Source organism: Streptomyces sp. NPDC048825, from assembly GCF_043198355.1.
Lineage (GTDB): Bacteria > Actinomycetota > Actinomycetes > Streptomycetales > Streptomycetaceae > Streptomyces > Streptomyces xiangluensis.
Genome location: NZ_JBICUR010000021.1, coordinates 57,672 through 170,614 on the forward strand (window position 1 = coordinate 57,672; position 112,943 = coordinate 170,614).

General features: G+C 69.6%; 97 protein-coding genes, 12 pseudogenes and 1 riboswitch (2 of these 110 cut by a window edge). Of the genes and pseudogenes, 55 read left to right on the top strand and 54 right to left on the bottom strand.

What is annotated here, in order from left to right:
* Together ACGFNK_RS37685 and hflX are read left to right on the top strand one after the other, a co-directional pair.
* Positions 1-593, top strand: the 3' end of a protein-coding gene (locus tag ACGFNK_RS37685) for a M1 family metallopeptidase (RefSeq protein ID WP_393423391.1). Its footprint begins 946 nt before the window's first position; only the last 593 of its 1,539 coding nucleotides appear in the window; its start codon lies off the left edge, out of view; the stop codon is at positions 591-593.
* A gap of 186 nt (positions 594-779) precedes the next feature.
* Positions 780-2,273, top strand: a complete 1,494-nt coding sequence (hflX, locus tag ACGFNK_RS37690) for a GTPase HflX (protein ID WP_393423393.1) — start codon at positions 780-782, stop codon at positions 2,271-2,273.
* A gap of 90 nt (positions 2,274-2,363) precedes the next feature.
* Here hflX and ACGFNK_RS37695 read toward each other — a convergent pair whose 3' ends face one another.
* Entirely contained in the window at positions 2,364-3,596 is a 1,233-nt protein-coding gene (locus ACGFNK_RS37695) for a trypsin-like serine peptidase (protein WP_393423395.1), read from the bottom strand.
* Between the two features lie 349 nt (positions 3,597-3,945).
* Here ACGFNK_RS37695 and ACGFNK_RS37700 point away from each other — a divergent pair, with 349 nt between their 5' ends.
* From ACGFNK_RS37700 to ACGFNK_RS37715, 4 genes are all read left to right on the top strand, one after another.
* Positions 3,946-5,475 (top strand): diaminobutyrate--2-oxoglutarate transaminase family protein, encoded by a 1,530-nt coding sequence (locus tag ACGFNK_RS37700; RefSeq protein ID WP_393423592.1) that lies wholly within the window; start codon positions 3,946-3,948, stop codon positions 5,473-5,475.
* A gap of 109 nt (positions 5,476-5,584) precedes the next feature.
* Positions 5,585-7,504, top strand: a complete 1,920-nt coding sequence (locus ACGFNK_RS37705; RefSeq protein ID WP_393423397.1) for an IucA/IucC family protein — start codon at positions 5,585-5,587, stop codon at positions 7,502-7,504.
* 39 nt (positions 7,505-7,543) lie between these two features.
* On the top strand, positions 7,544-8,356 hold the full coding sequence (locus ACGFNK_RS37710) for a GNAT family N-acetyltransferase (RefSeq protein WP_393423399.1): 813 nt from the start codon (positions 7,544-7,546) through the stop codon (positions 8,354-8,356).
* A gap of 138 nt (positions 8,357-8,494) precedes the next feature.
* Complete coding sequence (locus ACGFNK_RS37715; protein WP_393423401.1) at positions 8,495-10,510, top strand: ATP-dependent DNA helicase; 2,016 nt, start codon at positions 8,495-8,497, stop codon at positions 10,508-10,510.
* 110 nt (positions 10,511-10,620) lie between these two features.
* On the opposite strand, the gene lexA is transcribed toward ACGFNK_RS37715, so the two are convergent.
* Complete coding sequence (gene lexA / locus ACGFNK_RS37720; protein WP_033318887.1) at positions 10,621-11,403, bottom strand: transcriptional repressor LexA; 783 nt, start codon at positions 11,401-11,403, stop codon at positions 10,621-10,623.
* Between the two features lie 531 nt (positions 11,404-11,934).
* Here lexA and nrdR point away from each other — a divergent pair.
* Entirely contained in the window at positions 11,935-12,486 is a 552-nt protein-coding gene (gene nrdR / locus ACGFNK_RS37725; RefSeq protein ID WP_393423403.1) for a transcriptional regulator NrdR, read from the top strand.
* Positions 12,487-12,636: 150 nt separating this feature from the next.
* Complete coding sequence (locus tag ACGFNK_RS37730; protein WP_393423405.1) at positions 12,637-15,540, top strand: vitamin B12-dependent ribonucleotide reductase; 2,904 nt, start codon at positions 12,637-12,639, stop codon at positions 15,538-15,540.
* Between the two features lie 57 nt (positions 15,541-15,597).
* Here ACGFNK_RS37730 and ACGFNK_RS37735 read toward each other — a convergent pair whose 3' ends face one another.
* The gene (locus ACGFNK_RS37735) at positions 15,598-16,131 is read right to left on the bottom strand and encodes a TerD family protein (protein ID WP_386344825.1); all 534 of its coding nucleotides are present in this window, start codon (positions 16,129-16,131) and stop codon (positions 15,598-15,600) included.
* A gap of 152 nt (positions 16,132-16,283) precedes the next feature.
* Here ACGFNK_RS37735 and ACGFNK_RS37740 point away from each other — a divergent pair, with 152 nt between their 5' ends.
* From ACGFNK_RS37740 to ACGFNK_RS37755, 4 genes are all read left to right on the top strand, one after another.
* Positions 16,284-16,889, top strand: a complete 606-nt coding sequence (locus ACGFNK_RS37740; RefSeq protein ID WP_388686312.1) for a YdbC family protein — start codon at positions 16,284-16,286, stop codon at positions 16,887-16,889.
* A gap of 101 nt (positions 16,890-16,990) precedes the next feature.
* Complete coding sequence (locus tag ACGFNK_RS37745; RefSeq protein WP_344393338.1) at positions 16,991-17,674, top strand: histidine phosphatase family protein; 684 nt, start codon at positions 16,991-16,993, stop codon at positions 17,672-17,674.
* Positions 17,664-18,569, top strand: coding sequence for an ADP-ribosylglycohydrolase family protein (locus ACGFNK_RS37750; RefSeq protein WP_393423408.1), 906 nt, complete (start codon positions 17,664-17,666; stop codon positions 18,567-18,569). The genes ACGFNK_RS37745 and ACGFNK_RS37750 overlap by 11 nt, the downstream gene beginning before the upstream one ends.
* A gap of 178 nt (positions 18,570-18,747) precedes the next feature.
* Positions 18,748-20,517, top strand: coding sequence for a DUF4153 domain-containing protein (locus ACGFNK_RS37755; protein ID WP_393423410.1), 1,770 nt, complete (start codon positions 18,748-18,750; stop codon positions 20,515-20,517).
* Positions 20,518-20,589: 72 nt separating this feature from the next.
* Here the strand turns inward: ACGFNK_RS37755 and ACGFNK_RS37760 are convergent, their stop codons facing one another.
* Positions 20,590-22,137, bottom strand: coding sequence for an MFS transporter (locus tag ACGFNK_RS37760; protein ID WP_393423412.1), 1,548 nt, complete (start codon positions 22,135-22,137; stop codon positions 20,590-20,592).
* A 168-nt stretch (positions 22,138-22,305) separates the two neighbouring features.
* Between ACGFNK_RS37760 and ACGFNK_RS37765 the strand changes: the two genes are divergently transcribed.
* From ACGFNK_RS37765 to ACGFNK_RS37775, 3 genes are all read left to right on the top strand, one after another.
* Positions 22,306-22,929: a TetR/AcrR family transcriptional regulator gene (locus ACGFNK_RS37765; protein WP_393423414.1), complete on the top strand. Its 624-nt coding sequence runs from the start codon at positions 22,306-22,308 to the stop codon at positions 22,927-22,929.
* Positions 22,930-23,034: 105 nt separating this feature from the next.
* Entirely contained in the window at positions 23,035-23,736 is a 702-nt protein-coding gene (locus ACGFNK_RS37770; RefSeq protein WP_393423416.1) for a ribonuclease HII, read from the top strand.
* Between the two features lie 68 nt (positions 23,737-23,804).
* Positions 23,805-24,434, top strand: a complete 630-nt coding sequence (locus ACGFNK_RS37775; protein ID WP_393423418.1) for a hypothetical protein — start codon at positions 23,805-23,807, stop codon at positions 24,432-24,434.
* Positions 24,435-24,672: 238 nt separating this feature from the next.
* On the opposite strand, the gene ACGFNK_RS37780 is transcribed toward ACGFNK_RS37775, so the two are convergent.
* The 3 genes and pseudogenes from ACGFNK_RS37780 to ACGFNK_RS37790 all read right to left on the bottom strand — a co-directional run bounded on the left by ACGFNK_RS37780 (position 24,673) and on the right by ACGFNK_RS37790 (position 28,888).
* On the bottom strand, positions 24,673-25,299 hold the full coding sequence (locus ACGFNK_RS37780) for a hypothetical protein (RefSeq protein WP_393423420.1): 627 nt from the start codon (positions 25,297-25,299) through the stop codon (positions 24,673-24,675).
* Between the two features lie 223 nt (positions 25,300-25,522).
* A pseudogene (locus ACGFNK_RS37785) lies at positions 25,523-26,639 on the bottom strand (recombinase RecQ); the annotation flags it as partial.
* A 74-nt stretch (positions 26,640-26,713) separates the two neighbouring features.
* Positions 26,714-28,888, bottom strand: coding sequence for a RecQ family ATP-dependent DNA helicase (locus ACGFNK_RS37790; protein WP_393423422.1), 2,175 nt, complete (start codon positions 28,886-28,888; stop codon positions 26,714-26,716).
* A 143-nt stretch (positions 28,889-29,031) separates the two neighbouring features.
* Between ACGFNK_RS37790 and ACGFNK_RS37795 the strand changes: the two genes are divergently transcribed.
* Positions 29,032-29,271 carry an NAD-binding protein gene (locus ACGFNK_RS37795; RefSeq protein WP_393423424.1) on the top strand — a complete coding sequence of 80 codons (240 nt, stop codon included), beginning with the start codon at positions 29,032-29,034 and terminating at the stop codon, positions 29,269-29,271.
* A 234-nt stretch (positions 29,272-29,505) separates the two neighbouring features.
* Here the strand turns inward: ACGFNK_RS37795 and kstD are convergent, their stop codons facing one another.
* Positions 29,506-31,305, bottom strand: coding sequence for a 3-oxosteroid 1-dehydrogenase (gene kstD / locus ACGFNK_RS37800; protein ID WP_393423426.1), 1,800 nt, complete (start codon positions 31,303-31,305; stop codon positions 29,506-29,508).
* A 360-nt stretch (positions 31,306-31,665) separates the two neighbouring features.
* Positions 31,666-31,889, bottom strand: a pseudogene (locus ACGFNK_RS37805) (recombinase RecQ); the annotation flags it as partial.
* 133 nt (positions 31,890-32,022) lie between these two features.
* On the opposite strand from ACGFNK_RS37805, the pseudogene ACGFNK_RS37810 reads away from it, so the two are divergent.
* The 6 genes and pseudogenes from ACGFNK_RS37810 to ACGFNK_RS37835 all read left to right on the top strand — a co-directional run bounded on the left by ACGFNK_RS37810 (position 32,023) and on the right by ACGFNK_RS37835 (position 40,441).
* Positions 32,023-33,512, top strand: a pseudogene (locus ACGFNK_RS37810) (DUF4192 domain-containing protein).
* Between the two features lie 371 nt (positions 33,513-33,883).
* The gene (locus tag ACGFNK_RS37815; RefSeq protein WP_165339202.1) at positions 33,884-34,642 is read left to right on the top strand and encodes an NUDIX domain-containing protein; all 759 of its coding nucleotides are present in this window, start codon (positions 33,884-33,886) and stop codon (positions 34,640-34,642) included.
* A 90-nt stretch (positions 34,643-34,732) separates the two neighbouring features.
* Positions 34,733-36,505, top strand: a complete 1,773-nt coding sequence (locus ACGFNK_RS37820; protein ID WP_393423429.1) for an ATP-binding cassette domain-containing protein — start codon at positions 34,733-34,735, stop codon at positions 36,503-36,505.
* 153 nt (positions 36,506-36,658) lie between these two features.
* A complete protein-coding gene (locus ACGFNK_RS37825) occupies positions 36,659-37,546 on the top strand; it encodes a FadR/GntR family transcriptional regulator (protein ID WP_393423431.1) in 888 nt (295 codons plus the stop codon).
* Between the two features lie 405 nt (positions 37,547-37,951).
* Positions 37,952-39,493, top strand: coding sequence for an RNA polymerase sigma factor (locus ACGFNK_RS37830; protein WP_393423433.1), 1,542 nt, complete (start codon positions 37,952-37,954; stop codon positions 39,491-39,493).
* 129 nt (positions 39,494-39,622) lie between these two features.
* Entirely contained in the window at positions 39,623-40,441 is an 819-nt protein-coding gene (locus ACGFNK_RS37835; RefSeq protein ID WP_393423435.1) for a S1 family serine peptidase, read from the top strand.
* Positions 40,442-40,658: 217 nt separating this feature from the next.
* Here ACGFNK_RS37835 and ACGFNK_RS37840 read toward each other — a convergent pair whose 3' ends face one another.
* Complete coding sequence (locus ACGFNK_RS37840; RefSeq protein WP_165255467.1) at positions 40,659-40,889, bottom strand: hypothetical protein; 231 nt, start codon at positions 40,887-40,889, stop codon at positions 40,659-40,661.
* A gap of 444 nt (positions 40,890-41,333) precedes the next feature.
* On the opposite strand from ACGFNK_RS37840, the gene ACGFNK_RS37845 reads away from it, so the two are divergent.
* Positions 41,334-43,457, top strand: a complete 2,124-nt coding sequence (locus ACGFNK_RS37845) for a type IIA DNA topoisomerase subunit B (RefSeq protein WP_393423437.1) — start codon at positions 41,334-41,336, stop codon at positions 43,455-43,457.
* A gap of 95 nt (positions 43,458-43,552) precedes the next feature.
* Here ACGFNK_RS37845 and ACGFNK_RS37850 read toward each other — a convergent pair whose 3' ends face one another.
* From ACGFNK_RS37850 to ACGFNK_RS37870, 5 genes are all read right to left on the bottom strand, one after another.
* On the bottom strand, positions 43,553-44,245 hold the full coding sequence (locus ACGFNK_RS37850) for a response regulator (RefSeq protein WP_393423439.1): 693 nt from the start codon (positions 44,243-44,245) through the stop codon (positions 43,553-43,555).
* 284 nt (positions 44,246-44,529) lie between these two features.
* Positions 44,530-45,210 carry a response regulator gene (locus ACGFNK_RS37855; RefSeq protein WP_393423441.1) on the bottom strand — a complete coding sequence of 227 codons (681 nt, stop codon included), beginning with the start codon at positions 45,208-45,210 and terminating at the stop codon, positions 44,530-44,532.
* A complete protein-coding gene (locus ACGFNK_RS37860; RefSeq protein WP_393423443.1) occupies positions 45,207-46,913 on the bottom strand; it encodes an ATP-binding protein in 1,707 nt (568 codons plus the stop codon). Before ACGFNK_RS37860 ends, ACGFNK_RS37855 begins: the two co-directional genes overlap by 4 nt.
* A gap of 71 nt (positions 46,914-46,984) precedes the next feature.
* A complete protein-coding gene (locus ACGFNK_RS37865; protein ID WP_393423445.1) occupies positions 46,985-47,935 on the bottom strand; it encodes a sucrase ferredoxin in 951 nt (316 codons plus the stop codon).
* 51 nt (positions 47,936-47,986) lie between these two features.
* Complete coding sequence (locus ACGFNK_RS37870; RefSeq protein WP_393423447.1) at positions 47,987-49,246, bottom strand: citrate/2-methylcitrate synthase; 1,260 nt, start codon at positions 49,244-49,246, stop codon at positions 47,987-47,989.
* A gap of 106 nt (positions 49,247-49,352) precedes the next feature.
* Here ACGFNK_RS37870 and ACGFNK_RS37875 point away from each other — a divergent pair, with 106 nt between their 5' ends.
* Entirely contained in the window at positions 49,353-50,519 is a 1,167-nt protein-coding gene (locus ACGFNK_RS37875) for a citrate synthase/methylcitrate synthase (protein WP_393423449.1), read from the top strand.
* 89 nt (positions 50,520-50,608) lie between these two features.
* Here ACGFNK_RS37875 and ACGFNK_RS37880 read toward each other — a convergent pair whose 3' ends face one another.
* Both ACGFNK_RS37880 and ACGFNK_RS37885 read right to left on the bottom strand, forming a co-directional pair.
* Positions 50,609-50,848 (bottom strand): hypothetical protein, encoded by a 240-nt coding sequence (locus ACGFNK_RS37880; RefSeq protein WP_393423451.1) that lies wholly within the window; start codon positions 50,846-50,848, stop codon positions 50,609-50,611.
* 340 nt (positions 50,849-51,188) lie between these two features.
* On the bottom strand, positions 51,189-51,986 hold the full coding sequence (locus ACGFNK_RS37885; protein WP_393423453.1) for a DUF6082 family protein: 798 nt from the start codon (positions 51,984-51,986) through the stop codon (positions 51,189-51,191).
* A gap of 88 nt (positions 51,987-52,074) precedes the next feature.
* On the opposite strand from ACGFNK_RS37885, the gene ACGFNK_RS37890 reads away from it, so the two are divergent.
* Positions 52,075-53,211: a CobW family GTP-binding protein gene (locus tag ACGFNK_RS37890; RefSeq protein ID WP_393423455.1), complete on the top strand. Its 1,137-nt coding sequence runs from the start codon at positions 52,075-52,077 to the stop codon at positions 53,209-53,211.
* Between the two features lie 7 nt (positions 53,212-53,218).
* On the opposite strand, the gene ACGFNK_RS37895 is transcribed toward ACGFNK_RS37890, so the two are convergent.
* The gene (locus tag ACGFNK_RS37895) at positions 53,219-55,669 is read right to left on the bottom strand and encodes a DNA topoisomerase (ATP-hydrolyzing) subunit A (protein WP_393423457.1); all 2,451 of its coding nucleotides are present in this window, start codon (positions 55,667-55,669) and stop codon (positions 53,219-53,221) included.
* 236 nt (positions 55,670-55,905) lie between these two features.
* Between ACGFNK_RS37895 and ACGFNK_RS37900 the strand changes: the two genes are divergently transcribed.
* The 4 genes from ACGFNK_RS37900 (at position 55,906) to ACGFNK_RS37915 (ending at position 60,729) form a co-directional block, all read left to right on the top strand.
* Positions 55,906-57,249, top strand: coding sequence for a M16 family metallopeptidase (locus ACGFNK_RS37900; protein ID WP_393423459.1), 1,344 nt, complete (start codon positions 55,906-55,908; stop codon positions 57,247-57,249).
* A complete protein-coding gene (locus ACGFNK_RS37905) occupies positions 57,246-58,637 on the top strand; it encodes a M16 family metallopeptidase (RefSeq protein WP_393423461.1) in 1,392 nt (463 codons plus the stop codon). Before ACGFNK_RS37900 ends, ACGFNK_RS37905 begins: the two co-directional genes overlap by 4 nt.
* Before the next feature lie 214 nt (positions 58,638-58,851).
* A riboswitch (cyclic di-AMP (ydaO/yuaA leader) is annotated at positions 58,852-59,009 on the top strand.
* A 13-nt stretch (positions 59,010-59,022) separates the two neighbouring features.
* Positions 59,023-59,811, top strand: coding sequence for a M23 family metallopeptidase (locus ACGFNK_RS37910; protein ID WP_393423463.1), 789 nt, complete (start codon positions 59,023-59,025; stop codon positions 59,809-59,811).
* A 222-nt stretch (positions 59,812-60,033) separates the two neighbouring features.
* Positions 60,034-60,729 carry a GntR family transcriptional regulator gene (locus ACGFNK_RS37915; protein ID WP_386344761.1) on the top strand — a complete coding sequence of 232 codons (696 nt, stop codon included), beginning with the start codon at positions 60,034-60,036 and terminating at the stop codon, positions 60,727-60,729.
* Positions 60,730-60,951: 222 nt separating this feature from the next.
* On the opposite strand, the gene ACGFNK_RS37920 is transcribed toward ACGFNK_RS37915, so the two are convergent.
* The gene (locus ACGFNK_RS37920) at positions 60,952-61,233 is read right to left on the bottom strand and encodes an HPr family phosphocarrier protein (protein ID WP_189324765.1); all 282 of its coding nucleotides are present in this window, start codon (positions 61,231-61,233) and stop codon (positions 60,952-60,954) included.
* 171 nt (positions 61,234-61,404) lie between these two features.
* Between ACGFNK_RS37920 and ACGFNK_RS37925 the strand changes: the two genes are divergently transcribed.
* The 5 genes from ACGFNK_RS37925 to ACGFNK_RS37945 all read left to right on the top strand — a co-directional run bounded on the left by ACGFNK_RS37925 (position 61,405) and on the right by ACGFNK_RS37945 (position 68,153).
* Positions 61,405-64,209, top strand: a complete 2,805-nt coding sequence (locus ACGFNK_RS37925; RefSeq protein ID WP_393423466.1) for a GNAT family N-acetyltransferase — start codon at positions 61,405-61,407, stop codon at positions 64,207-64,209.
* 41 nt (positions 64,210-64,250) lie between these two features.
* Positions 64,251-64,838: a DUF5998 family protein gene (locus ACGFNK_RS37930; RefSeq protein WP_165339181.1), complete on the top strand. Its 588-nt coding sequence runs from the start codon at positions 64,251-64,253 to the stop codon at positions 64,836-64,838.
* Positions 64,838-66,031, top strand: a complete 1,194-nt coding sequence (locus ACGFNK_RS37935) for an alkaline phosphatase family protein (protein ID WP_393423468.1) — start codon at positions 64,838-64,840, stop codon at positions 66,029-66,031. The genes ACGFNK_RS37930 and ACGFNK_RS37935 overlap by 1 nt, the downstream gene beginning before the upstream one ends.
* Before the next feature lie 207 nt (positions 66,032-66,238).
* Positions 66,239-66,889, top strand: coding sequence for a thymidine kinase (locus tag ACGFNK_RS37940; protein WP_393423469.1), 651 nt, complete (start codon positions 66,239-66,241; stop codon positions 66,887-66,889).
* Between the two features lie 817 nt (positions 66,890-67,706).
* Positions 67,707-68,153, top strand: a complete 447-nt coding sequence (locus tag ACGFNK_RS37945) for an SRPBCC family protein (RefSeq protein WP_393423471.1) — start codon at positions 67,707-67,709, stop codon at positions 68,151-68,153.
* A gap of 1,312 nt (positions 68,154-69,465) precedes the next feature.
* On the opposite strand, the gene ACGFNK_RS37950 is transcribed toward ACGFNK_RS37945, so the two are convergent.
* From ACGFNK_RS37950 to ACGFNK_RS37960, 3 genes and pseudogenes are all read right to left on the bottom strand, one after another.
* The gene (locus ACGFNK_RS37950) at positions 69,466-69,861 is read right to left on the bottom strand and encodes a DUF302 domain-containing protein (protein ID WP_393423473.1); all 396 of its coding nucleotides are present in this window, start codon (positions 69,859-69,861) and stop codon (positions 69,466-69,468) included.
* Between the two features lie 91 nt (positions 69,862-69,952).
* A pseudogene (locus ACGFNK_RS37955) lies at positions 69,953-70,168 on the bottom strand (thioredoxin family protein); the annotation flags it as partial.
* A 153-nt stretch (positions 70,169-70,321) separates the two neighbouring features.
* Positions 70,322-70,774, bottom strand: coding sequence for an OsmC family protein (locus ACGFNK_RS37960; RefSeq protein WP_393423475.1), 453 nt, complete (start codon positions 70,772-70,774; stop codon positions 70,322-70,324).
* A 173-nt stretch (positions 70,775-70,947) separates the two neighbouring features.
* On the opposite strand from ACGFNK_RS37960, the gene ACGFNK_RS37965 reads away from it, so the two are divergent.
* The 5 genes from ACGFNK_RS37965 to ACGFNK_RS37985 all read left to right on the top strand — a co-directional run bounded on the left by ACGFNK_RS37965 (position 70,948) and on the right by ACGFNK_RS37985 (position 74,827).
* Entirely contained in the window at positions 70,948-71,619 is a 672-nt protein-coding gene (locus tag ACGFNK_RS37965) for a peroxiredoxin (protein WP_393423477.1), read from the top strand.
* A 90-nt stretch (positions 71,620-71,709) separates the two neighbouring features.
* A complete protein-coding gene (locus tag ACGFNK_RS37970; protein ID WP_393423479.1) occupies positions 71,710-72,951 on the top strand; it encodes an NAD(P)/FAD-dependent oxidoreductase in 1,242 nt (413 codons plus the stop codon).
* Between the two features lie 16 nt (positions 72,952-72,967).
* Positions 72,968-73,285, top strand: a complete 318-nt coding sequence (locus ACGFNK_RS37975) for a TusE/DsrC/DsvC family sulfur relay protein (protein ID WP_165344262.1) — start codon at positions 72,968-72,970, stop codon at positions 73,283-73,285.
* A 37-nt stretch (positions 73,286-73,322) separates the two neighbouring features.
* Complete coding sequence (locus ACGFNK_RS37980; RefSeq protein ID WP_393423482.1) at positions 73,323-73,796, top strand: DsrE/DsrF/DrsH-like family protein; 474 nt, start codon at positions 73,323-73,325, stop codon at positions 73,794-73,796.
* Entirely contained in the window at positions 73,793-74,827 is a 1,035-nt protein-coding gene (locus ACGFNK_RS37985; protein ID WP_393423484.1) for a PIG-L family deacetylase, read from the top strand. The genes ACGFNK_RS37980 and ACGFNK_RS37985 overlap by 4 nt, the downstream gene beginning before the upstream one ends.
* A 149-nt stretch (positions 74,828-74,976) precedes the next feature.
* On the opposite strand, the gene ACGFNK_RS37990 is transcribed toward ACGFNK_RS37985, so the two are convergent.
* The 3 genes from ACGFNK_RS37990 to ACGFNK_RS38000 all read right to left on the bottom strand — a co-directional run bounded on the left by ACGFNK_RS37990 (position 74,977) and on the right by ACGFNK_RS38000 (position 76,374).
* A complete protein-coding gene (locus tag ACGFNK_RS37990) occupies positions 74,977-75,225 on the bottom strand; it encodes a metal-sensitive transcriptional regulator (RefSeq protein WP_206342659.1) in 249 nt (82 codons plus the stop codon).
* A 94-nt stretch (positions 75,226-75,319) separates the two neighbouring features.
* Complete coding sequence (locus ACGFNK_RS37995) at positions 75,320-75,919, bottom strand: class I SAM-dependent methyltransferase (protein ID WP_393423486.1); 600 nt, start codon at positions 75,917-75,919, stop codon at positions 75,320-75,322.
* A 269-nt stretch (positions 75,920-76,188) separates the two neighbouring features.
* The gene (locus ACGFNK_RS38000) at positions 76,189-76,374 is read right to left on the bottom strand and encodes a three-helix bundle dimerization domain-containing protein (RefSeq protein WP_393423488.1); all 186 of its coding nucleotides are present in this window, start codon (positions 76,372-76,374) and stop codon (positions 76,189-76,191) included.
* Here ACGFNK_RS38000 and ACGFNK_RS38005 point away from each other — a divergent pair.
* Positions 76,362-76,508, top strand: a pseudogene (locus ACGFNK_RS38005) (sulfite exporter TauE/SafE family protein); the annotation flags it as partial. The gene ACGFNK_RS38000 and the pseudogene ACGFNK_RS38005 overlap by 13 nt on opposite strands.
* Positions 76,509-76,591: 83 nt before the next feature.
* On the opposite strand, the gene ACGFNK_RS38010 reads toward ACGFNK_RS38005, so the two are convergent.
* The 10 genes from ACGFNK_RS38010 to ACGFNK_RS38055 form a co-directional block, all read right to left on the bottom strand.
* Complete coding sequence (locus ACGFNK_RS38010; protein ID WP_393423490.1) at positions 76,592-77,278, bottom strand: hypothetical protein; 687 nt, start codon at positions 77,276-77,278, stop codon at positions 76,592-76,594.
* Positions 77,275-78,522, bottom strand: coding sequence for an Acg family FMN-binding oxidoreductase (locus ACGFNK_RS38015; RefSeq protein ID WP_393423492.1), 1,248 nt, complete (start codon positions 78,520-78,522; stop codon positions 77,275-77,277). The genes ACGFNK_RS38010 and ACGFNK_RS38015 overlap by 4 nt, the downstream gene beginning before the upstream one ends.
* Positions 78,523-78,727: 205 nt before the next feature.
* Complete coding sequence (locus tag ACGFNK_RS38020; RefSeq protein ID WP_393423494.1) at positions 78,728-78,997, bottom strand: metal-sensitive transcriptional regulator; 270 nt, start codon at positions 78,995-78,997, stop codon at positions 78,728-78,730.
* Between the two features lie 56 nt (positions 78,998-79,053).
* Positions 79,054-79,938, bottom strand: a complete 885-nt coding sequence (locus tag ACGFNK_RS38025) for a sulfite exporter TauE/SafE family protein (protein ID WP_393423496.1) — start codon at positions 79,936-79,938, stop codon at positions 79,054-79,056.
* Complete coding sequence (locus tag ACGFNK_RS38030; RefSeq protein ID WP_393423498.1) at positions 79,935-80,528, bottom strand: rhodanese-like domain-containing protein; 594 nt, start codon at positions 80,526-80,528, stop codon at positions 79,935-79,937. The genes ACGFNK_RS38025 and ACGFNK_RS38030 overlap by 4 nt, the downstream gene beginning before the upstream one ends.
* Before the next feature lie 120 nt (positions 80,529-80,648).
* Complete coding sequence (locus ACGFNK_RS38035) at positions 80,649-82,034, bottom strand: rhodanese-like domain-containing protein (protein WP_393423500.1); 1,386 nt, start codon at positions 82,032-82,034, stop codon at positions 80,649-80,651.
* A gap of 122 nt (positions 82,035-82,156) precedes the next feature.
* Complete coding sequence (locus ACGFNK_RS38040) at positions 82,157-83,371, bottom strand: FAD-dependent oxidoreductase (protein ID WP_393423502.1); 1,215 nt, start codon at positions 83,369-83,371, stop codon at positions 82,157-82,159.
* 86 nt (positions 83,372-83,457) lie between these two features.
* Complete coding sequence (locus ACGFNK_RS38045) at positions 83,458-83,784, bottom strand: rhodanese-like domain-containing protein (protein WP_393423504.1); 327 nt, start codon at positions 83,782-83,784, stop codon at positions 83,458-83,460.
* 12 nt (positions 83,785-83,796) lie between these two features.
* On the bottom strand, positions 83,797-84,780 hold the full coding sequence (locus ACGFNK_RS38050) for a TAXI family TRAP transporter solute-binding subunit (RefSeq protein ID WP_393423594.1): 984 nt from the start codon (positions 84,778-84,780) through the stop codon (positions 83,797-83,799).
* Complete coding sequence (locus ACGFNK_RS38055) at positions 84,702-85,370, bottom strand: transposase (RefSeq protein ID WP_393423506.1); 669 nt, start codon at positions 85,368-85,370, stop codon at positions 84,702-84,704. The genes ACGFNK_RS38050 and ACGFNK_RS38055 overlap by 79 nt, the downstream gene beginning before the upstream one ends.
* 334 nt (positions 85,371-85,704) lie before the next feature.
* Between ACGFNK_RS38055 and ACGFNK_RS38060 the strand changes: the two genes are divergently transcribed.
* Positions 85,705-86,601, top strand: a complete 897-nt coding sequence (locus ACGFNK_RS38060; RefSeq protein ID WP_393423596.1) for an oxygenase MpaB family protein — start codon at positions 85,705-85,707, stop codon at positions 86,599-86,601.
* A 4-nt stretch (positions 86,602-86,605) separates the two neighbouring features.
* On the opposite strand, the pseudogene ACGFNK_RS38065 reads toward ACGFNK_RS38060, so the two are convergent.
* Positions 86,606-86,737: pseudogene (locus tag ACGFNK_RS38065) on the bottom strand (SAM-dependent methyltransferase); the annotation flags it as partial.
* On the opposite strand from ACGFNK_RS38065, the gene ACGFNK_RS38070 reads away from it, so the two are divergent.
* Complete coding sequence (locus ACGFNK_RS38070) at positions 86,727-87,170, top strand: hypothetical protein (RefSeq protein WP_393423602.1); 444 nt, start codon at positions 86,727-86,729, stop codon at positions 87,168-87,170. The pseudogene ACGFNK_RS38065 and the gene ACGFNK_RS38070 sit on opposite strands and share 11 nt — an antisense overlap.
* A gap of 350 nt (positions 87,171-87,520) precedes the next feature.
* Here ACGFNK_RS38070 and ACGFNK_RS38075 read toward each other — a convergent pair whose 3' ends face one another.
* Positions 87,521-88,000 carry a CBS domain-containing protein gene (locus ACGFNK_RS38075; RefSeq protein ID WP_393423509.1) on the bottom strand — a complete coding sequence of 160 codons (480 nt, stop codon included), beginning with the start codon at positions 87,998-88,000 and terminating at the stop codon, positions 87,521-87,523.
* Positions 88,001-88,508: 508 nt separating this feature from the next.
* On the opposite strand from ACGFNK_RS38075, the gene ACGFNK_RS38080 reads away from it, so the two are divergent.
* Positions 88,509-88,811, top strand: coding sequence for a hypothetical protein (locus tag ACGFNK_RS38080; protein ID WP_393423511.1), 303 nt, complete (start codon positions 88,509-88,511; stop codon positions 88,809-88,811).
* Positions 88,812-88,900: 89 nt separating this feature from the next.
* Here ACGFNK_RS38080 and ACGFNK_RS38085 read toward each other — a convergent pair whose 3' ends face one another.
* The gene (locus ACGFNK_RS38085; RefSeq protein WP_393423513.1) at positions 88,901-91,165 is read right to left on the bottom strand and encodes a WD40/YVTN/BNR-like repeat-containing protein; all 2,265 of its coding nucleotides are present in this window, start codon (positions 91,163-91,165) and stop codon (positions 88,901-88,903) included.
* Positions 91,166-91,468: 303 nt separating this feature from the next.
* On the opposite strand from ACGFNK_RS38085, the pseudogene ACGFNK_RS38090 reads away from it, so the two are divergent.
* Positions 91,469-91,933 (top strand): annotated as a pseudogene (locus tag ACGFNK_RS38090) (ferric reductase); the annotation flags it as partial.
* A gap of 240 nt (positions 91,934-92,173) precedes the next feature.
* Here the strand turns inward: ACGFNK_RS38090 and ACGFNK_RS38095 are convergent.
* A complete protein-coding gene (locus ACGFNK_RS38095; RefSeq protein ID WP_393423604.1) occupies positions 92,174-92,500 on the bottom strand; it encodes a hypothetical protein in 327 nt (108 codons plus the stop codon).
* On the opposite strand from ACGFNK_RS38095, the gene ACGFNK_RS38100 reads away from it, so the two are divergent.
* The 6 genes from ACGFNK_RS38100 (at position 92,430) to ACGFNK_RS38125 (ending at position 97,001) form a co-directional block, all read left to right on the top strand.
* Positions 92,430-92,627, top strand: a complete 198-nt coding sequence (locus ACGFNK_RS38100; protein ID WP_393423598.1) for an FMN-binding protein — start codon at positions 92,430-92,432, stop codon at positions 92,625-92,627. The two genes, ACGFNK_RS38095 and ACGFNK_RS38100, sit on opposite strands and share 71 nt — an antisense overlap.
* On the top strand, positions 92,620-92,793 hold the full coding sequence (locus tag ACGFNK_RS38105; protein WP_393423515.1) for a DUF6185 family protein: 174 nt from the start codon (positions 92,620-92,622) through the stop codon (positions 92,791-92,793). The genes ACGFNK_RS38100 and ACGFNK_RS38105 overlap by 8 nt, the downstream gene beginning before the upstream one ends.
* Positions 92,794-93,442: 649 nt before the next feature.
* The gene (locus tag ACGFNK_RS38110; protein WP_393423517.1) at positions 93,443-94,168 is read left to right on the top strand and encodes an FAD-dependent monooxygenase; all 726 of its coding nucleotides are present in this window, start codon (positions 93,443-93,445) and stop codon (positions 94,166-94,168) included.
* A complete protein-coding gene (locus ACGFNK_RS38115; RefSeq protein ID WP_393423600.1) occupies positions 94,078-94,299 on the top strand; it encodes a luciferase family protein in 222 nt (73 codons plus the stop codon). Before ACGFNK_RS38110 ends, ACGFNK_RS38115 begins: the two co-directional genes overlap by 91 nt.
* Before the next feature lie 70 nt (positions 94,300-94,369).
* On the top strand, positions 94,370-95,137 hold the full coding sequence (locus ACGFNK_RS38120) for an SDR family oxidoreductase (RefSeq protein ID WP_393423519.1): 768 nt from the start codon (positions 94,370-94,372) through the stop codon (positions 95,135-95,137).
* A 367-nt stretch (positions 95,138-95,504) separates the two neighbouring features.
* The gene (locus tag ACGFNK_RS38125) at positions 95,505-97,001 is read left to right on the top strand and encodes a vanadium-dependent haloperoxidase (protein ID WP_393423521.1); all 1,497 of its coding nucleotides are present in this window, start codon (positions 95,505-95,507) and stop codon (positions 96,999-97,001) included.
* Positions 97,002-97,015: 14 nt separating this feature from the next.
* Here ACGFNK_RS38125 and ACGFNK_RS38130 read toward each other — a convergent pair whose 3' ends face one another.
* The 3 genes and pseudogenes from ACGFNK_RS38130 to ACGFNK_RS38140 all read right to left on the bottom strand — a co-directional run.
* On the bottom strand, positions 97,016-97,918 hold the full coding sequence (locus ACGFNK_RS38130) for a cytochrome c biogenesis CcdA family protein (RefSeq protein ID WP_393423523.1): 903 nt from the start codon (positions 97,916-97,918) through the stop codon (positions 97,016-97,018).
* Between the two features lie 7 nt (positions 97,919-97,925).
* On the bottom strand, positions 97,926-98,495 hold the full coding sequence (locus tag ACGFNK_RS38135; protein ID WP_393423525.1) for a redoxin domain-containing protein: 570 nt from the start codon (positions 98,493-98,495) through the stop codon (positions 97,926-97,928).
* 196 nt (positions 98,496-98,691) lie between these two features.
* Positions 98,692-98,799, bottom strand: a pseudogene (locus tag ACGFNK_RS38140) (hypothetical protein); the annotation flags it as partial.
* Between the two features lie 204 nt (positions 98,800-99,003).
* On the opposite strand from ACGFNK_RS38140, the gene ACGFNK_RS38145 reads away from it, so the two are divergent.
* The 3 genes and pseudogenes from ACGFNK_RS38145 to ACGFNK_RS38155 all read left to right on the top strand — a co-directional run bounded on the left by ACGFNK_RS38145 (position 99,004) and on the right by ACGFNK_RS38155 (position 100,759).
* Positions 99,004-99,195: a hypothetical protein gene (locus ACGFNK_RS38145; protein ID WP_393423527.1), complete on the top strand. Its 192-nt coding sequence runs from the start codon at positions 99,004-99,006 to the stop codon at positions 99,193-99,195.
* Between the two features lie 791 nt (positions 99,196-99,986).
* A pseudogene (locus ACGFNK_RS38150) lies at positions 99,987-100,274 on the top strand (IS5/IS1182 family transposase); the annotation flags it as partial.
* 104 nt (positions 100,275-100,378) lie between these two features.
* Positions 100,379-100,759 (top strand): hypothetical protein, encoded by a 381-nt coding sequence (locus ACGFNK_RS38155; protein WP_393423529.1) that lies wholly within the window; start codon positions 100,379-100,381, stop codon positions 100,757-100,759.
* Between the two features lie 137 nt (positions 100,760-100,896).
* Here the strand turns inward: ACGFNK_RS38155 and ACGFNK_RS38160 are convergent, their stop codons facing one another.
* Complete coding sequence (locus tag ACGFNK_RS38160) at positions 100,897-101,031, bottom strand: hypothetical protein (protein WP_393423531.1); 135 nt, start codon at positions 101,029-101,031, stop codon at positions 100,897-100,899.
* A gap of 17 nt (positions 101,032-101,048) precedes the next feature.
* Here ACGFNK_RS38160 and ACGFNK_RS38165 point away from each other — a divergent pair.
* A pseudogene (locus ACGFNK_RS38165) lies at positions 101,049-101,738 on the top strand (ABC transporter ATP-binding protein).
* Positions 101,739-102,030: 292 nt separating this feature from the next.
* Here the strand turns inward: ACGFNK_RS38165 and ACGFNK_RS38170 are convergent.
* Positions 102,031-103,572 (bottom strand): alanine/glycine:cation symporter family protein, encoded by a 1,542-nt coding sequence (locus ACGFNK_RS38170; protein ID WP_393423533.1) that lies wholly within the window; start codon positions 103,570-103,572, stop codon positions 102,031-102,033.
* A gap of 303 nt (positions 103,573-103,875) precedes the next feature.
* Positions 103,876-103,983, bottom strand: a pseudogene (locus ACGFNK_RS38175) (DUF2017 domain-containing protein); the annotation flags it as partial.
* 150 nt (positions 103,984-104,133) lie between these two features.
* Here ACGFNK_RS38175 and ACGFNK_RS38180 point away from each other — a divergent pair.
* Positions 104,134-104,744: pseudogene (locus tag ACGFNK_RS38180) on the top strand (thymidine kinase).
* 81 nt (positions 104,745-104,825) lie between these two features.
* On the opposite strand, the gene ACGFNK_RS38185 reads toward ACGFNK_RS38180, so the two are convergent.
* The 9 genes from ACGFNK_RS38185 to ACGFNK_RS38225 form a co-directional block, all read right to left on the bottom strand.
* Entirely contained in the window at positions 104,826-105,779 is a 954-nt protein-coding gene (locus ACGFNK_RS38185) for an oxidoreductase (protein ID WP_393423535.1), read from the bottom strand.
* On the bottom strand, positions 105,779-106,459 hold the full coding sequence (locus ACGFNK_RS38190; RefSeq protein WP_393423537.1) for a 2-hydroxychromene-2-carboxylate isomerase: 681 nt from the start codon (positions 106,457-106,459) through the stop codon (positions 105,779-105,781). Before ACGFNK_RS38190 ends, ACGFNK_RS38185 begins: the two co-directional genes overlap by 1 nt.
* Positions 106,460-106,533: 74 nt before the next feature.
* Complete coding sequence (locus ACGFNK_RS38195; RefSeq protein ID WP_393423539.1) at positions 106,534-107,664, bottom strand: beta-ketoacyl synthase N-terminal-like domain-containing protein; 1,131 nt, start codon at positions 107,662-107,664, stop codon at positions 106,534-106,536.
* 5 nt (positions 107,665-107,669) lie between these two features.
* Positions 107,670-108,515 carry an alpha/beta fold hydrolase gene (locus ACGFNK_RS38200; protein ID WP_393423541.1) on the bottom strand — a complete coding sequence of 282 codons (846 nt, stop codon included), beginning with the start codon at positions 108,513-108,515 and terminating at the stop codon, positions 107,670-107,672.
* The gene (locus ACGFNK_RS38205) at positions 108,515-109,501 is read right to left on the bottom strand and encodes a beta-ketoacyl synthase N-terminal-like domain-containing protein (RefSeq protein ID WP_393423543.1); all 987 of its coding nucleotides are present in this window, start codon (positions 109,499-109,501) and stop codon (positions 108,515-108,517) included. Before ACGFNK_RS38205 ends, ACGFNK_RS38200 begins: the two co-directional genes overlap by 1 nt.
* A complete protein-coding gene (locus ACGFNK_RS38210) occupies positions 109,498-110,646 on the bottom strand; it encodes a beta-ketoacyl-[acyl-carrier-protein] synthase family protein (RefSeq protein ID WP_386344747.1) in 1,149 nt (382 codons plus the stop codon). The genes ACGFNK_RS38205 and ACGFNK_RS38210 overlap by 4 nt, the downstream gene beginning before the upstream one ends.
* Positions 110,640-111,956 (bottom strand): beta-ketoacyl-[acyl-carrier-protein] synthase family protein, encoded by a 1,317-nt coding sequence (locus tag ACGFNK_RS38215; protein ID WP_393423546.1) that lies wholly within the window; start codon positions 111,954-111,956, stop codon positions 110,640-110,642. Before ACGFNK_RS38215 ends, ACGFNK_RS38210 begins: the two co-directional genes overlap by 7 nt.
* A 51-nt stretch (positions 111,957-112,007) precedes the next feature.
* Positions 112,008-112,259 carry an acyl carrier protein gene (locus tag ACGFNK_RS38220; RefSeq protein WP_165264779.1) on the bottom strand — a complete coding sequence of 84 codons (252 nt, stop codon included), beginning with the start codon at positions 112,257-112,259 and terminating at the stop codon, positions 112,008-112,010.
* Positions 112,260-112,399: 140 nt separating this feature from the next.
* On the bottom strand, positions 112,400-112,943 hold the 3' portion of the coding sequence (locus ACGFNK_RS38225) for a hypothetical protein (protein ID WP_393423548.1). The gene runs 386 nt beyond the window's last position; the window shows 544 of its 930 coding nt (coding positions 387-930); its start codon lies beyond the right edge, outside the window; it ends in the stop codon at positions 112,400-112,402.

Genomic DNA, 112,943 nt, shown 5'->3' on the forward strand with positions numbered 1-112,943 from the left:
GTCCTGAGTTCCCGAAGTGGTACGTCGAGTCGACCATGGTGCATGAGCTGGCGCACCAGTGGTTCGGCAACAGCGTCACCCCGCGCACCTGGTCCGACCTGTGGCTGAGCGAAGGACACGCCACCTGGTACGAGGCCCTGTACGCGGAGGAGACGGCGGACAGACCCCTTGAGACACGGATGCGCGAGGCCTACTGGGCGTCCGACACCTGGCGGGCCGCCGGAGGCCCGCCGGCGGCACCTAAGCCCCCCGAGCCCGGCCGGAGGATCAGCATCTTCAGGCCGAACGTCTACGGCGGCAGCGCCCTGGTCCTGTACGCGCTGCGTCAGGAGATCGGCCGCCCGGCCTTCGAGCGGCTGGAGCGGCGCTGGGTGCAGATCCACCGTGACGGCACCGCGACGACCGCGGACTTCGAGGGCCTCGCCTCGGCTGTCGCGGGGCGCGATCTGAGCGCGTTCTTCACGGCCTGGCTGTACGGCAAGAAGACACCGCCCATGCCGGGGCACCCGGAGTGGCGCAGCGTCGCACCCGCCGAGAAGGGCGCGAAGCACGCGCGACAGCCCTCGACCACGCAGACCAAGAGCACCCGGTAACTCAGATGACGAGACGGGGCGTGCCGTGCAACCATCATCAGGTCGACGACGCGGCATCCCGGGTCTGCGGCATGATCCGCCGGTCGGACTTCACGGCCGGGAATCTCCCGGCGACCCCGGACGTTGTCTCCAATAACGGACGGCAGCTCGTCGTCCCTCCGGTATCTCCATCGACGTAAGGACCCAATGACCTCCTCTTCTTCCCCTTCCCAGGACAAGCAGAGCCTCGTGCAGAACCACCCCGATCGTCTTCGGGCCGATGCCCTGATGGAAGAGGACGTCGCCTGGAGCCATGCGATCGACGGCGAGTGGGACGGCGACCAGTTCGACCGCTCCGACCGCGCGGCACTGCGCCGTGTCGCGGGCCTGTCCACCGAGCTCGAAGACGTCACCGAGGTCGAGTACCGACAGCTGCGTCTTGAGCGAGTGGTACTCGTCGGAGTGTGGACCTCGGGAACGGCGGCCGACGCGGACAACTCCATCGCGGAGCTGGCCGCCCTCGCGGAGACGGCCGGCGCCCTGGTACTCGACGGCGTGATCCAGCGCCGCGACAAGGCAGACCCGGCCACATACATCGGCTCCGGCAAGGCCAACGAGCTGCGCGACATCGTGCTCGAGACCGGCGCGGACACCGTCATCTGCGACGGTGAGCTCTCGCCGGGCCAGCTGATCCATCTCGAAGACGTCGTCAAGGTCAAGGTGATCGACCGGACCGCCCTGATCCTCGACATTTTCGCCCAGCACGCCAAGTCCCGAGAGGGCAAGGCTCAGGTCGCGCTCGCGCAGATGCAGTACATGCTGCCGAGGCTGCGAGGCTGGGGTCAGTCGCTGTCCCGTCAGATGGGCGGCGGCAAGGGCGGCGGCCTCGCCACCCGTGGTCCCGGTGAGACCAAGATCGAGACGGACCGGCGCCGTATTCGCGAGAAGATGGCGAAGATGCGCCGGGAGATCGCGGCCTTGAAGACAGGCCGTGAGATCCAGCGCCGGGAGCGCCGTCGCAAGAAGGTGCCCTCGGTCGCCATCGCCGGCTACACCAATGCGGGCAAGTCCTCGCTGCTGAACCGGCTGACGGGCGCGGGCGTCCTGGTCGAGAACGCGCTGTTCGCGACCCTCGACCCGACCGTGCGCCGCGCCGAGACGCCCACCGGGCGTCTCTACACGCTCGCGGACACCGTCGGATTTGTACGGCACCTGCCGCACCACCTCGTCGAGGCGTTCCGCTCCACGATGGAGGAGGTCGGCGACTCCGATCTGATCCTGCACGTGGTCGACGGCGCCCACCCGGCGCCGGAGGAGCAGCTGGCCGCCGTGCGCGAGGTCATCCGCGACGTGGGCGCGACCGGCGTACCCGAGATCGTGGTGATCAACAAGGCGGACGCGGCTGATCCGCTGGTGCTCCAGCGGCTGCTGCGGATCGAGAAGCGCTCCATCGCGGTCTCGGCCCGTACGGGCCAGGGCATCGACGAACTGCTCGCGCTGATCGACGTCGAACTCCCGCACCCCTCGGTCGAGATCGAGGCACTCGTGCCGTACACACACGGCCGACTCGTCGCCCGGGCCTACACCGACGGCGAGGTGATCTCCGAGGAGCACACCCCGGAGGGCACGCTGCTCAAGGTACGGGTGCACGAGGAACTGGCGGCTGAGCTGGCACCGTACGTCCCGGCGGCCACCGTCTGACCACGAAGCGCCTCTGAACCGGAGAGCTTCACATGATGAAGGCCCGCCCCCCTTTCACAGGGGGGCGGGCCTTCACACGTCAGCGTGCGGTCACTGCCCCGCGAACTTCTCGCTCACGGCGTCGTAGATCCCCTTGGCCTCCTCGCCCAGGTGCGGGCCCGCCAGCCAGCCCGCGGTCACCGGGCCGATCGAGGTGTTGGACACCAGCGCGGGCTTGCCGTCGGAGCCCGCCGCCACCCAGCCGCCGCCGGACGAACCGCCGGTCATCGTGCAGCCGATGCGGTACATCGTCGGCTCGGACTTGGCGAGTGAGAGCCGCCCCGGCTCATCCTTGCACTGGTGCATCGTCTCGCCGTCGAACGGCTTCGCGGCCGGGTAACCCGTCGCCGTGATGCTGCCGACCTCGGACACGGCAGGAGCGTCGAAGTCCACCGGAAGGGCCGAACCGACCGTCTCCTCCAGGGACTTGCCGCCACTGCCCTCCTCCGGCGTCACATGAATGACGGCGAAGTCGTACGAGGCACCCTGGCCGCCCGTCGCGCCGCCCTGCTCGATCCACTGGTCCGAGGTCTGTGCCCAGTCACCCCACCAGACGCCGTACGGAGCGACCTCCTCCTTGGTGGCGTTCGTGAGCTCCGCCGCCGACTTGGCGTCGTTGTTGTACGAGGGCACGAAGGCGATGTTGCGGTACCAGCCGCCGGACTTGCCTGCGTGCACGCAGTGGCCCGCGGTCCATACGAGGTTGGACTTGCCCGGGTTGGCCGGGTCCTCGACGACGGTCGCCGAGCAGACCATCGTGCCCTCCGGGGAGTCGAAGAACACCTTGCCCGCCTCGGCGGCGTTGTCGTGGTAAGCCGCCTGCACGGGCTGCGCCTCCACGGGCGCCGGCTCCGGGTCGGTGACGCCCTGGTCACCCGACAGATCGTTGTCGTCGACGCCCTTGCCCTGGTCCGGGTCCTCGGCCTCGCGCATGCGGTCGGGGTCCCACAGGTCCTCGATGATCGGGTTGACGAAGTCGCCGGCCTCGCGAAGCCAGTCGTCCTTGTCCCAGTTCTTCCAGGCGCCGCCCTTCCACTGGTCCAGGTCGATCCCGTGCTCCTTGAGCCTGTCCTGGATGTCATCCGGGATCTGGATCTTGTCGTCGCCGCCAGTGGCCGCGGGGGCGGACGCGTCGCCGCCCGCGTTCGTGTCACCGCCCGATTCACAGGCGGTGGCCGTCAGGGCCAGTGCGGTGGCCAGACCGACCGCCGCCAGCACGGGGGAGGGCCCGCGGCGCGTGCTCCTCCCTCGGCGGGCGGCGAAGAGCGGGCGTATGGATCGCATGGTGTAACTCCCCCTGGGCGTAAAGAGAATGCTGGGCTGCCATATGCAGCTTCGTACGGATCAGCCGTCCTGGACTGGCCCGGGCGGGACCGTTTTGGCCGTTCAACGGGGATCGCTGAACGGCTCCACAGACTATGCCGTCGCTGTGGGGGACTTCCGATGGAACGGCAACAGTTCCGTCACACAAGGATCTTCGTCGCGCCGTTGCCCCTCGGGGCCCCTGTCGTTGGTACGTACGGGGGGCGTTCCGCCTGCGTGCATCCCCTGCCGCCCGCTCGGGTGGCCGAGCAACTCACCTCTGGACAGCGGGAGGACCGACAGCGTGGCCGTGACCGAGTCTGCGCCGGACATGGCGCCCGCGATGCGCGAGGCCGAGGTCGCGCCCTTGGGGCACGAAGGGATTCTGCGACGGCAGTCGGCGCGTGAGTCCGCGGCGCGCACTTATGCGCGCGCCTTGCCGATCGTGCCCGTCCGGGCGCGTGGGCTGACGATCGAGGGAGCCGACGGGTCGCGCTACCTCGACTGCCTTTCGGGCGCGGGGACGTTGGCCCTCGGGCACAACCACCCGGTTGTGCTGGAAGCGATCAGAAAGGTCCTCGACTCGGGGGCGCCGCTGCACGTCCTCGATCTGGCCACACCCGTCAAGGACGCGTTCACCACCGAGCTGTTCCGTACGCTGCCGTCCGGTTTCGCTGACCACGCGCGCGTGCAGTTCTGCGGGCCCGCGGGCACAGACGCGGTCGAGGCGGCCCTGAAGCTGGCGCGCGCCGCGACCGGGCGCACCGGGGTCGTCGCCTTCTCCGGCGCCTATCACGGGATGACCGCGGGGGCGCTCAAAGCATCCGGGGGCGCGTCGGACGTACGCGTCGCGCGCCTGCCCTATCCGCAGGACTACCGCTGCCCGTTCGGCGTCGGTGGAGACCGGGGCGCCGAACTCGCCGCACGCTGGACGGAGTCCCTCCTCGACGATCCCAAGTCCGGGGTGCCCACACCCGCCGGGATGATCGTGGAACCGGTGCAGGGCGAGGGCGGAGTGATTCCGGCGCGCGACGACTGGATGCGGCGGATGCGGGACATCACGTCCGCCCGCTCCATCCCCCTCATCGTCGACGAGGTCCAGACGGGCGTCGGCCGGACCGGCACCTTCTGGGCGGTGGAACACAGCGGCATCACACCCGACGTGATGGTCCTCTCCAAAGCCATCGGCGGCAGCCTGCCGCTGGCGGTCGTGGTCTATCGCGATGACCTCGACGTGTGGGAACCCGGCGCCCATGCCGGCACGTTCCGCGGCAATCAGCTCGCCATGGCTGCCGGCGCGGCGACCCTCGCGTACGTCCGGGAGAACCGTCTCGCCGAGCGCGCCGCCCGTTTGGGGGCCCGCATGCTGGCCCAACTGCGCGGTCTTGCAGCCGACTTCCCCTGTGTCGGTGACGTACGCGGACGAGGCCTGATGATCGGCGTCGAACTCGTCGACCCGGTGGAACCGCCCGAGTCCGCAGCCGAAGCCGCCGGGGGAACCGGCGGTGGGCCGCGCCCTGCCGCACCCGATCTCGCGGTCGCGGTTCAGCGGGAGTGCCTGCGCCGCGGGCTGATCGTGGAACTCGGCGGATGCCACTCCAGCGTGGTGCGTCTGCTCCCGCCTCTGACCATCACCGACGAGCAGGCGAACGCGGTGCTCGACCGGCTCTCGGACGCGGTCGCGTCGGTCGTGGCGACACCAACTGGCCTGCGGGTGCGGGAGGTTGAGCGTGGCAGGCGTGCCAGGCCTGGCGAGTCGGTCCGACGGGCGGAACGGACCGAGCGGATCGGAAGGCCGGAGCACGGTGATATCGCAGGGCATCGCCGAGCGACCCCACCTCCACGGCAGCGCCACTCGTAGTCCGGAATCACACCACCCGAAGCACCCACGAAACGCCCAGGTCCAACGAACGCCGGATCAGCCCCAGTTCGTCGCGGCACGACCCTGAACCACCTCCCAAGGAACTCACTTGAACGCCATCCCTGCACCCCACAGCCACACCCGCACCCTCGAGCCGGGCACGGGAGCAGAATCCGTCCCCCGGCAGCAGGCAGGGCCTGGGCCCAGGGAGTCGGTACGGCTGCGCGGTGCCGCTGACCAGGACCTGCTGGACCACCCGGATCCGCACACCGCGGGCCAGGCCGCATCCGTGGAGAACCTGCTGCGCTGCTGGGTACGGGAGAACAACGTCCCTGCTCCCGGAGACGGCATCCTCCGTATCCAACTCCCCGCCAGCGGCACTGCCCTGGTCGTCCCGGTGCACTACTGGTCCCCCACAGGCTGGCACCGCCTTGGCCTGCCCCGCCTTTCCGACGCCCCCCACCAGGCACCCCCCACAGACGCGGCCACGCTGGCGGCGCTTCTCGGACGAGAGACCCTGGCGGGCGGTACGGACGGCAGGGCGGAGGCCAGGGCCGGCGAAAGCGGCGACTTGGTGCGCCGCGTGGCCGACTCCGCCCAGCGAACCACCGTGTTCATCAGCGACCGCAGGGAGCATCCCGCCCACGGCTCGGACGTCTTCCTCTCCGCCGAACAGTCGCTCCTGCTCGGTCACCCGCTGCACCCCACCCCGAAGAGCCGCGAGGGACTCTCCGAGGCCGAGACCCTGCTCTACTCACCCGAATCACGCGGCTCTTTCCCCCTGCACTGGATGGCCGTCGCTCCCTCCGTACTCGCCACCGACTCGGCCTGGACCGAGCGAGGCCGTCCCGTACCCGCTCAGCAGCTCACCGCCCGGCTCGCCGGCCCCGGACTGCTACTGCCCGACGGGTATGCCGCGCTCCCGATGCACCCCTGGCAGATCCGCGAGGTCCGCCACCGCTCCGCGACGGCGAAACTGCTGGACGCCGGTCTGCTCCAGGACCTCGGTCACCATGGCGTCCCCTGGCATCCCACCTCCTCCGTACGCACCCTCTACCGCTCCGGCGCCCCCGCGATGCTGAAGCTCTCGCTGGGCCTGTGCATCACCAACTCCCGGCGGGAGAACCTCCGCAAGGAACTCCACCGCGGTGTCGAGGTCCACCGTCTGATGCGTACCGGCCTCGCCGAACAGTGGCAGGCGGCACACCCGGGCTTCGACATCGTCCGCGACCCGGCCTGGCTCGCCGTCGACGCCCCGGACGGCAATCCCGTGCCCGGGCTCGACGTGGTGATTCGCCACAACCCGTTCACGCAGACGGACTCCGTCTCCTGCATCGCCGGACTCGTCTCGGTCAGACCTCAGGACCCATCTGGCGAACCGTCCGGCTCCGGGCAGGGCAGGCCCACGATGCGGTCACGGCTCAGCGAGATTGTCGCCCGCCTCGCCGGGAGCACCGGACGCTCGCGCGGCGCTGTCGCCACCGAGTGGTTCCTCCGTTACCTGGAGCAGGTGATCCGCCCCGTCCTCTGGCTGGACAGCGAGGCAGGCATCGCACTGGAAGCCCACCAGCAGAACACCCTGGTCCTGCTGGACCCGCAGGGCTGGCCGGCGGGCGGCCGCTACCGTGACAACCAGGGCTACTACTTTCGCGAGTCCCGGCGCGCGGAGCTGGACAAACGGCTCCCGGGCATCGGCGAGCACAGCGACACCTTCGTCACCGACGAGGTCACCGACGAGCGCTTCGCCTACTACCTCGCCATCAACAACGTGCTCGGCCTCATCGGCGCCTTCGGCTCCCAAGGCCTCGCCGACGAGCGGCTGTTGCTCGCCGCCTTCCGCCGCTTCCTCACCGACGTCGCCTCCGGCCCTGCCCGACTGCGTACGCCCCTTCCCGCCTGTCTGCTCGACTCACCCGTGCTGCGCTGCAAGGCCAACCTGCTGACCCGGCTGCACGGCCTCGACGAGCTCATCGGCCCGGTCGACACCCAGTCCGTCTACGTCACCATCGCCAACCCCCTTCATTCCTGAGGAACATGACCCACCCCATCTCCTGAGAGGAGCGTCGCCGTGCCTCCCACCGATGCGAGCACCGACGCCGGTACCGCCCCCATCACCTCCCTCAGCAGCGACACGGGCCCTGACACGGACAGCCAGGACACACTGGACCTGCGTCTGCCCGACGAACTCGTCGCGCTCTTCGCCGAGGAGGCCGAAGCAGCCAGGGGAGCCGAGCGCGCAGCGGAACACGGCGGAGGGAAAGGCACGGCGAAGCCCGGCCCCGTCACGCCGACCGTCACCCCGACCGGTGACGACCTGCTCGACGGCGTCGGCGGCTGGGGTCCCGTCGCCGGCCCCGTCGGCCCCTTCCACCTCGTCCTCGCACGCATCGACCGTGACCTGACGCTCATCAGCCGCTGGATGAACGACCCCGCCGTCGCGGCATTCTGGGAGCTGGCCGGACCCGAGACGGTCGCCGAGGATCACCTGCGCGCGCAGCTCGACGGGGACGGCCGCAGCGTTCCCTGTCTCGGCGTACTGGACGGCACGCCGATGAGCTACTGGGAGATCTACCGCGCGGACCTCGACCCACTGGCCCGCCACTATCCCGCTCGTCTCCATGACACCGGAATCCACCTCCTCATCGGTCCCGTCGCCAACCGAGGGCGGGGACTCGGCTCAGCACTGCTCAGAGCCGTCTCCGACCTCGTACTCGACCGGCGCCCCTCGTGCACACGCGTCGTCGCGGAACCCGATCTTCGCAACACCCCCTCCGTGGCCGCCTTCCTGAGCGCCGGCTTCCGGTTCTCCGCCGAGGTCGACCTGCCCGACAAACGGGCCGCCCTCATGGTCAGAGACCGGGCCCTGCGCGATGTGTTGTAGCGCCATCACTTTTGGTACACCGCTCGGCCCGATCCGGTTCCCAGTCGAACCCGATCCGGTTCTCGGCCGCTGGCTCGCGCCCATGACCCAGGCGTTGATCGCCCGGGTGTCAGTGCGGCGCCGTAGGGTGGACGCGCTATGACAGAGCACTCACTCCCCGAACTCCTGCATGCCGCCGTCACAGCCGTCGGCGGTACGGAGCGCCCTGGCCAGGTGACCATGGCCGAAGCCGTCGCGGAGGCCATCGACGCCGGCTCCCATCTGCTGGTCCAGGCCGGCACCGGTACCGGAAAGTCGCTGGGCTATCTCGTACCCGCGCTCGCGCACGGCGAGCGGGTCGTCGTGGCGACGGCCACCCTGGCGCTCCAGCGGCAGCTCGTGGAGCGGGACCTTCCGCGCACGGTCGACGCTCTGCATCCGCTGCTGCGCCGCCGTCCCGAGTTCGCGATGCTCAAGGGCCGGTCGAACTACCTGTGCCTGCACCGTCTCCGTGAGGGCATGCCGCAGGACGAGGACGAGGGACTCTTCGACCAGTTCGAGGCTGCCGCGCCCACCAGCAAGCTGGGCCAGGACCTGTTGCGGCTGCGGGACTGGGCGGACGACACCGAGACCGGCGACCGCGACGACCTTGGCCCCGGAGTCTCCGACCGAGCCTGGTCGCAGATCTCTGTGTCGTCCCGGGAATGCCTGGGTGCCTCGAAGTGCGCGTACGGCGCCGAGTGCTTCGCCGAGATGGCCCGAGAGCGCGCCAAGCTCGCCGAGGTCGTGGTCACCAACCATGCGCTCCTTGCGATCGACGCCATCGAGGGTGCCCCGGTCCTGCCGCAGCATGAGGTGCTGATCGTCGACGAGGCCCATGAGCTGGTCTCGCGCGTCACCGGAGTCGCGACCGGAGAGCTCACCCCCGGCCAGGTCAACCGCGCTGTGCGCCGTGCCGCGAAGCTCGTCAACGAAAAGGCCGCCGACCAACTCCAGACGGCCGCGGAAGGCTTTGAGCGCCTGATGGAGCTGGCCCTGCCGGGCCGCCTGGAGGAGATCCCGGAGGACCTCGGGTACGCGCTGATGGCACTGCGCGACGCCGCCCGTACGGTGATCTCGGCGATGGGGACGACACGCGACAAGTCCGTCGGTGACGAGGACGCGGTACGCAAACAGGCACTGGCCTCCGTGGAGTCGATCCACGATGTGGCCGAGCGGATCACGAACGGCTCCGAGTGGGACGTCGTCTGGTACGAACGCCATGAGCCCCGCGGCGGAGCCGCATATCGACACAGCGGCGCCTCCCTGCGCGTCGCGCCGATGTCCGTGTCGGGTCTGCTCAGGGAGAAGCTCTTCGCGGACCGTTCCGTGGTTCTCACTTCCGCGACACTGAAGCTCGGCGGCGACTTCAACGGAGTCGGGGCGTCGTTGGGTCTGGCTCCCGAGGGCACGGAGGGCGAGGACCTCCCGCCGTGGACGGGCGTCGACGTCGGCTCACCCTTCGACTATCCGAAGCAGGGCATTCTGTACGTCGCCAAGCATCTGTCGCGTCCCGCGCGTGATGGCGACCGCACGGACATGCTGAACGAGCTGACGGAGCTGATCCAGGCGGCGGGCGGCCGGACGCTCGGGCTCTTCTCGTCGATGCGGGCCGCGCAGCTGGCGGCAGAGGAACTGCGCTCCCGCATCCCCGAGTTCCCGATCCTCCTCCAGGGCGAGGAGACCCTGGGCGAGCTGATCAAGAACTTCGCGGCCGACCCGAAGACCTGCCTCTTCGGCACCCTCTCGCTCTGGCAGGGCGTCGATGTCCCCGGCGCCAGCTGCCAGTTGGTCGTCATGGACAAGATCCCCTTCCCGCGCCCGGACGACCCGCTGATGAGCGCCCGCCAGAAGGCCGTCGAGGACGCCGGGGGCAACGGCTTCATGGCCGTCGCCGCCACGCACGCGGCGCTGCTCATGGCTCAGGGCGCCGGCCGCCTCGTACGAGCGATGGGGGATCGCGGCGTCGTAGCCGTACTGGACCAGCGTCTGGCCACGGCCCGTTACGGCAGCTATCTGAAGGCGTCACTGCCCGACTTCTGGTACACGACGGACCGTAACCAGGTACGACGGTCGCTGGCCGCGATCGACACCGCGGCGAAGAAGGCCGAGGCGGCGGAGGAGACGGGGGAGTAGTAGAGCTCCCCGCGCGCACCGGTTCGGGCGCAAACGCGAGCCCCGGAACCGGCGCAGGTGGTTCCGGGGCTCGGATCAGGGGGGCGGAGGTGTGCCGCCCGCGGCTGTGCTCACACCCGCCGCAGCACCGCCACGACCTTGCCGAGGATGGTCGCCTCGTCGCCGGGAATCGGCTGGTACGCGGAGTTGTGAGGCAGCAGCCACACATGGCCGTTTTCGCGCTTGAAGCGCTTGACGGTGGCCTCGCCGTCCAGCATCGCGGCGACGATGTCGCCATTCTCGGCGACCGGCTGGCGGCGGACCGTCACCCAGTCCCCGTCGCAGATCGCGGCCTCGATCATCGAGTCACCGACGACCTTCAGGACGAACAGTTCGCCGTCCCCGACCAGCTGTCGGGGCAGTGGGAACACGTCCTCGACCGACTCCTCGGCGAGGATCGGGCCACCGGCGGCGATCCGGCCGACCAGCGGGACATACGACGCTGCCGGCTTGCCCGCCGTGTCGGTGGGCTGGACCGTGGACTGGTCGGATCCCCGGACCTCGTAGGCGCGGGGTCGGTGCGGGTCGCGCCGCAGGAAGCCCTTGCGTTCGAGTGCCATCAGCTGGTGTGCGACCGAGGAGGTGCTGGAGAGGCCCACGGCCTGCCCGATCTCCCGCATCGACGGCGGGTACCCGCGCCGCTGCACGGAGTCCCTGATGACCTCGATCACCCGGCGCTGCCGGTCGGTGAGTCCGGAACTGTCCGCCCGGATTCCCGGAGGTCGGCCCGGCAGGGAGCGTGTGGGCTTGGGCCCCTCCTGATTCAACGCTTCATTCATGGCATGCACCGGCTCGAGTCGGCCCTGGGAGCGGTCCTGGGCGGTGATGGTGGCACTGTCTGCGGTGGTGGTCACGGTCGGCCCCTCTCGTTCGTCTCCCTGCTGGACAACGGTAGTTGCTTTCGAAAGGTTGCGCCAAACACACGTTCGAGTGAAAGATTACGAATCACCTGGCGTGATCATGTGCTTGGGTGTATGGCCAACGCTGCACCTGGCGGACAAAACGGCTGATTGCTGTACTCTTCGCCGCCGGGACGACGACCTCGTGGGTCGGCGCCCAGTCTGCCATCCGGTATCCCGTCAACCGGATACCGGCCCCTGCCTGTGGCGCCCACGTTATCCCCGCAGGCCCCGGCGCCGGTATGGGCGTGCGGCACATGTCGGGATCGGTGCGGCCTGCGTGCTCGCGGGGAGCGACACGCGCGAGCCTGGGAAAATTTACGGCCAAACCCCAGATCTAGTGGTTGGATGGCAGCAGCAGCCCAGAAGTTGTGGTCCCCCGGCTCCTTCGGGGTCTGATCATCGCCTATGCTGGGGACTGCTTCGAGGGGCCCAAGTGGCTTGTCGAGGCTATTGAGTCGTGCTGTGAAGGAGGGATGGAGTTCGATGCACTGCCCCTTCTGCAGGCACCCCGACAGCCGCGTCGTCGACAGCCGTACGACCGACGACGGTACGTCGATCCGCAGGCGCCGCCAGTGTCCTCACTGCTCCCGTCGGTTCACGACGGTGGAGACGTGCTCGCTGATGGTGGTCAAGCGGTCCGGAGTCACCGAACCCTTCAGCCGTACCAAGGTCATCAATGGCGTGCGCAAGGCGTGCCAGGGGCGGCCTGTCACGGAGGACGCACTCGCTCAGCTCGGCCAGCGGGTCGAGGAGGCGGTGCGGGCCACCGGAAGCGCCGAACTGACCACCCATGACGTGGGGCTGGCCATTCTCGGCCCGCTGCAGGAGCTGGACCTCGTCGCCTATCTGCGGTTCGCGTCCGTCTACCGGGCGTTCGACTCGCCGGAGGACTTCGAGGCCGCCATCGCGGAACTCAGGGAACAGACGCAGCGCCCCGCCGCGGACGACGATGACGCGGGTGAGGGGCGCCAGGGAAGCGATCGCGGGTCCGGAGGGACTGCCGAAGCCCCCGTGCCCGCAGGCGCCGGCGACTGACGAGCGGGCCGAACCGCGTCGGCCGGTCGGCGGCGATTCACAGACCTGTTGCGAGCGGTGGCGCATGCGCTGCGCGCGACATCAGACACATATGTGCCCCGGGAAGAACGAGGCACTTCAGGGCGTTTTGGCCCGATACAGGGAGGCGGCATGACAGAGACGGCGAGCGGTCCGGCACGGAGTTCCCGAGCCAAGGGCATCAAGGCGAACAAGGGGCTGCGGATCGAGCGCATCCACACCACCCCGGGCGTGCATCCGTACGACGAGGTCGAGTGGGCGCGTCGTGACGTCGTCATGACCAACTGGCGCGACGGCTCGGTCAACTTCGAGCAACGTGGCGTCGAGTTCCCCGAGTTCTGGTCGGTGAACGCGGTCAATATCGTCACCAGCAAGTACTTCCGCGGTGCTGTGGGCACCCCGCAGCGCGAGGTGAGCCTCAAGCAGCTCATCGACCGCATCGTGAAGACCTATCGGAAGGCCGGTGAGGACTACAAGTACTTCGCCTCGCCCGCCGATGCCGAGATCTTCGAGCACGAGCTGGCGTACGCCCTCCTGCACCAGATCTTCAGCTTCAACTCGCCGGTGTGGTTCAACGTCGGAACACCGCAGCCCCAGCAGGTCTCCGCCTGCTTCATCCTGGCCGTCGACGACTCCATGGACTCGATCCTCGACTGGTACAAGGAAGAGGGCATGATCTTCAAGGGCGGCTCCGGTGCCGGCCTGAACCTCTCCCGGATCCGTTCGTCCAAGGAACTGCTGTCCTCCGGTGGCAACGCCTCCGGTCCGGTCTCCTTCATGCGCGGTGCCGACGCCTCGGCTGGAACGATCAAGTCCGGTGGTGCCACCCGTCGCGCCGCCAAGATGGTCATCCTCGACGTCGACCACCCCGACATCGAGGACTTCATCCAGACCAAGGTCAAGGAAGAAGAGAAGATCCGCGCCCTGCGTGACGCGGGCTTCGACATGGACCTGGGCGGCGACGACATCACGTCCGTCCAGTACCAGAACGCCAACAACTCGGTCCGCGTGAACGACGCGTTCATGAAGGCGGTCGAGAACGGCGAGAAGTTCGGCCTGCGTGCGCGGATGACCGGCGAGGTCATCGAGGAGGTCGACGCCAAGGAGCTCTTCCGCAAGATGGCCGAGGCCGCCTGGGCCTGCGCCGACCCGGGCATCCAGTACGACGACACCATCAACCACTGGCATACCTGCCCGGAGTCCGGCCGTATCAACGGCTCGAATCCCTGCAGTGAGTACATGCACCTGGACAACACGTCCTGCAACCTCGCCTCGCTGAACCTGATGAAGTTCCTGAAGGACGACGGCTTGGGCAACCAGGCCTTCGACGTCGAGCGCTTCTCGAAGGTCGTCGAGCTCGTCATCACGGCGATGGACATCTCCATCTGCTTCGCGGACTTCCCGACCCAGAAGATCGCCGAGAACACTCGCGCCTACCGTCAGCTGGGCATCGGATACGCCAACCTCGGCGCCCTCCTGATGGCCACGGGCCACGCGTACGACTCCGACGGTGGCCGTGCCCTCGCCGGCGCCATCACCTCCCTGATGACGGGCACGTCGTACAAGCGCTCCGCGGAACTCGCCGCGGTCGTCGGCCCGTACGACGGCTACGCCCGCAACGCGCAGCCGCACCAGCGCGTCATGAAGCAGCACGCCGACGCCAACGCCGTGGCTGTCCGCATGGACGACCTGGACACTCCGATCTGGGCCGCCGCCACGGAGGCCTGGCAGGACGTGGTCCGTCTCGGTGCGAAGAACGGCTTCCGCAACTCCCAGGCGTCCGTCATCGCCCCGACCGGCACCATCGGTCTGGCGATGTCCTGTGACACCACCGGCCTCGAGCCCGACCTCGCGCTGGTCAAGTTCAAGAAGCTGGTCGGCGGCGGCTCGATGCAGATCGTCAACGGCACCGTGCCGCAGGCCCTGCGCCGCCTGGGCTACCAGGAGGAGCAGATCGAGGCGATCGTCGATCACATCGCCGAGCACGGCAATGTGGTCGACGCCCCCGGACTCAGGCACGAGCACTACGAGGTCTTCGACTGCGCCATGGGCGAGCGTTCCATCTCCGCGATGGGCCACGTCCGCATGATGGCCGCGATTCAGCCCTGGATCTCCGGCGCGCTCTCCAAGACGGTCAACCTGCCGGAGTCGGCGACCGTCGAGGACGTCGAGGAGGTCTACTTCGAGGCGTGGAAGATGGGCGTCAAGGCGCTCGCGATCTACCGCGACAACTGCAAGGTCGGCCAGCCCCTTTCCGCCAAGAACAAGGGCAACCAGAGCCCTGAAGCCACCGCGGCCGCCGAGCGGGCGGAGGAGACCATCCGCGAGACGGTGGAGAAGGTCGTCGAGTACCGCCCGGTGCGCAAGCGCCTCCCCAAGGGGCGTCCCGGCATCACCACCTCCTTCACGGTGGGCGGTGCCGAGGGCTACATGACGGCCAACTCCTACCCGGACGACGGTCTCGGCGAGGTCTTCCTGAAGATGTCGAAGCAGGGTTCCACCCTCGCGGGCATGATGGACGCCTTTTCGATCGCCGTCTCCGTGGGCCTGCAGTACGGCGTACCCCTGGAGACGTACGTTTCGAAGTTCACCAACATGCGTTTCGAGCCGGCCGGTATGACGGACGACCCGGACGTGCGGATGGCGCAGTCGATCGTCGATTACATCTTCCGCCGCCTGGCGCTCGACTTCCTGCCCTTCGAGACGCGTTCCGCGCTCGGTATCCACTCCGCCGAGGAGCGCCAGCGTCACCTCGAGACGGGTTCGTACGAGCCGACCGACGAGGAGCTCGACGTCGAGGGTCTCGCCCAGTCCGCGCCCCGCGCGCAGGAACTGAAGGCCGTCGCATCCCCGAAGGCCGTGGTCGAGGCGGCCAAGCCCGCCCCGGAGCAGGCGCACACCAGCGCCGAGCTGGTGGAGATGCAGCTGGGCATCCAGGCGGACGCCCCCCTGTGCTTCTCCTGCGGTACGAAGATGCAGCGGGCCGGTTCCTGCTACATCTGCGAGGGCTGCGGCTCCACCAGCGGCTGCAGCTGATCCAAGACCGTGAGGGGCGGTACGGCCAGGCCGTACCGCCCCTTCGGCTTGAGCCGGTCAGGATGCGTGGCGGCTGCCCATGGTCCTGGCGAAGGATGCCGGGTCTCCGTCGAAGCCTCGGACGCCGGAGCGGAAAGACCACTCTCCGGAGTCGTCGCGCAGGAACTCGGCGACTGTCGCGGACGTCGCTCCCAGTACGCCGCCGAAGTCGTCCTCGGCCAGGACGGTGTAGCCCTCGCTGATGCGCAGCGAGGGGTGGTGCACCCCGACGAAGGTCTTTGGTCCAAAGCGCTGCTGGATGCAGACGCCGACGACAACGCGCGCGTACCGCTTGTCGAGACGGGTGAGCTCCAGGGTCATCACCTCGTCCCAGCCGAAGCCCTTGCCGTCCTTGCTGTCCCGGTTGAGGGTGATGGTGCCGTCCGGGGATCGGCTGTCGAAGTGCACTACGTAGTCGGGGTTTTCGTGTGTGTTCGTCGCCAAGTAGGTCGCGGCGACGAGGTCGAGATCGGTGGGCGACTCACCGGCGGGACTCGGGTCCCACTTCACCGCGACCTCGACCTTGCTGATGCCCTTGTTGAGGCCGTTCACCAGATCTCCCTCCTGGTCCCCTGTGACAGTCACCCCAACTGCCGGGCAGCTGAGGCATGTTGTCCATCGTGTCACGCACCGGGGGGCGCTCGCGCGGATGTACTCCGCCAGAGCGTGACCAAGGCCACGTTCTGTGGCCTTACGATGGCGCGGTGCTGGTCAAGTGGATTCGCTGCACCGTGGTGGACCGCCGCGGTTTTGAACGGGGGCAGCGGAAATGGGCGGGGCTTCTGGGGGAGCCGGGGTTCCGGGGGCAGGGTGGGGGCTGGAGTCGGGGGCGACCCGGAGTGGCCCATATCTTCGCCTTCTGGGAGAGCCGTGCGTTCTACGACTCCTTCATGGCCCGCTCCCATGACCGGCTGGCCGCCGCGCAGTCCGGCACCTTCAAGGATCCACACATCAAACTCTTCGATCACCGCTTCGATGTGAAGACCGGCTTCGAGCCGCGCTTCACGGACGCCGACCTGGTCCGGGTGGCGCACTGCCGCGTCCACGAGGAGAGGGCCGAGCACTTCGCGTTGATGCAGGAGAAGGTGTGGAACCCGGCGATGGCCGGCTCTCCCGGCATGGTGCGCGGGCTGTTCGGTGAGGCGCCCGGTCATGAGTTCCTGGTGCTGTCGATGTGGCAGTCGGCCGCCGAGCACGGCAAGTACCGCACCGAGCGCGTCGAGCGGCTCGCCCTTCGGGCCCAGATCGAGGCGGACGTGGCGGCCCTCGCCGGCGACATCGTGGAGCTGGAGCCGAGCTGGACGGTCTGAAGCGGTCGCGGACGGTCTGAAGCGGTCACAGTTGTGTGATCTCCGCCTTATGGAGCCCGTACGAGTGCTCGATCCGCTCCGATCCGATCTAGGGTTTTGGCATGGCACGACCACGGCGCATCGTCCTTGTCCGGCACGGCGAGTCGGTGGGCAATGCCGATGACACCGTGTACGAACGCGAACCCGACCACGCACTGGCCCTCACCGAGACGGGATGGCAGCAGGCGGAAGAGACGGGCAAGCGGCTGCGGGAGGTGTTCGGCCATGAGCGCGTAAGCGTTTACGTCTCCCCATATCGCCGTACGCACGAGACGTTCCGCGCCTTCCATCTAGACCCAGAACTGGTGCGTGTACGCGAGGAGCCGCGGCTGCGCGAGCAGGACTGGGGCAACTGGCAGGACCGGGAGGACGTACGCCAGCAGAAGGCGTACCGCGACGCGTACGGGCACTTCTTCTACCGCTTCGCGCAAGGGGAGTCCGGCGCCGACGTGTACGACCGGGTCGGCGGCTTCCTGGAGAGCCTGTTCCGCAGCTTCGAGGCGCCCGACCATCCGCCGAACGTGCTCATAGTGACTCATGGGCTGGCCATGCGACTGTTCTGCATGCGCTGGTTCCACTGGTCGGTCGCGGAGTTCGAGTGCCTGGTGAATCCCGGGAACGGGGAGATGCGGATGCTCGTTCTCGGGGAGGACGGCAAGTACACACTTGACCGGCCCTTCGACCGCTGGCGTGATCCGAAACCGTACGGAGTCACCGGACAGATTTGGCAGGGCGATGACCGCTGACTCCTCTCTCGACGGGCGCTTGGCCCGCACCCTGGCCTCCCTGGGCGGACTCGCGGTGGGGGACGCGCTGGGCTCGCAGTTCTTCGTGCCCGAGAACTACCCGCTGCTCAAGCGCCGTGCCCTGCCGGCCGGCCCCTGGCAGTGGACCGACGACACCGAAATGGCCTGCTCCGTCGTGGCCGTTCTGGCCGCCCACCGCCGTATCGACCAGGACGGACTGGCCCGCTCCTTCGCGGAGCACCACGACTTCGACCGGGGCTACGGGCCAGCGGTCAACCGTCTGTTGCGGTTGATCCGAGAGGGCGGCGACTGGCGCGAGCTGGCCTCGGCCCTCTTCAACGGACAGGGCTCGTGGGGGAACGGCGCCGCGATGCGCATCGCACCCCTGGGCGCCTGGTACGCGGACGATCCGGAGCAGGCGACGCACCAGGCCGAGATTTCGGCGTACCCCACGCATCAGCACCGCGAGGCCGTGGCCGGCGCCATGGCCGTGGCCGCTGCGGCCGCGCTGGCCGCCGCCCCGGGTGGTCCGCCCAGCGCCGGGGCACTGCTCGACGGCGTCATAGCCCTCGTGCCGCGCAGCGCTGTGGAGGCCGGGCTGCGGCGTGCCCGGGACATGCTCGACTACGACGACGCGACGACGGTCGCCGCGGTGCTCGGCTGCGGGCGGCGTACGAGCGCACACGACACGGTGCCGTTCGCGCTCTGGTCGGCCGCACATTCGCTCGGCGACTACGAGCGGGCGTTCTGGACGACCGCCCAGGTGGGCGGGGACGTGGACACGAACTGCGCCATCGTGGGTGGTGTACTGGCCGCCGGTAAGGCGGGCGCACCTCCAGCGGAGTGGGCGGAACGGACGGAGGCCCTGCCGGGCTGGATGATGGAGCGTCCGTAACTGTCACAGACCTGACACAGAGCCCCGGCTCCCCGGTGCGCAGGCTTACCCGCGGATACCCTGTCCGCCACGCCGCTCGTTGATCATCTCGGGCGTGCGCCGACGAGACACCGGTCCCCTGGCTTCCGGCCCAGCCACGCGCTGCGAGCCGCCGGTGGACCGGTCGGGAGGGGGTCCCGTGTCAGACACGCCGTCCGAGGCCGAACCGAGAAAGCCGGGAGCTGACGTTGGAGGGGGTGCCGAGGGTAGCGCCGGTGAGGGCTCCGGAGGAGGGGGAGGCGCTGTCAGTGGGCGCACCGCCGCCCTGACCAAGAAGCCTGCCGTCGCTGCCGATGAGCCGGAGGATGCCGTCCCCGCGTCGTACTCCGGCGACGCCGCCTCGGAGGGCGATGCCGACGGGGACGACCGGGGCCGAGGGGACGTCGACTGGGGCTACCCGGTCGCCGAGTCCGCCTGGTGGTTCGCGGACCTTCAGGCGAAGTCCCCGGCACCCGTCCGCCCCGCCACCCTCTGGGCCTCCCTGGCCACCGGCGTACTGAGCATGCTCCTGCTCGGCGACGGACTGGCCCTCAACCTCCTGTTGGTGGCCATTCCGGCCGCGCTCGCCGCGTACTACGCCGCTCAGGCGGCCGGCCGTGGCCCGCGGCGCTGGACGCTGGTGTGGGGTGTCGGCGGCCTCGCCCTGCTGGCCGTGCCGGCGCTGCGCGACGCCGACTGGCCGACGTTCCTGGCCGTGGTGACCGCCGTGGCCGCGGGCTCGCTCGCGCTGCACGGCGGCCGTACCTGGACCGGAGTGCTGTTCGGCCCGATCGGCCTGTACACCTCGGTTCTCACCGGACCCGTCTGGGGCTGGCGAGGCCTGCGTGAACGGTTCGGCGGTGCCCGCGGCAACCTGGGCCCGGTACTGCGCGCGCTCGCGGTGGCCGCGGTTCTGCTGCTGGTCTTCGGGGCGCTGTTCGCGGGGGCCGACGCGGCCTTCGCGGATCTGCTCGGCGGCCTCATGCCGGACACTTCCGTCTCCGGCGGCCCCTGGCACCTCGTCCTGCTGGTGCTCGGCCTGGTCGGCGCGCTGGCGGCGGCACACACGGCCGCTTCGCCCGTTCAGTGGGACTGCATCGAGGTGCCCCCGGGCCGGGAGCGTGGCAGGGTCGAGTGGGCGCTGCCTCTGATCGTGCTCGTCGTGCTCTTCGCGGCCTTCAACGCCGTCCAACTCGCCGTCCTGTTCGGCGGATACGACACCGTGCTGGAGAAGACCGGCCAGAGTTACGCAGAGTACGCGCGCCAGGGCTTCTGGCAGCTGCTCCTGGTCACGCTGCTCACCCTGCTCGTCATCGTCTTCGCCCTGCGCTGGGCCCCGCGGAACGGGGCGCGCGACTGGACGCTGGTGCGCGCTGTCCTGGGAACTCTCTGTGTTCTCACGCTCGTTGTCGTGGCATCGGCGGTGCGGCGTATGGACATGTACGTGGAGGCGTATGGACTGACGCGACTGAGGATCTCGGTGGTGACGGTGGAGCTCTGGCTCGCCCTGGTCATCGTGCTCATCATGGCGGCCGGCGTATGGGGCGCCCGCTGGCTGCCGCGTGCGGTGATGGTCAGTGCCGCCGCGGGTGTGCTCGCCTTCGGGCTTCTCTCGCCGGACGGCCTGGTCGCCGAGCGCAACGTCGAGCGGTACGAGGCCACGAGCAAGGACGGCGAGGGCAAGTTCGACGTCGACTACGCGCGCGGCCTGTCCGCGGATGCCGTACCGGCCCTCGACAAGCTTGAGGAGCCGCTTCGCTCCTGCGTGCTCGAGCCCATCGCGAGGGAACTGAAGAAGGAGAACAAGCCCTGGTACGCCACCAGTTGGGGCGAGGCCAGGGCCCGCGGCATCCTCGAGGACCGGCCGCTGTCGGCCGAGGCGGACTGGAGCGAGTGCCTGCGGCTCCGTGACGAGTTCCAGTACCGCTGAGGCACGCACCGGAACGTACAGAGCGGGCCGGACCGGCGTCCACGAGACGCGGGTCCGGCGCACTCGTCTGCGTCAGCCCCCGGCGGGTCCTGCGGTGCCCGACAGGGCGTCGAGGTCGCTCTTGCGGACCCGGATCACCAGCGCGGCGACGACCAGGGCCAGTACGGCCATTGCAGCAGCCGGGATGAAGGCGGTGGATATGCCCTGGGCCAGCACTTCATTGCCCCAGGGGGCCGGCAGTTGCTGCGTCTGCGCGAACTCCGCCTTCTGCTCCGGCGAGGCGTTCGCCATGAACGCGGGCAACTGCTTCTCCGCCTCGTCACGGCTTGCCGTGCCGAAGACCGTGGTCAGGATGGACAGACCGAGCGAACCGCCCACCTGCTGCGTGGCGTTGAGCAGGCCGGACGCCGCGCCCGCCTCGTGCTGGGCCACACCGGAGACCGCGGTGAGCGTCAGCGTCACGAAGTTCAGACCCATGCCGAAGCCGAACACCAGCATCGGGCCGAGCACTCCGCCGGCGTACGAGCTGTCGGGGTTGATGAAGGTCTGCCAGCCGAGTCCGATCACGGAGAGCACCGAGCCGACGACCATGAAGGGCTTGGGGCCCAGTACGGGCAGGAGCCGCTGCGAGAGGCCCGCGCCGAACGCGATCGCGACCGTGACCGGGAGGAAGGCAAGGCCTGCCTCGATCGGCGTGTAGTCCAGCACGTTCTGCACGAACAGCACGATGAAGAAGAACATGCCGAACATCGCCGCGGCCAGGCTCAGCATGATCACATACGTGCCGGAGCGGTTGCGGTCGGCGAACATGCGCAACGGCGTGATCGGCTCCTTGGCCCTGGACTCGATCAGTCCGAAGGCCAGCAGCAGGACCGCCGCCGTCCCGAAGGACCCGAGGGTGAGGCTGTCGCGCCAACCTTCTTCCGAGGCCCGGATGAAGCCGTAGACGAGGGACGCCATGCCGACCGTCGAGGTGAGCGCGCCCGCGATGTCGAAGCGCCCCGGATGCCGTTCGGACTCGCTGATGTAGAGCGGCGTGAGGAAAGCGATCAGCAGGCCGATGGGTACGTTGACGAAGAGCACCCAGCGCCAGTCGAGCCACTCGGTGAGCATGCCGCCGGCCAGCAGACCGATCGCGCCGCCGCCGGCCGAGACCGCGGCGAAGACTCCGAACGCCCTGTTGCGTTCGGGGCCTTCTGGGAAGGTCGTGGTGATGAGCGCCAGCGAGGTGGGCGACGCGATCGCGCCACCGACGCCCTGGAGAGCGCGTGCGGCCAGCAACTGCCAGGGTTCCTGGGCGAAACCGCCGAGCAACGAGGCAAGTGTGAAGAGCAGGATGCCGGTCATGAAGACCCGGCGTCGGCCGAGGATGTCGCCGGCCCGGCCGCCGAGCAGCAGCAGACCGCCGAAGGTGAGCGTGTACGCGCTGACGACCCACGTGAGATCGGTCGTGGAGAACTTGAGCGCGTCTTGAATGTGCGGGAGTGCGATGTTCACAATCGTGGCATCGAGTACCACCATGAGTTGGCAGGCCGCGATGACGGTGAGCGCGATGCCGGGACGCCCCTCCCGGCGGGCTGCCCCTGGCTTCTGGTCCTTTTTCAGTTGAGAGGTTGTCACTATTGGGTCCCCCACAAGTACGTTAGTGAACGCTCGCGTTCACCGCGTCAACGTTAGTGAGTCCCCGTCAGTGAACGCAAGCGTTCACTGAATCGCTTTCGTGTCGTGGCACCGGTCCGCTCGCTCTTCCCCGAGAGCCCCGCTCCCCTGCACAACGGAGACACTCAAATGGCTACTTCGCGCTTGGCGGCCGCTCCCGCTCAGTCGGCTTCCCTGCGTCGGCGCGGCGCCGTACTGGAACGCGCGATCCTCGAGGCCGCGCTCGATCAGCTCAGTACGGTCGGCTGGAACGGCCTCACGATGGAGGGCGTCGCCGCAGGAGCTCAGACCGGAAAGGCCGCGGTCTACCGTCGTTGGCCGTCCAAGGAGGATCTCGTCGTCGACGCGCTCCGGTCCGGGCTGCCGGAGTTGGAGCACGCGCCCGACCTCGGCAGCGTGCGCGAAGAACTCCTGGACCTCTGCCACCGGGTGCGCGAGGTGATGTTCTCGCGCCCCGGATTCGCTCTGCGTTCGGTGCTTTACGAATGCGACTTCGGTACCGCCGAGCGCTTCCATACCGTGATCCTCGAGCGGGTCGTGGAGCCGGGTGCTCGGCTCGTTGAGGACATCATTCGCCGCGGGATCGCGCGGGGAGATGTGCGACCCGAGGCTGCTAACAGGTACGTCTTCGACACCATGCCGGCGATGATGATGTACCGCTCGAAGGTGTGCGCCTGTGAATGGAACGAGCACGAGCTGGAAGCCATGGTCGACCAGTTGATGCTTCCGCTGCTGCGGCCGAGCGCGGCATGACGTGATGCCGGCACCGCGTTCGAGTGGCGGCTGAAGTCCCTCTGTGGTTGCCCGGAGAAACCTGGGTGTCGCATGGGGTTCCGGGCGGCGTACTCTGGTGCCGCCATGCCGTACGAAGCACCCACTCACACCGTCGAGCGCTCCTTGCGCGCCACCACCGGAGCGAAGGTCATTGCCGGTGTCGACGAGGTGGGGCGCGGCGCGTGGGCCGGTCCGGTCACCGTCTGCGCGGCGGTCACGGGGTTGCGCCGCCCGCCCGAAGGCCTCACCGATTCAAAGCTCCTCACCATCAAGCGGCGTACCGAAATGGCCGAGGAGCTGGCGAAGTGGGTGACGTCGTACGCCCTGGGGCATGCCTCTCCGGAGGAGATCGACAAGCTGGGGATGACGGCCGCGCTGCGGCTTGCCGCCGTACGCGCCCTGGACGCCATGCCGGTTCGCCCCGACGCGATCATCCTCGACGGGAAGCACGACTATCTCGGCACTCCTTGGCGGGTCCGTCCGGTCATCAAGGGCGACCAGTCGTGCGTGGCTGTCGCGGCGGCCTCGGTGATCGCCAAGGTCGAGCGTGACAAACTGATGGCCGAACTGGGCATCGAACATGCAGACTTCGGTTTTGCGACCAACGCCGGGTATCCGTCACCCGTGCACAAGGCCGCGCTGGAGTTGCGGGGCCCCACCCCGTACCACCGGCTTTCGTGGGCGTATCTTGATGCGCTGCCCCAGTGGCGGCACCTCAAGAAGGTCCGCAGCTGGGCGGACGGAAGCGTTCCGGAGATCGAAGGTCAGCTCGGCCTCGACTTCTGACGGTTCCGCTCGCACTCATGTGCCACCCGCCGGGGCGAGTCGCACCGGCGTTTGATAAAAATCAGCTCATGCCTCTCATTCCCGAGGAGCCTCAGATTCACGAGAGTGCCCAGGGTCCCCGCGCCACTCCGGCCAACGGCCGCACCGCGCCGACCCCCCGTCCCGTACCTGGTCCCCGTCCCGCGGCCCCGCCGCGTCCCGGTCGCCCGGGTACCGTCCGGCCGATGCCGCCGGCGCAACGTGCGCCGCGCGACACGCCTGTGGCCAAGCCGGAGCCATCCGCTCCGGCCGCCCCCGCCGCTCCCTCCGCTCCGCAGATCCAGCTGATCCCGGCCTCGGCCGAGGGGGCGCTGGATGCCGCCGAGGAAGCGGTCGACCTGCTGCTCGACACGGGCCGTGCCCCCGGTGAGGTGCTGGTGATCACCACCGGCGAGCCGCATCCGTGGGCCGCGCACGAGTTGTCCTTCGGCGAGGCCGCGTACTGGGCCCAGCACGACGCGGGCGACGACGTCTTCTACGCCGACGCCTCGCTGGCCGGTCGTGTCGCGTCCCGTCCCGTGGTGGTCGTTGCCGTCAACGGCGGTCCCGACGCTGCCGCCGCCACGGCCCTGCCGCTGGCCCTCGGCCGAGCCGGCGCCCTGCTGATCGTCTGTGGCGACCCGCAGAAGATCAACTCGGTGCTGGGGGCAGGGGTCTGAGAACCCGCTTCCCTCGAAGGGGGCGGGTGCCGCCGCGGCGGCATGTGCACGGTGGACGGTTTGACGTGTGCCGGTACGGGGGGACGTACCGGCGCGGCCAGGGTCGCAGTGCCACGGCTTCATGTGCGTTGCCGTCGAGGTTTGGCGTGCGTCGGTACGTCGTCGCGGCCGGGCTCCACGCACGCGTGGCAGGCGCCCGTGACTGCTGGCGGCGATCAGCCGGGCGTCGTTCGTCGGGTCAGCGGGCCGCCGCGCGGCGCAGTACGTCCGAGGCGGCGCCCCCGGTGCGCGGCTGGGGTGCCTCTGCCGTGGCGAAGGACTCGAAGGACTCCGGCACAGAGTCCGCGTTGGGATGACGGCCGCCGCGCCCCTCGCCCAGGACCTGCCAGCCCTCACCCGTCAGCGTGATGTACGCCCCGCAGCGCAGCCCGTGCAGCGTGCACGCGTCCCGTAGCCCCCACATCCACGCCCCGTCCTCCTCCGTCCAACGCGCGTCGCCCTCACGGCAGTAGAGCAGCACGGCCGTACGCACCGGGGTGCGGCGCCGCAGATCATGCGGGATGACCCGGCGCAGCTGCGCCAGCAGCGCGTTGCGGAACATCCAGCCGTCCGCCGGAGCCGGACGCCGGGTGAACGAGGCGCTCGCCTGCAGCCGTTCCTCCGGATCGAGGACAGCCACGATGGCGGTCGCGGGCCGGGGGTGATGCCGGGAATGCAGCCCGTTGACAACCTCCCGGGGACTGCGCAACAGCGGGATCCCCGCGGCGGCCCACTCGGCGGGTTCGAGCATTCGGGCCAGCGAGTTGGCGGACGCGGCGGACGTCGGCATCGATGCCGCCGGGGACGGAGCGAATCCGAAGGTCACGGTCCTCCCTTCGGCTACGCGCCCATGCTGAGGGCGGGGTCGGACGGGGGAGCGCACCGCGGCAGGGCCCTACCGGGCTTCGGACAGGCCATGCGGGGCGCACCCCCAATTCTTCCTGTCGAACTTGATTGCGGCAACGAGCAATCAGGGCCACTGACTGCTATCTGGGGATGCGTCTCATATATCCCCGAACAGTGCCCTCCTTGCCGACGTGTAAATCACGCCGAACGGCGAGCACCAGCGGCAACACCACCTGCGCACCGGTTCTCCGGAGCATGCGTGCGGCCACCGCGAGCGTCCAGCCGGTCTCGGTCAGATCGTCCACGAGCAGTATGGGGCCTTGGGCCCCTGCGAGGGCCTCGGCCAGGGTGGGCGGCACGGTCAGCGCCCCGTCGAGCGCCTTGAGCCGCTGCGCGCTGTTGCTCTCCTGAGGCCTGCGCCGCCTCGGCTCCAGCGGCATACTCCAGGGTACCCAGCAGTGGCAGGCGTCCGATTTCGGCGATCCGCGCCCCGAGCGACTGGAACAGACGCGGCCGGCTGCGCGAGGCCATGGTGACGACGCCGACCGGGCGCGGCTGTGCGTCGGAGCTCCCCGAGGCCCAGCCGCAGGGCCCCTTCGCCCAGTCGGCCAGCACTGCGATCACAGCCTTCGCCACGTCGTCCGGAACGGGTCCGTCCGGTGCCTGAGGCGCCAGCATCGGCCGCAGCCGGTTGCCCCCAGCCTGTTCGAGAGCCGTCCCAACGCCGCCCGGTCGCGGCCTGTTCGCCGGCCGGGATACGGCCCTTCAGGTCGACACCGATCGAGGGCAGGCCCGTCGGCCACATCTTCCGGGGCTCCACCTCGACACCCGCGCGGCCGAGCTCACCGCGCGCCGAGTCAGCGCGGCAGGGGAGATCGTGTCGGCGAACGGCGAACGGCGAACGGCGAACGGCGAACGGCGAACGGCGAACGGCGAACCGCGAACCGGCACAGTTGTCACAGCGGCCGCACGGGGCTGCTCCTGCATCGTCCAACTGCCGCCGCAGGAACTCCATCCGGCAGTCGGTCGTCGCCACGTAGTCACGTATCGCCTGCTGCTCGGTGGTCCGCTGCTTGGCGACCCAGGCATAGCGCTCGGCGTCGTACGTCCAAGCGGCGCGGGTGGAGATCCAGCCACCTTGACCCGCTGGATCGAGCCGTCCACGTCCAAGACCTTGAGCATCGTCTCCAGCCGGGACCGGCGCAGCTCCCCCAGTGGTTCGAGCGCGGGCAGCGAGAGCGGCCGGCCCGCCTGCGCTAGGGCGTCCAGCGTGCGTCGTACCTGCTCCTCCGGAGGGAAGACGATCGAGGCGAAGTACTGGCAACACATGCACGAATGCACCTTTGAGTGCGTCGGCGTCGTGTTGTGTGCTGTGTCTTCTGGGGGGTGGGGGGTCAGCCTTGTACGGCGAGTACGAGCGGCAGTGCCTCTTTGGCCCCCGCGCGGCGTAGGAGTCTGGCGGCGACGGCGAGTGTCCATCCCGTCTCCGTCGCGTCGTCGACGAGCAGTACGGGGCCATCGGCGGTGCGCAGGGCTTCGGTCAGCTGCGGGGGTACGACGAGTGCCCCGTTCAGGGCGCGGAGCCGCTGGGCGCTGTTGGAGCGTGGTACGCGGACGGAGTCCGCTTCTGCCGTGTACGTGATCGAGCCGAGCAAGGGCATACGGCCGACCTCGGCGATCCGGGTGCCGAGCGACTCGATCAGGCGGGGCTTGGTGCGTGAGGCCATGGTGACCACTCCGACCGGACGGGCGGCTGCTTCGGGATCGCCGGAGGCCCAGCCTCCCGGTCCCTTCGCCCAGTCGGCCAGCACTCCCACGACGGCGTTCAGCACGTCGTCGGGTACCGGCTGGTCCGGGGTCTGGGGTGAGAGCAAGGGGCGTAGCCGGTTGCCCCAGCCGATGTCGGTCAGCCGACCCAGTGCCCGCCCGGGGGAGGCTTGTTCCCCTGCGGGGATACGGCCTTTGAGATCGACGCCGAGTGCGGGGAGTCCGGTGGGCCACATCCGCCGCGGCTGGACGTCCACGCCTGCCCGGCCCAGCTCGCCGAGCGCGGCGTCCAGGGCGGTGGGGGATGTCTCCGCCGCGAAGCGGGGATGCCCGGTGCAGTTGTCGCAGCGGCCGCAAGGCGCCGCGGTCTCGTCGTCCAGCTGTCGCTGCAGGAATTCCATCCGGCAGCCGACAGTCGTGGCGTAGTCGCGCATGGCCTGTTGTTCGGCAGCCCGCTGTTTGGCGACCCAGGCGTAGCGCTCGGCGTCGTAGGTCCAGGGCCGGCCGGTGGAGATCCAGCCGCTCTTGACCCGTTTGACCGCGCCGTCCACGTCGAGGACCTTGAGCATCGACTCCAGGCGGGAGCGGCGCAGCTCCACCAGTGGCTCCAGGGCGGGCAGCGACAGCGGCTTTGGAGAGTGGGCGAGCACGTCGAGGGTGCGGCGGACGAGCTCCTCGGAGGGGAAGGCGAGGGAGGCGAAGTATTCCCAGATCGCTGCGTCCTCCCGGCCTGGCAGCAGCAGTACTTCCGCATGCTCCACGCCACGGCCCGCGCGCCCGACCTGTTGGTAGTACGCGATGGGGGAGGAGGGCGAGCCCAGGTGCACAACGAATCCGAGGTCGGGCTTGTCGAAGCCCATGCCGAGGGCTGAGGTGGCGACCAGGGCTTTGACCTTGTTGGTGAGCAGGTCCTCTTCGGCTTGCTGGCGGTCGGCGTTCTCGGTCTTTCCGGTGTAGGAGGCGACGGTGTGCCCGCGGGTACGCAGGAAGGCGGTGACCTCTTCGGCGGCTGCGACGGTGAGGGTGTAGATGATCCCGGAGCCTGGCAGGTTGTTGAGGTGCTCGGCGAGCCAGGCCAGGCGGTGGGCGGCGTCCGGCAGGTCCAGCACGTTCAGGCTGAGGCTTTCCCGGTTCAGTGGGCCGCGCAGCACCAGGGCGTCGGAGCTGCCCCCGGTGCCCAGTTGCTCGGCGACGTCGGTGGTGACGCGGGTGTTGGCGGTGGCCGTGGTGGCAAGGACCGGCACGTTGGGCGGCAGTTCGGTGAGCATGGTGCGCAGCCGCCGGTAGTCGGGGCGGAAGTCGTGGCCCCAGTCGGAGATGCAGTGTGCCTCGTCGACGACCAGGAGGCCGGTGGCGGCGGCCAGCTTGGGCAGGACGTTGTCGCGGAAGTCGGGGTTGTTGAGCCGCTCCGGGCTGACCAGGAGCACGTCGACCTCGCCCGCGGCGACCTCGGCCTGGACGGTGTCCCATTCCTCGGTGTTGGAGGAGTTGATGGTCCGGGCGCTGATGCCGGCCCGGGCCGCGGCCTCGATCTGGTTGCGCATGAGTGCGAGGAGCGGGGAGACGATGACCGTGGGGCCCGCGCCCTGCTCACGCAGCAGCGCGGTCGCGACGAAGTACACGGCGGACTTGCCCCAGCCCGTGCGCTGCACGACCAGGGCCCGGCGTTTGTCTGCGACGAGGGCTTCGATCGCCCGCCACTGGTCCTCGCGCAGTCGTGCACGGCCAGTCGTGTCCCCGACGAGTCGGGCGAGGACGATGTCAGCCGCCGTACGAAGATCCGCGTTGCTCGTGTGCTCCATGCCTCCATACAACAGGACGGGTCCGACACACCTGGGAACAAGCCACCTCTCCAAGGCTTCCTGCATCACGAAAACAGCAACGAGCTGCGATGTTTCGCAATGAGTCCAGGCGGTCAGCCCGTCGGGACCGCGAGGCCTGTCCCATGGGCCCATTGTGGGAGGACGCCACCCTGGACAGGTTCGTGCTGCGCAAGCTCGGCCTCGACGCGGCCCAGGCCATGGCCGCTGTCGCCCCCGACGACCTGGACAACATCGCCGTGGCCGTGGCCGCACGGGCCGTCGCACCCGATCTGCGGGTCGTCATCCGGGCGGCGACCATGAGGCCATCGCCGAGACCCGGTCCCTGTGCAGCATCGGCATCGTCCACGACCTCGCCGGCCTGAGCGCCGCCTGCACGACCGCGAGCCTGACCGGCATACGGCCACGCGGAGTGCTCGCACAGGGCCGGCCGCTGCTGGTGGAGCGCGAGAACGGGACGTTCACCCAGTGGCCGCACGGGTCCCGGTGCCATCACCAGCAGGACAGGCTTCAAGGGACAGAACGGTCCTCAAGGGACACCACTGGAGTCCGAAGACCGGAATCAGAGGCTGGAGAAGGTTCCTGAAGCGGTTGACGACTCACCTCCGCGCCGCGATGTCCCGTGCCGCGATGTACCCGAACGCCATCGCGGGTCCGATCGTCGAGCCCGCGCCCGCGTAACTGCGGCCCATGACGGCGGCGCTGGCGTTTCCCGCCGCGTACAGCCCTGGGATCACCGAGCCGTCCTGGCTGAGCACCCGCGCCCGGGCGTCGGTGAGCAGGCCGCCCTTGGTGCCGAGGTCGCCCGGAACGATCCGGAAGGCGTAGTAGGGGGCCGACCACAGCGGTGCCAGGGAGGAGTTGGGGCGGACGGAGGGATCCGTGTAGTAGTGGTCGTACGCGCTGTCGCCGCGCCCGAAGTCGCTGTCCTCGCCTTTCCTTGCAAGGGAGTTGAAGCGGTCGACGGTGGCGCGCAGAGCAGCCGCGGGTACGCCGATCGAGGCGGCCAGCGAGTCCAGTGTCCACGCCTTGTGGACGGCGCCCGACTCGTACCAGGCGTCGGGGAACACGAAGGTCGGCGCTACGTCCTTGAAGAGGTAGCGGTTGCGGTAGTTCTGGTCGACGATCAGCCAGGCCGGGATGTGCGGGGCGTTCGGGGTGTCGCGGTCGTACATGGTGTGGACGACATCGCTGTACGGGGCGGCCTCGTTGACGAAGCGCGCTCCGGCCGCGTTGACGAGGAGCCCGCCGGGCAGGGTGCGTTCGGCGAGGCAGAAGTACGGCTGGTCGGGGAGCGGGATCGCCGGACCCCACCACGCGTCGTCCATCAATTCCAGTGCCGCGCCTGCCCGTTCACCGGCCCTAATACCGTCGCCGGTGTTCTCCTTGGCGCCGACCGTCCACTGGGTGCCGATCGGCTGCTCCTGGTACCGCTCGCGCATGGCCGCGTTGTGCTCGAAGCCGCCCGAGCCGACGATGACGCCCCGGCGGGCGCGCAGCAGTCCGGGTGCGCCGTTCCTGGTGACGACCGCGCCGGTGATGGCGCCGTTCTCCCTGTGCAGATCGGTCAGCGGCGTGTTCAGCCACACGGGCACGTCGGCCTTGAGCAGCCCGGCGCGCAGCCCCGCCGCCAGCGATTGCCCCATGGTGAGTGGCTTCTGGCCCAGCACCGCCGCCTTCGTCCCCCGGGCCAGGCACTGGGTGGCCACGGCGAGCCCCTTCGCGCTGACCGCGGAAAGGACGAGCCACTTGTAGTCGGCGCTGAAGACGACCATGCCGGCCGGGACCGTCATGTACGACGGGTTCAGGCGGGCCAGCTCCGCACCCAGGATGTTCCCGTCGAGTTGGTCGGGCTCGATGGAACGGCCCTGCGCCAGCCCGCCGGGCAACTCCGGGTAGTAGTCGCTGTAGCCCTCCATCCACCGGAAGCGCAGTGGGCTGTTGGCCATGACGAAGGAGAGCATGGCGGGCCCATGGTCGAGGAAGGCCTTCTGCCGGTCGACCGGGACGTCGTCGCCGACCACGGCCGCGAGGTACGTGGCGGCCTTCGCCGGGGTGTCGGGCACCCCGGCGGCCAGGATGACGGAGTTGTTCGGGATCCAGATGCCCGCGCCGGAACGGGCCGCCGAGCCGCCGAAGGTGGCCGCCTTCTCCACGACGACGCACGTCAGGCCCTGCTTGGCGGCGGTGAGCGCGGCCGTCATACCGGCGGCTCCTGAGCCGATGACCACGACGTCGTACGTGCCGAGGAGGGGCAGGTCAGCGGCGTCGGCGTAAGGGCCGCCGGGATACGGCATCCCGCCGGCGAGGGCGAGGCCGGCGCCGGCGGCACCGATCACACGGCGGCGCGAAGGGGCGGAGAGCGACGTACGTCTGACGGGATCAGCGTGGGTGGACATGGCAGGTCTCTCCAGTCTGGTCAGGGAAAGGGAGGCCGTGCTGTGCTGCCCGGGACACGAAAGGCCCCGGCGCCCGTTTCTGATGCAGAGTCAGGAATGTGGCGCGGGAACCGGGGTGAAGTCAAGGGCTACGCCACCCCGAGCGGCGTACGCCATGCGGAGCCCGGCGCTCCTCCCGTACGACTGCTTCACCCGTTGGCGTTCCCCGTGCCGCATCTGTGCTGGATCGGCTGGTATGCCGCCATCTGTCGTCATATCTAATTACCCATACCGCTGCTGGATCGGCGTTGCATCCGCCTGAGGGACCGTCAGCGGGATCGGGTGCTGTCGGGCCGCGGAATCCATAGCCGACGGGCGTGCTGTGGGGCCCGCGCCCTGCTCACGCAGCAGCGCGGTCGCGACAAGGTGCACCGCGGACTTGCCCCAGCCGGTGCGCTGCACGACCAGGGCTCTGCGTTTGTCGGCGACGAGTGCTTCGATGACTCGCCACTGGTCCTCGCGCAGCCGGGGCGTCGCCCGTTCCGGGCGCCGACGAGGCCGGCGGGAGCGGTATCGGCCGCAGTGCGCAGGTCTTCGTTGGTCATGGCCCCATGCAACCCGATGGGTCGGACATCGCGTGAGCGCGTCCGCCAGCCTGTGGACAACTTCTGACGCGGTCATGATCGTGGTTATCCACAGGGTAAAGCGGAATCACAGGATCCGCGGGATGGTCGCCACATGACGAATCACAGCGAAGCGGCCGGGACTTCCGGCAACGGTGACATCAGCGGGCACGACGGGCGTGGGGAAGGGAGCGAGCGCCGCGGCCATGGGGAAGATCGCGCGGGTGGAGGTGCCGACGGTGCGGGGCGCGGGGCGGACGGTGTCCCGTGCGCCGAGCACCAGGTCACGCTCCGTACTCCCGCTGAACTGGCCGATGCTCTGCCGTACCTGCTCGGATACCGTCCCGAAGACAGCATCGTGCTCGTCGCCCTGCACGACCGGGACGGGCGGGGCCGGTTCGGCGGGCGAGCACGGCTCGGCATCCCTGGCAGCGCGGACGACTGGCCGGCCGTGGCCGAGCAGTTGGCGCAGGGCCTCGTCAAGGGAAGCGAACGCAGGGGCGCACCGGTCGAGAGCATGGTCGCCTTCCTCTGCCAGGACCCCGAGGACGGCGAGTCGGGGCAGGAGGTCATGGGACGCCTGCGCCCGCTGGCGCAGTTGCTGCGCACGGCATGCGGCGCTCTCGACGTTCCCGTGGTCGAGGCACTGTGCATCTCGGACAACCGCTGGTGGTCGTATGTCTGCCCCAGTGAAGAGTGCTGCCCTTCCGGCGGTACACCCATGGGCCTGCCCGGCACCTCGGTCCTGGCCGCCGCGGCGACTTACGCCGGTCTCCAAGTACGGGGTTCGCTACGGGATTTGAGGGCAAGGCTCAGCCCCTGGGAGAGCGCGGCGGCGCTGGAGCAGGAGTCCGCGCTGAACGCCGTGAGCATGGCTCTCATTCCCAGGATCCTGGGAATGAGAGCCGTGCGGACGTGGCGGACCAGACTCTGGAACTGGCCGACCGGCTCATGCGCCGGTTCGCCGACGCCCCACCCATGTCCGGCACGCTTCCGGCGGATCTCCGCGATGACGAGCTACTGGGCCACGACGAGGCCGCCACTCTGATCCTCGGCCTCCAGGACCGCACGACGCGTGACAGGGCGGCGGAGTGGATGGAGGGCGACGAGGCGGGTCCGGCGTTGCGCCTGTGGCGCGCCCTCGCCCGCCGCTGTGTCGGAGCGTACGGGGAACATGCGGCGGCGCCGCTGACCCTCGCGGGATGGGTCGCCTGGTCCTCCGGCGACGAACTGGAGGCTCGTGAAGCCCTCGCCATGGCGCTCGGCGCGGATCCCGGGTATCTCTTCGCCCGCCTTCTGCATCAGGCGTGCAACGAGGGTCTGGACCCCGAGTCGATCCGCCGGTGCCTTCGGAAGGAACGCGCGGATCGCGGCGGCGCGGTAGCGGGGTCCGAGGCGGGTGTTTCCTCGGCGCCGCGGGCCGGGGCCGACGGGCCGTCCGGTCACACCACGAAACCGTCGACACGGACGACGCCTCGTCGGCGACGCAGGACGCGGTCCACGGGCAGCCCCGGCAGCAGCCATCCGAGCCGACGCTCAGCCGGGCCGGGAGGAGGCACGCGCCGCCCCCGGCCCGCCGCCGAGGGCTCCATCGCGGCGGAATAGCGCGGCCGGGTCGGCGACAGCACGGGCAGCGCTTCTCGGTCCCGGCGAGGTGCCGGATGTCGTGAATCACGGGGCGACACATGAGGGTGGGGAGCGGTACGGAGGGATGGGGGTGACCTTGCGCCGCCGCGGTGACGTACTGCTGTGGGGTTGGGTTCGGCTGGTGTCGGTGACGATCCCAGGGTGGACCGGGCTCGGGCGGGTGCTGCTCTGTTCCTCTGCCGCGTATCGGCGCGTATGGCCACCCCGGGACCGAGGGGATCAAGAGTCGGCGGCCTCCCACGACGTCCATACCGGGGCGGAGTGGATCAGCCGTCCCGGTGACCGGCGAAAGGAGTGCTTATCGTCAGGCAGACGACTATGATCGCGACATGCCCTACGACCCGTCAGCCTTCCCGCCCTTTGCCGTCACCGTTGACCTGGTCGTATTGACCGTGCGCCGCGATGCCCTGTGCGCGTTGGCGGTACGCAGGGGCGAGCCCCCGTTCCAAGGGCGGTGGGCGCTGCCCGGCGGGTTCGTGCGGCCCGACGAGGACCTGGCGCAGGCCGCCGCGCGGGAACTGGTCGAGGAGACCGGGCTGTGCGCCCACGACCCGGATGCCCCCGCGCAGGACAACGGCGCGCACCTGGAGCAGCTCGCCACCTACGGCGATCCCAAGCGTGACCCGAGGATGAGGGTCGTCAGTGTCGCCCATCTCGCGCTCGCCCCCGATCTGCCCGCGCCCAGGGCGGGTGGCGACGCGAACAGCGCGCGCTGGGCCCCCGTCGAGGAACTGCTCCAGCGGGGCGGGTACGGCCGCGACGGCGAACAGGCGGCACCGCTCGCCTTCGATCACGCGCAGATCCTGGCCGACGGTGTGGAGCGCGCCCGCTCCAAGATCGAGTACTCATCCCTGGCCACTGCCTTCTGCCCGACCGAGTTCACCGTGGGGGAGCTGCGTCGTGTGTACGAGGCGGTGTGGGGAGTGGCACTCGACCCCCGCAACTTCCACCGCAAGGTGACCGGCACTCCCGGCTTCCTCGTGCCCACCGGAGGTACGACCACCCGGCAGGGCGGCCGCCCCGCCCAGCTCTTCCGCGCGGGCGGCGCCACACTGCTCAATCCGCCGATGCTGCGCCCCGAGGTCTGACACAGTACTCGGCTCGACCGGTACGAGGGCCGTTCCGGGGCGGGGTCAGGGTGCCCGAAAAACCGTACATATCGCGCTATCTTGCCTTGGGTGATCCAGGCCATCGGACTGACAAGCAACCCTCGCAAGGAGCTTCCGCCCGCCGTCGACGACGTGTCCTTCGAGGCGCACGCGGGACGCGTCACGGCGCTCCTCGGAGCCCCGGGCGCGGGCAAGACGACGGCGCTGAGGCTCATGCTCGAGCTCCAACAGGGCCGCGGAATCACCCACTTCAGAGGCCGTCCGCTGCACCGCATCCCCCATCCCGCACACGAAGTGGGTGTGCTCCTCGGAGAGGTGCCGGGGCATCCGGCGCGCACGGTCCGCGGTCAACTTCGCATGCTGTGCGCCGCCGTGGGCGTGCCTGTCCGTCGCGCCGACGAAGTCCTCGAAGCGGTGGGTCTCGTCAGCCTCCGCGACGAACGCCTCGGCACGCTCTCGCGGGGTATGGACCGTCGGCTGGGCCTTGCTTGCGCGCTGTTGGCCGACCCGCACACGCTCGTTCTCGATGACCCTGCCGACGGGCTCTCGGTCCGTGAAAGCCGCTGGCTGCACGGAGTTCTGCGCGCGTACGCCGCCGGGGGCGGCACCGTGCTGTTCACCACGGCCGACCCGAAGGAGGCCGCGCGGACCGCCGACCGGGTCGTCACGATCGAAGAGGGCAAGCTCGTAGCCGACCAGGAGGTCGCGGACTTCGCCCGCACTCGGCTCCGGCCTCGCGTCGCCGTCCGCAGCCCTCACGCCGCCCGGCTCGCCGCCCTCCTCACCAAGGAGGCTCGCACCACACGGCGTTCCGTCGAAGTCGTGCGAGAGGACGGCAGCCGCCTCTCGGTGTACGGAAGCACGTGTGCCGACGTCGGTGAAACCGCGTACCGCCACGGCATCCTCGTACATCAACTGGCCGACGAAATCGGCGACATGGGGCCAACGGCAGGCCAGCCGCCCGCGGATGACTCTCAGGAGGCCGAGGCGTCCCCGAGGCCCGCCGAGCCGGAGGACGCGGATGTCCTGTCCCCCCTCCCACCTCCCATCACCGTCCGCCAAAGCCGCAATCCGCTGCGCCCCCTGCGCTACGAACTGCGCCGCGCGGCAGGAGTCGGCACCGGTTACCTCACCGCGGCAGCCGTGCTCGCCACCTCCGCCGTCACTTCCGTACTCCTGGCACGGGTGGGACACACGCCACAGCCGCGGCTGCTCGCCGCGTGGCCGCAGCAATTCCCGCTGCCGCCCGCGGCGCTCGGCGCGGGACTGCTCGGCGCCGTCGCCTTCGGCGACGAGTTCCGCCACCCCGCCCTGGCCGCGGACCGCGGCACCGTCCCCCGCCGCCTGGGACTGCTCGCCGCCAAACTCCTCGTCGCCGCCGCCACCGCGCTGATCCTGGCCATCCTCACGGTGGGCGTGGACGCCGAACTGCTCTACATCGTCTACGGACGGGAGGTCGCCGGAGTTCCCGCCGACTGGCCTTCACTGGGCGCCAGTTGGATCGGCCTCGTGGTGGGCTGCGCCTGGGCCGGCGTGCTGGCCGCGGGCGTCTTCCGGTCGACGACCGCCGGACTCGCGGCCGTTCTCGCCGTGCCGATCGTCGTCGTACCCCTCGTGCACAAGGTCTTGGAGGGGCCGTCCGTGCGGACCGCGACCGGGCTTTCGATGCGACTACGTGAGTTCGTGCTGGCGCAGTGGCCCTTCGGCGGCGAGAGATATCTGGCCGCTGGAGCACAGGCGATCACTCAACCCGTGGGCGGTGCACTGGTGTTGTCGCTCACCGTCCTCATCTGCACGTACCTGCTCACGACCCTGCGAAGCAGGGTCCGATGGCCGCTGTGAGCGGCACACGCGTTCCCCGACGCGCACAACTCATCGGGGAACGCCCATTTCTTTCCGATAAGGCGTCAATTGCGACGGGGTGAGCGATCACCCTTTCGTGTGCTTTTCACCAAAGCCCTCAAGGCAGTTGGGGACGACGCCGACAAAGGATGCGTGACTACCCTTGCGCACACCATGATGACCGCCGCCCGCTCCGCAGACTCCGGCCTCGTCGGCCCGGGCGAACTCGACCGCTATCCCTACGCGGAGGCCCCCGGCGTCGATCGCGTCGGCGTCCCCGCGTGGGAGGGCACGGACCCGGAGCTGGGCCGTGTGGGCAGGCGGGCCGGGGGCTCCCGCGGCCGCGGCCTGCACGGCCAACTCGTCCAACAGCTCGGCCAGATGATCGTCTCCGGAGACCTCGGAGCGGACCGCCCGCTCGTCCCCGAGGAGATCGGCCAGCGGTTCGAGGTCTCCCGCACCGTCGTCCGTGAATCACTCCGCGTCCTCGAGGCCAAGGGCCTCGTCAGTGCCCGCCCCAATGTCGGCACACGGGTACGGCCCGTGAGCGACTGGAACCTCCTCGACCCGGACATCATCGAGTGGCGGGCCTACGGTCCGCAGCGCGACGACCAGCGGCGTGAGCTGAGCGAGCTGCGCTGGACGATCGAGCCGCTGGCCGCCCGCCTCGCCGCCGGACACGGACGCGAGGAGGTGCAGCAGCGGCTCGCCGACATGGTCGAGATCATGGGGCACTCCATGGCGCAGGGCGACGCGCTCACCTTCTCGCGCGCCGATGCGGAGTTCCACTCGCTCCTCATCCAGGTCGCGGGCAACCGCATGCTGGAGCACCTCTCCGGGATCGTGTCGGCCGCCCTCCAGGTTTCCGGCGGCCCGATCGCCGGCTGCGACCGGCCGAACGAGATCTCGCTTGCCCACCACGCCCGGATCGTCGACGCCCTGTCCGCCGGTGATGGAGCGGCCGCCGAGGCCGCCATGCGTCAACTACTCACCGTCCACCCCGAGGTGGAGCGCGTGGTGCCCGCCCCGCGCGAGCACTGACCGCGCACCGAGACGCAGTCGGGGACATGTCCCCTCGCGCGGCATCGCGCGGTCGGCGAACGATCCGCCGCCGGACTCTGCCGGATCCCCTCTGGGCTCCGGCAGAGTCCGGCGGTGTGAGGAAGCCTTGCGCCCACAGGTTGACCATCTTTGACCGTATCTGGCCGCATTTGGACGCTTACGGGGTGTGACTCGGGCCACGCAGATTGGGCGTAACACTCCTCGGAACAGCGCGATGACCTAAGAGGTGACAGCCGACGAGGGAATACGGACGCCGTTCATGGCGCTGTGTATCTTGGCGGCCCCCGCCCGCGCCGTTGGCTCATCCCCCAGTCGACGGTCGTCGGCTCCGGTCCACACTGGACGGGGCCGGAAGCCGTTTTCCAACGTTCCGAGAGGTTGTTCGTGTCGGCCAGCACATCCCGTACGCTCCCGCCGGAGATCGCCGAGTCCGTCTCTGTCATGGCGCTCATTGAGCGGGGAAAGGCTGAGGGGCAGATCGCCGGCGATGACGTGCGTCGGGCCTTCGAAGCTGACCAGATTCCGGCCACTCAGTGGAAGAACGTACTGCGCAGCCTCAACCAGATCCTCGAGGAAGAGGGTGTGACGCTGATGGTCAGTGCCGCGGAGCCCAAGCGCACCCGGAAGAGCGTCGCAGCGAAGAGTCCGGCCAAGCGCACCGCCACCAAGACCGTCGCGGCGAAGACGGCGACGGCCGAGCAGGCCACCGCCACCGCCGCTCCGGCGATGCCTGCCGTCGAAGCTCCCGCCGAGGACGCTCCCGCCAAGAAGGCCGCTGCCAAGAAGGCGACCGCCAAGAAGGCCGTCGCCAAGAAAGCCGTTGCCAAGAAGGCGCCGGCCAAGAAGACCGCCGCCAAGAAGGATGACGTCGAGGCGATCGACGAAGAGGCGGTCGAGGAGACCCCGGGTACCGGCAAGGCCGGTGCCGAAGAACCCGCCGAGGACGGCGCCCAGGGCTTCGTCCTCTCGGACGAGGACGAGGACGACGCGCCCGCGCAGCAGGTCGCCGCGGCCGGTGCCACGGCCGACCCGGTCAAGGACTACCTCAAGCAGATCGGCAAGGTCCCGCTCCTCAACGCCGAGCAGGAGGTCGAACTCGCCAAGCGCATCGAGGCCGGTCTGTTCGCCGAGGACAAGCTGGCCAACGCCGACAAGCTCGCTCCCAAGCTCAAGCGCGAGCTGGAGATCATCGCCGAGGACGGCCGCCGCGCCAAGAATCACCTCCTGGAGGCCAACCTCCGTCTGGTGGTCTCCCTGGCCAAGCGCTACACCGGCCGCGGCATGCTCTTCCTGGACCTCATCCAGGAGGGCAACCTCGGTCTGATCCGCGCGGTGGAGAAGTTCGACTACACCAAGGGCTACAAGTTCTCGACGTATGCCACTTGGTGGATCCGTCAGGCGATCACCCGCGCGATGGCCGACCAGGCCCGCACCATCCGTATCCCGGTGCACATGGTCGAGGTCATCAACAAGCTCGCGCGTGTGCAGCGTCAGATGCTCCAGGACCTGGGCCGCGAGCCCACCCCGGAGGAGCTGGCCAAGGAGCTCGACATGACCCCGGAGAAGGTCATCGAGGTCCAGAAGTACGGCCGCGAGCCGATCTCCCTCCACACCCCCCTGGGTGAGGACGGCGACAGCGAGTTCGGCGACCTCATCGAGGACTCCGAGGCCGTCGTCCCGGCCGACGCGGTCAGCTTCACGCTCCTCCAGGAGCAGCTGCACTCCGTCCTCGACACCCTGTCCGAGCGCGAGGCGGGTGTCGTGTCCATGCGCTTCGGTCTCACCGACGGTCAGCCGAAGACCCTCGACGAGATCGGCAAGGTGTACGGCGTCACGCGTGAGCGCATCCGCCAGATCGAGTCCAAGACGATGTCGAAGCTGCGTCACCCGTCGCGCTCGCAGGTCCTGCGCGACTACCTCGACTAGATCCCGGCCGTACGTCACTGGGCCCGGTCCCCGTACAGGGAGCCGGGCCCTCGGCGTGTGTGGAGTGCGCGCCACCGCCTCGTGAATCACTCTGGGTTTCTCATGACCACCTCTGAGTGAGGAGCGCGTATGCGTCGGCCCTTTGTACGACCGCTGGCTCTCGCGGCTGTAGCGGCCGTGATACCGCTGGCATCGCCCGCCCCCGCGGCGGCCGACAGCGTCGTCATCGGCGGCTATCCCGTCGAGATCTCCGAGAGCCCCTGGGTGGTGGCACTGGCGAGTCGTGACCGCTTCGGGGGTACGCGGGCCGGGCAGTTCTGCGGGGGTGCGGTGATCGGCCGGTCGACCGTGCTGACCGCGGCCCACTGTCTGGGCGAGGCGGCGCTGGGCGCACCGTTGGGGCAGGTCCGCGATCTGAAGGTGATCGCCGGGCGCGCGGACCTGCTGGGGGGCGAGGGCAGGGAGATCCCGGTACGCGCGGTCAGGGTCAGCCCGGCGTACGACAGCTATACGAACGCCGGTGACGTCGCTGTGCTCACTCTCACCGAGCCGCTGCCCGCGAGGTCGGTGATTCGCATGGCGGGCTCCGGTGACGCGGCCTACCGGCCCGGTACGGACGCTGTGGTCTACGGCTGGGGCGATACGACGGGCGGGGGTGACTTCGCTCACGCGCTGCGGGCCACCCGGGTGCGGGTGCTGTCCGACGCCATCTGCGAGGAGGCGTATCCGGGCAGTGCGGAGGGGAAGTACCTGGCCGACTCCATGCTGTGCGCCGGGGAGCTGGGCGGTGGCCGGGACGCCTGTCAGGGGGACAGTGGGGGCCCACTGGTCGCCCAGGGGCGGCTGATCGGCCTTGTGTCGTGGGGGAGCGGCTGCGGACGGGCTGGGAGCCCAGGCGTCTATACGCGGGTCTCAGGCGTCGTCAGGGCGCCGGGCGCGGGCCACTGAGGAGTACGTGCCAGTCACCAGCCGATGGCAGGAACGTACAGGCATGGTCGCCGGCTGGGGCGTACAGGCGTTGTCGCCTGCTGGGATGTACACAGGCATGGTGGCCCGCTGGGTTGTGCGGCCCACCAGGCATGACGACGGGCGGCTGCCCCTGCTGCCAGGGACAGCCGCCCGGTCACCGGCCTGTGCCGTGCTGGCTCGTCGTGGATGCGAAGTGTCAGCGCTCTTCTTCGTTGGCGCTTGCCGGGGCGGCCGTCAGCCGCTCCGTCTCGTCCTGTATCTCAGCGGCGATCTTCTTGAGTTCCGGCTCGAACTTGCGTCCGTGGTGGGCGCAAAAGAGCAGTTCACCACCGCTGAGGAGGACGACGCGCAGATATGCCTGGGCGCCGCAACGGTCGCAGCGGTCAGCGGCCGTCAGTGGGCTCGCGGGGGTCAGAACAGTAGTCACGTCGCCTCTTCTCTAGCTCGACGAGCTGTCGTACCAGGGTCAACATCCAACCAGGCCCAAAACGTTCCCGCTCGGGACTCTGCCTCGGAAAAATCTCGATCCGAGTCGGCTGTCTGCTGCCGGTTGGCGGCGAATGAGCCGTATTGCGTGTCTTTGTATCTTTACGGGTTCGCGCTGTCTGTCAGGGTCAAGTCCTCCCGGCTGGGTTGCCGGTTGTTCATGAGGACGTGCCCGGAGCCTAAATGGTTCATGCCTGGAAGGGAACGTGATATGTACTTCACTCAATCGAGGGATCGAACAGGCATGCGACGCTGGACTACCCTGAGTCGCAGACGAGGGTGGCGTTACAAGGGCTCTACCAGGCCTCTGTACCCTCGGACCGGCGACCGAAGCCGGTCCTTACCCTAAAGGGCCCCACTTGAAATTCAGCGAGGAGCGAACCGCGTGACCGCCGAGACGTCCGTGCCGTCCACAGCGCTGCTGACCGGAGCAGACCGGGACGGTTCCAACTACACCGCGCGGCACCTGCTCGTCCTCGAGGGGCTCGAGGCCGTGCGGAAGCGCCCGGGCATGTACATCGGATCGACCGACAGCCGCGGTCTGCTCCACTGCCTCTGGGAGATCATCGACAACTCCGTGGACGAGGCCCTGGGCGGGTACTGCGACCACATCGACGTGATCCTGCACGACGACGCATCGGTGGAGGTGCGGGACAACGGCCGCGGCATCCCCGTCGACGTGGAGCCCAAGACCGGTCTCTCCGGTGTCGAGGTCGTGATGACCAAGCTGCACGCAGGCGGCAAGTTCGGCGGCGGCTCGTACGCGGCTTCCGGCGGCCTGCACGGCGTGGGTGCCTCCGTGGTGAACGCGCTGTCGGCCCGCCTGGACGTCGAGGTGGACCGCGGAGGACACACGCACTCCGTCAGCTTCCGGCGCGGTACGCCCGGTGCCTTCAAGGGGGCCGGACCGGACGCGGCCTTCGACGCCTCGGCCGGTCTGCGCAAGCTCAAGAGGATCCCCAAAACCCGCACCGGCACACGCGTGCGCTACTGGGCCGACCGCCAGATCTTCCTCAAGGACGCCAAACTCTCCCTGGACACGCTGCACCAGCGCGCCCGCCAGACCGCATTCCTGGTGCCCGGACTGACCATCGTGGTCCGCGACGAGTACGGACTCGGCGAGGGCGGCAGCAAGGGCGAGGAATCCTTCCGTTTCGACGGAGGCATCAGCGAGTTCTGCGAGTACCTGGCGAGCGACAAGCCCGTCTGTGACGTCCTCCGCTTCTCCGGCCAGGGCAGCTTCAAGGAGACGGTCCCGGTTCTGGACGACCACGGCCAGATGACGCCCACCGAGGTCACCCGTGAGCTCGGTGTCGACGTCGCGCTGCGCTGGGGCACCGGTTACGACACGACGCTCAAGTCGTTCGTCAACATCATCGCCACTCCCAAGGGCGGCACCCATGTCGCGGGCTTCGAGCAGGCCATCACCAAGACGGTCAACGAAGTGCTGCGCACGAAGAAGATGCTGCGCGTCGCCGAGGACGACATCGTCAAGGACGACGCCCTGGAGGGCCTCACCGCGGTGGTGACGGTGCGCCTCGCCGAACCGCAGTTCGAGGGCCAGACCAAGGAGGTGCTCGGCACCTCGGCGGCCCGTCGCATCGTGACGAACGTCGTCTCCCAGGAGCTCAAGGCATTCCTGACCTCCACGAAGCGTGACGCCGCCGCCCAGGCCCGCGTCGTCCTGGAGAAGGCCGTCGCCGCCGCCCGTACGCGCATCGCGGCCCGCCAGCACAAGGACGCCCAGCGCAGGAAGACCGCCCTGGAGTCCTCCTCGCTGCCCGCCAAGCTCGCCGACTGCCGTAGTGATGACGTGGAGCGCAGCGAGCTGTTCATCGTCGAGGGAGACTCCGCGCTCGGCACCGCGAAGCTCGCGCGGAACTCCGAGTTCCAGGCGCTGCTGCCGATCCGCGGCAAGATCCTCAACGTCCAGAAGGCGTCCATCTCGGACATGCTCAAGAACGCCGAGTGCGGCGCGATCATCCAGGTCATAGGAGCCGGGTCCGGCCGGACCTTCGACATCGACGCGGCCCGCTACGGCAAGATCATCCTTCTTGTCGACGCCGACGTCGACGGCGCGCACATCCGCATCCTGCTGCTCACGCTCTTCCAGCGCTACATGCGACCGATGGTCGAGGCGGGCCGGGTGTTCGCCGCGGTTCCGCCGCTGCACCGCATTGAGCTGACTCAGCCGAAGAAGGGCCAGGACAAGTACGTCTACACATACTCGGACCGCGAACTGCGCGACAAGCTGCTGGAGTTCCAGAGCAAGGGCATCCGGTACAAGGACTCCATCCAGCGCTACAAGGGCCTCGGTGAGATGGACGCCGACCAGCTGGCCGAGACCACGATGGACCCCCGCCACCGCACCCTGCGCCGCATCAACATCTCCGACCTGGAGGCCTCCGAGCAGGTCTTCGACCTGCTGATGGGGAACGAGGTGGCACCGCGCAAGGAGTTCATCTCCAACTCGGCGGCGACCCTGGACCGTTCGCGCATCGACGCCTAGGCGCTCCGCTGGAAGCACGATGATGAACCTGCGGGCCGGTGTGGGCTGGTCGCGCAGTTCCCCGCGCCCCCTTACGGGGCGCAGGACGAAGTGCCTCAGGGTGCCACCCACGCGTAGCGGTGCTCGGGGCGTCCCGTGTCTCCGTACTTGAGGGTGAGCCGCAGTCGTCCGGCCTGTTCCAGGTGGCGGAGATAGCGCTGGGCGGTGGAGCGGCTGAGCCCGGTCTGGGCGGCGACCTCGTGGGCCGACAGCGGATGGTCGGCCTCGTGCAGGACTTTGCAGATCAGGTCCGTGGTGGGTTCCGAGTGTCCGCTGGGCGGGCCTGGCGAGGAGGCCGTGGGCGTCGTGCGCAGCGCGCCGAAGATCCGGTCGACCTGCTCCTGGCCCGACACGCCCTGGCCCTCCACGCGCTCGACGGTGCGGTGCAGGGCGGCGTACGAATCGAGGCGGGTGCGCAGCGCGGCGAAGGTGAACGGCTTGACCAGATAGTGCAGGGCGCCGAGGCGCATCGCGGCCCGCACGGTCTCCACATCGCCGGCCGCCGTGATCATGATGACGTCGCAGTCGTGGCCGAGTTCCCGCATCCGCTGGACGAGTTCGAGACCCGTCCGGTCGGGCAGGTAGTGGTCGAGCAGCACCAGGTCGACGGGTTCGCGGGCCACGGTGGCCAGGGCCTGAGCCGCGGTGTGGGCGCGGGCTGTGACCCGGAAGCCGGGCACTTTGCCCACGTACTGGGCGTTGATCTCGGCGACACGGAAGTCGTCGTCCACGACCAGGACGTCAATCATCGGGCCTCTCTTCCCGAGCCCGGGCGTGCATCGAGCCCGTGCTCCGGCTCCAGTGTTGTAGCGCGAGCAAAACGAGCACAACACGCTTTTGCAAGCAGAAGAAGGCCTTGCGCTCACAAGACTGCTGCTCTTGCACACGGCACCTCTACGGTCGCAAGGCGGGTGCGCAGACCCACAGTTGGCGAAGAAGCAGGCCGCGGGCTGAGTTTCCTCGCACGGCTGGCCTCCCCTGACAGCCGTGCAGAGGTGGGCGCGGTTGCGATTCCCGTACTTCGACCGTGCCCTCAGGCGCGGGTCGCCCAGACGTAACGGTGCTCCGGGCGGCCCGCGTCGCCGTACCTGAGGCTCAGCGTCGCCCTCCCGGTGCGCTCCAGGAGCTTCAGATAGCGCTGGGCGGTCTGCCGGCTGAGTCCCGTCCGGTCCGCGACCTCCTGGGCCGACAGGGGGCCTTCGGCGCTCAGCAGCGCCTGGCGTACGGCCTGCGCGGTGGTGGGGGAGTGCCCCTTGGGCAGATTCGGCTCCGAACCTGCGGAGAGAGCGCCGAAGATCCGGTCGACCTCGGCCTGTTCGGCCTCGCCTCCGCCGTCGAGGGTCCGGCGCAGCGCCGCGTACGCCTCCAGCTTGGCGCGCAGTCCGGCGAAGGCGAACGGCTTGACCAAGTACTGGAGGGCGCCGTGCCGCATCGCGGCCTGGACCGTGGAGACGTCACGGGCCGCGGTCACCATGATCACGTCTGTCTGGTGGCCGCGCCGCCGCATCTCCTGAACGACCGCGAGGCCCGTCTCATCGGGCAGATAGTGGTCGAGGAGCACCAGATCCAGCTGCGGCAGCGCCTCCACCTGCCGCAATGCCTCGGCCGCGGAGTGCGCCTCGCCCGCGACATGAAAGCCCGCGACCTTCTCCACGTAGGCGGCGTTGACCCGGGCGACCCGGGTGTCGTCGTCCACGACCAGCACCTCGATCATCGCGACTCCTCGTTGGTGGTCGTGGTGGCGGCCACGGCGGCTTCCCGCGCCTCGTACCTGACGCCGGCCCGTCCGGGCTCCGGGGCGAGTCCCGGCTCCGCCAGCGTCTCCGGCAGCACGATGGTGAACTCCGCGCCCCCGCCGTCCGCCTCCGCGACCTGAGCGCTGCCGCCCTGCCGCTCGGCGAGCCGCCGCACCAAGGAGAGGCCGATCCCTCGCTTACCGTGAGCCGGAGGCTTCTTGGTGGACCATCCGTCGGTGAAGATCAACTCGCGCTGTTCGGCAGGGACTCCGGGCCCGGTGTCCCGCACCCTGAGTACCGCCGTACGCCCTTCCGCGCGCAATTCGACCTCCACGCGCGCGTGCTGCTTGCCGGCGACGGCGTCGAGCGCGTTGTCGACCAGGTTGCCCACGATCGTGACCAGTCCCCGCGGATCGATCAGCTCGTCGGGAAACAGCGTTCTGTCCGAGATCCACAGCGCCACGCCACGCTCCGCCGCGACAGTGGCCTTGCCGACCAACAGGGCGGCGAGCAGCGGGTCGTGGATCTTCTCCGTGACCTGTTCCGCGGTGGCCCTGTGGTCGCCGACCACCTCTCCGACGAACTCCACGGCGTCCTCGTACATCTCCAACTCCAGCAGGCCGAGGAGCGTGTGCATGCGGTTGGCGTGCTCGTGGTCCTGGGCGCGCAGGGCGTCGATCAGGCCGCGGGTGGAGTCGAGTTCGCGCCCGAGCTGCTCCAGTTCGGTGCGGTCGCGCAGTGTGGCGACGGCGCCGCCGTCGTCGGTGGGCATCCGGTTGGCGACCAGGACGCGCTGACCGCGGACGGTGAGCAGATCGGTGCCGGTGAAACGTCCGGCCAGTACATCGGTCGTACGTCCCTCACCGAGGGCCTCGTCGAGCGGCTGCCCGACCACCTCGTCGCCGATGCCCAGCAGGCGCTGTGCCTCGTCGTTGAGCAGCCGGATCCTGCCGCCGCGGTCCAGGGCGACGACGCCCTCCCTGATGCCGTGCAGCATCGCCTCGCGTTCCGCGAGGAGCGCGGCGATGTCCGAGAAGGCCAGGTCGCGGGTCTGCCGCTGGACTCGCCTGGAGATCAGATACGCGGCAAGGGCGCCGACGGCCATTGCCCCGCCTGCGTACGCGAAGAGGCCCGGGATCGCGTTGAGGAGCCGGGCGCGCACGCTGTCGTACTCGATGCCGACGGACACCGCTCCCACGATGTCGCCCTCGGCGTCGCGCAACGGCACCTTGCCGCGCGCCGAGCGGCCCAGCGTCCCGCTGTCGATTTCCATGACCTCGTGGCCGGCCAGGGCCTGCCCGGGGTCGGTCGAGACGACGCTGCCGATCCGTTCGGGGTCGGTGTGCGACCAGCGCACGCCGTCCGTGTTCATCACCACGACGTACTCGGCCCCGCTGGCCTTCCGGATCCGCTCCGCCTCGAGCTGTACGGGCCCGTCGGCCGTGGGCCGCGTCGATGTCAGCTCCTCGGCGAGCTGCTGCTGCGCGGCCGTGGTCTGCGCGATCGCGAGGGCGCGGCGCATCGCCTGGTCGTCCAGCTGGTCGCTGAGCGGAGCGAGGAACAGGCCGGTCGCGAGCACGGCGACTCCGGCAGCGATCGCCACCTGCATCAGCAGCACCTGCGAAAACATCCGTTTCGGCATGCCGAGGCGGAGCCGACGGGCAGGGGGAGTGGGACTCATGCCTATGACCGTACGGGGGTGGGCGCGTCGAGCCGTAGGGGTGTGGCGTGGATCTCTGGAGTGAGCCGTGATCAGCGGGCTGCGAGACTTGCCGCAGCTGGACGGGCCAGTTCGCGCACCGCGAGTACGTCCATCCGGGCCGGGGAGCCGAGGGCAGAGCCGCAGCTTTCCTGGCGGGGCGGCAGCGAGGCGCCCTGGGCGACGGTGACGCGCCAGATGCGGCCGTCGGTGTGGGCGACGGTCACATCCCAGCGCGGCGCCGTGCCATCCGTGCGGACGACGCTGAGCGTGTCCGCGGCCTCCTCGCCGGTCGCCGTGCGTACCGCGAGCTCGGCCGCCTGGCCGGGGCGCTCCCAGGCGGAGCTCCCGCGGCACCCTTCGGTGACCACACGCCCTTCCCGTACGCCCTGGAGTATCTCCTTCACGGCAGGGGCCTCCGCGCGCCCGTACGCGTAGCCGAATGGCAGCACGAGCAACGTGGGTGAGAAGCGGTGGCCTCCCAGGTGGGTGACTTCCCACGCGCCGTCCACTCCGGAGGCGGCGAGTTCGGCAGCGAGGGGGCGGCCGAGGAGGGCGCAGCAGCGGTCGCGCTTGCCGTTGGTGCAGACGAGGGCGAGGGGGTCGCCGGTGTGGGGGCGGCCGTCGAGGACCATGTCGAAGGTGCCGGATGCGCCTCCGCCCAGGGCGGCGAAGTCAAGTTTGAGCAGCTGTTCGGGGTCTGACGTTGTGGCGCTGCGCAGCCATACGTTTCCAGGAGCGGTGTGGGCCGCGTACACCTGGCGCTCGGCAACCGTGTGGCAGTCGGCGTGCCGCCCAGGGCGGCGGATCAGTGCGATGCGTACGCCTGTGCCCTCCGTGGCCTTCTCCAGAGTGCGGCCGAGGTCCGGATCCAGATGGCTCGAGGTCAGCGCTTTGGCACCCCAGGGGCCGGGCTGTTCCAGCAGCAGCCACGTCCTCGCGGGGGCGGCGGTCCCCGCAAGGGGCTCGTCCAGGGCCCGGGAGACCTTCGTGCAGGTACTCACGGAGGTAAGCCTAACCTGAGTTAACTGGAGTGGCATTCGGGGCTTGCGGGGTCACAGATCCTGGAGCGGCTGAGGTGGCTGTGGGCCTACGTAGTGTCCGCTCAGGCGCATGCGCATCGGGGTCTCCTCGTACTCCTCCAGGACGTGGGCGATCCAGCCGGCCGTGCGAGCCACGGCGAAGATCGTCTCGCCCGCGGACGCATGCATGCCGGACGCCACTGTGAGGACGGCGAGGGCCAGGTCGGCAGTGGCGTGCAGGGGGGCGTGGCGGGCGGTGGTGGCGACGATGTCCTGGGCTGCGGCCAGCGGGGGCCCGGCCCCGGGGACGTCCTTGAGGAGGGCGAACAGTGCACGCGCGCGTGGGTCCTCGCCCGGGTAGAGAGAGTGGCCGAGCCCCGGGATGCGGCGCCCGGCGCGCAGTTCGTCCGCGACCACGGGGGCCGCGGTGCCCCGGTCCAGTACGTCGAGGATCAGCCGGTGCGCGAATCCGCTCGCCGCTCCGTGCAGCGGGCCTTCCAGGGCGCCGAGGCCCGCGGACACGGCGGCGTACGCGTGCGCGCGGGCCGATGCGGCGACACGGACCGCGAGGGTGGAGGCGGCCAGGTCGTGGTCCAGGAGAAGGGCGAGTGCCGTGTCCAGGGCGTGCAGTGAGGCGTCATCGGCCTTTCGGCCGCTGAGTCGCCCCCACAGGCGGTGGGCCAGCGGACCCCGGTCCCGATGGTCGCGCCGCAGGGGCGGCAGTGCGGCGACGAGCGTGGGGATGAGGCTGCGCGCGGTGCCGAGCACTGCCTCCTCGGAGAGGTCGAAGCGCAGCGGGTCCGCGGTCGCCGCGGCGATGGCCGCGACGCGGAGCCGGTCGGTGGGATCGGCGTGCTCGGGCAGCGCGTCGACGGCCTGGCGGGCGACTGCGACGGATGCCTCCGGGGCGGTGAAGGTGACGCCGGGGCGCAGCACGCCCGTCCACAGCCACTCGGCGACCTCTTCGTAGGAGTGGCGCGTGGCCAGTTCGGTCGCTTCGACGCCACGGAAGTAGTAGCGGTCCTTCTCGATGAGAGTGATGCGGGTGCGTACGGAGAGCCCGCCCGCACTCGGTGAACTCCCGCTCGCCTCCCGCCTGTTGCGTCGCGCGAGCGCCTCCACCTCCTTGGCGTCGAAGGTGCTGCCCCGGCTGCCCGGTTCACGGCGGCTGCTGAGCTGACCGCGACTCACATACGCGTACACCGTCTCGGGCTTCACGCCGAGCAGCTCGGCGGTCTCCTTGGTGCTGATCCGTCGGCCTTCGCGGGCGGGAGCCGGTTCTTGATCCCTCATGGCGTCACCGTATCTGTATGGATCCCTACGGTTATAGATTGATTCAATCAATATTGACAGAGAGGCAGTCAAGCATGGACAGTCGAATCAATTCCAGGGAGGGAATATGCAGATCAACCGTGCCGAGACCGCCTCTGTAGACGTACCGCGGGGACTCGCCGGCGTCGTCGTCACCGACACAGCACTGGGCGATGTCCGGGGGTTCGAGGGCTTCTATCACTATCGCCAGTACTCGGCCGTCGAGCTCGCGCAGAGCCGAGGATTCGAGGACGTCTGGCATCTGCTGGTCCATGGTGAACTGCCGGATGCGGCACAGCGTTCCGCCTTCGTGGCGCGGACCGCCTCGCTGCGGCGGCTGCCCGACGAGGTGCTGGCCGCCCTGCCCGCGATCGCGGCGGCGAGTGGGCGGTCCGGGCCGCTCGCAGGCATGCGGACCGCGTTGTCCCTGCTAGGTGCGGCGCGAGGGTTCCGGCCGGTGTACGACAGTGACGCGGACCAGCGTCGTGCGGACGCGCTCGCTGCGGCGGCTGCCGTGCCGACGTTGTTGACGGCGCTCTACCGGCTGGACCGTGGCCTCGACCCGGTGGAGCCGCGGGACGATCTGCCTCATGCCGCCAACTACCTCTACATGATGACGGGTTCGGAACCTGAGCCGGAGCGGGCCCGGGCGATCGAGCAGTACTTGATCTCAACCATTGACCATGGATTCAACTCATCAACGTTCACGGCCCGGGTGATCACGTCCACGGGGGCGGATGTGGCGGCCTGCCTCGTGGGTGCGGTGGGGGCCCTTTCCGGGCCATTGCACGGCGGCGCCCCGAGCCGGGCGCTGGACACTCTAGATGCGATCGGGACGCCCGACCGCATCGACTCCTGGGTCCGCGAACGAGTGCTCGCCGGTGACCGCATCATGGGCTTCGGTCATGCCGTCTACCGCACCGAGGACCCTCGCTCCCGCATGCTCCGCGGCATCGCTCAGCGGTTCGGCGGCCCTCTTGTCGACTTCGCGGTCGAGGTGGAGCGCCGAGTGGAGGCGATCCTCGCGGAACTCAAGCCCGGCCGCGATCTCCACACCAACGTCGAGTTCTACGCGGGCGTCGTCATGGAACTGTGCGGTCTCCCCCGCGCGATGTTCACCCCCACCTTCGCCACGGGCCGCGTCGTCGGCTGGAGCGCCAACATCCTGGAACAGGCGCAGGACTCGAAGATCATCCGTCCGGTGGCGCGGTATGTGGGGCCAGGGGCGCCGGTGGCGGTGCCGGCGGTGGCTTGACGAACGAATGCCCGGCGCCATGGCGGCGCCGGGCCTTTCAGGTCGCGGGTCACCCAACGCCGTTGACGGCTTGGGTGACCGTGACTGCCTCAAGCATCGGGAATATCGGCCTTTGCCCGTACCAGGGTCTCGCGCGTGATCACCACGATTCGTTCGTAGTCGGCGCGAGCTGCGTCGGCGGGTAGCTGTGAGTCGAGAGAAGTAGTTGCGTCTGTGCCGATGATGGCGAAATTTCCGTCGGCCAATTCGAAAATATCTGGGCAAGTTGCGCCAGAAGCGCTACCTCGCACGCGTGGAGATACACCGAGGCGACGGATGATCTGACTCACAGTTGTTTTCCCTTTTCCGGTAGCAATGCACCTAGTACCTGCGCACTCGCTGCGCGGTGCGTTGCTGCCCGGTAGGGCTGAGCCTCGACAACCGGCGTACCTGCGCACTTTGCTGCGCGGTGCGTTGCATGCCCGGTAGGGCTGAGCCTCGACAGCCGACGGTGGAGTGACTTCCTCGTGGTGGTCAACTCCATGCGCGGTCGCGCAACAGTCAACCACCACAGTAGTCACAGCTAAAGCTCGTTGTTGCCGCTTCACTATGCTTCGCCGAGAGAATACCCACAAAGAGTGGCGAAACGTGGGCGGAGTTTACATGTAGCGCCGAGGTGGACACCGGGGGTTATTGGTCGCCGGGCGGCTCCCCGACCACCCACCACTCGTCGATGTCCGCTTCCTCCAGTTGGCGCAGCAGGTCGTCGACCATCAGTCCGAGTTCGGCCTCTTCTGAGTTCGCGATGCTCGCCCGCTGCTGCTGAGTGGCATGCCAATACTCGCGCACGATCGGGTTCTGGAAAATGCCCCGAACGTGCCCGAAGAACTCATCACGGCTTATATTGCCGATGCGGTAATAAAAGAGCAGATTCGTGTATAGAGCGTTGGCGAACAGGTACTGGCGGCGCTTCTTGGGAGACACGGGCACCTCATAGAGGTCCAGCACCTCGGCCAGCTCGGGGTCGTCTATGGCCTTGCTCAGCAGTTCCCAGTGCAGGCGCTGCTGGTTGGCGATGTTGGTGTGCTGCTGCGTGTGCGCGGTCTGCTCCAGATGCTCCAGGCGCAGACGCAGTGACTCGAGCGTGTGACGGTGCGCGGCCATGGTGGCGAGAACACCTGCCACCATGCCGATCCCTGCTGCTGCCGCGGCGGAGCTCAGCCCGCGTATTCCGCGCTTCTGTGTGACCATGTCAACCCCCGAATCAGGCGACCGTCCGCCGGTCGTCGGGTGCGGGTCGACAGGAAACGGACCGGCGAGCGGGTGGGCGGCGCGCTTGCCGCCTTCCAGGGTGCCGAGCGGCTCTGATCGGCTGGGAGGCGGCGAAGAGGGCGCACAGAGGGAAGCGCGGGTCGCGTTTCCTGGCGCCATGCCCAACGTGTGCCCCGCGAGCGCCGCTAACAATCGTTCACTTCGCGGGGTTTCCACCGGCTCGTATCCTGAGTTGGCATTCAATCCTCGTAACGAGAGCCGGTCCACGAGCCGGTGCACGCATCGGTGTGAGAGAGGTCGCGCGTTGAGTCCTGCGAGCCCCCAGCAGATCCCGGTCGTCGTCCTCGCGGGCTTCCTCGGCTCCGGTAAGACCACGCTGCTCAACCACCTCCTGCACAGCAGCGGAGGCAGCCGTATCGGGGCCGTCGTCAATGACTTCGGGGCGATCGAGATCGACGCGATGGCGGTTGCCGGGGCGTTGGGGGACTCGACCGTCTCCCTCGGGAACGGGTGTCTGTGCTGCGCGGTCGACGCAAGCGAACTCGACGTCTACCTGGATCGGCTCGCCCAGCCCTCGGCCGGTATCGACGTCATCGTCATCGAGGCGAGCGGCCTCGCCGAGCCGCAGGAGCTGGTGCGGATGCTCCTCGCCAGTGAGAACCCTCGCGTCGTCTACGGCGGGCTCGTGGAGGTCGTCGACGCCGCCGAGTTCGACGACACGAGGCAGAAGCATCCCGAGATCGACCGGCACCTCGGCCTGGCCGATCTCGTCGTCGTCAACAAGGCGGACCGGGCAGAGGACCCCGAGCGTGTACGCCGACTCGTCCGGACGCTGAATGATCGCGCCGCCGTCGTCCCCGCCACGTACGGGCGGATCGACCCGGCGCTCCTCTTCGACTGCCAGCCGTCCACGGAGCGGATCGGGCAGCTGTCCTTCGACGACCTGCATGAGGACGGCCCTGAGCACGGCCCGGGGCACAGCCATGGCGAGGATCACGAGGACGGTAGCCGGCACGCCGGACACCTGCACTCCGCCTACGAATCCCTCGCCTTCACCTCCGAAGTGCCCCTCAGCCCGCGCCGGTTGATGGACTTCCTCGACGGCAGGCCGGAGGGTCTCTACCGCATCAAGGGGTACGTCGATTTCGGCGCGGCAGACATCCGCAACCGCTATGTCGTGCATGCCGTGGGCCGGTTCCTGCGGTTCTACCCGGAGGCCTGGGCGCCCGGCGAGGAGCGCCTCACCCAGCTCGTCCTCATCGGCTCCGGCATCAACGCCCCCGCTCTCGGCAAGGAGTTGGAGGCGTGCAAGGAGGACGCCCCGCACACCGACGAGCACAGCATGTGGGGCGTCCTCCGCTACGTACAGGACCCCGAGGTACAGGACCTCGACGTACAGGCTCAGAGCCCGGAGCCCGTGGAACCGAGCCCCGAAGCCTGAGGCCTGATCACACCGGTCCCGCCACCACCGACACCGTCTTCGGCAGTGAAACGCCCGAGCCGTCGCGGCGCGGGTCCATCTCCGGCAGGTCGGCCGGCGTGCCGTTCTTCTGCGCGGCCCGGGCCGGAGCAGGGCCGGCCCAGGCCAGGCTGAGGCAGTCCTCGCCCTTCAGGAACCGCTGGCAGCGCACACCGCCCGTGGCGCGGCCCTTGCGCGGGTACTGGTCGAAGGGCGTCAGCTTCGCGGTCGTCTGGACCGAGTCGTCGAGCGTGCCGCGCGAGCCCGCCACCGTGAAGACCACCGCGTCCACGGCCGGGTCGACGGCCGTGAAGGAGATCACCTTGGCCCCGTCGGTGAGCTTGATGCCCGCCACGCCGCCCGCGGGCCGGCCCTGCGGGCGCACCTGGGAGGCCTGGTAGCGCAGTAGCTGTGCGTCGTCGGTGATGAAGACGAGGTCCTCCTCGCCCGTGCGCAGCTCGGCCGCGCCGACGATCCGGTCGCCCTCCTTGAGTGTGATGACCTCCAACTCCTCCTTGTTGGACGGGTAGTCGGGCACCACACGCTTGACCACACCCTGCTGTGTGCCGAGCGCCAGACCCGGCGACGACTCGTCGAGCGTGGTCAGGCAGACGACCTCCTCGTCGCCCTCCAGGGTGAGGAACTCCGCAATCGGGGCTCCCCCGGCGAGGTTGGGTGCCGCGGTCGTCTCGGGCAGCTGTGGAAGGTCGATGACGTTGATGCGCAGCAGCCGTCCGGCCGACGTGACCGCGCCCACCTCGCCCTGGGCCGTCGCCGGGACGGCCGAGACGATCAGATCGTGCTTGGCGCGCTTGCCGTCGCTCTCCCCGAAGGGGTCACCGTTCGCCGTACGCGCGAGAAGTCCCGTCGACGACAGCAGTACCCGGCACGGATCGTCGGCCACCTGCAGCGGTACGGCCGCGGCGGTGGCCCCGGAGGACTCGAGCAGCACCGTACGCCGCGAGGTGCCGAACTTCTTGGCCACCGCGGCCAGTTCACCCGACACCAGCTTGCGCAGCTCGGCGTCCGACTCCAGGATGCGGGTCAGCTCCTCGATCTCGCTCTTGAGCCGGTCGCGCTCCGACTCCAGCTCGATGCGGTCGAACCTGGTGAGCCGGCGCAGCGGGGTGTCCAGGATGTACTGCGTCTGGACCTCGCTCAGCGAGAAGTGCTCGATCAGGCGCTCCTTGGCCTGTGCGGAGTTGTCGCTGGAGCGGATGATGCGGATGACCTCGTCGATGTCCAGGAGGGCGACCAGCAGCCCCTCGACCAGATGCAGCCGGTCCCGCTTCTTGCTGCGGCGGAACTCCGACCTCCGCCGCACGACCTCGAAGCGGTGGTCGAGGTAGACCTCCAGAAGCTCCTTGAGGCCGAGCGTGAGGGGCTGGCCGTCCACCAGCGCGACGTTGTTGATGCCGAAGGACTCCTCCATGGGAGTCAGCTTGTAGAGCTGCTCCAGGACGGCCTCCGGTACGAAGCCGTTCTTGATCTCGATGACCAGGCGCAGGCCGTGCGCGCGGTCGGTGAGGTCCTTGACGTCGGCGATGCCCTGCAGCTTCTTGGCGCCGACCAGGTCCTTGATCTTGGCGATCACCTTCTCCGGGCCCACGGTGAAGGGGAGCTCCGTGACGACGATGCCCTTCCTGCGCGCCGTCACGTTCTCCACCGACACCGTCGCGCGGATCTTGAAGCTGCCGCGGCCCGACTCGTACGCGTCCCTGATCCCGGAGAGGCCGACGATCCTTCCGCCCGTGGGCAGGTCGGGCCCCGGGATGTGCCTCATGAGCGTCTCGAGATCGGCGCCCGGGTAGCGGATCAGATGCCGGGCGGCGGCGATCACCTCGCCGAGGTTGTGCGGCGGCATGTTCGTGGCCATACCGACCGCGATGCCCGACGCACCGTTCACCAGCAGGTTCGGATATGCGGCCGGGAGGACGCCCGGCTCCTGCTCCTGGCCGTCGTAGTTCGGGGCGAAGTCGACCGTGTTCTCGTCGATCGACTCCGTCATCAGGGAGGTCGCGTCGGCCATCCGGCACTCGGTGTACCGCATGGCGGCCGGCGGGTCGTCGTTGCCCAGCGAGCCGAAGTTGCCGTGGCCGTCCACCAGGGGCAGCCGCATCGAGAAGGGCTGAGCCAGGCGCACCAGGGCGTCGTAGATCGACGCGTCGCCGTGGGGGTGCAACTTACCCATGACCTCGCCGACGACGCGGGCGCACTTCACGTAGCCGCGGTCGGGGCGCAGCCCCATCTCGTTCATCTGGTAGACGATGCGGCGGTGCACGGGCTTGAGACCGTCACGGGCGTCCGGCAGGGCCCTGGAATAGATCACCGAGTACGCGTACTCGAGGAAGGAGCCCTGCATCTCGTCGACGACGTCGATGTCGAGGATGCGCTCCTCGAAGTCGTCTGGCGGCGGGGTCTTCGTGCTGCGGCGGGCCATCGCTGCTGCGACTCCTTCACAGTGTCTGCCGGGGCATGAACGGGTTCTGACGAGCTCCATTGTGGACCGCCCCACTGACAACCCGGACCACGCCCCATGCACAGGGGTCCGGGCGGGCACCGGCCCGCTCGCTCTCGGCGTAGCCGTTCCGGGAACTTCGCCAGCTGTCAGCGCGCTTGCATACAGTGGCATGACTAGCAGGAATTCAGCAGTTTTCCGCGATCGAAGGGACGTACATGCCCATGGGTCACACGGCCACCGTCGAGGCCGGCTCCGGCGGGCTGACAGCGACCGAGCACCGCCTGGCCAACGGCCTGCGCGTGGTGCTCTCCGAAGATCATCTGACCCCGGTCGCGGCGGTGTGCCTCTGGTACGACGTCGGCTCGCGCCACGAGGTCGAGGGACGTACCGGACTTGCCCACCTCTTCGAGCATCTGATGTTCCAGGGCTCGGGCCAGGTGAAGGGCAACGGCCACTTCGAACTGGTGCAGGGCGCGGGCGGTTCGCTGAACGGCACGACCAGTTTCGAGCGCACCAACTACTTCGAGACCATGCCCGCCCACCAGCTGGAGCTCGCCCTCTGGCTGGAGGCCGACCGCATGGGCTCGCTGCTCGCCGCGCTCGACGACGAGTCGATGGAGAACCAGCGGGACGTCGTCAAGAACGAGCGCCGCCAGCGCTACGACAACGTCCCCTACGGCACCGCTTTCGAGAAGCTGACCGCCCTCGCGTACCCGGAGGGCCACCCCTACCACCACACCCCGATCGGGTCGATGGCCGACCTGGACGCGGCCACGCTGGAGGACGCGCGCGCGTTCTTCCGCACCTACTACGCGCCCAACAACGCCGTCCTGTCGATCGTCGGCGACATCGACCCGGAGGCGACGCTCGCCTGGGTCGAGAAGTACTTCGGCTCCATCCCGGGGCACGACGGCAAGCCTGCCCCGCGCGACGGCACCCTGCCGGACACCATCGGCGAGCAGCTGCGCGAGGTCGTCGAGGAGGAGGTCCCGGCGCGCGCGCTGATGGCCGCCTACCGGCTCCCGGAGGACGGCACGCGCGCGTGCGACGCGGCCGACCTCGCCCTGACCGTCCTCGGCGGCGGCGAGTCGTCGCGCCTCTACAACCGCCTCGTGCGCCGGGACCGTACGGCTGTGGCGGCCGGTTTCGGTCTGCTGCGCCTGGCCGGAGCGCCCTCCCTGGGCTGGCTCGATGTGAAGACCTCCGGCGATGTCGAGGTCCCCGTCATCGAGGCGGCCGTCGACGAGGAGCTCGCCCGGTTCGCCGAGGAGGGCCCCACGGCCGAGGAAATGGAGCGTGCCCAGGCCCAGTTGGAGCGCGAGTGGCTGGACCGGCTCGGTACTGTCGCCGGCCGCGCCGACGAACTGTGCCGGTACGCCGTCCTGTTCGGCGACCCGCAGCTCGCCCTGACCGCCGTACAGCGTGTGCTCGACGTCACGGCCGACGAGGTCCAGGAGGCCGCCAAGTCCCGCCTGCGCCCCGACAACCGCGCGGTGCTCGTGTACGAGCCGATCGCCACCGACGAGGAGACCGCCACCGACGAGGAGAGCGCCCAGTGACCGAGGCCACCGTGACCATGGACTTCCACCCCCAGCCCCAGGCCGGCGAGGCCAAGCCCTGGGCCTTCCCGGCGCCCGAGCGCGGTGCGCTCGCCAACGGCCTGACGCTGCTGCGCTGCCACCGCCCCGGCCAGCAGGTCGTCGCCGTGGAAGTCCTCCTGAACGCACCGCTGGAGGCCGAGCCGAAGGGCCTGGACGGTGTCGCCACGATCATGGCGCGTGCCTTCTCCGAGGGCACCGACAAGCACTCCGCCGAGGAGTTCGCCGCCGAGCTGGAGCGCTGCGGCGCCACGCTGGACGCGCACGCCGACCACCCGGGCGTACGCCTGAGCCTCGAAGTCCCCGTGTCGCGGCTCCAGAAGGCGCTCGGCCTGCTCGCCGACGCCCTCAGGGCGCCCGCCTTCGAGGACAGCGAGGTCGAACGCCTCGTCCGCAACCGGCTCGACGAGATTCCGCACGAGACCGCCAACCCGGCCCGCCGCGCCGCCAAGGAGCTCTCCAAGGAGCTCTTCCCGGCGACCTCGCGCATGTCGCGCCCGCGCCAGGGCACCGAGGAGACGGTCGCGAGCATCGACTCGGCGGCTGTGCGCGCCTTCTACGAGAAGCATGTACGCCCCGCCACCACCACCGCGGTCGTCGTCGGCGACCTCACCGGTGTCGGCCTCGACGCGCTGCTCGGTGAGACGCTCGGCGCCTGGACCGGCTCGCCGGCCGAGGCGCGTCCCGTGCCTCCGGTGACCGCCGACGACACGGGCCGCGTGGTCATCGTCGACCGTCCCGGAGCCGTCCAGACACAGCTGCTCATCGGCCGCGTCGGCGCCGACCGGCACGACCGTGTGTGGCCCGCCCAGGTGCTCGGCACGTACTGCCTCGGCGGCACCCTCACCTCGCGTCTTGACCGCGTCCTGCGCGAGGAAAAGGGCTACACCTACGGTGTGCGGGCGTTCGGACAGGTGCTGCGCTCCGCTCCGGACGGCACGGGCGCCGCGATGCTCGCCATCAGTGGCTCGGTGGACACGCCGAACACCGGCCCGGCGCTCGACGACCTCTGGAAGGTGCTGCGTACGCTCGCGGCCGAGGGCCTGACGGACGCCGAGCGCGACATCGCCGTACAGAACCTGGTGGGCGTGGCGCCGCTCAAGTACGAGACCGCGGCCGCCGTCGCCGGCACGCTCGCCGACCAGGTCGAGCAGCACCTGCCGGACGACTTCCAGGCGACGCTGTACCGCCAACTCGCCGCGACGGGCACCGTGGAGGCCACCGCGGCCGCCGTGAGCGCCTTCCCGGTGGACCGTCTGGTGACCGTCCTCGTCGGGGACGCCGCCCAGATCGAGGAGCCCGTCAAGGCCCTCGGAATCGGTGAAGTGAGCGTGGTCCCGGCCGAGTAGAGCCGCCGCACATCCCCGGGGACCCTGGAGGCTTATGAGCCTCCAGGGTCCTTCTTTGTCCAAATTGATTGGATTGGTTGGGAGTTGATATGGAGGTTGTGTGTCTGCGCTGTGGCGTGCGCTACAAAAACCGTCATCCGTTTGTTGTTTGAGAGATGGCCCGCTTAGCGTCAGTCCGGCTGTTCGTCAGGCAGTGCGCCGCATCCGCGGCACCGGACAGTCATCGCCGAGTCCCCGTACGGCGCGAGCCAGGGGAGCCGGGGACCCACCGCAGTCCCTGGGGTGAATCGGGCGCCCTCCTGGAGGGAGCCCGTAGGAGACCTTCCTGCTCCGAACCCGTCAGCTAACCCGGTAGGCGAGAAGGAAGGAAAGGACCAGCCACTTCATGGCGTTCACCCGCGCCACCGGGAAGCACCGTCGCCCGAGCCGTACGAAGCGCACGTCCTCGAGGACCGTGGGCGTCGCGACGCTCGCCACCACCGGTGTCATCGGCACCCTGGCCGCCCCGGCGTTCGCCGGCCCGTCCTCGGTCAAGCAGACAGGGCTGACCCAGGCCGTCACCATGGGCGACTCGGTCGCCGACCAGATCGACGCCCAGGCCCACGCCCAGCGGCAGGCCGCCGAGGAGGCCGCCGCCCGCGAAGCGGCCGAGGAGGCCGCCAAGAAGCTGGCCGCCGAGCAGAAGGCCCGGGCCGAGGCGAAGGCCAAGGCGGAGCGCGAGGCCAAGGAGCGCGCCGCCCGCGAGGCCGAGCGCAAGCGCCTGCTCAACTCCTTCGTCTCGCCGATCAGCGACTCGTACGTCTCCACCGGCTACAAGGCCGGCGGCTCCGTCTGGTCCTCCGGCAGCCACACCGGCATCGACTTCCACGCCGCCAGCGGCACCACCGTCCGCGCCGTGGGCGCCGGTACCGTCGTAGAGGCCGGCTTCGAGGGCTCGTACGGCAACCAGGTCGTCATCAAGATGAACGACGGCACGTACACGCAGTACGCCCACATGTCGTCCCTCTCCGTCTCCGTCGGTCAGAGCGTCACCCCGGGCCAGCAGATAGGCCTCTCCGGGGCGACCGGCAACGTCACCGGAGCACACCTCCACTTCGAGGCGCGTACGTCCCAGGAGTACGGCTCGGACATGGACCCCCTCGCCTACCTCCGGTCGCACGGCGTGAACGTCTGACGGCTCGGAAGCTTCACCGCGCACCTCTCCCGAAGGCCCCGGCTCACCGAGCCGGGGCTTTCGTGCATGCCGACGGGACGACTGCCTGTTCTGCGCGACTATGTGTCCAAAAAAACTCCATGGATTCCGGCCCGCCATCGGAATTTCCGGTTCTCTGCAATAGAGTCACCGGACGAGCGTCAATCGACCGCGTTTCGCGGGGATTAAGGCGGAGGTCCGGTCATGCGTATTCCCGCGCACTCGGTATGCACGGCGATCCGTGACGACATCGTCGCGGGTGTCTACGAACGCGGCAGCCGGCTCACCGAGGAACTGCTCGCGCGTCGCTACGGCGTCTCGCGGGTCCCCGTGCGGGAGGCACTGCGCACGCTGGAAGCGGAGGGCTTCGTCGTCACCCGCCGCCACGCGGGCGCGTGCGTCGCGGAACCCACCGAGCAGGAGGCCGGCGACCTCCTGGAGATGCGCATGCTCCTGGAGCCGCTGGGCGCCGCGCGCGCTGCGCAGCGGCGGACAGAGGCGCACCTCAAGGTGCTGCGAGGCCTCGTCAGGCTGGGGCAGGAGCGGGCCAGGAGGGGCCAGGGCGAGGATCTGCGCTCGTTGGGCGGCTGGTTCCACGAGACGCTCGCGCAGGCGTCCGGCAGCCCCGCGCTGACCTCGATGCTCACCCAGCTGCGGCACAAGATCGCCTGGATGTACTCGGTCGAGGCGCCGGCCCATCCCGCCGAGTCCTGGTCGGAGCACGGCGGCATCGTGGACGCCGTCGCGCGCGGCGACAGCGAGCGGGCCCGGGCCATCACGGCCCTGCACACCGAGCGGGCGACGGCCGCACACCGGCTGCGCTTTCCCGAGCGCGGTGATCGCGTGGAGCGTGTGAGGAGTTCGCAACACCCCGTAAACACGGCGAGCGTGCGGCATTAACAGTGGCGCCGTATACAAAGGGGAGTAATTCGCGGGGGATTATTTTTGCTGCCCGCGATGTGGAATTGCAAAGGGCCCGCCCGGTATTTTGGGCGAGCCCTTTTGGTGCGTGTGCGGGACGGCGTTTTTGATGCGACGACCACAGCGACCATCAATTGAGGAACCCCGACGGCGCGCAACCAGGTCCGCGAGAGCGGCGCCGGTTGAGGCGCAAAGGGGTGCTCACACAGTTTCCGGCAGCTCCTCAAGCCCCTCCGCGACCAGCTTGGCCAGGCGGTCGAGCGCGGCGTCCGCGCCCTCGGCGTCGGAGGCCAGGACGATCTCCTCGCCGCCCTTGGCGCCCAGACCGAGCACGGCGAGCATGGAAGCGGCGTTGACGGGGTTGCCGTCCGCCTTGGCGATCGTCACGGGGACGCCGGCGGCCGTGGCCGCGCGGACGAAGATGGAGGCGGGGCGGGCGTGGAGGCCCTCGGCCCAGCCGACGTTGACGCGGCGCTCAGCCATGTGATGCTGCCCTTCAGGTGTTCTCAGGTTGTCTAGACCACTATTCCATACCGCGAAGCGCCCTCGAGCGGGGGTCGAGCCCGTCGGAGGCCAGGAGCCCGTGCGGGGGCCCGAGTCGGGCCCCCGGACTGCCTCGCGCCATTGTCGGACACGAGCCGTACTCTGGGGCCCATGCAGACCTCGTCGGACCGGCACGAGTATCCCGCCCACTGGGAGGCCGACGTCGTGCTGCGCGACGGCGGCACCGCGCGCATCCGGCCGATCACGGCCGACGACGCCGACCGCCTGGTCAGCTTCTACGAGCAGGTGTCCGACGAGTCGAAGTACTACCGCTTCTTCGCGCCGTACCCGCGCCTGTCCGCAAAGGATGTCCACCGCTTCACGCACCACGACTTTGTGGACCGGGTGGGACTCGCGGCCACGGTCGGCGGCGAGTTCATCGCCACCGTACGCTACGACCGCATCAACGCCGAGGGCCTGTCCGCCTCTGCTCCTGCCGACGAGGCCGAGGTCGCCTTCCTCGTGCAGGACGCCCACCAGGGCCGCGGCGTGGCCTCCGCGCTGCTGGAGCACATCGCCGCGGTGGCCCGGGAGCGCGGCATCCGCCGGTTCGCCGCCGAGGTGCTGCCCGCCAACAGCAAGATGATCAAGGTGTTCACGGACGCCGGCTACCAGCAGCAGCGCAGCTTCGAAGACGGCGTCGTACGCCTGGAGTTCGACCTGGAGCCCACCGACCGCTCACGCGCGGTGCAGTGGGCCCGGGAGCAGCGGGCCGAGGCGCGGTCCGTGGCCCGGCTCCTCACGCCCGGTTCGGTCGCCGTCATCGGGGCGGGCCGCGCGCCCGGGGGAGTGGGGCGCAGCGTGCTCGACAACCTCCGCGGGGCCGGGTTCAGCGGACGTCTGTACGCGGTGAACAGGGCCCTGCAGGAGAAAGAACTCGGCGGGGTCGCGGCGTACCGCTCGATCCGCGACATCCCCGACCCCGTCGATCTCGCCGTGGTCGCCGTCCCGGCCGAGCACGTCCCCCAGGCCGTCGCCGACTGCGGTGAGCACGGCGTGCAGGGGCTCGTCGTGATCTCCGCGGGGTACGCCGACAGCGGCCCCGAAGGGCGGGAACGCCAGCGTGAACTCGTGCGCCACGCGCGCACGTACGGCATGCGCATCATCGGACCCAACGCCTTCGGGGTCATCAACACCGCACCGGATGTACGGCTCAACGCCTCGCTCGCGCCCGAGATGCCGCGGGCCGGACGCATCGGTCTGTTCGCGCAGTCCGGTGCCATCGGCATCGCGCTGCTGTCCCGGCTGCAGCGGCGCGGCGGCGGCGTCACGGGCGTGACCGGAGTGTCGACGTTCATCTCCTCGGGCAACCGCGCGGACGTGTCCGGCAACGACGTACTGCAGTACTGGTACGACGACCCCGACACCGATGTCGCGCTCATGTACCTCGAATCCATCGGCAACCCACGGAAGTTCACGCGCCTCGCGCGGCGGACCGCCGCGGCCAAGCCGCTCGTCGTCGTCCAGGGCGCGCGGCACGGCGGGGCCGCACCTCCGGGACATGCCGTACGGGCCACACGGCTGCCGCACGCGACCGTCTCCGCGCTGCTGCGGCAGGCCGGGGTCATCCGGGTGGACACGATCACCGAGCTCGTCGACGCCGGCCTGCTGCTGGCACGCCAGCCCCTCCCCGCCGGGCCCCGTGTGGCGATCCTCGGGAACTCCGAGTCGCTCGGGCTGCTCACCTACGACGCCTGTCTCGCCGAAGGACTTCGGCCGTTGCCGCCGCTGGATCTGACCACGGCGGCATCCGCGGACGATTTCCATGCGGCGCTCTCACATGCGCTGGCCGATGACGCCTGTGACGCCGTCGTGGTCACGGCCATACCAGCGGTCGGTGAGACGTCCGCAGCAGACGCCCCCCTCGCCGAGGCGCTCCGCTCGGCCGCGGCGGCGTCCCCGGCGAAGCCGGTGCTCGTGGTCCATGTGGAGCTCGGCGGGCTCGCCGAAGCGCTCTCCGCCGCCACCAGCACCGCGCCCCATGCCGTCGAGCCCCAGGTGCCGCCGCCCGCCGAACGCCCAGCGGCGCAGGCCCCCGCGGACGAATCCCGTCTCATCCCCGCCTACCCCGCGGCCGAACGCGCCGTCCGCGCCCTCGCCGAAGCCGTCAGATACGGGCAGTGGCGCCGGGACGCCGCCGAGCCCGGCCGGGTGCCCGAGTTCGAGGACATCGACGAGAAGGGGGCCGCCGAGCAGATCGACGCTCTGCTGGCGAAGGGCGACCCGGCCGGGCTCACGCTCGGCCCCGACGACACCTGCACGCTGCTCAGCCGGTACGGCATCGACGTACGCCGTGCCCTGCCCGCCCCGACGCCCGACGAAGCCGTCGAGGCGGCCGAGCGCTCCGGCTACCCCGTGGCGCTGAAGGCCACCGCCCCGCACCTGCGGCACCGCGCCGACCTGGGCGGCGTACGACTGGATCTGGCGGACGAAGAGCAACTGCGGCGGGCGTACGCCGAATTGACCGAGCTCTTCGGGCAGCCCGCCGAGCTGCGCCCGGTGGTGCAGAGCATGGCTCCCCGCGGCGTCGACACCGTCGTCCGCGCGGTGATCGACCCGGCGGCCGGAGCGGTGCTCTCGTTCGGGCTCGCCGGAGCCGCCTCGGAGCTGCTCGGCGACACCGCGCACAGGCTGATCCCGGTCACCGACCGGGATGCGGCCTCGTTGATCCGGTCGATCCGGACGGCGCCGCTCCTCTTCGGCTGGCGGGGCTCGGCACCAGCGGACACGGCGGCGCTGGAGGAGCTGCTGTTGCGCCTGTCGCGCCTTGTGGACGACCACCCGGAGGTCGTCTCCGTCACCCTGGAGCCCGTGGTCGTCGCCCCGCGCGGGCTGTCGGCGCTCGGTGCCTCCGTGCGGCTCGCGCCCCCGCCCGCCCGTGGCGACCTCGGTCCGCGCACACTTCCTGTGTACTGATCGGTGCCTCGCAGTCAGTGCGCCCCCGTAGGATGGGCGCCATGGCCAAGACCAGTACATCGACCCAGGGGCTGCGAGCGGCGATCGAGCGCAGCGGCTACTACCCGGCCCTCGTGGCCGAGGCGGTGGAGGCCGCTGTCGGCGGCGAGGCCATCCGGTCGTTTCTGGTCCACCAGGAGACGACGTTCGACGCCAACGAGGTGCGTCGGCATGTGACGGTGCTTGTCCTCACCGACAACCGCTTCATCGTGAGCCACACCGATGAGCAGGCCGCGGACAGTACGTCACCGACGCCGTACGCGACGACGTCCACCGAGTCCGTGAAGCTTGGCCGGATCTCGTCGGTCGTTCTCAGCCGTGTCGTCGCCAACCCGGAGAAGTACGTGCCCGGGACACTGCCCCGCGAGGTCGTCCTCACCATCGGCTGGGGTGCGGTCTCCCGCCTCGACCTGGAGCCGGCCGCCTGCGGCGACCCCAACTGCGAGGCGGACCACGGCTATACGGGCAGCTCGACGGCGGACGACCTCAGCCTGCGCGTCAGCGAGGCCGGGGACGGCCCGGACGCCGTGCGCCAGACGCTCGCCTTCGCCCAGTCGCTCTCCGAGGCGACCGCGGACGTCACCCCGTAATGGCGCAGCCCCTCTGGGACCACCCGGAACCCCTCACCGTCGAGTCCGCACCCGTGCCGGAGTACGGCTCCGGTTCGCTGGCCGATCTGCTGCCCACGCTCGCCGCGGGCATGGGCGTACCAAGTCAGACCGCCACGCTCAAGGACCTGACTCCGGCCGACCGGAACTGCGTCTTCCTGATCGACGGCCTCGGCTGGGAGCAGCTGAAGGCGCACCCCGAAGAGGCCCCTTTCATGAGCTCCCTCCTGGGCAGCTCCCGCGGTGGCACCGGCCGCCCGATCACCGCCGCCTACCCCGCGACCACCGCCACCTCACTCGCCACGGTCGGTACGGGGCTGCCGCCGGGCGTCCACGGCCTGCCCGGCTACACCGTGCGCAATCCGGAGACCGGCGAGCTGATGAACCAGCTCCGCTGGAACCCATGGACACCGCCGGACGTCTGGCAGCCGTACCCCACTGTCTTCCAGCTCGCCGACGCGGCAGGCGTGCACACCGCACAGGTCTCCTCGCCGACCTTCGCGAACACGCCCCTGACGAAGGTCGCGCTGAGCGGCGGAACGTTCCACGGGCGCCTCTCCGGTGAGGAGCGCATGGACCTCGCCGCCGAGCAACTGGCCGCCGGCGACCGCTCGTTGGTCTACACGTACTACGCCGAGGTGGACGGCAAGGGCCACCGCTTCGGCGTCGACTCGGACCCCTGGCGCGGACAGCTCATGTACGTGGACCGCCTGGTCCAGCGCCTGGCCGAGCAACTGCCGCCCCGCACGGCCCTGTACATCACCGCAGACCACGGCATGATCGACATTCCCTTCGACGAGCTGCACCGCATCGACTTCGACGAGGACTGGGAGCTGCGCGCCGGCGTCGCCCTGCTCGGCGGCGAGGGCCGCGCCCGGCATGTGTACGCCGTCCCCGGCGCCGAATCGGACGTCCTGACCTGCTGGCGTGAGGTGCTCGGCGAGCAGTTCTGGGTGGCGTCCCGGGACGAGGCGATCGCGGCGGGCTGGTTCGGGCGGCCCGACCGGATCGAGGAGCGGGTGTACGCCCGTATCGGCGACGTGGTCGCGGCGGCCCGCGACGACGTCCTCCTCATCGCCTCGCAGCGGGAGCCGAAGGAGTCGTCGATGCTCGGCAACCACGGTTCGCTGACCCCCGCCGAGCAGCTGGTCCCGCTGCTCGAAGTACGCTCCTGATCGTCGGCTGCCTGAATCGCCCCTGAACTGCCCTCCGCCGAAAGGTGCTCAACTCGCCATGCCCGAGCTGGTGTCCTTCTCCGGAACCGTGGACTGTGGGAAGTCGACTGACTTGCTTGGGTATCCACCATCTGGCGGTGGTGTCGTGGGCTGGGTTGTGGCGTGTGGTGTCCGTCTTGGTCTGTCGCGAAGGGTTCCGCTCTCCTGATGCCTGAGCTGGTGTTTTTCTCCGGAACGATGGACTGTGGAAAGTCAACTTTGGCGCTTCAAATTGGGCACAACCGTTCGGCAAGGGGTCTGCAGGGTGTGATCTTCACGCGGGATGACCGTGCCGGCGAGGGTAAGTTGTCGTCGCGTTTGGGCTTGGTCACGGACGCGGTTGAGGCGGCTCCGGGCATGGACCTGTACGGGTACCTGGTGGAGCAGATGTCGCACGGTGCCAAGGTCGATTACGTGATCGTGGATGAGGCGCAGTTCCTCGCGCCGGAGCAGATCGACCAGTTGGCCCGGATCGTGGACGACCTCGACTTGGACGTCTTCGCGTTCGGCATCACCACGGACTTCCGCACCAAGCTCTTCCCTGGCTCGCAGCGTTTGATCGAACTTGCGGACCGCGTGGAGACGTTGCAGGTCGAGGCGATGTGTTGGTGCGGTGCGCGAGCCACCCATAACGCGCGCACGCTGGCTGGGGAGATGTTGGTCGAGGGCGAGCAGGTGGTGGTAGGGGATGTGGCCGGCTCGGCGGCGGAGGTGGGGTATGAGGTGCTGTGCCGGCGTCATCACCGCAGGCGGATGACGAGCGCCGCTGCCCATGCAGGGGCGTTGTCGCCGGACGTATTGCCGGTCACCTCCGCCTGATTTCCTGTCGGAGGGACGTCAGTGGACACGTTCTCGGTCGTGCTGGTTGTGGTTGTTGCTGTATGACGCGGATGTGGTGGAGTTCCGCTTCAAGGTTTAGTTTCACCTCGAATCGCTCCCTAGTCGGCGTTTTCGCAGGTTAGGGGGCAATTCGATGCCCAGAGCCGTACGTTGCGGCGGAACGTTCAAGGTCTGGGTTCGCGAGATGCAGCAAGTTGTTTGCGCAGGTCGGGTGTTGGCGTCCGGTAGTTGAATCTGGGCGAGGTTTCCGGTTGCTGGATTCTTGCTGGTTCGGTCGGCGCAGCTGGAAAGACAAGATGGGCTGGGTGGGTGGCGGGTTGGAGCCCCGCCGTTGTCCAAGCCAGGTTGCGGTCGACGAGGCCGGAAACTCCCGCATTCGCGTCCTGGGAGGCGACGCCCAGACCCTCACCTGAAAGAGGGCGGTACGGCGCGTCGCGAGGTCGTTCGATCGCATGGTGCAGAGCATTTCGGGGCGACTCGAGTCGATGGACTGGGCCTTCGTACGTCACTGTGGACCTTCCGGGCAATGCCTCCGCCGCGGCCATGGGCATGGTGGTGTCAGCGGTCGGCGGCGTGCGTACGGACACGGTCGTCCTGCTGTCGTCCGGCGAGATCGACGAGGCGGTCCGTCAGAAGGTGGAGTACCGCGCCCCCGGCGCATGACGCCACCGTTGCTTGCCGCCGGAAACCCGCGCCCGCGCCAGTGATTGCCGTGTGGGCCTCCGTCCGGTTGGTGGAGTTGGTGCGTCACCGGCACCGTGGGATTATGTATATAATTGGATAAAAGGTGATCGAAATGTCTGCGATCAAAGAAAGCGTCGACATCTCCTGCCGCCCCGAAGAAGTCTTCTCCTATGTGACCGATCTCTCGCACCTCCCCGAGTGGCAGGAGAGTGCCGTGTCGGTACGCCCGCTGGGAGACGCTCCTCTGGCCGTGGGTTCGAGAGTCGTGGTGACCCGGCGGATCGGTCGCCGGGACATCCCGATGACCTCGGAGGTGACCGAGCTTGATCCGCCGAGAAGCTGGCGGGTCGACGGCATCGACGGTCCCATCCGAGGGCACGTGAAAGGAACGATCGAGCCGCTCGGCGACGGCGAGCGGTCGCGCCTGACGATGTCCCTCGACTTCGAGACGCATGGGATCGGCAAGGTGCTCGTTCCGCTCGTCGTCCGTCCGCATGTGCGCAAGGAGATGCCGAGGAACGAGCAGACGCTGAAGAAACTGCTCGAGGGGAGTGCGTGAACCTGGCGCGCTCTCTGGCGCATGCGCCGGGCGGTTGTGCGCCAGGCAGGCGATGACCTCCTCGTCGCTCGCCTGCCCGAAGTCCGCGTAGAACTCGCCGATCGCGTGGAACTGCCCGGGTGTGTGCAGACAGACGCCTTCGTCCGCCCTCGCCTCCGAGGCAGGCTGACCTCGTGCGGCGCCACAGGAACCGCCAGCACGATCCACGACGCGCCGCGGGCGCGCGCAATATGGCAGGCCGCCAGTGCCGTGGAGCCGGTCGCCGGACCGTCGTCCACCACCAGAACCGTCCGCCCCTCGTACCGAGCCGGCTGCCGCTCGCGCCGATCGGCGGGCGCGCTGCTCCAGGACGCCGCGCTCCTGTTCCTCCACCGCCGCCAGATCACGGCCGGTCACACCCGTCGCCCCCACCACCGCTTCATTGACAACGCGCCCATGGCAAGTTCCGGCTGGAAGGGCACCCCCAGCTTGCGTACGAGGCAGACGTCGAGCGGAGCGCCCAGGGCCTCTGCGATCTGCGCAGCGACCGGGACGCCGCCGCGAGGAGCGAGGCCGGGTCGGCACACGTCCGACGCGCCGCCGGTCGCGGGCAGCGCCTCCCCGAAGCACCAGAGATAAGGGCACCCCCCGGCTGACGGCAGCGGGTGGCATCATGCCCGGCTATGGGGAAGAGGGACGAAAGCGATGAGGCGTACGTCGTTGACTTGTGCAACCAGGTGCTGGGCGAGACGGCCCTGACCCAGCACAAGTTCGACTGGCTCCTGGGAGACTTGGGCACGACTGTATAGCGTTTGTTCGATTCTGCGGGCGTCGAACGTCCGATCCCGATGGTTGCTCGGCCGAGTTGATCAGGCACCGTCGGCCGATCAGTGTGCCAGTGCGGTCGACTCGGCCGGCGGCCGGGAATCCAGGGGTCCTGCTGCCGGGGTCCGCGACGACTCGTCAACGCTCAGCGGTCTCCCGGGCGCAGGAGCCACCTTCCCAACAGCCCTGAGACTCGCCGGACTTGATCCGAAGAGTCTCTCTGCGAGGTGCGGGCAGGAAGGTCATGGGCACCGCTCAGGGGCGCGCCGGCTCGCGCTCCCGCAGCTGCCGCCGCAGGATCTTGCCGGAGGCCGCCTGCAGAAGAGCCACACCCTGCTGCGAAGCCCCTCAAGGCCGACGCGCTATTACGACGTGATCACCGAGGTTTTTCCACAACTCCTCGGCGCCAGCGGGTACGTACGACCCTGCCGTGATGCTCGGGAGAATACCGAGGTCAGGGGGCGGCAACGCCGGACGGTTCGGTCGGAGGCGTCCCGGGGCGGGGCCGTCAGGAGTCCCCGGTGAGGCAGGAGAGGGCCGCGTCCAGGCGGCGGGTGGCCTCCTCGGCGACCGGGCGCAGTGCGTCGAGTCCGGTGAGCGTGACCATCGTGTTCGGGTCGAGGGCCTGTACGGCGGTGCGGTCGCCGTCGCGGCGGACGACGACGTTGCAGGGCAGCAGCAGGCCGATGGTGCGGTCTGTCTCCAGGGCGCGGTGGGCGAGGGGAGGGTTGCAGGCGCCGAGGATCACGTAGTCCTCCATGTCCTGGTCGAGCTTGGCTTTAAGGGTGGCGGTGACGTCGATCTCGGTGAGGATGCCGAAGCCCTGCTCGGCGAGCGCCTCGCGGACGCGGCTGACGGTGGTGGCGAAATCGGTGTCGAGGTGCACGGTGCGGTCGTAACGCATGGTGTCGGCCTTCCTGTTCGTGACGTTCAGGGCGGTGGCGTTTCCCCTGGCGGGCGCGCGGGTGCCCAGGGAGCCTGCGTTGTGCTCCGGTTCAGCGTTTGGCAGCGGTGCGCGCCGTGAGCTGTCGGCGTACGTCGTCCATGTCGGCGGCGCGGATCTTGGTGATGAGGTCTTCCAGGGCTGGGGCGGGGAGAGCGCCGGGCTGGGCGTAGAGGATGGTCTTGTCGCGGATGGCCATGAGGGTGGGGATGGAGCGGATCTGGAAGCTCGCGGCGAGTTCGGGCTGTGCCTCGGTGTCGACCTCGCCCAGCCCCCGAGGCCGTGTAGTCGGCGTAGACGACGCGCCGGGGCCCGTAGGGACCGTCCGTCATCTCGTCGTCGCCGATGATCCCCCGGCGGATGCGTTCCAGGAGGGGCAGCGTGGGCGGCGCCTGGCCGGTCACCGGGTGGGCGGGCATCGTCAGGGCTCCAGCCCGATGACGATCTCGGGCGGCTGATGGAGGGTGTTGTGGACCGTGCAGTGCGAGGCGACGGCGAGGAGGGCGGCGCGGCGCTGCTCGGGCAGTCCGGGAGGCGGTAGGACCGTCACGTGGACCGCGTCGATTCTGGCCGGGCGGTCGGTGGCCATCGTGAACTCGGTCCGCACCCGCAGTCCGGTGCGGTCCAGGCCGTGACGGTGCAGGTAACGGCCTGCGTAGAAGCCGACACAGGAAGCCAGGGACGCGGCGAACAGCTCGGTGGGCGTCGGGGCGGTGTCCTGCCCGCCGGCGTCCTCGGGCTGGTCGACCAGCAGCCGGTGGCCGCGCACCTCTATGGCGTACGCGTCCCCGTCGACGTGGGTGGCCTCCAGCCGGTGCACATCCGGTTGTGGCGGCCGGGTGGGGGTGGCGGTGTCGGGTGTGCTGTGGGTCATGGCCGCGTCTCCTCGGGTCCGCTGAGTCGCTCTGGCATCCAGTGCACCGCGGCCGGTACGTCATCGCGAGAGGCCAAAGGGGATCGGAGGGAGGGCCGTTCGGCCCTGGGATGAACCTCATGGACCTAAATACCCTAGGGGGTATTCGAGCTCATCTTCGAGGAGAGTGCCCCATGACCGTTGTCGAACAGCTGACCACCACTCCCACCCGGCCTCCCCTCATCGGCGACAAGGCGCCGGGCTTCGAGGCCGAGTCCACCCACGGCCCGGTCCGGCTCGCCGACTACACCGGGCGCTGGCTGGTGCTCTTCAGTCACCCGGCCGACTTCACCCCGGTGTGCACCACCGAGTTCATCGCCTTCACCGAACTCGCCGACGAGTTCGCCGCCCGGAACGTGGCTCTGCTGGGCAACTCCGTGGACTCCGTCCACAGCCACCTGGCCTGGACCCGGTCCATTCAGGACAAGCTCGGCGTACGCATCCCGTTCCCGATCATCGCCGACCTGGACACCCGGGTCGCGCGCGCCTACGGCATGCTGCACCCGAACGCCTCCGGCACCGCAGCCGTAAGCGCCGTCTTCGTCATCGACCCGGAGCAGACCGTCCGGGCGGTGCTGTACTACCCGATGAACGCCGGGCGGATGATCCCCGAGATCCTGCGGTTGGTGGACGCCCTGCAGACCTCCGACCGCGACGGAGTCTCCTGCCCGGCCAACTGGCGCCCCGGCGACGACGTCATCCTCGGAGCCCCGAAGACCCAGGCCGAACTCGATGCCAGGCTCGCGGACGAGACCGTCAAGCTCGCCGACTGGTATCTCGCGACCAAGCCCGGCACTCCTGGCTGAGCCCAGGTCCGAAAGTATACCCCCACGGGTACCCAATTCCGGGACCAACGGCCCCTGACCATGCCTCACCCCGCCGCCGAGAGTGGGGGCATGGACAAGAGCATCGTGATTCTCGGAAGCGGCACCGCCGGCACGCTGACGGCCAACCGGCTGCGGCGGACGTACGACGAGCGCGAGTGCCGGATCACTGTGGTCGACCAGAACGACGACCACGTCTACCAGCCCGGACTGCTGTTCGTCCCCTTCGGCCTGGCCCAACCCCACGCCCTGGTCCGCCCGCGCCCGCGGCAGCTGCGGGACGGGATCGCCTATCGGAGCGCCGAGATCGAGCGGGTGGACCTGGACGCCGAGATGGTGCACTTCGCCAACGGAACCTCGCTGGGCTACGACGTGCTGGTGGTGGCCACCGGCGCGAGCCTGCTGCCGGAGGAGACCGAGGGCCTGACCGGGCCGGGCTGGGGCGAGAAGGTCCACACCTTCTACGACCTGCCCGGCGCGGTCGCCCTCCACCAGGCGCTGGAGCGCTTCGAGGGCGGCCGGGTGGTCGTCGACGTGGCCGACCTGCCGATCAAGTGCCCGGTCGCGCCCCTGGAGTTCGCCTTCCTCGCGGACTGGTACTTCCAGCGCCGGGGTATCCGCGACCGCGTCAAGCTGACCTACGTCACCCCGCTGGACGGTGCCTTCACCAAGCCGGTCGCCGCGAAGGCGCTGGGCGGCCTGTTGGCGGAGAAGGGCGTCGAGTTGGTCACCGAATTCGCGCTCGGGGAGGTCGACGGCACCGGTGGCCGGCTGGTGTCGTACGACGAGCGCGAGGTGCCGTTCGACCTGGCCGTGGTCGTACCGCTGCACGGCGGCGCCGAGTACGTCGAACGCTCGCCGGGCCTGGGTGACGAGCTCGGGTTCGTTCCCGTGGACCGGCACACACTGCAACACACGGACCACCCTCATGTGTTCGCCATAGGTGACGCGGCGGGCCTGCCGGCGTCCAAGGCCGGCTCGGTGGCCCACTTCGAGGGTGAGGTGCTGGCGCACAACATCGGCCGCTTCCTGGCCGGGAAGCCGCTGGATGCCTCCTACGACGGGCACACCAACTGCTTCATCGAGACCGGCTTCCACAAGGCGCTGCTCATCGACTTCAACTACGACACCGAGCCGCTGCCCGGTCACTTCCCGGGTGCGCTGGGGCTGCCGCTGCTGAAGGAATCGCGCGCCGACCACCTCGGCAAGCTCGCCTTCGAGTGGCTGTACTGGCACAGCCTGCTGCCCGGCCGGGAACTGCCCGGCATCGGCTCGGCGATGCCCGAGCACGGCAAGACCAACACCCCCGCCTGAACGGAGAGAGACCGCCATGACCACCGCCACTTACGACGACACGTCCGTGACCGTCGACGACGAAGGATTCTTCACCGACCCCGGCCAGTGGACCGAGCCCATGGCCGGGCAGATCGCCCGCGAGCTGGGCATCGAGACGCTGACCGACCGGCACTGGCAGGTCCTGAAGTTCATGCGCGCCGAATACGCGGCCAAGGGCACCGGCCCCACCGTGCGGGTCCTCGGCAAGACCTCCGGCGTGAGCGTCAAGGAGCTCTACCAGCTCTTCCCCAAGGGCCCGGCGAAGACCGCCGCCAAGATCGCCGGAATCCCCAAGCCCCGCGGCTGCATCTGAACCCACCCGCCGACCGCCACCCGAAGGAGCATCCGACATGACCGCCAGCGCCACCATCGAAAAGGTTTCGATCATCGTCTCCAAGGGATCCCTGGAAGGGATCTACCCGGCCCTGATCATGGCCAACGGCGCCCGCGCCGAAGGCATCGAGGCCGACCTGTTCTTCACCTTCTTCGGCCTCGACGCCATCACGAAGAAGCAGTACGACCACATCAAACTCGCCACCGTCGGCAACCCCGGCCTGCACCTGCCCACCCTCCTGGGCGGACTGCCCGGCGTCCCGGACCTGATCACCCGGTTCATGGAACGCAAGATGGAGAAGCTCGACATCCCGCCCATCCCCGAGTTCATCGAGATGATCTCCGACACCGGCGCGGGCATCTACGCCTGTAAGGCGTCCGTGGACCTCTTCGAACTCGGCGAGGACGACCTCATCGAGCAGGTCCAGGGCGTCATCACGGTCGGCGAGTTCTACGAGCACGCGGCCGGCGGCCAGATCATCTACACATGACCGGCCCTTGGGCCGGTGGCGCAGGACTGCCGGACGACCTGCGCCGCGTGCTGGCGGTGGTCGCCCACCCCGACGACGAGTCGTTCCGCTTGGGCGGCCTCCTCGCACTGCTGTCCGCTCGCGGCGTGCCCACCACGGTGCTCTGCTTCACCCACGGCGAGGCATCAACCCTGCACGCCGGCCCCGGCGACCTGCGCACGGTGCGGGCGGACGAACTGGCCTGCGCCGCACGGGAACTGGGCGTGGAACGCGTGGAACTGGCCGACTATCCGGATGACGGGCTTGCCGCTGTTCCGCTGGGCCGGCTCGCCGCGCGGGTCGGCCGGCTCATCACCGAACGGCGCCCCACCCATCTGCTGGTGTTCGACACCACCGGCGTCACCGGGCACCGTGATCACCGTCGGGCCACCGAGGCGGCCCTTGCCGCCGCCCGTGAAAGGGGAGTCCAGGTCCTCGGCTGGACCCTGCCGAGGGCGGTCGCGGAGGCCATGAACAGGGAGTTCGGAGCCTCGTTCGCGGGACGTGAGCCGGGTGAATGCCATGAGATCAGGTCGGTCCCGCGGGCCCGGCAGCGCCGCGCCATCGCCTTCCCCCAGTCTCGGCTTCGCTCGACCGGGAGGGACCCCCATCGCAAGCCAGTCGACCGACAATCCGGTGCTGTGGCGTCGCCTCGAACTCCTCGGAGACAGCGAGTACCTGCGTCGACTGCCGTGACCTCGGGGAACGCTTCGTTGTCAGGCGGAGGGGGCACGGGGCGGCGTGGACGCAGGATCCTCGGCCCCGGCGGACCCGATGGTCTCGGCGACGCAGGCTTGGGATATGAGCCGGTCGGCGAGGTCGCGCGCCTCGTTCACGGTCAGCGAGGCCCAGGTTCCCGGTTCGCCGCTCCGGACGGGGCCCACGTCGAGCGCGACCCGGCCGATCGGCCGGTCCGTGGCGGCGGCCAGCCGCAGAAACTTCACCTCGATCCGCCGACCGCAGGAGGTCACCAGCGGCGCCTCACCGGCCGGACCAAGCCGCATGTGCCCTGATTCCGCCATCCTGCCCACGTCCTTCCCTGGATACCGGGTGGGGTATTAGGGGCAGCGTCGCGCAGGCACGGAATGTTCCCGGAAACGCGAGGCGCCCGCCGCCCCGCGTTTCCGGGAAGCGGCGGGCAGACCACGCCGTTGACCTGGTCTCAGGCCAGCGCCAGGAACAGCTTCTCCAGTTCCGCCTCGGTCATCGGCGGAGCTTCGCCGTCCTGCTGCTCGGCCATGCACTGCCGCATACCGCTGGCCACGATCTTGAACCCGGCCCGGTCCAGGGCGCGGGAGACCGCCGCGAGTTGGGTGACCACGTCCTTGCAGTCGCGGCCCGCCTCGATCATGGCGATGACCCCGGCCAGCTGCCCCTGCGCGCGGCGCAGCCGGTTGAGCACCGCACTCATCGCTTCCTCTTCCACCTTCACCGGGAGCCTCCTCGTGGCCGGTCGATCGCTCCCATAGTACCCGTGGGGGTATATGGGGCGGGATGGTCGCTCGTCAGAGGCGTTCGGCGCGCACCAGCGAGTCGATGGCAGTGCGCGGGCCTTCCGGGCCGTCGACCGCTCGCGTGACCGTCTCTGCTCGCAGGATCCGGGCGTACGGCTGCCATTCGGCAGCGACCTGCCCCGCGGTGTACAGCACGCGGGGGTCCTGCGGCCCGCCGAAGCCGTGCTCGCGGTTCGAGGTGTCATGGCATACCAGCAGCAGGGTCCCGCCGCTGTGCGCGGCGGTCGCGGCCAGCTTCAGCACCTGCGCCACCTGCGGCCACGGCAACTGCAGATACGCGATCAGCGCCAGGTCGTACGCCGCTTCCGGGGCGTCCCACGCTGTCAGGTCCGCGCACGTCGTGCGCAGACGTACTCCCCGCTCGGCCGCCAGGTCCTCGGCCTTGGCCAGGGCGACGGCGGAGAAGTCCACGGCGTCCACGTCCCAGCCCCGTTCAGCGAGCCAGACCGCGTTGCGTCCCTCGCCGGCCGCCAGGTCGACCGCCCGCCCGGCGGGCAGCCCGGCCAGCTCGCCTTCGACGAACCGGTTGGGGGCCGCCGCCCAGACCAACTCGGTGCCGCGGTACCGCTCGTCCCAGCCTGCCGCGTCCATCGCCTGCTCCTCGTCTGCCCGTAGGGGCTGTGCCGTGTTCACCCGCGTGCGTGATCGCAACTGGTGGCGTCAGTGTGATGGTGCCGTCGGGGGCGGTCCGCCGTCTGCGGCGGTGTGGGCGATCGATTCTTCGTGTTCGGGAGTCGCTCCGCCGGTCTCCTCGTCTCCGGCGAGGAGATACGGGTACGGGCAGCTGCGGGGGTCCGGGGCGATGCAGGCGTTGCAGGGACGGGACCTGTCGATGACGCACTTCGGGGTCGGTTTCACGTTCACCCGCCTTCCGCTTCGGGCTCCGCGGGGCGTTGGGCCAGCCTCTGGGAGGCGCGTTTGAACGCCAGTACCGGCACGTAGTGACGGATCCGGGCCGAGGAGAAGAAATCGAGTGCCTCTGCCGTCACGGCGGCCAGTACCGCGAGTGGCGTGTCCGGAAAAGCGCAGGCCAATCGGCCCTGCATGTCGAGCGGCGATCCTCGGGGCCTGGGACGGCAAGCGCATCGCCGCCAAGGTCCCGGCCCGGCGTCTGCAACGCATCTTCGCCGTACTGTTGCCAGCCGTCGCGGTCTTCATGCTCGCCGACGCGCTTTGGTGAGCTACTGAGCGTCCGGTCTGTGCCTTTCGGCCCCGGCGGGCGGTCCGCAAGGTCGTCCCGGCCCGCTCCGGCGCGTGCGCCATTCATCGGTCGGCTCGGCCGACGGCGACGGGCTGGCACCTGCGACGGATGGCCGCTGTACCGGCGGCGAGGGCCAGGGCGGCGGTGAGTGGGGTGATGACGGTCCACCAGGTGAGCGCGGCGAAGGGCAGGGCGCCGAGCAGCAGGGCTGTGGCCGCGAAGGGCACGGAGCGGACCGCGATCCAAGGCGCGGTTGCCACGGCGAGCCCGCCGAAGATTCCCATCCCCAGCAGGAGCGGTCGGTCGGCGGTCGCGGCGACGAGCATCAGACCGACCCCGAGGATGCCGGTGAGGACGGCCGGCCAGGCACGGCGTACGGCACGGGCCACGCCGACGGGTGAGGCGCTGATCTCACTGGCAGCAGCGGCCAGCAGCAACGCGCCGGGCAGCCACCACAGCCGCCCGACGGTGGAGAAACCCACCAGGCCCGCCACCAGCTCAGCGCCCGCGACCGCGGCCCGGACCCCGCCGCCCGGCGACCGGACCGCCCGCAGACGAATCAGGGCCGCGGTGAGGGCGAGGCCGGACAGGCCGATGGTCAGCAGGCCCAGCGGCACCGGGTCGGCCTTGCTCCCGGCCCAGGCGCCCAACTGTGTGCCGACGGCCGCCTGGACGATGCCGGCTACCGCGCCGAGCGCGCCGCCGAGCAGCCCCGACCATGCCGCGTACCGCTCCGACCGCGCGTTCACGAGATCACCTCGGACGCCGGCCGGCGCGGCGACAGCCGCCCGGAGCGGGTGGGACGGCCGAGCCGGAACGCGACCAACGCCTGCCGGCCGGAGCCTGCGGCAGGCTCGACGAGTGCGGCCAGGCGCGGGCCGAACTCCGGCTGCCGACCCAGACCGAGGTCGCGGTCGATGCGCTCGGTGATCTGGTTCATGTGCTGCATCGCCAGCCCGCGCGAGGTGACGGCGAGATGGATCCGTTGCAACAGCCGCCCGCCGGAGAGTTGCTGTGCCGGGTCGCGTGGGTCGGCCACCAGGAGTACGCCGTAGGCGGCGGCCGTCCTGGTGTGCACCGTGCGCGTCTGTTTCACCCAGAACGTGTCACCGGACGCGCGGGAGGTCGCGGGCAGCAGCTTGGCGACGGCGGTTGTCACGGAGTTCAGGCCCTGGCCGTCGAGGGTCAGGCCGTCCCGGTGGCGCTCGATCGCGTCCGCGTCCCCGCGAAACCACCGGAAGCCGTCCTCGGACTGAGCCTCGTCCGCGGTCACCATCCGCGCGGCGTCGACCATCAGCCCCCCCATCTCCCGCCTGGCCCGGCTGGTGGTGAGCCAGACCGGTGTGACGGGCCCTGAGTCGTCGGCGAGGGCGGCCAGTTCGGCGAGGAAGCCGTCCGGCAGGGACTCCTTGGCGTACGGGCCGCGGTTGGTGTGGCGCTCGCCGATCGCGTCGTACAGTGCCGAGTGCTGGACCGGGCCGACGGCCAGCTCGACCCGGGCGACCAGCCTCGGCTCGGGCGCATCGGGCAGCAGGTCGACCCGGGGTTCGTATCCGCGGGCCCGGGCGGCCAGAACGAGGTTCTCCAGCGCGCAGCCCAGACCCACCCGCATTTCGCGGCCGTACGGATCGGTGGCGGCCGTCCGCCGCGCAGGGGCGGCCAGCAGGTCGATCCAGGTGTCGCCGATCCGGAAGATCCATGGCTGGGTGTTGTGCGGGCTGGCGGCGAGTACCGCCGCGGCCACCATGCCGCGTGTGCCGGGTTCGTCGCGCCAGTGCCGCCAGGCGTCGAAGGCCGTCCCGTCCGTCGGGCCGAGCAGCCGGTTGTCGTACGCCCGGTAGGAGACGGCCCCTGTGCCGGCCACCGCGATCGTGAGCACGCCCATGCCGGTTCCCTTGAGCAGTCCGCGTCTGGAGACCTCACGTTCCCGCGTCTCGTCGGCTGGATCTCCCCGGGGGACGGCGGTGTGAGTGCTGTGGATGCTGCGCGTCATGTGGCCCTCCCCAGTGGCGCGGGATCCTTCACCGCCGAACGGAATCCACGTCGGCGTACTCACACTCGCCGCCACGGGACCCCGGCAACAGGGCCAGGCGGGCCACCGAAAGGGCCATCAGGTTCCACCCGCGCCAGCCGGCGTGTGGGCATCCGGGCGGCGGGCATGCACAGGGGTCCAGCGTGCTCGACTGTGAATGCTCGGTTCAGGCCAGGGCCAGGAACAGCTTCTCCAGTTCGGCCTCGGTCATCGGCGGGGCGAATCCGTCCTGCTGTTCGGCGAGGCACTGCCGCATGCCGCCGGCCACGATCTTGAACCCGGCCCGGTCGAGTGCCCGGGAGACCGCCGCGAGCTGGGTAACGACGTCTTTGCGGTCGCGTCCGGATTCGATCATGGCGATGACTCCGGCCAGCTGGCCCTGTGCTCGATGGAGACGGTTGAGTATGTCGGTCGTCGCTGCTTCTTCTGCATTCACGGACGCCTCCTCGGAGTCGGCCATCCCTCTTCATATACCCGCAGGGGTATATGAGACTATGGCCTGGTGGGCATGCTCGGTCCCGGGTCGGGCGCCCGCCGGGAGCGGCCGCGGAGGTACTGGCCGAGCAGGAGCGCCGTGGTGGTCGCCGCGAGGGTCCAGGTGCCCGGGTGTGTCAGCACGGTGACGCGGATCTCGGGGCTGATCTGTTGGCCCAGGACGAAGACGCCCATGGTGACCACGAACCAGCCGAATGCCTTGCGCAGCGCGTCCTGCGGGATGCGTCCGGCGAGACGGCCGCCGACGAGTCCGCCGACGACGGCGGCCGCGGTGACGAGCCCCGCGAGCCCCCAGTCGATGTGGATGCTGGAGAGGTAGCCGGCCAGCCCGGCGAAGGACTTCATGGAGATCACCAGGAGCGAGGTGCCGACGGCGACGCTCATCGGGAGCCCGCCGAGCAGCGCGAGGGCGGGCACGACGAGGAAGCCTCCGCCCGCGCCGACCAGCCCGGTGACCAGACCCACGACGACCCCGTCCAGCAGGACGTGCCCGACGGGGAGTTCGTGGCGGACTTTCTCGGGCACCCGCCTGCGGCCGCGGATCATGGCGATCGCCGTCGCGACCATCGTCAGCCCGAAGGCGATCAGCAGGACCGTGCCGGACACGAACTCCGCCAGCCGCCCTCCGCCGTACGCTCCGGCCATGCCGGCCAGGCCGAACAGCAGCCCGGTGCGCCACCGGACGCGTCCGGCACGGGCGTGCGAGACGACGCCGGCGGCGCTGGTGACGCCGACGACGAACAGGGAGGTGGCGATGGCCTGCTTGGCCTCCATGCCGGCCAGGTAGACCAGGATGGGTACGGTGAGGATGGATCCGCCGCCGCCCAGGATGCCGAGGCTGACGCCGATCAGCAGGGACGCGGCGACGATGACGGTGATCATGAGTGGGCCCCCAACGCGCTGATGACGGACTGCAGGTCGGTGCGGGGGCCGCGGTTGTAGGGAAGCTTGGACAGCAGCATGCCCATGGCGCAGGTGTTGGTGAGCGCGGCGACGGTCAGCCCAGCGCCGACCGCGGTGCCGATGAGGTGGAGGCCGGGCACGAGGAGGGCCGCCAGCCCGGACAGCAGGACGATGCCTCCCGCGACCAGCCGTACCTGGCGTTCCAGGTCCCAGCGGGCCGGGCCGTGGTTGAGCGGGCCACCGGCCGCCTCCCAGGCGAGGACACCGCCTTCGAGGACGCGCAGGTTGGGCAGCCCGGCCTCGGCCAGAGCCTGCTCGGCCTGGGAGGCACGCCCGCCGGAGCGGCAGATCAGGACGACGTCCTCGTCCAGGTGGCGCAGGAGTTCGGCGCGGTGTTCCCGCAGGGTGTCGAGGGGGACGTTGTAGGAGCCGGGTATGTGGGCGGTGCGGAACTCACCGGGGGTACGTACGTCGAGGAGCCGGGGCCCGGCGCCGCTCTCGGTGATCTCGTGCAGGGCGGCCGGGTCGAGTCGGAGGGTGGGGCGGGGGCTGGTGGCGTCGGCGGTCACGAAATCTCCTACAGGGGGCGGGCGGAGTCGCCGGAACAGGGGACTTGAGGAATGAGGGGTGCGCGGTGCCGGGCGGTGGTGGCCGTGGAGGTGGCCGTTACCGCCCGGCGGGAGGGGGGTTCAGGCGCTGGCCGGTGCGGGCTCGGTCAGCCAGGCGCCGTAGCCGCCGAGGAGGTCGGAGACGTCGTCGAGGCCGGCGAGACGGAGCAGGCTGGCGGCGATGGAGGAGCGGTGGCCGCCCGCACAGTGCACGACCAGGGGTCGGCCGGCGGGGATCTCGTCGAGACGGCGGGGCAGTTCGGCGAGCGGGATGTGCGCGGACCCCTCGATGAAGCCCTCCTCGCGTTCGGCGGTGTTGCGGACGTCGAGGACGAGTGGAGGCTGCTCGCCGTCGAGTGCCCGGCGGAGCTGATGGGCGGTCAGGCGGCTTGCCTGCCGCATTTCGTCGGCCATGGACGGGAAGGCGCCTTCGGGCTCGCGCAGGTAGCCGCCGACGCGGTCGAAGCCGATCCGGGCGAGCCGGGTGACGATCTCCTCCTCGCGGTCCTGCGGTGCGATGACGGCGACCTCCTGGTCGGGGGCGACGACCGTTCCGGCCTGCTCGGCGAACCGCCCGTCGGCGGGCACGTTCACGGAGCCGTGCAGATGGCCGGTGGCGAACTCCTGTGGGTCGCGGGCGTCCAGGACCAGCGCGCCGGCGGCTCGGCGGTCGAGGAACTCGGCGGCGGACAGCGGCTGTTGGGTGAGGGCCGCGTCGAACAGGCCGTGGTCCTTGCGGTTGAGGATGGCGTCGTAGACGAAGTAGCCGGGTGCGGACGGCTGTCCGGCGGTGACGAGGGCGACGAACTCCTGCTCGCTCATGGGCACGCAGGCGTAGTTGGTGGCGCGCTGCTGTCCGATGGTCGACTGGCGTTCGGTGGAGAGGTTCTTGCCGCAGGAGGATCCGGCGCCGTGGGCGGGGAAGACGCGGACCGGGTCGGGCAGGGCCATGAGCTTGTGCTGGATGCTGTCGTAGAGCATGTGGCCGAGTTCGGCGGCGGTGACGCCGAGGGAGGCCAGCAGGTCGGGGCGGCCGACGTCGCCGATGAACAGCGCGTCGCCGGTCAGAACGCCGTACGGGACATCGTCGGCCGCGTGCTCGTAGACCAGGACGCTGATGGACTCCGGGGTGTGGCCGGGGGTTTCCAGGATCTCCAGGGTGACGTCGCCGAGGCTGATGCGCTCGCCGTCGGTGAGCTTGCGGATCGGGTACTCCGTCTCGGCGCGGTGTCCGTAGCCGATCCAGGCGCCGGTGCGGGCGGCGAGTTCGAGGTGGCCGGCGAGGAAGTCGGCGTGGAAGTGGGTGTTGATGACGGCTTCGATGATGAAGCCGTGGGCCTCGGCGTCGGCGAGGTACTCCGAGACGTCGCGGCGCGGGTCGACGACGACGGCCTTGCCGGTGGACTCGTCGGCGATCAGGTAGGACGCCTGGGAGAGGCAGTCGAGGTAGTACTGGGTGAAGAACACGGGTGGCCTCCGTAGCGGATGGATGGGCTAATACCCCTGGGGGTATTGAAATGGTCAGGGTTGGCCCCTGTGCGGGGTGGTGAGGTGACCGGCCCGGGTCGGGGGAGTCCCGGGCCGGTCGGTCAGATGCGGCCGGTGAGCATGCCGTGCCAGTAGAGCGGCGGCAGGCCGTACCGCTTGAACAGCCACATGCCGCGGCGTTCCTTGAAGGTGTCGATCAGCGGGAAGCTCGGGGTGGGCCGCAGGTCGTAGTCGAACTCGGCGAGCAGCATCTTGTCGCGGGCGGTCACCAGCGGGCAGGAGGTGTAGCCGTCGTAGTGGCGGGTGGGCTCGGCGCCCTTCATGACGGCGAGCAGGTTGGCGGCGACCGCCGGGGCCTGCTTGCGGACGGCCGCGCCCGTCTTGGAAGTCGGCAGGTTCGCCACGTCGCCGAGCGCGAACACCTCGGAGTGACGGGGGTGTTGGAGGGTGTGCTTGTCGACCGCGATGAATCCCTGCGGGCTCGCGGGGTCGGCGAGCGGGCCGGTCTTGACCCAGTCCGGGGCGCTCTGCGGCGGCACGGCGTGCAGGAGGTCGTAGGCGAGAGTCTCCTTGGTTCCGGTGGTGTGATCGGTGACGGTCAGTTCGCGGGCGTCGCCGTCGACGGCGGTCATCTCTGAGCGCAGCCGCACCTCGATGCCGTACCGGGACGCGACTTTCTGCAGTACCTCGGACCAGGCCGGCACCTTGAAAAGGGCGGGGTCGGGGATCACGAGGATGATCCGGATGCGGTCCAGGACCTTCTGCTTGCGCCAGTGGTCGGCGGCCAGGTAGGCGATCTTCTGCGGTGCGCCGCCGCACTTGAGCGGGGTGGCCGGGTGGGTGAAGACGGCGGTGCCCGAGCGCATGCCGCGGATCAGGTCCCAGGTGCGTGGGGCGTACTCGGGTGCGTAGTTGCTGGTGACGCGGTCATGGCCGATGGCCTCAGCGAGGCCGGGCACGCCGTTCCAGTCGAGTTGCAGGCCGGGCGCCATGACGAGGTGGTCGTAGGCGAGCCTGCGGCCGTCGCCGAGGGTGATGGCCCGCAGGCCCGGGTCGACGGCTCGGGCTGCTTGCCGGATCCAGTGCACTCCGTCCGGGATGACGGACGCCTCGGGGCGGCGGGTGGCGCGCAGCGGGGCCTGGCCGCCGCCGACCAAAGTCCACAGCGGCTGGTACCAGTGGGTGTCGGACGGTTCTATCAGGGCGATGCCGGTGACACCGGCGCGGCGCAGCCGGGCCGCGACGCTGATCCCGGCGCTGCCGCCGCCGACGATGACGACGTGGCGGTGTGTGAGGGGTGAGGGTACGGAGGCCAAGAGAGGACTCCCATCGGATGTGGATGCGGATGCAGTGCCCGGTGGACCGGGCCGGGGCCAGGGACGGCCAAAAGGTGCGGCCCCGGTCAGGCCGCTGTGGCGTGGGGTCCGGTCACCAGCGGGCGGCCGGTTCGGGCCCAGCCGCTGGTGCCGCTCGCCACGGAGTACGCGTCGATGCCGGCCCCGCTCATCCGGTCGGCGGCGGTCAGGCTGCGGTTGCCGCTGGCGCAGATCACATACACCGGTCGGCCGGCGGGAAGTTCGCCGATCCGGCCCGCCAGCTTGCTGAGCGGCATCAGCCGCGCGCCGGGTACATGGCCGGCCAGGTATTCGCCCGGCTCCCGGACGTCGACGACGACCCCGCCGGCGGCCAGAGCCGCGGAGAGTGCTTCCAGATCCACTTCGCGAGCCATCTTCGGAGCCTCCTAAAATACCCGGAGGGGTATTAATGACAGCGAGGGTAGGACGCCCACCGAAGCGCTGTCAAATACCCCCTGGGGTATTTTGCCTCCCGGGTAAGGACACCGGTCGGGAGGGATCATCGGACGAGCCACGATTCGAAGGCGGCCTGGTGCATCCAGCGGGACGGGGGTGACGAGTTCGGCGAAGTCGAGTTCGACCTCGGCCGCGTTCACCTTCTCCAGGTCGCTCTTCTTCTCGTAGACCAGGTTGACGATCTCGGCGGCGAGATCCGGGTCGAAGCCCTTCTTCACCAGCAGCACGTTGGGTACCACGATCGTGGGTACGTCCTTGGACTGGCCGTATACGGACTGGGGGATGGAGCCCGTCTGGTAGACGTCGCCGTATTCCTTGTTGAGGGCGGGCAGCTGCGGTGTCACGTCCAGGAAGCGGACCTCCTTCTTGAGGCTGGTGGTGAGGTCCGTGATGCCGCCGCTGGGCAGGCCGCCGGACCAGAACAGCGCGTCGATCGTGCCGTCCTTCATGGCGTCCACGGTCTCCGGGAGGCCGAGACGGTCGGTCGAGACGTCCTTGGCGGGGTCCAGCCCTGCGGCCTTCAGTAGCCGGTTGGCGATCACTTCCGTGCCGGAGCCGGGGGCCCCGGTGGAGACCCGCTTGCCCTTCATGTCCTTCAGGGAGTCGATGCCCGCGTCGGACCGGACCAGCACCTGGGTGTAGTTCGGGTACAGCCGGCTCAGCGCCTCGATGTCCTGGGGAGAGGAGAACGACTCCTTGCCCTCGATGGCGTCGCCGGCGGTGTCCAGCAGGGAGAAGGCGAGGTCGTAGGTGCCGGCTCCGAGACCCTGGATGTTCTGCACGGACGCGCCTGTGGTGGTGGCGGTGGCCCGGTAGCCGTCGAGGTTGTCGGAGATCAGCTTCGCGAGTCCGCCGCCGATCTGGAGTTCTCCATGCGTGCGGCGATCTCTGCCATCCGCTTGTCCAGCGCGCAGATCTCCGTGACCAGGTCGTGGGCAAGGTCTTTGCGGACCTTTTCGACATCGCCGGCGGGGCGGACCGTGCGCAGCAGCGCGGCGGCCTGGTCCGCCGACAGCTGAGGCGGAGCCCCGCCGGGCAGCAGATCACGCAGCACCGCGTGCAGTTGGTTGACGGTGCGGACCCGGGCCTGGGCGAGGCTGACGCGTCGTTCGTCGAGCAGGGCCAGGGCCGTAGTGTGGCCGTCCACGTCCACCTCGCGCCCGTCTCCGTGGATGTGGGCCGTGGCCGCGGCGGCAGCGTCGATCCGGTCGTTCTTGCGGCCGCCGCCACGGGTGAGTTGACGGACGCGGCTGGTCGCCGAGGCGGGTACATCGATGACGCTCTCGCCGCGGGCGAGGAGCCGTAGAGCCAGGTGGCGGCCGAGCCCGTTGGCGTTCTCCACCACCCACCTGCGATGGGGCCACCGGCGGCCCCAGGTCAAGAGCCGCCGATACTCAGCCAGGCTCGCCTCGATCCTCAGTGAGCCCGCCTGCTGATTCGAGACAGGGTCGACGGCGGTAGCGGGGTGAGTGGACTTGTGCGGGTCAACACCGAGCAATATCACGGGAGTTCCTCACGGCCGGACAACAGGACGTCCACGGCCGACACGCCGACTTCCGGAACCGCTGCCGGGACACGCCTCTGTTGAGTCAGACCGTGGCCGGACGCCGGGCCGGCGGCACACCCCGAGCGGGCCAGCCCCGAAGGGCGGCAGGAACGTCACGAGCCATCCAACCCAGCGTCCTGCGGAACGCTACGAGCGGCCAACCCGACCGCGCTCCGCTCCAGCCAATACAAGTCGGGAACCTCATCCTCCTGCGTGGCTGCTCTGGCTGGCCGCCCATCTCCTCCTTCTCAACGTAGAGTTGGAGCCCCGGCGGCAGAAGGGGGACGGCGTGGTGAAGCGCTTCGAACGTCTGGAACATATCCGACGGATGGACCCGTGCAAGGACGCCTCGGAGATCTACCGGCTCGCGTCGGCGTACGAGTTTCCGTGGGACTTCACCCGGTCCCTTGAGCTCGCCCTGTACCGAACGTACGCCGTACCCAGCATCGGGCGGCTGCTCGCCGAGACGGCCGAGCTCACCGACCGGACACAGAAGCGGTACGACGACACGTCCCTGCTCCTCGACGCCGTCGTCGAGCACGGCTTCGACAGCGAACAGGGCCGTACGGCGATCCGCCGCATCAACCAGATGCACCGCAGCTACGACATCAGCAACGACGACATGCGGTACGTGCTCTGCACGTTCGTCGTGATGCCCAAAAGGTGGATCGACGCCTATGGCTGGCGAAGGCTGTCGCGCCACGAAACCGTGGCCAGCGCCGTCCACTACCGTGCGCTGGGCCAACACATGGGCATCAAGGACATCCCTGAGAACTACGAGGAGTTCGAGCACTGTCTCGACACCTATGAGGCAGCCCATTTTGCCTGGGACGAGGACGCGCGGCGGGTCTCCGACGCCACGCTCGCCCTGATGGCCTCCTGGTATCCGCGCCCGCTGCACCCCCTGCTGCGCACCGCGACGCTGGCCCTGCTCGACGAACCGCTGCTGCGGGCCTTCCGCTATTCCCCGCCGAGCGCCGCCACGAGCGCGTTCATCCGCCGCGCGGTACGGCTGCGCGGACGCGCCGTCCGCCTGATGCCGCCACGGCGCGCCCCGCACTACGCGCGGCAGAACTGGGAGATCAAGGGCTATCCGAACGGCTACCGGCTGGAGGAACTGGGCACCCGCCCGGTCGGCGGCGTACGCGGCTGCCCCGTCCGGCACGGGGAGCGGCCCGTCGCCGACTGAGCTGTCAGTCCACACGGACAGCCAGCGCCAGGAACCGCGCGTCCGCGTGGACGTACGACGCCAAACAGCGGCCCAAAACGGTCGGCAGCGGTCGGACGTTGGGCTCTGCCCGCAGGTCGTCCGGGATGGACGGCCGTGTGGACGCCCTCAAATTTCCCGATCGCTGTGTCCGGCTCGGCGATGCCGTCGACAACCTCGACCGGCACAGGCGCCTGGCCGGCGGCGGCGCGGGCGAAGCTTCGCAGGTGCGGCTCCGGTTCCACGCCCAGGACGCGGGTGACGGTGGCCGGGTAGTGCGGGAAGTTGAGCCCGTCGCCGGCACCGACCTCGATCACCTCGCCGGTGAGCCGGGCGAGCAGGGCTTGGTGGTGTTCGGCCATGCCGCCCCGCTCCATGGCCTTGCCCATCAGCGGATAGAGCCGCGCGAAGAGCGGATGATGCACGCAGGTGCCGCGTCCCGTGCCGGTCACCACCGCACCGGAAGCTCGGCCAGCCCGCCGGTGAGGGTTCGCGCCGCATGGTCAACTCCTCCACGGCGACGGCAAGTCGCAACGTCGGCAGCCGTGTGACGAGTTGGGTGAACACCACCTGCAGTTCGATGCGGGCCAGAGGTGCGCCGAGGCAGTAACGGGCGCCGTGCCCGAAGGTGAAATGGAAACGGGCTACGGGGAGGTGCGGCGATGCCGCGCAGAGAGCGACCGCTGGATTCGGGGGACGGCCTGTTACTGGTGTCCGCCGCGGGCCTGCGGCAGATGCGGCAGAAGGCGGGTAGTCCGCCCTACCGGAAGCTGGCGGAGCAGGCGCACTATTCGATCTCGACTTTGTCCTCCGCGGCTGCCGACGCCGGCGTACGTACGCGCCTGGGTCGTGCGCCGGCGCCTCCCAAGCGGCAAGCCAAGAAAACGCAGAGTCACACCCCTCATGGCACGGAAGTTGGTGGATACCACTCACCACGATGCCGACGACGGTGATCGGCACGGGGTTGATGCTGCTGCCATGAGACGCCGTGGTGGTCGCACAGCCCTCGGCGGCGAGGGTGGGCGTCCACGGCGACGACGCCGTCGACGCCGTCGACGCCCTGGCAGAGGCCCAGGATCACCGGGACGAGACGCGGTTCTGGGACGTGTCCCCGAAGGGTGACGTCTCCGTCACGGACGTCGACCGCGACGGAGCCCTCGTCCAGGCCGAGGATGCGCCCCAGGACGTCCTGCTCGACCTCGCCGCGGATCTCGATGTCGGAGCGGATGAAGGTGTCGAGCAGGTCGATGCGGCTGACGATGCCGGTGAGGAGCCCGTCGTCGCCGACCACCGGCAGTTGTTTGACGTGCCGCCTGCGGAGTTCCCGCGCGGCCCGGGGGATCGTCCAGTCGGTGCGGGCGGTGAAGACGGGGCTGCTCATGAGTGTGCCCGCGGTCCGGGCCCGGGCCTTGTCCCAGGCTCGTCGTTCCCGTCCTGTCCCTGCGGATCGGGCATGTCGGTCTCGTGCCGCAGCACGTCGGACGCGGGGGCGCCATCGCTTCTCGTCGTACGCCCTGATCTCCCGCATCGAACACGTCAGTCCGGGCCGATCACGGCTGCGCGCCGAAACCCGAGCTGTCTTTCCCGGCCTGCCGGCGGCCTCTACCGGCGACTCCTCATGGGGATGGGCGGGCACGCGCTGGGCATGCGGCGCCTGTTCGCGGCAATCCGCCGTCGGTCCGAGTAACGCCTGGTCGGCGCCTGGCCCGGTGGCCCGACCGAGGAACCCGAACGGCGCCTCCCTCCCATGCTGTTCGGCCCCTTCCGAAGGGCCTGACGGCCCATGTGCGCGGTCGTCGCCCCGGACACCATGGGCGTATGACGCTTTCCTGCGTCATACCAGTCCACGGAACGCCCTGTCACGAACTTGTCCGGAGGGAGGCGGCCCCGTGTCCGTTCACGACGAACTGGCCATCGCCCGGCACGCTCTCATCGACCTCGTCCGATCAGTGGGTCGGCTGCAGACCCGCCTCGGGGACGTGTTGGACGTCCGCCGGGTACAGGAGGACGCCGACCGCTTGAGGGAGGACCTGGACCTGTTGCGGGAGGGCTCGGCGGCGAAGGAGCCGACGCCGGGTCCCACGCAGTCCGAGATCGTGCTCATCCCGCAAACGCCGTACGACCTCTCGATGTGGGTCGGCTGCGACGACGAAGGCATCGGCTCGGGCCACGGTCCCGAACTGCGGCGGTAAGCCCGTCCCGCCGGGGGCGTCCCGCTCGCTGGTGGCGGGCCTCCGGGCGTCCGCTCATCTGGTCTCGGGACGCCCGGAGGGAATTCGGGTCAGGGAGCGGTCAGTTCGTAGAAGCCCCGGCCGAACGTCGCGGCCACCAAGCGGTGGTGCCCCGCGTCGTACTCGATGTCGTCGACCGGCACCTGCGGCATGCCGCGGCCGAGGCGCAGCCAGAGGCCGCCGCCCGTGACGCTGGTGAACACGCCCTGGTCGGTGGCGAGGTACAGCAGGCCGCCCCGCGCGACGGCCAGGTCGTTGACGGGGGCAGCGGGGAGGTTGCCCGAAAGGTTCCGCCAGTGCCTGCCGCCGTCGGTGCTGCCGTACACATGGGGGAGCGGGGAGCCGGAGCGGTAGCCGGAGTGCGTGGTCCAGACCCGCTCGGGGTTCTTCGGGTCGACGACCACGCGGGTCACCCAGGGCCGCCCTTCGGCCAGCTTCGTCCAGGTCGCCCCGAGATCCTTGGTGACCCAGACACGGCCGTCGTCCGTGCCCACGTATACCGTGCGTCCGTCGCCCGCCGGGGCGATCGAGGTGATGGTGCCGAAGTTGGTGTAGAGGGGGTCGGGGCCCGGGCCGCCGCTCAGGTCCGGGCTGATGGGCTGCCAGGTCACGCCGCCGTCCGTGGAGCGGTTGAGCACTTCGGAGCCGTAATAGAGGACCTTCGGGTCGCGGGGGTCGAAGACCACCGGGGTGAACCAGTTGCGGCGCAGATAGGCGGTCGCGTCGGCGAAGTACGTGAGCGTGTCGCCGCCGTCGGTGGAGCGGAAGCAGTTGCCGTACTGGTAGCAGGCGAAGACGTTGTCCACGTCGGTGGGGTTGATCAGGTTCTCCTCGCCGTCGCCGCCGAGGTATTCGTTGAACGTCTCCCCGCCCCAGGAGCGCAGCGAGCCGTTGTCCTGCGCGCCGCCCGAGATCCTGGAGACGTCCTGCGGGCTGATCGCCGCGCTGTAGAGCTGGGTGTACGGCTGGTGGCGGGACTTGACCCAGCCGCCGTCGCCGCCGGAGTCGGAGCGGTAGACGCCGCCGTCGTTGCCGAGGTAGACGCGGCCGGGGCGGCGCGGGTCCCACACCATGGCGTGGTGGTCGACGTGCATGCTCGTGTCGTCGGCGCTCCAGGTGTCGCCGCCGTCCTTCGTGGTCAGCAGGGCGACCCCGGCCACATGCACGTGCTCGGTGTCCCGGGGGTCGATCCACACCTTGCCGAACCACCAGCCGAAGGTGGACTGCGAGTCGGTGAGGGCCTGGTTGGCGGGGGTGCGGTTCCAGCTGTTGCCGCCGTCGGTGGAGGCGTAGAAGCCCTCGAAGGAACCGTTGGACTTGTTGACGATCGCATAGAGCCGGTCGCCCGCGACGCCGAGACCGATGCGTCCCACGTCGGGACCCTGGGCGGGCAGGCCCCCGCCGAGCCGCTGCCAGCTCTCGCCGCCGTCCGTGCTGCGGAAGACACCGGAGCCCACACCGCCGTACGTCCGCAGGTCGGGGCGGCGGCGGTGGTCCCACAGCACGGCGTAGAGCCGGTCGCCGTCGACGACGATCTCGGTGGCGCCGGTGAACTCGTTGGCGCCCTCGAGGATCCGCTCCCAGGTGGCGCCGCCGTCCTCCGAGCGGTACACGCCCCGGTCGCCGCCGCCGTTGTACAGCGAACCGGCCGCGGCGACGTAGATGCGGCGGGGGTTCGCGGGGTCGATGGTGATGGCGCTGATCGCTCCGGAGTCGCGCAGGCCGAGCGGCTTCCAGTGGGCGCCGCCGTCGGTGCTGCGGTACAGCCCCGTCCCCTCGTACGTGATGCTTCCGCCGCCGGGGTTGGGTTCACCGGTTCCGACGTACAAGGTGCCGTCCGGCGCGGTGGCGACCGCGCCCATGGCCTGGGTCCAGCTGTCGGGCCACACCGAGTGGAACGTCGCTCCGGCATCGGTGCTGCGCCAGAGCCCGCCGCTGGCGGCCGCCGCGTACAGGGTGTCGACGCGCTGGGGGTCGAGCGCGAGGGAGACCACGCGCCCGCCGATGTTGGTGGGCCCGACGGCCTTCCAACGTCCGCCGGCGGTGGGCAGTTTGCGCGCCTGTGCCGCGGCGAGGTCGTGGGCGTGGCGCGGAATTGACTCTCCCGGCAGGGTCTTCTGGAGGTAGCGGTACTCGGCCGGGGCGGCCGGTCCACGGACCGGCCGGTACACGTCGGGCGGTGTGGGCGGCGTGGTGGCGGCCGGCGCCGCGGCCGCCGGAACGGCAGCGTCCTGGGGAGCAGCGTCCTGTGGAGCAGCGAGTAACGCGGCACTGGTGACCGCGGTGAGAACCAGCGAAAGCAGACCTCTGCCCATGAAATCCCTTCCTTCGTCATGACCACTTCAAACTGTGATGACGTTACGAGAGAGGGGTGTTGAGCAGAAGGGCGCGAGTCGGCCGGGCCACAGGAGGGGAGGACCAACCCGAGTGGATCTCCTTGGGCCGCCGCAGCGGGTGCCGCCGCCATCGCTTGCCCGACGATTTTCAGCCAACCGGCCGGTGTATGGTGCCGTGGCACAAGGCAAGCAGAGGGAAGTACGGCCTTGACGACGATCCAGCACGTGGTGGCGGAACACCCCCGCCGTCGCCGCGACCACCGCCGACCGGCTGGTGAACGCGGCGGGCACAGCGCGGCGCCGGCCGGGCTGCGGCCGGGCACCCGCGTGTGGGCGGAGGGCCCGTACGGGGCGATGACGGCCGCCCGCCACAGCCGCGGCAAGGTGCTGCTGTTCGCCGGCGGAGCGGGAATCACGCCGCTCCGGGCGCTGTTCGAGACGCTGCCCGCCGCGCCCGGACACCTGACGCTGCTCTACCGGGCCGGTACGGCAGAGGAATTGGCTCTGCGGGAGGAGTTGGAGGCCATCGCGGACGAGCGCGGGGCCCAGCTGGTGTACGCGGTCAACAGCCCGGACGGTGGACGGCCAGCGATCGCCGTGAAGACGTTGCGCAAGATCCTGCCGGACATCGACCGTCACGACGTGTACCTGTGCGGCCCGCCGGGACTGGCCGAGGAGTCGTACGCCGCACTCCGCAAGGCAGGCGTCCCCGTCCGTCGTATCCACCACGAGTCCTTCGAGTTCTGAGCGTGGCTCCGGTTCTGGGCCCGGTTCCCGAACCCCGGCCCGTGACGTCTCAGACGTCCGGTGCGCTGTGTGTCCCATGAGGAAGAAGCATCCGTTCCGTCATGCCGTGCTGGCCGCCTCGGCCACCGCCTCCGGCATCGTGCTGCTGCTCGCGCTCAAGCCGACGACGGACCCGGCGCTCGCGAGAGGCGGCACCACCCCCACGGCCCAGGTCAAGACGGACGCCTCTGCGTCCTCGTCTCAGTCCTCTTCCCACTCCCCGTCCGCTTCGGCCTCGTCGTCGAAGACGCCCGAGAAGAAGCGTGCCCCTTCCTCTGCCTCTGCCTCCCCGAGTGCGTCGGCGTCGCGCTCCGTGCCGGCCACGCCCGCGAAGACCAGCAGTGCCTCCGCCCCGAGGACCACGTCGGCCGCGCCCACCACCCGTACCGTCACCGGGGCCACGGCCCAGACGAAGTACGGCCCGGTCCAGGTACGGATCACGCTCAGCGGCGACAGGATCACCAGGGCGAGCCCCGTCCAGTCACCCTCCTCGCCGCCGAGGAGCGAGGAGATCTCCTCCACTGCCATCCTCAAGCTCAACCAGGAGACACTGGAGGCGCAGAGCGCGGACATCGACACGGTGTCCGGTGCCACGTACACGAGCGAGGGCTACAAGCAGTCCCTGCAGAGCGCCCTCGACCAGGCCGGTGTCTGAGGAGCTGAGGGCCAGCCGTCTCGGGCTATTGTTTTCGATCTGTCAGATGCGATATTTCTCGCTGCAGACGGCCTATCTGATCGCCCAACTCCTAGCCATGATCACACTCTGGCGATTCTTCACCGACGATGGCGGCCCGCCTCCCGACAAGCTCGGCAAGCAATGACCACACCAGCTTGGCGGAAGGCTCAAGGCTTGACCGAGCGACAGCCTCCATCAGAACCGGAGGGGATCAGCAGCCGCCGCCTGGCGGTCCGACAGGCCTCCACGAGCTGCAGCACCGACACGATCGCTAACTCAACGGTCGAGCGTGGGTGCGCGGCATGAGTGGCGGCGCGGGCACGTTCCCGCTGCGGAGCGAGTGGGTTGTTCGCTGGCGCCTCCCAAGCGGGAGCCGAGAAGACGCAGAGTCATGTCCCTCAAGGGGGGAAGTTGGTGGATAGTCACGGACGCGGTTGAGGCGGCTCCGGGCATGGACCTGTACGGGTACCTGGTGGAGCAGATGTCGCCCAAGCAAGAGGACTTTGGCGCTTCAAATGGCATGTCAGTTGAAGGGAGGCTGGGTCGCGGTGCGTTCCGGGCTCGGCGGGCGGCGGCTGAACCCGTGTCGTGACGTAACGCCAGAACGCCGAACCCCGGCCCGACGGGCCGGGTGGCGGGGTTCGCCGGGCGGGGCGGCCACGTGGCGCGCGATGCAGCCAGCTTGGCGGCTGGCTGTCGGTGGGCGCGGGCGGGACCGGGATCGGGATCGTGCGACGGCGAGGCTTGGCCGCAGGTTCGAGTCCTGGGGCGATGAACGCCTCCTCGCTGTCCGGGTGGACGTGCACGTTGAACGTCTGTCCGGGCTGCTGCACACCGCAGTGCAGGCACAGCCGAGGGCTGCCGGTGCCGGGCCAGAAGACGAAGTTCATGACCGCGCCCTCGCCCTCGGTGGGTTCTCGGCACCCAGGGCCGAGGGCCCGCCCATCCTCGGCGTCCCCCAGTCGGCACTGGAGGAGACCTTCGCAGCACGGGCCCAGGAGGCCGGTGCCGTCGTCCTGCGGGACAACACGGTCTGCGAAGTGCGGTCGTCGGAGCGGTCGGTACGGGTCACCGCCCTCACCGGCGACGGGACCCGCACCTTCGACGCGGACTACGTGGTCGGCTGTGACGGTGCCCGCAGTGTGGTCCGGACGCAGGCCGGGTTCCCGGTCACCGAGACACCGGCGACCTTCAGCGGTCTGATCGGCAGCGTCCGGCTGGCCGAACCGGCGGCTGTCCCGGACGGCTGGACGCGCGGCGAGGGCGGCTGGACGCTGATCAACGTCAATCCGTACGGGCACAGCCGGGTCCTCACGCATGACTTCTCCCGGCCGCTGTCCTCGCGGCGGGCCGCTCAGCGAGCGCATGCGCTGCCAGAGTTCCTCCTGCAGCGGAGTGGGAGTTCGGGACCGGCCAGGACGACGCATTCATCCGCAACAGCCGGGAGTTCGCCCACCAGCATCCGCCCCAGGACGGGAGCGTGCACCTCACCCTTCCCGAGGACACCAAGAAGCTGGTGACCGAGGCCGGTTGGGGCATCCCGCACCCCATCCAGAACACCGAGCTGGTCTTCGGACCGCGCGACCGCGACGAGATCGAGCTGGTCTGGCAGATCCTCCTCGCCTCCTACGACTACGCCCGGGGCCGCTGAGTCACAGGACCGGCCCCTCTCCCGGGACCTCCCGGGTACCTACCGACACGCATTTCAAGGAGTTCAACCGATGACGGTGAAGACAGCTGTGGTGACCGGCGCGAGCAAGGGCATCGGGCTCGCGGTGACCCGCGCTCTGGAAGAGGACGGCTTCAAGGTCGTCGGCGCGGCGCGCACCATTACCCCCGAGCTGAAGGAGGCCGCGTCCCTGACCGTCTCCGTCGACCTGTCCACGCCCGAGGGACCGGCCGAACTCATCAGGCAGGCCCAGGAGGGCGTGGGCGCCATCGACGTCCTCGTCAACAACGTCGGCGCCTTTTCGCCGAGGACCAGCGGCTTCGCCGCGATCGACGACGCGGAGTGGCAGAGCACGTTCGAGCTGAACTTCTTCGGCGTCGTACGCACCGTTCGCGCCGCGCTGCCGCAGCTGATCAAGCGTCAGGGCGCCATTGTCAACGTCTCGTCCGCCCGTGCGCGCGGCCCCCAGCCGCCGACCGTGGACTACGGCGCCGCGAAGGCCGCTCTGACCAACTTCAGCAAGGCCCTGTCCATGGAACTCGGCCCGAAGGGCGTCCGGGTGAACACCGTCTCCCCCCGCCCGACCCGCACCCCGGCCTGGCTCGACTCCGACGGCTTCGGTGCCGGCCTGGCGGCCGCCTCGGGCAAGAGCCTCGACGAGTTCCTCGAGGGCTTCCCGGCCGCCGCTGGCCTGACCACCGGCCGGCTCACCGAGCCGGAGGAGGTCGCCGAGGTCGTCCGCATGCTCGCGAACGGACGGACCCGCGCCCTCAACGGCGCCGACCTGGTTGTCGACGGCGGACAGCTCAAGACCGTCTGACGCCCCATGAGCCTGGCCCACCCAGGCCACGCTCAGCCGTGTCCGGGCAGGCCTGGCGCGGAGGTGTGTGGCCGTACGTCCAAGACGACGGTACGGCTGCGGGCCCCAGGGCCGGGTCTCCGCCCTGGGGCGGCGCACCCGGTTCGGTCTGGGACTGAGAACTCCCGACAGACGGGCGCGACCGCTTCGACGTCTCCTGCGGCCGTCAACGCCCGTGCCCGGTCTGATGTGGAGGCGGAGGTTCACGCTACATATGTGCAAATTCTCGCGATTGCTCGTTTCCTCGCAACAGTCCTATGTGCCCGGGCGTCTCATGGGAAAGGAGAGCCATTCCATGCACAACTCACGGGGAACACGGGGGATTCGTATGAGTGACCGTCGTTTTGCCGCGCGCGACGCGCGGATCCGGGCCGCCGAGGCCGAGTTCCAGCGCCACGTACCGGTCCACACCGCCAACGGGGAGGAGACGGACCACCCGTTCGTCGCCAACTACTCCAAAGCATTACCGCACAACAAGTACGGAGAGGTCGACCCGACTGCTTACAACCTCTTGCGCCGGGCGCTGGCCACCGGCGCTTACGAGGACTTCGAGCGGATCCCGCTCGGAGACACCCGCAAGCTGGTCAACCCGCAGGCCGGACTGGCCTTCGACCCGCAGGGCCCGGACGCTCAGGCGTTGTCCGTACCGCCTGCGCCGCGTATCGACAGCGCGCAGAACTCGGCCGAGGCGGTCGAGCTGTACTGGATGGCGCTGTGCCGTGACGTGCTGTTCACCCGGTTCGGCGACAGCGAACTGGTCGCCGAGGCCGCCACCGAACTGAGCGGTCTTGAGGACTTCCGGGCACCCAAGCAGAACGGCCTGGTCACCCCGCAGACGATCTTCCGCGGCGACACCCGCGGCGACCTGGTCGGGCCGTATCTCTCGCAGTTCCTGCTCAAGGACATCCCGTACGGCACGCTGCTGATCCCGCAGCGGCAGGACACCCTGGTCCGCCCGGTCGACCACCTGACCACCTGGGACGACTGGCTGGAGGTGCAGAACGGCTCCGAACCCGAGCCGGACGAGCGGGACTTCGCCACCCGTCGGTACATCCAGACCCCGCGCGACCTGGCGCACTATGTGCACTTCGACGCGCTGTACGAGGCGTACCTCAACGCCGCCCTCATCCTGTTGGGCCTGAACGCGCCGGCGGATCCGGGCAACCCGTACAACTTCTCCCGCAACCAGGTCGGTTTCGGGACGTACGGCGGCCCGCACATCCTCTCGCTCGTCACCGAGGTGGCCACCCGCGCCCTGAAGGCGGTGTGGTTCCAGAAGTGGTACGTGCACCGGCGGCTGCGGCCGGAGGAGTTCGGCGGCCGGGTCCACCAGCAGCTGCGCGGGCAGCGTGAGTACCCCATCGACGGCGGGGTGCTGGACTCCGTCGCCGTCAAGCGGGTCTTCGAGAAGTACGGCAGTTACCTGCTGCCGCAGGCGTTCCCCGAGGGCAGCCCGACCCATCCCTCGTACGGCTCCGGACACGCCACGGTGGCGGGAGCGTGCGTGACCATTCTCAAGGCGTGGTTCGACGAATCGCACATCCTGCCCGGCCCGGTGGTGCCCAGCACAGATGGCACCGCCCTGGAGCCGTACACCGGTCCGGACGCCGGGACGCTCACCGTCGGCGGCGAGCTGAACAAGGTCGCCGCGAATATCGCCACCGGCCGCAACATGGCGGGTGTGCACTGGCGCACCGACTACACCGAGGCGGTCCGGCTGGGCGAGGAGGTCGCCATCGGGGTCCTGCGCGAGGCCAAGGAGTCGACCCTGGAGGACGCGGTCTTCACCCTCAGCCGCTTCGACGGCACGACCATGGCCGTCTGACCTCTCGGAGCGATTCAGGGCGTCCCGTCGACCGTCGGCCGGACGCCGGTGTCCGTGCCGGATGACTGGCGGGCCCCTCGGGCCCGCCGGAAACGGATGAGCGCCAAGGCTGTGATGAGCAGGGTCGCGAAGACGAGAGCGATGCCCGCGGGGCCGGAGCCGTCCAGCGTCTCGGCGATGCAGCGCTGGACGGCTCCGGCCCCGTCGATCACAGGGTCCTGGGTGGTGGGGTCGCGCTGGACGCGGATTTCGTACCAGCCGTAGTACGCGACGTACGCGCCCACGCAGAGGATTAGTGCGCCGCCGAGCCGGGGTGCGATGGCGCCGACGCGGCGCAGGCGGGGAACGGCGGTGGTGCGGGTGAGGGCGACGGTCAGCGAGGCGGCGCCGACGATCAGGCCCATGCCGCCGGCGTACGCGGCGAACAGGGCGATGCCCTCGCCGGTCGAGCCGCTGCGGAAGGCGGAGACGACGATGGCCAGGAACGGGGCGATGGTGCAGCCCAGAGAGGCGGTCGCGTACGCCATGCCGAACAGCGCCATTGAGGGGAGCGAACGGGTCACGGCCGGGGCGCGGCGCAGTTTCGGGGCCAGGGTGGGCAGTTGCCGCCCGGCCAGCAGCCAGATGCCAACCGCCGCCATGAGCAGTCCGAAGGCGATGGTGAACCAGGGCAAATGCTCCTGCACCTGCCCCGCGACGGGCTGGACGGCCAGGCCGAACACGCCAAAGAGTGCGGCGAATCCGGCGGTCATCGCGGCGGTGGCGGTCAGCGCCCGGCTGACGGCGAGGGTGCGGCTGGGGGAGTCGTCGCCGAGGACGAGCAGCGACAGGTAGGCGGGCAGCAGGGCGAAGCCGCACGGATTGACGGCAGCGAGCATGCCCGCGCTGAGCGCGAGAGCGAGCGGCAGGTCGGACATGGCGGGTTCAGCCGGTGAGTCCGGCGACCTTCTCGGCCAGGCCCTCGCCGCCGGGCAGCACGCCCTCGTAGACGGTCTTGCCGTCCTTGTCGAGGATGACGTAGTGGCTCTGCTCGGTGACCTCGAACCGTTTCCATACCTCGCCCGCCTCGTCGGAGAGGTGGGGGAAGGAGCCGGTGCCGGTCTGGGAGACGAAGTCCTTCATGGCGGCGTTCTTGTCGAGGCCGGCGACGCCGAGAACGTGGGCCTTGTCCTGGTATTCGGTGGCGACCTTGGCGGTCTCGCTGGCCTGGGCGCGGCACTTGGGGCACCACGGGGCCCAGAACCACAGCACGGTGGGCTTGCCCGCCAGCGTGGCCGCGTCGAACGGCTTGCCGTCCACGGTCGTGCCGGTGAACCGCAGCGCCTCGGGGACCGCCGCGGTGCCGGCCCCTGCCTGCGCCGGCGCGGAGGAGCCGGAGGTCGTGGGGCTGTTCTCCGCGGCGCCGCTGGAGGTGGCGGACTTCTCCGTGCCGCAGCCGACAAGGGTGAGCGCGGTGATGGCCAGCAGGCCGGGGAGGATAAGGCGGGCACGCATGAGAAGGACTGCTCCTGGTGGTCGGGGTTGGCTGAACTGTAGGGCGGGCGGCGCGCGGTGGGGTCCAGGGCGGGTGCTTACAGTTCGGTGACGTCAGCCCGCGTGGTCGGCGAGCCGCTCTGGCTCGGGCATGGTTGCGGCCCCGCGCGAGGCGGATCAGATGCTGGTCGGCGAAATCGCGCAGCACCTTGGTGCACGCTTCACGGGAGGTGCCGGCCAGGGCGGCGATCTGCTGATGGGTGAGCGCGATCTGCGGGCTGCGGGCCCCGGGCACTCTGGGGCGGGTCTCGGCCGCGAGGGTCATCAGGGCCTTCACATCTGGGAGGAGCTCTCCACGAAGGACGCGGCGGGGGTTCTCGGCTGCACCCGGGCCGCCTACGCCATGCGCCTGACCCGGGCCAGGCGCCGGCTGGCCGGTCTGCTCGGCACCTCGGCACCTCGGCCGCTCGGCCGCTCGGCCGCGGCCTCGCCCGCCCTCGCCCCGACCCACTGACAGGAGACCCCTCACATGAATAACGACGACCTGCTTTCCCGCAACGCCGACATCCGCGGCGACGTGGCCTCCATGGTCATCACAAGGTCAGGCGACGCGGCTTACTGCCTGGCCGGTTCGGACAGCAAGGGGGTCGCCATGGGTGTTTCCCCGGTGGGCGCCCGCCTCGCCGCGCAGCGCCAGTGGCTAGCCGCAAGGGGATCCTGAAGGCGAAGATGTCCGTGCCCCCGCACCGACCCCGGCGTCGCAACGACACTGTTGGCGAATTCAATCCGTCGCGTTGTGCGTAGCACTGCCGTGCGGCTCTTCCGAATGAACTTTGCCGCCGGGGTGGGGCGCGGGCCTGAGACGGCCTTACTCACTGAGTGCATGACAAGCCCAGGAAGGCTCGCAACGTGGTCATCTTGTTCTCGTTCAGCGGTGCGGCGAACGTGTCGTCATAAGCCCAGGAGGGCTCGCAACACGACGTCGGCGGGCAACTCGCCCTTGTAGCAGCGGGTCGTCATAAGCCCAGGAAGGCTCGCAACATCTCGTCCCCGAACCAAGGTCGGGGTAGCACCCCCGTTGTCACGGGGGCCGTGGTCGTCATAAGTCTCAGCGGTGTCCGCTCAGCTCCTACGGCGCGACGGCCGCATCTGGCCGACTCCCATGAGGATGAGTCCGGAGAATATGAGGGCATTCGTACCAAAGAAACGGAACTCCCAGGACGGGCTTGGCACGAAGTGGAAGTAGAACAGCCCCCTGTATCGCACAGGGCGCGCCCATCAGCAGAACTCCGAGCCCGTATATCCGGCGGCGGGTGACACGACGGCGCTCCCAGGGCAGCGTCCAGCCGGTGCGTATCGAGGCCGTCCCCAGGGCGATTGCCAGCAAGCCCAGGAACATGCCACTTCCAACGACCCATTCCATGGGCCCCTCCCCATCGCCTGAGCTCGCCCGCACCTCGCGAACTCGCCCCGCCGATCATCCAGGGTGATCAAGATCATTACCAGGCTTCCCGCCGCTGGGTCGTCGAGAAGGCTTGGCGTGGATGATGCACGCCCGTCGGCACGGGAGGGACTACGAACGGCTCGTCCAGCACTCGGAAACCTTGATCACGTGGGCCGCGATCACCCTGATGACCCGCCGTCCCGCCCGGGGCAAGAAGAGCTTGGCCCAACTGCTGATCACACCACCCGCGCTCGCGAAAGCGGCCTGACTGGAGTGCGCCAAGACTGGGCCCTCCGCACCGAACTGCCACGGAGAGCCCAGCGAGGCCTTGTCCCGACCTCACACCGGCCGGGTGACCATCCCCGGACCGCCTACTCGGCTTTTCCCTACCCAGCGGAAGGGCAGCAGGCGAAGCTTCCGGGTCGGCGACCGATGCGCGTGCCGCTGCTATCGTCCGCGCATGAGACACCCCGCTGCCGCCGTCCTCATAGCAGTTCTTGTGGCGCTCGCAGCGTGTGTTCCCGCGGAAGGCGGGTCAACTTCGACTCCCTACCCGCATACCGTCGCCGGTATCGATGTCGACTCCCTGAGCGAGGCGGAGGTCTTCTACCTGGACGACGTCCTGGAGAAGGCTCCGGACACGAACGCTGGCCAGAAGTGGAAGGCGAGTGCCATCTCGGCAGATCGGGGCGGCCTGGACATGCTCATCGACGGCGACCGGTTGGACTTCTGTAAAGGCTCCTCACGACACGACAAAGAATACTTTGTTGCGCAAATCGGGCAGGATGAAGGTGCTTTTGCGTTTCTGCGTCAGGAAGCCGCCCGCAAGCGCTTGTGTTGACTGAATGTATTTCGGCCCAAGCTGTCGCTTCAATGAACGAGTAATGCCGTGCATGGTCCATGCTTCGAGCCCGATCGCTGACGGACGCGGCATAACGAGAGCCGTGCGTCAGACGTAATCGCAGCCGCTGGGGATGATCACTTGGAGCCGTACCAGTTCCTCGATGTTGAGGTTCGGACCATGTCGGCCGCGACCGAGATGGCAACCAGCACGGCGTAGGGGTCGGGGACGAACGCGAGGGCGGCGGTGGTGAGGCCGCCGAGCGCGATCAAGATCGTGGTGCGAGTGGTTGCCTCTGTGCGGCGCCGGATACGACCGGCGCGCCCCGTGGCCCGGGACGTCTCACTGACCGTCACGTCCGGTGCGGCGTCGGCCTGCTCGGCCGCAGCGACTGTGGCAAATCCACCCTCGCCCGCGTCACGGCCCCGCTGCACCGCCCCGACTCCGGAACCCTGCTGCTCGACGGCGAGCCCGTGTGGCGCTGGCGCCACCACGCCACGCGCGAGCTGCGCACCGCTTTCGGCGTCGTCTTTCAGCAACCCGGCTCTCCGCGGACCCCCGGCTGCCGCTTACCGACCTGATCGCCGAACCACTGTGCGCCACCGACCGTAGGGAGGAAATACCCGCACGCGTCGCCGAACTGGCATCAGCCGTCGGCCTGAGCCCCGACCTGCTGGGCAGACGCCCTCACCAAGTCAACGATGGTCAACTCCAACGCGCCTGCCTGGCCGGCGCCCTCGTGCTGCGCCCCCGCTCGCTGATCTGCGACGAGATGACCGCCATGCTCGACGCTTCCACCACCGCCGCCCTGGTCACCGTCGTCGAGGACTACCGCACGGCCACCGAGGCGGGCCTGCTCGTAGTCGGTCACGACCGCACCCCCTTGGAGCGCTGGTGCGACCGCACGGTCCACCCGGACGGCCGTCGCCACACGTGTCTGTCCGGACAGCCCATGGAGAAGGGCGTATCCGTGCCATGACTGGCACCACCGGGTCACCGCCCGTCCTCGCGCGGGTGCTGATAGCCAGCGCGGCCACACGGAGATGCCTGCAGGGTCGCCCAGCGTCTGCGGGGCCTGTCCCCAGCGAAGGTTCGCCCCGGACGGCGGGGGACGAACCACCTGATCTTGATGCCTGGTTGCGATGTGGCTGTGCACTGGTCGACGAGGGCCTGGGTGATGGTCGGCATGTCAGGTGGGATAAGCAGAGGGGCCGCCTCGTACCGAAGGGTGGTACAAAGCGGCCCATATGCCGAAACGGCCGGTGCGGGGGTCAGACGACCTTGGCGGACTCCCGCTCGTCCTCGGGGTCCCCGCTGCCCACGGCGGCTTGCGTTTCGCGGCTCCGGACGAAGTCCAGGAAGGAGTTGAGCTCGCGCTTGACGATCGGGGCCAGCAGGTAGAGGCCGATAATGTTGAACACCGACAGCAGGAAGAGCGCCGAGTCGGCCAGGCTGATCAGCGTGTCGAGGGAGAGCAGGGAGCCCGCCACGACGAACAGGCTCCAAATGGCCTTGAAGATGATCTCGCTGGTCTGGCTCTTGCCGAAGAGGTACGTCCACGCCTTGAGGCCGTAGTAGCCCCAGGTCAGGATCGTGGAGAAGGCGAACAGCAGCACTGCGACGGTCAACAGGTTCGGGAACCAGGGCAGCACGGTCTCGAAGGCGTCGGAGGTGATAGTGACGCCGCCGACGTCCTCGCCCGCGCGGGCTTCGGCCCAGCTGGCCGGGTTGGCGATGGCGATGGTCAGCGCGGTCATGGTGCAGATGACGACCGTGTCGATGAACGGCTCCAGCAGGGCGACCAGACCCTCGCTCGCGGGATGCTTGGTCTTGACCGCGGAGTGGGCGATCGGGGCCGAGCCCAGACCGGCCTCGTTGGAGAAGGCGGCGCGCTGGAAGCCGACGATCAGGGCGCCGATCACACCGCCCGCAACACCGTCGGCCTCGAACGCGCCCTTGATGATGCCCTGGAACGCGTCGGGCACCGCGCTGACATTCACCAAGATGACGGCCAGGCAGGCCACGATGTACATGCCGGCCATCGCCGGGACCAGCTTGCTGGTGACCGAGGCGATGGAGCGGATACCGCCGAGCAGAACGAGGCCGACCAGCGCGGCGACCACCAGGCCGAAGAGGACGGCACCGGCGGAGGAGGCCATGAAGCCGTCCTCGCCGCCGAAGGTCGAAGCGACCTGCGCGTAGCTCTGGTTGGTCTGGAACAGGTTGCCGCCGAAGAGGCCGAAGAAGAGGATCATGATGGAGGCCAGGACGGCGAGCACCTTGCCGAACTTGGCGCCGCCGCTGCCGAAGCGCTCGGCGAGCCCCTTGGGCAGGTAGTGCATCGGACCGCCGGAGACGGTGCCGTCCTCGTGCTCCTCGCGGTACTTCACGCCGAGGGTGACCTCGACGAACTTGCTCGCCATGCCGAGCAGACCGCACAGGATCATCCAGAAGGTGGCGCCGGGGCCGCCGATGGAGACGGCCACGGCGACACCGGCGATGTTGCCGAGGCCGACGGTGCCGGAGACGGCGGCGGTCAGCGCCTGGAAGTGGTTGACCTCACCGGGCGAGCCCTTCTCGTCGTACTTGCCGCGCACGACGTCGATGGCGAGCTTGAACTTGCGTACCTGGATTAGCCCGAACCAGCCGGTGAAGATCAGCCCGGCGACCACGAGCCAGGCGACGATGAGCGGCAGCTCGGTGTCGCCGACAGGTACCGCGTAGAAGACGATCTCGCTGACTTTGGTGGCGACGGGTTCGAAGAAGTCGCTGACGGCGTCGTCGATGGATGTGGTGACGGACTCGAGTGACATTTGGTCTACCTCGGTGGGGCGGGGACGTGCTGGCGTGGCGCAGCAGTGGGGGGACAGGTAAAGGGACGGTGTACACATGGCAAAGGCCGCCCCATGAAGGAATTGGGAAGTCCTATCACGTTCGCCACGGGCCCTCGAGTGATCCAAGTCACGCAAAGGTGCCCCTGGGGCACAAACCCGCAGGGGCAGTAATGCGATCGTTATGCGTATTTGAGCGTCCTCTGAGGAGATGCAGCCTGAAAAACAGCTTGACAGGTCAGCAGGCAAAGGTGCGGATGGCCATGACCACGAGGGGTCCTCAGGTCACGGCATGAGCGTCTCCTGAAGCCCGCCCGGCCACAGATACGCCACCACCATCGGCTTGCGCGGATCGTCGTCCGGCAGCCGGTAAAGGCGGTCGGTGTCCTCCTCGCGATCCGCCCCGCACCCGCACATCACAGGAGTCTCGTCCATGACCTGGCACTGGATCGGCCTCGTCGTCTTCTCCGTCACGCTGCTTCCGGCCGGGCTGCCTTCGGTCAGCGGCCGGGTACCGCACCGCCTGCGGCACCGGCTCGTCCGATGCCCTCCCGTCCCATCCCCTCACTGACCACGGGTGAGAGTTCGGCGCGCGGGCTCCAGGGCATGATCTTCACCCGCGACGACCGTGCCGGCGAGGGCAACTCTCCTCACGCCTGGGGCTCGTCACGAACGCGGTGGAGGTCGAGGACGACCAGGACGTGTATGCGTACCTCGTGGACCATCTCTCCCACGGCGGACGCGCGGACTATGTGATCGCGGACGAGGCGCAGTTCCTCGCCCCGGAGCAGGTCGACCAACTCGCCCGAGTCGTCGACGACTTGGGGATCGACGTCTTCGCCTTCGGCATCACCACGGACTTCCGCTCCAAGCTCTTCCCCGGTTCGCAGCGACTGGTGGAGCTGGCCGACCGCGTCGAGGTCCTCCAGGTCGAGGCCCTCTGCTGGTGCGGCGCCCGCGTCACCCACAACGCCCGTACGATAGGCGGCCACATGGTCGTCGAAGGCGCCCAGGTCGTCGTCGGCGACGTCAACCAGTCCGAGGACATCGGCTACGAGGTCCTCTGCCGCCGTCATCATCGCCGCCGGATGACGGCGACCACGGCGCGGGCGGTCGCCTTGTCGCCGGACGTCCTGCCGGTCGCCCCTGCCTGAGCGTCGTCGGCCGTACCGGCTGCGGTGCACTGTGCCACTGTCCGAGTGCCGTGGTCTGACGGGTCTCGCTGTCCCTGTACCTCAACCTCCTGAAAGCGGGTAGGCGACGCCGGTCAGTCGTTCGGACTCCTGCCACAGGCGGTGTTGCGCCCAGGTGTCGTGGGAGCGTGCGCTGGACTCGACGCGGGTCGGATGTCCAGTGAACTGCGCCAGGCCGGGAGGTCCGTAGTAGTCGCCGCCGTGTGCGTCCGGGTCGGTGGCCGCGCGCAGCGTCGACAGCGCGCCCATCCGGGGGGACTGCACGATCCACGAATTCACCGGGCTCAACTGCGGGCCCATGAGGAATCTGAAGGGCGCGGGCATGTCCCGGCCGAACTCGGTGCGGGCGTTGCCCGGATGGGCGGCGACCGCGATGGTCGGCGCTCCGGCTCTCCCCAGCCGGCGTTGCAGTTCATAGGTGAACATCAGGTTGGCGAGCTTCGCCTGGAAGTAGGCGGTGAAGGAGCGGTACCCGCGCTCGCAGGTGAGATCGTCGAAGTTGATGGTGCCGTGTCGGTGGCCGATGCTGCTGACGGTCACGATCCGTGAGCCGGGCGTCTTCAGCAGCCGGTCCAGCAGCAGACCGGTGAACGCGAACGGGCCCAGGTGGTTGGTGGCCAGCGTCAGTTCGAAGCCGTCCTCGGTGAGGCTGTGACCCAGACGTATCCCTCCGGCGTTGTTGATGAGCAGGTCGATACGGGGATGGTCCGCGCGCAGGCTCTCGGCGGCCCGGCGGACCGAGGCAAGAGAGGCGAGGTCCAGTTGCAGGGTGCTGACCTTCGCAGTCGGCGCCTTGGCGGTGATGCGGGCTTCGGCGTCCGCTGCCCGGTCCGGATTCCGGCAGGCCAGTACGACGGTGGCGCCGCGCTGCGCGCAGACCTGGGCGGTCTCGAAGCCGAGGCCGGAGTTGGCGCCGGTGATCACGACGGTTCGTCCTCGCTGGTCGGGTACGTCGGCCGAGGTCCACCGCCGGGTTGCCGTCCCGTGGCCGCCCATCAGCCGCAGCCTCCCGCGTGCCCCTGGTCGACGGTGGCGGTCGTGAGGAGTTCGGGGGGCAGGTGCTGGGCGCGGATGCGGGAGACGAAGGCGGGGAGGCGGTCGACGCCCCAGTACTTGTCGAAGCCGTCGATGAAGTAGGGGACGCCGAAGACACCGTCGCGGTGGAGGAGTTCGATGGAGGCGAGGCCTTCCGCCCGTACGGCCGGGTCGGTGGCCGCGCCCGAGAAGGGTTCGGGGTCGAGGCCGAGGCCGGTGGCGAGGGTGGCCATGACGGCGGGGTCGGAGATGTCCTTGCCCTGTTCCCAGCGGGCGCGGTAGACCGCGTCGATGAAGGGGCGGCCGTGGCCGAGACGGTTCGCGACCAGGTAGGCGAGGTGCGAGACCTCCCAGCGCGGATCGGGGTCCTGCGGCCAGACCATGTCGAGATCGCGTTCCCTGGCGAGCCTGCGCACGTCCTGAAGGATGTAGAGGTGCTTCTCGCGCGACATCGGTACGTAGGGGAGGCGTATGCCCCGCTCGGTCAGGTCCTGGGCCGTGGGCTCGTCGGGCTCCCAGAAGGGGAGCCAGTCGATGGCGTCCGCGACGTCCGGGTAGCGGTCCGTCAGGTCTCGGTAGGCCATCCAGGAGTACGGGCTGCGGAAGGAGAAGTACCAGCGCGGGGCGCGGCGTCGGGCCATGGTTCACGGGCTCCTTGAAGAGGTGGTTCGGCGCGGAGTCGGTTCAGGGCAGCCGGTTCGGCGCGGAGTTGGTTTCAGCGCAGGCGAAGCAGGGCGCAGCCGACCGAGCCCGTACGGTCCACGGAGGTGATCAGGCCGATCCGGCCGGTGGCCGCGGACAGGTGCTGCTCGTCGGACGGGTGCGTCTCGGCGTACGCGAGCAGGGACGCCGTCTGGAAGCCGGCGGCGGCCGCTCCGGTGTCCCCGATCAGCTCGTGGGGGGCGAGGTCGACGGCCCCGGTCTCGCCGAGGACGTCCGCGATGGCGAGGAGCTCCTCGGTCCCTGCCCGGCCGGAGCTGCAGGAGCGGGCGATCGCCACGATCTGCTCCGGGTTCATCGGGGCCTGGGCGAGGGCGCGGCGCAGACAGGAGGAGAGGGCGGCGCGCACGTCCTCGCCCAGAATGACGCCCAGTTCGACGGCGAGGATCTCGGCGAGCACCGGCTGGTCGCCGGCTCCGGCGGGTTCGATGAGCAGCATGGAGCTGCCTTCGCCGAGGGGCGTGAAATCGGCGGAATCGGAGGAGTCGGCTGATGCGGTGTGGTGCTCCAGCCAGGCGCGGGCCGGCGAGAACTCCTCGGCCGTGCCGCACAGCACACTCTCCGCATGGCCCGATGCCAGCAGCCTGCGCGCGTAGTTGAGGGCGTGCAGGCCGGCGGCCCGGCCGCCCGCGATCGTGGTGTTCGGGCCCTTGAGCTGGTACCAGATCGCGCTCTGGCCGCTGGCGCAGTTCATCACCGTGTTGGGGAACTGTGCGGGGTCGACGAAGAACGGCTGCTCACCGGTGAGCGAGTCACGGGTGAAGTCCATCATGCTCTGCGCGCTGCCGGTGGTGGTGCCCAGGGCGAAGGCCGCGCCCTCTCCGGTGCCCACCCGCTGATTGCGCTCGCTCTCGCCGAGCAGCGCACCGACCGCGGTGACCGTGAGACCGGTGACCCGGTCCATGGAACGGGTGCCCTTGCGGCCGAGTGCCGCGCGGATGTCGAAGCCGGGCACCAGGCAGGCGGTCGGCTCCGGGGTCTTGTCGTACGAAGGGCCGAGCGGCGCCGTGGTGTCGCGGCGCTCCCGGATGCCCTCGGTGAACGCGGCCCGGCCGACGCCGAACGGCGAGACGGCGGACCAGGCGGTGATGACCGGGCGGCGGCCGACCATTGCGGTAGCACTCATGATCGTCACGTTTCTGTGGTGAGGGTTGCTTGCAGAACGGGCGGAGGCGTCAGTACGGAACCGAGGAAGGCCCTCAGCTCGGTGCCGAAGGCAGCCGGCTCGTCCACCATCGGGAAGTGCCCGCTGCGCCCGAGCACCCGCAGTCGTGCGTCGGGCAGTGCGGCGGCCAGCGCGACGGCGTGCTCCGCCGGCGTGGCGATGTCGTGTGTACCGCCGATGACCAGGCAGGGGACGGCGATGCGGGCCGTCCGCAGCTCGGGTGTGCGCAGGAACAGGTCGAAGAACCGGATCCAGCCGTACGGGCCGATCCACTCCCTGACCCGTTCCGCCATGGCGACTTCGGTCTCCGCCGACACCCGGCCGCCGGAGTGGGCCCGGATGCCCTCCTGCAGGATCAGATGGAAGTCGTTGAGGTAGTGGGTGATGGTCCCCCAGTCGAACTCCTCGGCCGTGCCCCGGTAGAAGGGCGAGACGAGGACGAGGGCGCGGATGCCGAAACGGCTGAACGGGTCGCCGTCCACGCGGCCGGACCGGTCGAGCAGTTCGAGCAGCACATTGGACGACATCGAGTGCGCGACCACGACATCCACCGGGCCCGGTACGGAGACCAGCGCCTCCTCGACCCACGGGGCGAGGTCCGCGGTCCGGCCCCAGCCGGTGACGCCCTGGCCGCGCCAGGGGAGTCCGGCGGACCAGACCTCGTGGTCGGGGGAGAGCTGCCGCGCGGTCTCGTCCCACACGGTGTCGGTGCCGGCGAGACCGTGCAGGAACAGGACCTTGGGGGCGCCTGCTGCGGCGGCACCGGGGTGCCGCCGCAGCACGACGGGAGCCGACGGAGCGGGGGGACGCATCACCGTGGGCTCCCCGTAGGAGCGAGCAGAGACACACCGGAGGTGGCGCCGCGCAGGCCCGCGCCGGCCACCGCGTACACAGGGCCCGTACCGCCCTCGTCGAACCATCCGGTCGCCGCCGCGCACTGCAGTACGCCCAGCGCGCCGGACGCCTGGCCGAGTCCGGGACCGAAGCCGTCCCGCGGCACGCCGTGGAGCAGATCGTCGGGCAGAGCGCCGGCGGCGTCCTGCGGGATCTGCCAGCGGACCGGCGCCGGGCCGTCCGTGCCACCGAGGTCCGCGACACAGGAGCGCACGCCGTCGGTCATCGCATAGCCGCCGTAGACGGCGCGGACGTCGGCCGACCGGTTCCGGGCGGCCTCGGCGCGCTCGACCACGACGGCGGCCCCGCCGTCCACGCCCGTGCGACCGTCACCGAGGAGGCGCCGTACCGCGTCGTTGTCCGGCTCCACGCCGATCACCAGGACGCGGTCGACCCGGCCCGAGCGGATCATGGTGGCGGCCCAGTGCATGGCGTCGAGGCCCGAGGTGGCGCCGTTGCAGACCATCAGGTTGGGGCCGCGCAGGCCGAACCTGATCGCCACCGAGGAGGCGATGACATTGCTGGACGCGTTCGGCAGGTCCATCGGTGAGGTGGCCGAGACCGTCTGGGCCCTGATGGTGTCCAGGGCGCCGGTCACGGTGTCCAGATTGCCGAAGTTGGAACTGGCGACGACACCGATGCTCGTCCCCGGCACGGTCAGCCCGTCCTCGTCGAGCAGACCTGTGTCCATCAGGGCGCCGGAGGCCAGGCAGTACGCGAGCTGGGTGGCCCGGTCCTTGTAGCGCAGGCCCTTCTTGCCGACCAGCACCTCCGGCGCGACGGGCTGTCCGACGGCCCCGGGTCCCGCGGCGAGCGCCGCAGGGGTGTCGGCGCCGGGGACCAGGACGCTGACGCCGGTGATGACGATCGCGCCTCCCGCGGTGAGGGTGTGCACAGTGCTCATCGGGCTGCCTCCACGATCGCGACCGCGTTGATGCCGCCGAAGCCGAAGGCGTTCAACTGCATGGTCTCCAGCTCGGCCCGGCGCTCGGAGCCGGTCACGAAGCGGAAGGCGGCCGCCTCGTCCACCGGGTCGTCCAGGCCGACCGTGGGCGGTATCCGCCCCTGGTCCATGGCCCGCAGGCCGACCACCAGATTGAGCAGGCCCGAGCCGCCGGAGGTGTGCCCGGTCATCGACTTGATGGCGGTCATCAGCGGCTTGTCCGCGTCGGGACCGAGCACCTCGGCGAGCGCGATGGCCTCGGCCTCGTCGTTGAGGAGCGTGCCGGTGCCGTGCAGCATCACCAGATCGATGTGCCCGGGATCGATCTCCGCGGCCGTGTACGCCTGCCTCATCGCCTGGGCGATGCCTTCGGGAGAGGGCGCGGTGGCGTGGAAGGCGTCGCAGTTGACCGAGACGCCGCGCAGCCGTCCGTGCACCTGCTGACCGTCGTTCCCGGTGTCCTCTCTACGGAGGACGACGGCGGCGGCGCCGTCGCCCATGAGCACACCGGTGCGGTGGCGGTCGAAGGGCCTGACCCGCTCGGGCGCCACCGGGTGGACCCGCTCGAGCAGTCCGTACATGCTCTCGGTGAGCACGTCGACACCGGCCACGATGACGGTGTCGGGGCCGTCCGGCCCCGCCAGCAGATCCGAGCCGAGGGCCAGTGCGTACAGCGAGGCGGAGCAGGCATTGGAGAAGGTGTACGTCTGCTCGGCGCCGAACCGCTCCCGCAGGGCAGGCCCGAAGTGCAGCCCGTGCTCGGTGAGTTCGGCTTCGCCGCGCCACCACAGTTCCAGGGAGCGCAGCTCGCGCAGTCCCGTGCCGACAAGTACCGGGATGCCGCGGAGATCCTCGCCGAGGCCGGCGTCCTTGGCCGCCTGGCCGACCGCGTCAAGCAGCAGAGCCGTGGCACGGGCCGGGACATCGACGCCGACGGCCGGCCGGTTGTCGACCTCGTAGGCGTACTGGGCACGGAAGTTGGCCCGGTCGAAGCCGCGCAGCAGGGCGTGGCCGGTGACGCCGGCGCACAGGTTCTCGAAGAGATCGTCGATTCCCCTGCCCGTGCTCGCTGTGGCGCCGACGCCGGTGATGGACTGACTCAGCACAGCGCGTCCTCCTTCACTTGTGCGGGGTCGGTCTGTACGGGGTCGGCGGCGGCGTCGTAACGGCCGAGGAGCAGCACCGCGTTGTTTCCGCCGAAGGCGAGCCCGTTGTTCTGGACGACCCTCAGATCGGCCTCGACCGCCTGGTTGGGCACGCAGTCGACGTGGCACTCCGGATCGCTGGTGACGTGGTTGATGGTGGGCGGTACGAAGCGGTTGTCGATGGCGAGCGCGCAGCCGATCGCCCCGAGCGCACTGGCCGCACCCATGCTGTGCCCGAGCATCGACTTCACCGACACGGTGCGCGGCGGGGTGTCCCCGAACACCTGGCGGATGGCGCCCACTTCGGTGACGTCATTGGCCTTCGTGCCGGTGCCGTGCGCGGAGATGAGGTCGACCTGTTCCGGCTTGACGCCGGAGTTCTCCAGAGCGCGCTCCATGACGCGGGCGACGCTCGCCCGGTTGGGGGCCACCTGGTGGTACGCGTCGCAGTTGAGGCCGTATCCCAGCACCTCGGCATATATGTGCGCCCCACGGGCGAGGGCGGAGTCCAGCCGCTCCAGTACGAGGACGCCGGCGCCCTCGCCCGTCAGGATGCCCTTGCGGTCGACGTCGAAGGGCTGGCAGCGGTCCGGGGCGATGGTGCCGAGCCGGTAGAAGCCGGTGAACGTCTTGCGGCACATGGCGTCCGCGCCGCCGCAGAACGCGAACTCGGCCTCACCGGAGGCGACGGCGTCGAAGCCGTAGCCGATGGCGTAGTTGCCGGCCGCGCAGGCGGTGGGGACGGTCACCGCCTCCACATCGCTGAGGCCCAGCTCCTGGGCGATGGCCACCGAGAGCCGTCCCGCGGGGACCCGCCGTACGGCCACCGGGTCCATCCGCTCGGCCCCTTCGGTGATCTCGGCCTCGACGAGGTGGTCGAGATCGTAGGACTCCCCGTCGGTGGTGCCGATGGAGATCAGACCGCGCCGCTGACGGAGCCGGCCGAGGTCGAGGCCCGAGTCCTCCAGAGCCATGCGGGCGGCGGCCACCGAGAACTGCGTGGCCCGCCCCAGCTGGTCCAGTTCGAGCTCCGTGACCCACTGCGCGGGGTCGAACCCGGTGACCTCGCATCCGGTCGAGTGCGAGAACCCCTCCGTGTCGAACACGGTGATGGGCTTGGCCCCGCTGTGGCCCTCCCTCAGCCCCCGCAGGAACTCGGTGACGCCGAGGCCGATGCTGGAGACCACACCGAATCCGGTGAGGACGACCCGGTGGCGTGCCTCTTCCCCGGCCGGCCCGATGGCTCGCTGTGCTGCGTGCTGTGCTGACATGCCACCCTTCCGATACACAGTCGTTGGTCCTCACCCGGATCCGGGCAGGCCCTACCAGCCGGCGGCCTCGGCCACGACCTGGTAGACGCCCTCGATGTTCACCATGCGGGGCAGTTCGCTCTGGTTGATGACCACGTTGAACTGCTTCTCCAGGGCGGCGAGAATCTCGATCGCGCGCAGCGAGTCCGCGTTGTGGTCCTCCTTGAACAGGCTGGTCCGTGTGACCTCGTCCTCCTCTATTTCGAGGATGTCGCAGACGATTTCCTTGATGCTTTCGGTGCGCTCGGCAAGCTCGGTGGACACGCTTTATCTCCTTGGGAAGAAATGTGCTTGGGAAAGGAATGTGCTTGGGATTCGATGCGCGTATCGCTTTCCGTGACTTGATTCTTGACCGCCGCACAGGGAATCGGCCCGGCAGCGGCAGGAAGTTGTCAGTGAATTGCTCAGGCCTGCCGCAGGCGGTCGGCGGGGCGGCGGGCCAGCACGGCCTGGCTCACCGTGAGGACCAGTTCGCCGCGCACCCGCGTGGTGCCCTCGAAGATCTGGATGTCGTCGATCGTGCGGGCCAGCCGGACGGCGTGTTCGAGCGTGTCGCCCGGGAACACCGGGGGCCCGAAGGCCAGTCGGGTGTAGCTGCCCAGCATCAGGACCTCTTCGGCGAGCACATCCGTGTTGGCCTTGTCGGCCGTGGCGAGGACGGCTGCGGCCTGGTTGAAGGACTCCATCAGCGGGCCGATGGGATAGGCGTACGCGGCTGGGTCCTTCACCTTGGCGTCGAGGTGCCGGTACCAGGGTTCGCCGTAGGTGACCGCCTTCTCGGCGGTGACCTGCTCACCGGGGGTGAAGGACAGCACCCGGTCGATCAGCAGCATCTCGTCCCGGTGCGGGATGCGGGCCATCAGCTCGGGCAGGGACAAGGGGCCCAGGCCCGTGGGGAGTTCCAGTGGACCGGAGAACTCGGGCGGTGCGAGGGGGGACACGGCGCCG

What these genes read in the sequence shown, in the direction of transcription:
- hflX (WP_393423393.1), top strand. Translation starts at nt 780, where the DNA reads ATGACCTCCTCTTCTTCCCCTTCCCAGGACAAGCAGAGCCTCGTGCAG.
- ACGFNK_RS37695 (WP_393423395.1), bottom strand. Translation starts at nt 3,596, where the DNA reads ATGCGATCCATACGCCCGCTCTTCGCCGCCCGCCGAGGGAGGAGCACG.
- ACGFNK_RS37700 (WP_393423592.1), top strand. Translation starts at nt 3,946, where the DNA reads ATGGCGCCCGCGATGCGCGAGGCCGAGGTCGCGCCCTTGGGGCACGAA.
- ACGFNK_RS37715 (WP_393423401.1), top strand. Translation starts at nt 8,495, where the DNA reads ATGACAGAGCACTCACTCCCCGAACTCCTGCATGCCGCCGTCACAGCC.
- nrdR (WP_393423403.1), top strand. Translation starts at nt 11,935, where the DNA reads ATGCACTGCCCCTTCTGCAGGCACCCCGACAGCCGCGTCGTCGACAGC.
- ACGFNK_RS37730 (WP_393423405.1), top strand. Translation starts at nt 12,637, where the DNA reads ATGACAGAGACGGCGAGCGGTCCGGCACGGAGTTCCCGAGCCAAGGGC.
- ACGFNK_RS37745 (WP_344393338.1), top strand. Translation starts at nt 16,991, where the DNA reads ATGGCACGACCACGGCGCATCGTCCTTGTCCGGCACGGCGAGTCGGTG.
- ACGFNK_RS37750 (WP_393423408.1), top strand. Translation starts at nt 17,664, where the DNA reads ATGACCGCTGACTCCTCTCTCGACGGGCGCTTGGCCCGCACCCTGGCC.
- ACGFNK_RS37765 (WP_393423414.1), top strand. Translation starts at nt 22,306, where the DNA reads ATGGCTACTTCGCGCTTGGCGGCCGCTCCCGCTCAGTCGGCTTCCCTG.
- ACGFNK_RS37770 (WP_393423416.1), top strand. Translation starts at nt 23,035, where the DNA reads ATGCCGTACGAAGCACCCACTCACACCGTCGAGCGCTCCTTGCGCGCC.
- ACGFNK_RS37775 (WP_393423418.1), top strand. Translation starts at nt 23,805, where the DNA reads ATGCCTCTCATTCCCGAGGAGCCTCAGATTCACGAGAGTGCCCAGGGT.
- ACGFNK_RS37790 (WP_393423422.1), bottom strand. Translation starts at nt 28,888, where the DNA reads ATGGAGCACACGAGCAACGCGGATCTTCGTACGGCGGCTGACATCGTC.
- ACGFNK_RS37795 (WP_393423424.1), top strand. Translation starts at nt 29,032, where the DNA reads ATGGGCCCATTGTGGGAGGACGCCACCCTGGACAGGTTCGTGCTGCGC.
- kstD (WP_393423426.1), bottom strand. Translation starts at nt 31,305, where the DNA reads ATGTCCACCCACGCTGATCCCGTCAGACGTACGTCGCTCTCCGCCCCT.
- ACGFNK_RS37815 (WP_165339202.1), top strand. Translation starts at nt 33,884, where the DNA reads ATGCCCTACGACCCGTCAGCCTTCCCGCCCTTTGCCGTCACCGTTGAC.
- ACGFNK_RS37835 (WP_393423435.1), top strand. Translation starts at nt 39,623, where the DNA reads ATGCGTCGGCCCTTTGTACGACCGCTGGCTCTCGCGGCTGTAGCGGCC.
- ACGFNK_RS37850 (WP_393423439.1), bottom strand. Translation starts at nt 44,245, where the DNA reads ATGATTGACGTCCTGGTCGTGGACGACGACTTCCGTGTCGCCGAGATC.
- ACGFNK_RS37855 (WP_393423441.1), bottom strand. Translation starts at nt 45,210, where the DNA reads ATGATCGAGGTGCTGGTCGTGGACGACGACACCCGGGTCGCCCGGGTC.
- ACGFNK_RS37860 (WP_393423443.1), bottom strand. Translation starts at nt 46,913, where the DNA reads ATGAGTCCCACTCCCCCTGCCCGTCGGCTCCGCCTCGGCATGCCGAAA.
- ACGFNK_RS37870 (WP_393423447.1), bottom strand. Translation starts at nt 49,246, where the DNA reads ATGAGGGATCAAGAACCGGCTCCCGCCCGCGAAGGCCGACGGATCAGC.
- ACGFNK_RS37875 (WP_393423449.1), top strand. Translation starts at nt 49,353, where the DNA reads ATGCAGATCAACCGTGCCGAGACCGCCTCTGTAGACGTACCGCGGGGA.
- ACGFNK_RS37895 (WP_393423457.1), bottom strand. Translation starts at nt 55,669, where the DNA reads ATGGCCCGCCGCAGCACGAAGACCCCGCCGCCAGACGACTTCGAGGAG.
- ACGFNK_RS37900 (WP_393423459.1), top strand. Translation starts at nt 55,906, where the DNA reads ATGCCCATGGGTCACACGGCCACCGTCGAGGCCGGCTCCGGCGGGCTG.
- ACGFNK_RS37910 (WP_393423463.1), top strand. Translation starts at nt 59,023, where the DNA reads ATGGCGTTCACCCGCGCCACCGGGAAGCACCGTCGCCCGAGCCGTACG.
- ACGFNK_RS37915 (WP_386344761.1), top strand. Translation starts at nt 60,034, where the DNA reads ATGCGTATTCCCGCGCACTCGGTATGCACGGCGATCCGTGACGACATC.
- ACGFNK_RS37920 (WP_189324765.1), bottom strand. Translation starts at nt 61,233, where the DNA reads ATGGCTGAGCGCCGCGTCAACGTCGGCTGGGCCGAGGGCCTCCACGCC.
- ACGFNK_RS37925 (WP_393423466.1), top strand. Translation starts at nt 61,405, where the DNA reads ATGCAGACCTCGTCGGACCGGCACGAGTATCCCGCCCACTGGGAGGCC.
- ACGFNK_RS37930 (WP_165339181.1), top strand. Translation starts at nt 64,251, where the DNA reads ATGGCCAAGACCAGTACATCGACCCAGGGGCTGCGAGCGGCGATCGAG.
- ACGFNK_RS37935 (WP_393423468.1), top strand. Translation starts at nt 64,838, where the DNA reads ATGGCGCAGCCCCTCTGGGACCACCCGGAACCCCTCACCGTCGAGTCC.
- ACGFNK_RS37940 (WP_393423469.1), top strand. Translation starts at nt 66,239, where the DNA reads ATGCCTGAGCTGGTGTTTTTCTCCGGAACGATGGACTGTGGAAAGTCA.
- ACGFNK_RS37945 (WP_393423471.1), top strand. Translation starts at nt 67,707, where the DNA reads ATGTCTGCGATCAAAGAAAGCGTCGACATCTCCTGCCGCCCCGAAGAA.
- ACGFNK_RS37950 (WP_393423473.1), bottom strand. Translation starts at nt 69,861, where the DNA reads ATGCGTTACGACCGCACCGTGCACCTCGACACCGATTTCGCCACCACC.
- ACGFNK_RS37960 (WP_393423475.1), bottom strand. Translation starts at nt 70,774, where the DNA reads ATGACCCACAGCACACCCGACACCGCCACCCCCACCCGGCCGCCACAA.
- ACGFNK_RS37965 (WP_393423477.1), top strand. Translation starts at nt 70,948, where the DNA reads ATGACCGTTGTCGAACAGCTGACCACCACTCCCACCCGGCCTCCCCTC.
- ACGFNK_RS37970 (WP_393423479.1), top strand. Translation starts at nt 71,710, where the DNA reads ATGGACAAGAGCATCGTGATTCTCGGAAGCGGCACCGCCGGCACGCTG.
- ACGFNK_RS37975 (WP_165344262.1), top strand. Translation starts at nt 72,968, where the DNA reads ATGACCACCGCCACTTACGACGACACGTCCGTGACCGTCGACGACGAA.
- ACGFNK_RS37980 (WP_393423482.1), top strand. Translation starts at nt 73,323, where the DNA reads ATGACCGCCAGCGCCACCATCGAAAAGGTTTCGATCATCGTCTCCAAG.
- ACGFNK_RS37985 (WP_393423484.1), top strand. Translation starts at nt 73,793, where the DNA reads ATGACCGGCCCTTGGGCCGGTGGCGCAGGACTGCCGGACGACCTGCGC.
- ACGFNK_RS37990 (WP_206342659.1), bottom strand. Translation starts at nt 75,225, where the DNA reads ATGAGTGCGGTGCTCAACCGGCTGCGCCGCGCGCAGGGGCAGCTGGCC.
- ACGFNK_RS37995 (WP_393423486.1), bottom strand. Translation starts at nt 75,919, where the DNA reads ATGGACGCGGCAGGCTGGGACGAGCGGTACCGCGGCACCGAGTTGGTC.
- ACGFNK_RS38000 (WP_393423488.1), bottom strand. Translation starts at nt 76,374, where the DNA reads ATGCAGGGCCGATTGGCCTGCGCTTTTCCGGACACGCCACTCGCGGTA.
- ACGFNK_RS38015 (WP_393423492.1), bottom strand. Translation starts at nt 78,522, where the DNA reads ATGACGCGCAGCATCCACAGCACTCACACCGCCGTCCCCCGGGGAGAT.
- ACGFNK_RS38025 (WP_393423496.1), bottom strand. Translation starts at nt 79,938, where the DNA reads ATGATCACCGTCATCGTCGCCGCGTCCCTGCTGATCGGCGTCAGCCTC.
- ACGFNK_RS38045 (WP_393423504.1), bottom strand. Translation starts at nt 83,784, where the DNA reads ATGGCTCGCGAAGTGGATCTGGAAGCACTCTCCGCGGCTCTGGCCGCC.
- ACGFNK_RS38070 (WP_393423602.1), top strand. Translation starts at nt 86,727, where the DNA reads ATGGACGGCCGTGTGGACGCCCTCAAATTTCCCGATCGCTGTGTCCGG.
- ACGFNK_RS38075 (WP_393423509.1), bottom strand. Translation starts at nt 88,000, where the DNA reads ATGAGCAGCCCCGTCTTCACCGCCCGCACCGACTGGACGATCCCCCGG.
- ACGFNK_RS38085 (WP_393423513.1), bottom strand. Translation starts at nt 91,165, where the DNA reads ATGGGCAGAGGTCTGCTTTCGCTGGTTCTCACCGCGGTCACCAGTGCC.
- ACGFNK_RS38095 (WP_393423604.1), bottom strand. Translation starts at nt 92,500, where the DNA reads ATGGCAGTGGAGGAGATCTCCTCGCTCCTCGGCGGCGAGGAGGGTGAC.
- ACGFNK_RS38120 (WP_393423519.1), top strand. Translation starts at nt 94,370, where the DNA reads ATGACGGTGAAGACAGCTGTGGTGACCGGCGCGAGCAAGGGCATCGGG.
- ACGFNK_RS38125 (WP_393423521.1), top strand. Translation starts at nt 95,505, where the DNA reads ATGAGTGACCGTCGTTTTGCCGCGCGCGACGCGCGGATCCGGGCCGCC.
- ACGFNK_RS38130 (WP_393423523.1), bottom strand. Translation starts at nt 97,918, where the DNA reads ATGTCCGACCTGCCGCTCGCTCTCGCGCTCAGCGCGGGCATGCTCGCT.
- ACGFNK_RS38135 (WP_393423525.1), bottom strand. Translation starts at nt 98,495, where the DNA reads ATGCGTGCCCGCCTTATCCTCCCCGGCCTGCTGGCCATCACCGCGCTC.
- ACGFNK_RS38145 (WP_393423527.1), top strand. Translation starts at nt 99,004, where the DNA reads ATGAATAACGACGACCTGCTTTCCCGCAACGCCGACATCCGCGGCGAC.
- ACGFNK_RS38155 (WP_393423529.1), top strand. Translation starts at nt 100,379, where the DNA reads ATGAGACACCCCGCTGCCGCCGTCCTCATAGCAGTTCTTGTGGCGCTC.
- ACGFNK_RS38170 (WP_393423533.1), bottom strand. Translation starts at nt 103,572, where the DNA reads ATGTCACTCGAGTCCGTCACCACATCCATCGACGACGCCGTCAGCGAC.
- ACGFNK_RS38185 (WP_393423535.1), bottom strand. Translation starts at nt 105,779, where the DNA reads ATGGGCGGCCACGGGACGGCAACCCGGCGGTGGACCTCGGCCGACGTA.
- ACGFNK_RS38190 (WP_393423537.1), bottom strand. Translation starts at nt 106,459, where the DNA reads ATGGCCCGACGCCGCGCCCCGCGCTGGTACTTCTCCTTCCGCAGCCCG.
- ACGFNK_RS38195 (WP_393423539.1), bottom strand. Translation starts at nt 107,664, where the DNA reads ATGAGTGCTACCGCAATGGTCGGCCGCCGCCCGGTCATCACCGCCTGG.
- ACGFNK_RS38200 (WP_393423541.1), bottom strand. Translation starts at nt 108,515, where the DNA reads ATGCGTCCCCCCGCTCCGTCGGCTCCCGTCGTGCTGCGGCGGCACCCC.
- ACGFNK_RS38205 (WP_393423543.1), bottom strand. Translation starts at nt 109,501, where the DNA reads ATGAGCACTGTGCACACCCTCACCGCGGGAGGCGCGATCGTCATCACC.
- ACGFNK_RS38215 (WP_393423546.1), bottom strand. Translation starts at nt 111,956, where the DNA reads ATGTCAGCACAGCACGCAGCACAGCGAGCCATCGGGCCGGCCGGGGAA.